Here is a 96,761-nt window from a genome sequence, read left to right as displayed (position 1 = left end):
TTTGCCCAACAATAGCTCAAAACCTCTGCCCTAGTATTTCTGAGTATTTATACTCATCGCAAAAGTGACACGCTCCCCACTCTCTTCATCCCCAACTCCCAACTCCGACTCGCAACACCCGAAGGGAGACAGAATCTCCAAGCTGACTTTCTGATCTTTCACCAAAACAAGTTAGGAATGCTGAAAATTGACAGCGAATCATCGCATCAAAACGCAACTGAAGATGAAATGTGCGGGATTTTCATAGATTCTGGCATCTGTCTTGTCAAGCATTACGATGCTACCCGATGCAGCGAACAACCCGATTTAGTTGTGCAAGAGTTTTTGGAAATATTGAGTCAGAAATAAGCAGCGGAGGACACGGCAATGCCGTTTCCCTACCCCAAAATAATGGCTTGCGAGAGATGTAACTATCGCCCGATTAATTGTAGGGAAACGGCACTGCCGTGTCCAGATTGTGGGTAATATTAATTCTGATACCAACGAATTTGATATGACTAAAAATTTCACTCTGCTTTTAACTGTTGTAAGTCTATGGTTTCTCCCCTCTGGGCTTGTTGAATGCCCGATCGCAAATCAGCCATAAATTCGCGATCCGAGATAATTTCTATGGTTTCTAATAGAGATTCAAATTGTTTAAAACTGAGCGCAACGATCGCCGGTTTCCCATCCTTAGTGATGATAGCTGGCTCTGCTGCTAACTCATCGGGCCACTTTGGCAGTTGTTGTTGCGCTTCTGTTATTGTCAAATATTTTGGCATATTTGCAGAGGTAAAGTTTTATCATGATTATAGCATAATTAATTCAGCACAGTATCTTCGTTGGTAAAAATTACATCCTCATAGACAGCATCCATGCTAGTGCGAAAATCCACCAATTGTCAATTAGCTGCACAGTCAGCCGGGGGTTTAAACCCCCTGCTCACAGCTCGCATTCGTCTAAAGACGACTGAAAAATTTAGATCGGAGCGGGTTAATTAGAGAACTAATGAATTATTCAGTCCTCTTAAAGAGGACTTTAGCTAAAAGCCCCGTGGGTTTAAACCCCTGGCGGACTTATGCACCCTACTAATTTCTAACCCCGATTCTTCTCCGACCAAATCCGAGTTGGCAGTCCCCAAACGTAGACAAATCCTTCCGCCGCCTTGTGGTCGAATTCGTCCTCTGCGCCGTAGGTTGCTAAGTCGAAACTGTACAGCGAATTTTCGGATTTGCGGCCGACAATTGTGGCATTTCCTTTGAACAGTTTGAGCCGCACAGTTCCAGTTACGCGCTTTTGCGTGTCCTGAATAAATGCGTCTAACGCAGTTTTCAAAGGATTGTACCAAAGACCGTTGTAAATCATTTGACTGTATGTTTCTTCGATGCCGCGCTTGTATCGCGTGACATCTGCTGTCAAAGTCAAACTTTCTAAATCTCGGTGCGCGTGCATCAAAACTAAAATAGCTGGGGTTTCATAAATTTCCCGCGATTTAATCCCGACTAAGCGGTTTTCAATCATGTCGATGCGGCCGACTCCGTGGTTTCCAACTATTTCGTTTAGTTGGGAAATTAAGGCAACTGGCGATAAACTTTTGCCGTTGAGAGTGACAGGATTTCCGCTGTCAAAACCGATTTCAATGTATTCGGGTGTGTCGGGAGTTTGTTCGATCGCCTTTGTCATCAAATAAACCTCCTCCGGCGGTTCCGCCCAAGGATCTTCGAGGATTCCGGCTTCGATCGCCATTCCCAACAAGTTGCGATCGATACTGTAAGGAGAAGATTTTTTCACGGGCGACGGAATGCCGCATCTCTCGCCGTATGCGATCGTTTCTTCGCGGCTCATTTTCCACTCGCGCGCGGGTGCTAAAATCTTAATCTTGGGATTCAGCGCGCCGATCGACACATCGAACCGCACCTGATCGTTTCCCTTGCCGGTGCAACCGTGGGCGATCGCATCTGCACCGTACTTTTCGGCAGCTTCTACTAACAGTTTAGCAATCAGCGGGCGAGCGAGGGCTGTAGAAAGGGGATAGCGGTTTTCGTAAAGTGCGTTGGCTTGAATCGCTGGAAACGCATAGTCTTTGACAAATTCCTCGGTAGCATCGATTACCAGCGATTCCGAAGCACCGGATGCTAAAGCTTTTTTGCGGATCGGTTCTAATTCGTCTCCCTGTCCCAAATCCGCAGCCAAAGTAATTACTTCTTCAACACCCCACTCGTTTTTGAGGTAAGGAATGCAGACGGAGGTATCGACTCCGCCGGAATATGCTAGGACAACTTTTTTAGCGCGACTCATGGGCATTTACATCCTGAATTTAACTGACATTTTGCACTATTGTCACCAAGCTTTTTTGGGCGGGCAAGATGCCCACCCCACATTAAAATTAAATTTTTGTGGAACAGGCATCTTGCCTGTTCTGGAGAATGGTGTAAGATGCCCACCCCACAAAAAAATGTCATTTTTGTGGAACAGGCATCTTGCCTGTTCTGGAGAATGGTGCAAGATGCGATATTTAACCAACTTTGTATTATGCACCTAATTGAGATCGATTCTTGTCAGAAATAGTACAGATTTAGATATTCTTTTTTTGCTAAACTTGGCTATTTCCCGGGGGAGTTGCTGCGAAAAATCTGCTACCGTGGGATACGGTAACTGTGGCGATGGGGAAAAGCCGTGTTTTTTAGTGTTGTGATTCCGACGTACAATCGTAAACCGATTTTGGCAAAATGTCTGCTGGCTCTGGAAAATCAGCAGTTTGGTAGCATTGTCAGAGATTATGAGGTGATTGTAGTCGATGACGGCTCGACGGACGGGACGATCGAGTGGTTGGCGGCAAATGCGGAGGATTTGTCTCATGTGCGATCGATCTGTCAATCTCACCAAGGCCCCGCCGCCGCCCGGAATTTGGGCGTTGAAAATGCTAAGGGCGATACGATTATTTTTATTGACAGCGATTTGGTGGTAACGGAGCATTTTTTGCAAGCACACGCAGATGCTTTGCTACAAGGTTACAAGGATACTGATGCGGTTTTTACTTACGGCAGCGTAATTAATACTTGCAATTTCGACAATCCCACCTCGGAACCCTACAAAATAACGGATTTTTCAGCGGCTTATTTTGCTACGGGAAATGTGGCCATCGCCCGCCACTGGTTGATGAAAGTTGGACTGTTTGACAATCGCTTTCAACTGTACGGATGGGAAGATTTAGAATTGGGTGTCAGGTTAAAAAAATTAGGTTTGAAACTGATTAAATGTCCGGCTGCTGTCGGCTATCACTGGCATCCACCTTTTAATTTAGAGCAAATTCCGGGCATGATTGACCGAGAAATTCAGCGGGGAAGAATGGGCGTTTTGTTTTATCAAAAGCACCCAAGTTGGGAAGTGCGGCTGATGATTCAGATGACTTGGCTGCACCAAATACTCTGGGGAGTTTTATCTTTGGGCGGGATGCTGAACGAGCGGACGATGACTCCTTTTTTGCAGTGGTTGATTGACCGAGGCAAGCCGCAGTTAGCTTTAGAAATTGCTCGAATTTTTCTGAATTGGTATAATGTCAAAGCCGTGTATGTCGCTTACGGTGAATTGCAGGCTGATACAAGGATGTCATAGGTTAGCCCGATCGCACAAACAAAACATAACATATTGTAGGAGCTTGTCAGGGCGGGTTTATTTGCCGTTTAGACTAAGTAGATATACTGCAAAAACACAACACCGAGCAACCCGGTAAATGCAGGCAAAACCGGGTTCTAAACACTATAAAAGTTTTACGTTTAATGAAACTTGGCTGCTGAGTCGGTGATTTGACGCATATCGGCTATTTTCTCGCTCTGCTGTGATAAATTGCTCTGAAAAGAATAACGAAAAATTAAGAAATTTCTGATAAAGTTAATACACATATAAGAGCTGCGCTATCTTGGCGATCGGACGGTTCCGCTGCCATAGCGTTAAACGGAGGCTGAGGGTCTGATTTATCCTCCCATAGCTGATAAAGGCATCGCCTGCAGTCGCTCATTGATCGCCAGCGCTGGAAAAACAGGATGTGGAGCTGATTAAAACTTGTATTGCTCAAATCCGCGCAATCAATCAACCTCTACCCAATACTCTGGCTGCTGCAAGCTAATAGTTATACCTACCAACAGTTGTGGGCTTTAATGAAGTTAAAAATTTATTAAACAAATAATTTGAGGGGATCTGTTGTGAATGAATCTGACAAAAAATATCCAAAAATACAAACACTCGCTTCAGAAGGCAATGCTTTAAAACAAAACATTTTAATGGTTGACGACCAACCAGAAAATTTGCGTCTTTTATCCCATGTTTTGTCTGAGCAGGGATATAAAGTGCGGTCAACATTGGATGGCAAATTGGCTCTGCGCTTGGCTAAATCGACTCCACCGGATTTGATTTTGCTGGACATCATGATGCCCGGTATGGATGGCTATCAAGTCTGCGAACTGCTAAAAGCTTGTCCGCAAACCAAAGATATTCCTGTGATTTTTATCAGTGCTTTAAATGAAGTATTTGATAAAGTCAAAGCTTTTTCGCTGGGGGCGGTAGACTACATTACTAAACCGTTTGAAATACAAGAAGTGGTGGCTCGCGTCGAAAATCAACTGCTACTCAGTCGGCTTTCTAAGGAACTTTTAGCAAAAAATGCGCTTCTAGAAGCTGAAATAGAAGAACGCAAGAGGATCGAAGTACAACTACGAGAAAGCCAGCACTGGCTGTCGGCAGTAATTAAAACGAATCCTAATCTATTGTACGTTTACGATTTGATGGAAGAGCGAAGTCTCTATCTAAACCGCGAAATTTATAGCGATCTTGGCTACAAGTTTGAAGAAATACAGCAGATGGCAAGCGCATTTATTCCTAAGTTAATACACCCTGACGATCTCCCTGCATTCTCAGCACAAAGAAAAAAAATTGAGACAGCAAAAGATGGCGAAAGCTTTGATTTTGAATACCGGATACAGCACAAGAATGGTGAATATCGGTGGTTTTGCAGCCGGGAGAGCGTGTTTGCCAGAACAGCGCAGGGCAAACCTTGTAAAATTCTGGGAACTGCTGCTGAAATTAGCGATCGCAAACAAGCAGAACTCGAACTTAAAACAGCTTTGGTTGCTTTGGAACGGCAAATCAAGCAAAGATTTCTGCTAGAAACAATAAGTCTGGAAATTCGCTACAGCTTAAAACAGGATCAAGTTTTTCAGACAGCGGCGGCCCAAATCGGTCGAGTTTTTAATGCCGATTGCTGCATGATTCACACCTACACAGAAGACCCAATTCCCCGTGTTCCTTGTGTGGCTAAGTACCAAAAATTAGAATCAGAATCTATTCTAGATGTAGAAATTCCAGTGCAGGACAATCCGCACGCTCAGTTTGTATTGTCCCAAGATAAAGCTGTAGTTTGTGACGATGTTTTTGCCGATCCGCTGCTAGAAAATCTCAGAGATTGGTGCGGTCAAGTAGGTCTGAAGTCGATGATGGTCGTGCGCACTTCCTACCAGGGAAAAGCCAACGGAATGATCTGCTTGCACCAGTACGATCGCCGCCACTGGACGCAAGATGAGAGCAGATTGTTAAAAACTGTAGCCGCACAAATGGGAATCGCGATCGCTCAAGCCAATCTTCTCGAACAAGATAAGCAGCAGCGACTTAAACTTCAACAGAGCGAAGCTAGTCTAGCAGCAGCCCAGAAAATAGCCCATATCGGCAGTTGGGAATATGATGTCCTCACGAAGAAAATTACTTGGTCAGAAGAAGTATTCCGCATTTTTGGTCTTGACTCAACCGCACCTGAACCTACATATGCCGAAATCAGCAAGATGTATCATCGCGACGACAGAGACTTGTTCCAACAAACTCTCACTCTCGCTATCTCACGAGGAACTTCCTACAAAAAAGAGTTCCGAATTTTGCATCCGGGCGGTCAAATCCGATACGTGGAAGCAAGGGGAGAATCTGTTTTCAACGAAAGCGAGGAAGTAATCAAACTATTGGGAACAGTAATGGATATTACCGATCGCAAACAAGCCGAAGCAGCTTTGCAATTTAGCGAACAGCGAGAACGAGAAAAAGCGCAACAGTTAGAACAAACTTTGGAAGATTTAAAGAATGCTCAATCCCAGCTCATTCAAGCCGAAAAAATGTCAACTATCGGGCAAATGGTAGCGGGAGTTGCCCACGAAATTAATAACCCAGTCAGCTTCATCTACGGCAATATTATTCCCGCCGCGCAGTACGCTCGCGATTTGGTAAAATTGATCGCTCTCTACCAGCAAAACTATCCCGAACCAGTTCCCGAAATTGCCGAAGAATTGACAGAAGTCGAAGTAGATTTTATCGCTGAGGATTTCCCGAGAATGCTGGCTTCAATGCAAGCAGGTGCTAACCGAATTAAGCAGATAGTGCTGTCTTTGCGAAACTTTTCGAGACTCGACGAACAAGATCGCAAAGTAATCGACATTCATGAAGGGATAGAGAGCACTTTGGTGATTTTGCAGCACCGATTGCAGTCGCAGCCAAAACGTCGGGAAATTCAAGTTATTAAAAATTACGGCGAACTGCCAAAAGTCGAGTGTTATCCGGCTCAATTAAACCAGGTATTTATGAATTTGCTGTCGAATGCGATCGATGCTTGTGAAGAGTCATTAGTCATCAGTCATTCGTCATTAGTAAACAACATTCCAACAGTTACAAATGATTCAGGACAAATTTTTGATAAAAATCCTCTGATTCGCATTAGCACTGAAATAAATAGGGACAATCAAGTTGTTGTGCGGATTGCTGACAATGGGCCCGGTATCCCTCCCGAGGTTCAGTCAAGGATATTTGACCCGTTTTTTACTACCAAACCGATCGGCAGCGGCACTGGCTTGGGATTGTCGATTAGTTACCAAATTGTTAAAGACACGCACGGCGGTAAGTTGGAGTGTCATTCAGAAGTTTGCCGGGGAACAGAATTTGCGATCGAACTGCCGATTTCGCAAAAGTTAAGTGTTACAAGTTAAAATGATGTTAACGTTAGATTCAGAAGTTCGATCGCTAACTACAAAGGCAAGTATTGAACGCGGTTAGCAAAATCTTCTGGATGGCCAACTTTAGCAATTATTTCCAACTCGCGCACGCAATCTCCAATCGAGACTCGCCTTTGACGGGCACAGATAACACCCGGAAAGTTGATCCCTCACCTGACGGAGTTTTGCTTCAGCTAGAAAGTCTCGATCTTCTGAAAATACAAGTCGCTCCAGTTCAGGTCTGGAAAACTGGAAAGTCCATCTTCTGGCACTGTCAAAACATCTACATCCCGCAAACGCAATCCCTCTGTAATTTGTATGGGGACGTTCTCATCCATATAAAGGGATAGGCTCATTTCAACAACCCTTGAGCGCGCATTCTAGCAGCAAAAGGAGATTCACCTGCTTCTTGTTCTAACTGTTTTACATACTCCTCGCGCCGCTCGATATCTGCGTCTATTTCTTGTTGATTGTCCAAGTAGTAAGCCAATGCTGAGTAAATTTTGCTCAGGGTAAGGTGAGGGTAACTTTGCAGCAATTCTTCGGGAGTCCAACCGTAAGCTTTCACAGAGGTAAGTAACTCTACGATTTTCATCGATGTCCCTTCAATGATGGGGATATTGCGATCGTCTAGTTGCACATATTTATATTCGGTGGCTGCGATCGTCATGGCTATTTGTTTGTTGATAAAATTGATCCCAACAATATCGTCTGTATTAGTTCAATGATATAGCAGACTGCTATAGCTGCCCGGCCGATCGCCTTGTCAAGATTTCATTACTTCCGACTGGCGGCCCCTTTTGACTCCTAATACGCCTTGATGTGATATAATTAAAAGTTACTTTTTTCGCGACCTGATGTTGCACTCTGTCTGTGACGAGCCAACATTGCAGTTTTTCTCTAGCAAACTCTGTCAACTTAAGTCTGTAGCATCTACCACATTTTAACTGAATTATGACTGACTCAATTCGCTTCCTCATGTGCGCTCCCGACCACTACGACGTGGATTACGTGATTAACCCTTGGATGGAGGGAAACGTCCACAAATCATCGCGCGATCGCGCCGTCGAACAGTGGGAAAAACTCTACCACGTCCTCAAAGAAAACGCCGTGGTAGACCTCGTACCGCCCGAAAAAGGCTGGCCGGATATGGTTTTCACCGCCAACGCAGGCTTGCTTTTAGGCAATACCTTCGTCCTCAGCCGTTTCTATCACAAAGAACGCCAAGGCGAAGAACCCTATTTCAAAGCATGGTTTGAAAACAAAGGTTTCACCGTACACGAATTGCCGAAAGACTTGCCGTTTGAGGGTGCTGGTGATGCTTTGCTCGATCGCGAAGGACGCTGGCTGTGGGCAGGATACGGCTTCCGTTCCGAACTCGACTCGCACCCGTTACTAGCAAAATGGCTCAACATTGAAGTGCTTTCGCTGCGTTTAGTTGACGAACGTTTCTATCACCTAGACACCTGTTTTTGTCCGCTCACAAACGGCTATTTGCTCTACTATCCAGCAGCATTTGACTCCTACTCCAACCGCTTAATTGAAATGCGAGTTGCGCCGGAAAAACGCATTGCCATTGAAGAAGCCGATGCCGCAAATTTTGCCTGCAATGCCGTTAATATTGACAAAATTGTGGTAATGAACAAGGTTAGCGAAGCCTTGAAAACGCGCATCACTAAAGCCGGGTTCCAAGTAATAGAAACGCCGCTGAGCGAATTCCTGAAAGCCGGCGGCGCTGCTAAGTGCTTAACACTGCGGGTGACGGAACCGGTGCAAGAAGAGCGATCGGCAAACGTGATGGTAGAAAGCCGCACAATTCGCATGGACGGCCACCTGCTCGATGCTGGTTTAATCAGCCGTGCTTTAGACTTAATTGTCGATCTCGGCGGCAGTTTCCAAGTGCTCAACTTCAATCTGGGAGAGCAGCGGCAAAGCACCTCCAGTGCCGACGTTAAAGTTTCGGCTCCTTCCCACGATGTGATGGAAGAAATCATGGGATTGCTGATTGACCTGGGTGCAGTGCCCCCGCCACAAGAGATTTGCGATGCTATTTTAGAACCTGTAGTGCAAGATGGCGTTGGCCCGGACGACTTTTATGTTAGTACGATTTATCCCACGGAAGTGCGGGTAAATAACCAGTGGGTGAAAGCGCAAAATCAGCGGATGGATGGGGCAGTTGCAATTACTGAAACTGCTGATGGCCCAGTCGCAACCTGCAAATTATTGCGGGATTTAAAAGTAGGAGAAAAGGTGGTTGTGGATGTGGTTGGCATCCGCACCATTCGCAAAACAGAATCGCGGGAACAGCGCAATTCTCAGGAATTCAGCTTTATGTCGGGCAGTGTTTCTAGCGAGCGCCGCGTAGAATTGGTAGTAGAACAAGTAGCGTGGGAATTGCGCCAAATTCGCGATCGCGGAGGTAAAGTTGTAGTTACGGCGGGGCCGGTGGTCATCCACACGGGCGGCGGCGAACATTTAGCGCATTTGATTCGCGAAGGTTACGTGCAAGCATTGTTGGGTGGAAATGCGATCGCAGTTCACGACATGGAACAATCAAGCATGGGAACTTCTTTAGGAGTTGACATGAAACGCGGTATTGCTGTGCGCGGCGGACACCGACATCACTTGAAAATAATTAACACTGTGCGGCGTTACGGGAGTATTGCTAAAGCTGTCGAAGCAGGCATGGTTACTAACGGTGTGATGTACGAGTGCGTAAAGAACAATATACCGTTTTCGCTTGCCGGTTCGATCCGCGATGATGGGCCGCTTCCCGACACGCAAATGGATTTAGTTAAGGCTCAAGAAGAATATACTGAGCTGTTACGCGGTGCGGATATGGTGCTAATGCTGTCGTCTATGCTGCACTCAATTGGTGTGGGAAATATGACGCCGGCCGGTGTGAAGATGGTGTGTGTGGACATTAATCCGGCGGTGGTGACGAAATTGAGCGATCGGGGTTCGATCGAATCTACTGGTGTTGTCACTGATGTGGGATTGTTCCTGAGTTTGTTGGTGAATCAGTTGGATAAGTTGACTAGCCGCCATCATGTAGCTCAATCTGTTTAGATGTAGCTAGTAGACATCTGCCATAATTATTGTGGAACAGGCATCCTGCCTGTTCAAGACAGGCAATTCTTGCGATGTTTAGTAGGGTGCGTCAGATTTGAGATTTTCAAGTTGTACGGAAAGCATATTTCTGACGCACCGTTTGGCTTTATAAAGTTTGCCAAAGTTCCATTCTCAACTTAATGCTCTAATTACAAGAAGCAGAAGTGCAACTACTAGCAAGCCACCATAAAATATGAAATAGCGATCGCCTCAACATTCATCTTCTCAAGTTTGTAAGGGGCGATCGCTATTTCATACAACCATAAATATTCTCAAATGATTTGATGTATTTTAGAAGGCGATTGCCTGCATAGCCTGCATCCGCTACAGACAACCCAAACGGACTCATCGTTTCGTATAACGTTCCGGTTGAGTGGAGGCAAGTAACCTTTGCTACAACACTGTCAACCAAACTTTCTAGGAAACTGTAAAGTTGGTACACCCGCTTCTTGACATAACTCAGAAAAAAGTTGAATAACATCAGACCGTTTACTGTCCATCCATCTTCCTATCTCATGATCTCGAATGTGATAGAACCTTCGCCCTTCATACTCAGTACCAACATGAATTTGCCCATTGCGTATCGCCCGTAAATATTTGGAACGAATAGCACGTAACAGGTCAACAACTTCATCCATTTTTTTTCGCCATTGCTGATTGGATATGTAAGATTTCCCTCTAGATTGAGTCAGCACTGCACCATCTCTTGCACGCAAAGAGCCTGTGTTGATCGCAGTAATAGTGTCTTCAATTGCCTTGTCAAAAGCCTCCATTGAACCCTCTTCGTGAAAAGGATCTTGAAAGGCAGGTCGGTCAAAGCATTGAGAGTAGAACCTTATAAGCTCAGTATCTTCATCTTGAACCGCCGTAGTTGAAGCCCCCGAGTTCTCAACCTCTCGACATGCAGACTGTTCAGAAGTGCTTTTCCAATATTTGAGCAAATCAACTGAGTATTTTTTCTCATCGCTATCGATGAGCTTTGCGCAGTTTTGACATAACCACATTCCGTTATCTATACACTTTCGATCTTTAGATGACATTTCTGCGTCATATCTCTTTCCACCTGGAGAAGCGGCTGAGATATGGGCTGCAACTCCTATATTTACTGATTTTGTAGGATCTTCGTGTGGTCCACTTGTCAATTTGTGACATTTTGAATTAGAACAGTGAAAACCTACTCTCTGAGCAAGTGTTTTCTTTGTATTTGCATCGAAATCATCTCTCACAGCATTTACATCCCGCAGACAACATCTAAACTACTCCCTTAAAGACTTCTTAGCTGCATAACTTATAATTTTATCGCAGTTGCAGTCCAATTATGCTCATAGAGTCAAGATACTGCGTAACCGTATTTTTTGTCAAGCCATTTGATGAATTGATCTAAAGTTAAATTTCGACCTTAATTCTTAATTATTAATAATTTTACCTCTGTTAATTATCTGCTTAAGTTTGCGGTCGGCGATCGCACTATTTGGTTTAGTTAAGCCCTAGGGTTTGTCGCCATCGAGAATCCTTCATCAACAGCGACAATCTCATGGCGACGCACCTGTTCTTTTCCAGAGATGAGGAAAAAAAACCAACATTTTGATAAGGTGCGTAGCTACTCGAAAAGTCGATTTTTATTGAGAGATTTTTGCAAGGCGACGCACCCTACGGCTACAGATTTGAGCTTAAGATGGCAACCTTTCCTCGATCGCAATATAAGGAGCACCGTGAGTCCCCGTATATATTTGAGTCGGGCGGTAAATGCGGTTTGCCTCTAGCTGTTCCTTCCAGTGGGCCAGCCAACCGGCAACGCGGGCGATCGCAAAAACAGGTGTAAATAAGTCGATCGGAATTCCCATTTTTCGGTAAACCAGACCAGAATAGAAATCTACATTTGCATAAATTCCTTTGTGACCCAAGTTCTCCTCAACCACTTCTTCCAACTTGACAGCAATGTCGTAATAATCGTCGTGACCGAAGTTCTCAAACAACTGTTCCGCTAACCTCTGAAGAATAGTTGCTCTCGGATCTTTCACCTTGTAAACTCGGTGGCCGAACCCCATGATTTTGTCCTTGTTGGCAACGCACTTCTCGACAAAAGGCCGCACGTTTTCTACCGAACCAATTTGCTGCAACATATCAATCACTTCTTCATTAGCTCCCCCGTGCAGCGGCCCCGCCAAAGTGCCAACTGCCGAAGCAATCACCCCATAAGGATCTGTCAGCGTCGAAGCTGTTACCATTGCCGAAAATGTAGAGGCATTGATTGTATGTTCGGCGTGGAGAGTCAAGCAAATGTCAAAAATATTAGCCAACAGCGGATCGGGTTCTCGCTCGTTGAGCATATACAGAAAGTTAGCCGAGTAGTTCAAGTCATCCCTCGGCCGCACCGGGTCATTTCCCCGCCGCATTTGCTGGAACGCCGCCACCATAGTCGGAATTTTCGCTAGCAGCCGCACGACAGCTTCTCGAATATATCCCTGGTTGGGCAGAGCTCTGCGGGAGTAGAACAAGCCCAGGGCGGCCGCTGAAGCTTGCAGGGCGTCCATTGGATGTCCTCTTTCTGGAAAGCATTTCATCATGTCGCGGATGCGATATTTGATCCGGCGGTGATAGCGAATTTCATGCTCGAAAGCTTCTAGTTCTTCCCGAGTCGGAAGTACCCCCCAGATTAATAAATATGAAGTTTCGAGAAAGGAACTTTTCAGTGCCAGTTCCTCGATGCTAATCCCGCGATATTCGAGCAACCCTTTTTGTCCATCGACGTAGCTAATGCTGGACAAGGTGGCGGGAACACCTTCTAAACCTGGTTTGAATTCGCCGACGACCATTGCGATACCGTTTTGTGTGAGTTCAATCTACTAAAAGTACATTACCAGAAACCAAGATAGTGTCGCAGTCTTGACAAATAATCATTTAATTGCGGTTCAGAAACCGGGTTTTTCAACAGAGAGCCCGATCGCACCGCTGCGTATTGTCGCCACTTTTTCCCGGTTTTGGCGTCCGAGAATGCGGGTTTAAGAGGGCTGGCGCGTCCTGTTAATGTCGGGGCGGTTCCCTGTTTCTAGCGCAGCAAAAACTTGGGCGCAGTTAGCCAAAACATTTGGCTGCGGCCCACTGGGGACCCAGTTTCGGGGAGGACTAAGCCGATGATACCTGCTTTTTTGAGAATCAGGGCATCTTGCGATCGAGCCCAAAGCAAAGTTTCTGCCCAATGGCCTAAATCTGGTTGGTGGCCCACCAGGGCCAAGCTGCGGCTGCCTGTTTCCTGCCACTGCTTGTACCACTCCAGCCAGTTCCCGATGTCTCCTGAAGGTGCGAGGGCGGCGGATTCTTCTATTTTGGAACTGAGACCGACTGTTTGCAGGATTTTGGCGGTTTGCTGCGCCCGCAGTAGGGGACTGGTGAGAATCAGGTCAAACTGAATTTCGAGTTCGTACAGCCGCTGGGCGATTTTCCGGGTTTTACGATCGCCCTCTTTAGTCAGCGGGCGTTCTGAGTCTGTATCGTATTCTTCGGGCTCGGCTGCGATACCGTGGCGGATCAGGTAAATAACCATATATCAATATTTCCAGGCATTTTATCCCATTTTTCTAGGAGCGGTCTAGGATATACTGAGATGTTGCACCATTCTCAATAAGCTTTGTATGAACAGGCTTTCCGGCCTGTTCCACAAGAAAATTCACTCTTTGTGGAACAGGCATCTTGCCTGTTCCTGAGAATGGTGCAAGATGTGAGATATACCTACCTTTTGCCTATTCTACAACTGGATTGACCTCTGGCGCCGTCATCGGGTTTGCGCTTCTGTAGCGATCGCGCCCTTGTCGTTTCGCATCGTACAATGCTCGATCGGCGAGGGCTATCAGTTCATCCGGCGATTTTCCGCAGCAGGGAACCATGCTAGCAATTCCCATGCTCACAGTCACGATCGATCTCACATCAGATTGCTCGTGAGGGATTGCCAAATCTCGGATTGCCTGACGCATCGACTCAGCAACTGCGATCGCGCCAGCAGTATCAGTATTCGGCAGGATAGCAGCAAATTCTTCGCCCCCGTAACGTGCAAACAAATCGGTAGAACGTTTAACCGCGGCTGCTGCAGCTTTGGCGACTTTCACCAAACAAGTATCCCCAGCTTGATGTCCGTAGCAATCGTTATATCGCTTGAAATAATCTACATCCAACATAATCAACGAAAGCTGTTGTTTCCCCTGCATCAGCCGGTGCCATTCCGACTGCAACCGCTCATCAAAACAGCGGCGGTTTGCTACTTGTGTTAACCCATCTGTCGTAGCAATTAATCTTTCTTGTTCCGCCCGGTGTCTGAGCATCTCCTCTGCCCGCTTGCGTTCTGTAATATCAGCAAAAGTTGTTACTACCCCATAGGGTTGAGACTGATTGAGATGGAACAGCGGTTGAGAATTAATCGAAATCCAAGTCAGCGTTTTATCCGATTTGTGAATGCCCATCACCACATTTGATAGCGGTTTTCCCCTCCCTAGGGCGATCGTTGCCGGATGCTGTTGGCAGGGGAAGGGAGAGCCATCTTCCTGAACGGTTCGCCAGTCTAAATCTACGGATGTACGCCCCATCATTTGTTCGGGGGTCAGTCCGAGAATCCTTTCGGCACTAGCATTACAGGTAGTAATTTGTCCGTCTGCTAGCTGAAGTACGACGCCTTCAGTCATGCTTGTAATCACAGAACGATACCGTTCCTCGCTCTCCTGCAATTGACTCAGGAGAATGTTTTTAGCATCAAACTCTGAAGCCAGATGCAGGCTACCCGCCAAAAACCCGGCCATCAGTTGTAAGGTATGAATATCTGACTCTGTAAAGGCACAGGGTGTAGCTGAAACAACTTTTAAGACGCCAACCCGATCGTCCTGATAGAACAAGGGAACAACCACCAGTGACCGGATACCAATGCGCTGACAGGCAGACCGATCCACCCGTGCATCGGTTTGTGAATCCTCGCAAAGCATGATTTGCCCCGTCGCAATACATTTTCCCGATAAACTTGTCCCTACTTTGATCCGTAATCCAACATAGGCGCTGGCGATACCGCTGGCTGCCCGATACACCAACTCATCCCCTTCCAGCATTTCAATCACGGCCCCATCGGCACCGAGCGATTTTTGAGTTCGCTCGGTAATCACCGCCATGACTGCATCGAGATTGGGATTGCGGATGGCGATTTCCTGTTGGGTAGCAATCACTATACTCAGACGCTCGAACTCTTGCTGTAATGCTGCTTCTGCTTGCTTGCGATCGGTGATATTCTTCATAAAGCAGTGATGCCCGATCGATCGCTCATGCGAGTCGTAGGCTGCCAACATCACCACCTGCTTGTAAAAAATCGAACCATCTTTCCTGATACCCCGGACCTCAACCTCCACTCGGCCCTCGGCTCGCATTTTTTGATAAGCCGCCATCATCCTGTCGCAGTCCTCGGGATGAACTGTTTTCTGCCAATTCATACCAACCATTTCTTCAGGCTGATAACCCGCTATATTGCCGTAGGCTTGATTAACGCTGATATATCGTCCGAAAATATCCAGCCGCGAGATTCCTTCCACCGCATTAGCAAGAGCTGTACTCATTTCTCTGAGTTCTGTTTCCGCCTGGACAAGATCCGTAATGTCTTGGGATGTACCAAACAACCGAATGACTTCTCCCTCTGCATTGAGTTCGACCTGTCCTCTGGCTTCGGTATGGCGGATAGAACCATTCGGGCGCAAGACTTTGAGGCGCAATAGATAAGGCTCTCCCCGAGTCAGCGCTCGTTGAACAACCATATGTAGCTGTTTGGCACTTTCGGGATGGTAAATCCGCAGGTTTTCTTCATAGGTAGGTTCGCCCAGTGCCCTGTCGCGTCCCAAAATCTCAAATAGTTGGGGAGACCAGGTAATTTTACCCGTCATCGCGTCCCATTCCCAGTTACCGATGTGGGCAACCCGCTGGGCTTCTGACAACCTGGTTTCATTCTGTTGCAGGGCAGTTTCTGTTTGCTGGCGACTAGCGGTAATGTCATTTTCGTTGACGACCAACATCGGGTTGCCTGTTACCGGGTCTTTGGTACACCGCACGTCGATCCTGTGCCAGCGAATCCCCGCCAGAGTAATCACTTGAGCCTCAGTGATCGAGACCTCGCCGTACCCTTGAACTCCCATTGCTCGCTCTCCTACCTGAGGGTCAACAAAGTGGCTCAGAAAAGCATTGTCTGACGCAGAGCGAGGGTGCAGCGCATCCCCATAACAGCGCAAGGCCGCCGGGTTTTCCAGCAGCGGTAAGCCTTCTAGGGTGTACAGGGAAACCATGAGCGTGGTGTGCCGGAGTGCCTCGATCGATCGCAGGATTTCCGGCTCCATTCGATCGGCGCTTTCGACCGTACCCTCGACCAGCATTGCCAAACGCCCGCTCTCTATCCCGATCCCAGAACACCGACAGCGGACAGAAACAGGCTGACCGCCCGGGTAAAACGTCCACTGCTCGGACAAGGTTTTGCCTTGCTTAAACTGCTGCAGATATGTCTGCAAGCGAATCCGAGTAGACTCTGACACATCGCTAAAGTTGCGGCTCGCAAGTTCTTGCCGGCTAGAAGCATTCCACAGGTACAAGGATGCTTGGTTTGCCCACCGCATTTGCAAATGCTGAATATCAAATATCCAGATCGGGTTTTGCAACAAGTCAAAAGCTTTGAGCTGGACAATATCGCCGCTCAGGGAATAGGCAAACTCTAGTGGTAGACAATTTTGATGATTGACTCTGGGCGCGCTTTCTGTACTGGTCGCAGTTTGATTTGGTTCTGTTTCGAGTTCCGGCGGTTGATTTGGCCCCATTACCGGGCGGTGAGATATCAAGTGCCGCATCCTCAACCCAAGCAGCACTGCAACGTGTTGCAGGATCTGAACGTCGAGAGGTTCCCACTGACGCGGACTTCGGCATTGATGAGCAATCAACAGTCCCCAAAGCTTCGGAGATTGCTGCTGTTTGCCATCTAGCAAGATTGGCACAACTAAATTTGCCTGAACCTGGATGCGATCGAGCAATTCGACATCACAAGCTTGAAGATGACCGCTGTGAATATCAGAAATGCTGCTCGTTTGTCCCTGGCTGTAACGCTCTACCCAGGTAGCTTCCAAGCAAGAATCATAAATCTTTTTTCCTAGGATTCGCGGCCGCTGAGCATCAACCGATTCAGCAAATACTACGCCATTTCTATGCGGTAGGAAGCGATAAATAATCACGCGATCGGTTTGCAGCAGCACCCTGGTTTCTTCTACCGCACATTGCAAAATTGTCTCCAACTCCGCGAACTCGTTGATTTGAAGCGCAATTTCAGAAATTTTTTCTAGAATTTTTTCTAACGACAAAGAGGAAGTCTGTTTTGTAAACATCTCCGCGTTCATTTTTTTTGTTAAGCTAATTTATAGTATTATAACCGGCAATAAATAAATATAAAAATTTGTTTTAAGTCGTACCAACTGGTTGTTTGGTTGAGTAAGAAAACCAACAATTTATGTTGGTTTCAAAACTTTTCTGAAAGGGGACAAGTTTTATTTTTTATGTGAGCCAGCCAAGAATTTATGTTTTTTCCTCTCTATTTGGCTTATGGGCGGCGCTTTTATATAAAAATTAGCCAAAATCTCCTGCAATAAATATAACAAGTTGTGATTGATTTAGCGAATTTATAGGAAAATTTAAAAAAATCTACTATGTAGAATTATTAAAATTAAAGGATTTTTTTGTGGAGTTTAGTAAGCTATATAAAACTAAGTTTGCCCAGAAAGCTGGTTTTTTTAGCAAAATACTTCGTTGTAGCCCTTGACAATAGTTAAAAAAATGTTTCTTGGGTGTGTATTTTTTGGAATTGATAAAATTTGTTATTGTTATTCCTGGACGCATCAACCGGGTTTTTTAACCCCCTTATACCAATTTTTTATGAGGCTGCATAGAATCAGATCCTGCCTAGCCCCCTTAATAAGGGGGGGACAAGATTCCGCTCAAATTCCCCCTTCTTAAGGGGGATGCGAGGGGGATCGAGATATGTGCAACTTCACATTAAATTGCTATTACTTCGTTCAAGCCCTCAATAAGAGTTAAAAAACCGGTTGATGAGAGTTGGGGTGCGTTCAGGACTGATTGTCAAGTTGAGCAAGAGCCTGGGAACGAGAAAAAAACGCGGCCAAACCTCGTACCAACCGGAGGCCGAACCCAGCGATCGCATTCCCAGGCTCTTGCTGGAACAAAGACGGCACCTACAAACTCCAGAGTTAATGATCGTAAACAGGATTGTCTTTAGGACTAATTAAATTCAGCAACTTTTGCTTTATCTGAGCATCGAATACTTCCCATTTCAGCCTTGCATAATCGCTGTTCTCATTCCCGCCGGAAAGAAATCCCACCGGAATTTCAAAACCTCCAGCTTGACTTCTGCCTCCACCAAAAAAGCGTCCTTGAGCATCTTGACCAAAGGCTTCTTTAATAAATTCGTCGGGGTCGAGAGTAAGTTTATTAGTTCGCAGCGAGCCAATTACTACTTCAATTTCTTCGTCTTTGTCGTGAACAATTGCGTAGACAACTGCTGTGTGTACGTTCTCTTCTGTGACTAAAAAGTCCGCCGCTTGGGGAATAGAATCCCGATCGTCATAGCGGAGGTAGCCGATCCCGGCGATCGAAAAATTGTTCTGGACGGTGCGGTGTTTGAGCGATCGCTCGATCGCATCCATCACCCACTTAGAACGAGAGGACTGCAACACTGCATTCAGCAACTGCGGGTCGTAAAACCGGCTCAAATAAGCCGCCGCTAAAAAGTCCTCCTCCTGAGCTTGTCTGAGGGCGTTCGTATCCGATCGCAAACCGTGCATCAAAGCTGTAGCGCACTTGATGTGCAGGCTGACACTGCCGTCGAGAGCTAGCATTCCAGCCTGTAAATACTCCGTAAAAATCGTGGCTGTAGCCCGGATTTGAGGGCGCAAATCGGTAAATTCTGCGTCCATTTCCCCCTGCAAATTGTGGTGGTCGATGACGGCGGCGATCGGAATTCCCGCCGCTAAAATAAACTCAGTTAATTGACAAGTCGTGCCTTGGTTGTCGATAAAAGCGCAGCCCTGATACACCGACAAATCCTTAGTTTTTACTGTTTCCAGCGTCCAGCGCTGCAACGGCAACCCTGTCAATTTAACTAAGGCAATATTTTCTTGGTGGCTGAGGGCGCCGGCGTAGATAATCTCGCATTGGATATCGTACTGTTCGGCGATTAATTTGTAAGTCCAAGCGCTTGAAAGTGCGTCGGGATCTGGAAAATCTTGCAGCAATATTAACTGGCGAGTGCCTTTGTGCCGATCGAACATTTGGCGCAATTGCTGGACTTTGCGATCGTGCAATTCCTCGCGGAGACGGCCGCGATTCTCTTCGGAAGCAACTTCGGCTTTGCTGCGCCGTTTCCCGGGCGCACTCAATCCGGGTACAACCTCCCTGCTGGGGTCAACCTCACCTTCGCGGTTGCCAGATGTTTCATCGGAATTGTTAGGGGGATGGTCTTTCATCGTTGAAAATTAACAATTTAACTATTTCAGGATTTGCGCGGCATTCGATCTTAAACCCGGTTTCTTTGTAGATGCCTTGTTGTCAAAGCCAATACTTCTTACGAGAAACCGGATTTTAAGACCGTAAATTCTATCTTTAAATTTTTAACTCATGCAAAGAGTGTGCGTTGCCAGGAACGAAGCAATCTCAGAAATCAGAACTTCCGCAAAAAACCCCCGCGCTTTCGCTGACAGGGGTTTTAAAGGCCAATTACATATTTTTGCCATTCTTTGTGCATACCGCTCTTAACGTGTTTAGTCACTTCAAAATAAAGACCGCTGTGAGGCTTCCTCGGCGGATAGCGCAGCAGCATTCCCGCTTCTTTCGGCGTGCGGCTGCCTTTATTGACATTGCAGCGCATACAAGCCGTAGCGAGGTTTTCCCAACTGTCGCCTCCTCCGCGCGATCGGGGAATCACGTGATCCAGCGTCAAATCATCCCCGGTATAACCGCAGTATTGACAAGAGTGCGCGTCCCGGTGCAAGATGTTCCGGCGGGTAAGCGGAATATCCTTATAGGGAACTCGGACGTAATGCCGCAGTCGGATCACAGTTGGTAGCGGGAAGTTTGGCGCAATAAATTTCCCGTTGTGTTCTACCTGTTCTGCTTTTCCTTTCAGCAACAAAACTACCGCCCTTCGCCAATTGGTGATGTTAAGGGGTTCGTAGGAGGCGTTCAGCACCAGAACATTGCCCATTGTTGATTATTAAAGAGAATATTTTTTCCGATGTTAGCACAGGTTCCAGTTTAGGTGGGGCGGGCTCAGGAAGGGCAAGGCTCAACAAAAAACGGTGAAAAACCGCACCTTTACCTTATACCTTCGCGCCTGCGCCCCCTGTGAGCTCACCTATTTTCTGCCCGCGTGTGTAGCGCCAGCATTTTTCCCTGAGTTTTGGCGATAATGAGGCCAGTGCGTGCGATCGGCAAAACTTTACACAATAAATTTTATTTTTTTCCCTAAATGCCTAATCTTCCCGGCAAAAAGCAGTCTAACTTTTTAGAGTATTAGTAACCTTAAATGAAAAAGCTTATTACTGCTCATGGAATTTCGGCTCTTAAAGTCAGCTTTTAGCGCGTCAATTATTGCCCTTGTTGCTCCGATTTTAGCAAACAGTCCCGCCTTTGCCCAAACGCCTTCATTCTTCTGCGGCGCTGCTGGCGGCCGCCCAGCTACAATTGCTGTCCAACAAGGCAAAAATATTCCCGTTATTCTGTGGCTAGCTGATAACTATTTCAATGAATCGGGAGAAGACGCCATTACTCGGTGCACCCGAGTCTCGGGAATTCTCAACAACTCGCAACCGCAAGGTAACTGGGAGAATATTATCACATCAGGTGCATCTCCCAGCGGTCAACTAATTATTTGTGCAGCTAATCCTCAAGACGGTTCCTGTAGATTATTATATCAAGTACCCAAAGGGCAAAATACCGAACAAGCCCGACAAGAACTCTTAAGAAGAGTCAAAAATCCTAATGTAAGTGTTTCGCCTGTCAAGGTAAATTGATAGTCATCAGTAGGGAGACAACATTGCCGCGTCCGAATACGGGTAGGGAGACAACATTGCCGCGTCCGAATACGGGTAGGGAGACGGCATTGCCGCGTCCGAATACGGGTAGGGAAACGGCATTGCCGCGTCCGAATACGGGTAGGGAAACGGCATTGCCGTGTCTCTACTTGCAGAGAGTTGAAACTCTTCTAAAATACTCCGGTTGACTGGTGAAAAAATTGCAACTTTGCTTCAGCAATTCTTCCAACCCTTCAACCTGTCTCAGCCAGACAGTGCCGTTGCTTCCAGCTACAGCAATTTGTTTTCCATCTCGACTCCAACCGACACTAACAACATTCTCCTCAAACTCAAATTGAGCAACCTGTCGCCCCGCTAAATTCCACAGCCGCACCGTCTTGTCAATTCCCACTGTAGCAAGCCGTTCTCCGTCGGGACTAAAACTAATTGATTTCGCATCTAAATGCAAGGTTTGAAATTCATTAACTAATTCTTTTTCTGACAGGTTCCACAGCCCGACTTTGCCGTTCAACGTTACTGTAGCAAAGCGATACTGCCGCCCGGCTGGACTGAAACTAATCCCAATTGCCTGAACCGGCAGTGTTTTTTTCAGCTTTCCCGACAAACTCCAAATTCGCACTGTAGATTTGCCATCTAAAGTCGTTAAAAAATCGCCACTCGGGCTAAAATTTACGCTTCTCACTAAACCGTTATGACCGGGGAGTTTCACGCTATATAATATTAGTTTTGGCAGTTTTGACAAGTTCCAAATTGCAGCACTGCTGTCTATTCCTGCCGCCGCTAACAACTTTCCTTCGGGACTAAAACTGATGCTGGTAACAGAGCCTTGAATTCCTTTCAATTGAGAAATATTTTTTCCTGATAAATTCCATAATTTAACTGTGCTGTCCCTTCCTGCGGTCGCTAAAAAATTCCCGTCCGGGCTGAAGTTTACCATATTAACTGACTGCTGCAAAGCTTTCCACTCAGCAATTTTTTTCCCGGAAAAGTTCCAAATCCGAACTCTATCGTCTATTCCTGCGGTTGCTAAAATTTGCCTTTCTGGGCTAAAATTGACGCTGGTAACTGCACCTGTATGAGCTTGCCAAGTCATCTTTCTTGGCGGAACTGAGGATGCTTGTATCGGCTGTTTTTCGCTAATTTTATCGAGAATTACTTGTAAGGCTAATAGCGGTCTAGTTGCCGGATATTGTTCTAGCTTTGGTTTGTTTTCAACCAAGGCTTTTAATTTTTTTCCCGATGCGATCGCCCTCAGTAAAGCTTCGGATAAAGCTTCGCTGTTTTCTGTCTTTTGAGATACCGCCAACAGTAAAGCATCGCTGCCATTTTGTTCTATTTCAATACTTGCTTGTGCTAGTTTAAACCGCTGGTAAGCGAGAGTTGAAAAGCCGATCGCCCCTACTAACGATGCTGCCAGTACCGCAGAACCGATTCTGATCCAATGTTTGGCTTTTTGTTTGGCAGAGTCAGCTTCACTCAAAGCTTTTTCGGCATCACGCACAGCTTTCTTGGTTTCTAGTGTAGCTGAATGCAGCCGTTGATTTTGGTCGCTCAAAATAACTTTTTGGCTGGCTGTTAAAAACTGAAAATCTTCGTTTCTCAAGCTTTTATCTGCCGCCCAAACTAATGCTGACTGCAAATCATCCCCTCGCAACAGTTGGGAATCATCTTCACAGCTAGAATTCAGCCAGAGTTTGATAGCTTCCGAGTAAGGCGAGAGTTTTTCTAATTTTTCTTCAATTAACTTTTTGTTAAATACAGCTTCATAAATAGGATTAGAAATTGTTAATTTTTCCCGGCGCTTAACGATTAATCCGCTCAATCGCAATTCCATTTGTTCGGCACTACCATCGGGGACAATTTCAGCTTGTTCTAAAATTTGCTGGTACAATCCGAGTCTCCTCACAATCCGCTGATTTTCTCTGAAAAGCCGATCGCGAATTGTGGACAAATGTTCGGGCACATCTTGAGTTTCCCAATTCTCCACGATTTTCAAACGCACTACTTTCTCAACCCACTCTTTAGAAGTGTGAATTTTATCTTCCTCCCCCCCTTGCCAACGGGCGGCTGCATCTTTCTCCCCCCCTTGCCAACGGGCGGCTGCATCTTTCTCCCCCCCTTGCCAAGGGGGGGCTGGGGGGGGTAAATTCGGGATTAATTGTGGATTTTCCAGGAGGAGTTTGCACAGCTTTTGAGTCAGGAACGGTTGCCCGCCAGTCCAATACAAAACCTCTCTCAAAACTTCACGAGGGCTGTCTGTAAGCTCTGCCAACCCCGCTGCTAGCGGTTGAGCTTCTGTTTCGTCAAAACCAGTTAATTCGATCGCCTTGCCAATATTAAAAGGGGTATTGCTGCTGGCATTTTGCTCGCGGCACAAATCCGTCGGCGATGCTACGCCTAAAAGGGCCCAGGTTAGGCGATCGAACTCTGAATTGTTGGCGCGTTTGTTGTAGCACGATCGAATTAGCGCTAAAAAATCATCGGCGGGAAAATCCAGGGCGAGAATGCTGTCGATTTCGTCAATAAAAATGACAATATTGCTGGAAATGTTGGGTAAGAGTACGGTTTCGATGAATTCGCTCAATCTTTGAACCGGAGTTAAAAAATTGCGATCGCGCCACCAAGTCCGCACGTTGACAATATCCGACAGGTTAAAGTTATTTTCGAGAATGCGGAGTAAACCAGCATACCACTGTTCGGGAGTGACGCCGCGGTTGCCAATTTCCGAAATGTCGATCGCAGCACAAGCAATTCCTTCATTTCTCAGCCTCTGAATTGTCCGCACCTGCAAGCTAGATTTGCCCATTTGCCGGGAATTCAAAACATAACAAAATTCCCCGGCTTTCAATCCGTTATAAAGGTCGTCGTCTGCTTGCCGCTTCACATAATTTGGAGCGTTATTTGTCAAACTCCCACCGACTTGATAGTAACTGGGCTTTGTGGTAAAATTCATAGGATAAAATGGTAAAATCCAAAAATATATTGGGGTCATTCGGCGGTTGAAACCGCTACTAAACAAACAAATTCCGCCTGCGCGGACTGAAGAAATGAGGCGTATTAAAGGAAACTTTTGTATGATACATTGTACCACAATACAACATGAAAACGGATTGGATTGGATATCACCGCGACAAAGATAAATTAAGAACTGAAATTTGGTCTTTGCTGAAGCAGCAAGCCGCATCTGTTGGCGATCCGTTCGGTCATATTCCCAACTTTGTCGGTGCCCAGTTGGCTGCCGAAAGATTGGCAAGTTTACCAATATGGCAACAAGCGAAAACGATTAAGTGCAATCCCGATTCGGCGCAAATTCCGGTGCGGATGCGGGCTTTGCAAGACGGAAAACGCCTGTATATGGCAGTACCGCGATTGACAGACGATCGCTGTTTTGTTGAGTTAAATGCTGCGGATTTGCAGAGACAAAATGTATCTATTGCCGAAAGTGCGTTAGCGAAGCCCTCGAAGAGGATCGCCCGCAAAGCTCTCGATTGCGGAAAATTGGTAAGTTTTGCAGAAATGGAGCCGATCGATTTAGTAATAGTCGGTTGTGTAGCGGTGGCGCGCAACGGTGGAAGAACCGGTAAAGGTGCAGGATTTGCTGATTTAGAATTGGCTATGTTGCAAGAATTCGGGTTAGTACAAATCGATACGCCAATTGTAACAACAGTGCATCCTTTGCAAATAGTCGAAGATTCGCGTTTGCCAATGCAATCTCACGATTGGGCGCTGAATTGGATTGTTAGTGCCCAGGAGGTAATTGAGACTAATACAAGTTATCCGCGTCCGACAGGGTTAAACTGGGATAGTTTGCGATCGGAACAGTTGGTGCAAATTCCAATTTTGCGAAAGTTGAGAGAGCAAGACTAGATAACGAGTTTCTGTGCTAAACTTGTCTAGAGTTTACTATTGTAGAATATGAAAGTTATTTTGGGCGACATCACAAAACTCGAAGTTGATGCGATCGTGAATGCTGCAAATACCAGCTTAATGGGTGGTGGTGGAGTAGATGGAGCAATACACAGAGCAGCAGGATCGGAACTTTTTGATGAATGCCGATTACTTGGAGGATGTAAGACTGGAGATGCTAAACTAACTAAGGGATATAAATTGCCTGCACGCTTCGTCATCCACGCAGTAGGGCCAGTATGGCGGAAGGGTAATGATGGAGAACCGGAACTCTTAGCCGAGTGTTACCGTAAGTGTATGCAAATTGCCGCAGAACGAGAGTTTGAGAGTTTGGCATTTCCTTGCATTAGCACCGGCATTTACAGCTTTCCTAAAGTTCTAGCAGGTGAGATTGCAGTGAAGGTATGCTCGGAATATATACAAAATAATGGTGGTCCTCAAAAAGTAATTTTTTGCTGTTTCGATCGAGAGAATTATGAAATCTATGAGAGGATTCTATCTAAATACAACCCTAAAAAACCTCTCTAAACCTTCATCTAACGCACCCTACAAGTTTAGGATTTATCTCAAATCCGTTGCTATCGGAATTATTCATCTCTCTCTTGTCTTCCTCTGCGCTCTCTGCGGCCTCTGCGGTTCAATCATTCAAAAACAACCGTAAACGATATTACTCATTTTATCTTAAGGTAAAAGAGAATTCACAGCGATCGCCCCAATTTCTCTCCCTTCAATAATAATCGGTATAACAGCCGATCGCCCAAAATCTAACCTTTGACTGTAATCTGACGGCTCAACTTCAACAAGAGGTTGAGAGTACACCTCAACCAGTCCTTCAACAAGATTCACAATCCAATAAATCGCAATTCCAGCGCGGGCATAAATCCGTTTTTTGACAGTGCGATCGCGCTGAAGCGTCGTATCGGATACTTCAACAATCAAGGCAATATCTTCAGCACCAGGATGCCGATCGATATACTGTCGCGTATCCCCTCGAACAACCACTATATCAGGTTCGGGTTCGCTGTTGGATAGCGTTATCGGTTCTTGGGAATCAACATACCACCCCGCAGGTAAAATATTCTCTAAAGCTGTTCTGACAAGACGAGTTGTGACTCGATGCCGTGGATTTTTGGGCATTTTGAAAACCAGCCAACCTTCCAGCAATTCTACAGAGTCATCATCCGTGAGAATGCCAGCTTGAATTATCGCATGATACTGCTCGATGCTCAAGCGCAAAATCAGATCGTTCGGAATTGCTGCAACACTTTCAACAGGCGACATAACAGTATGCGGGAGTTAATTTAATTATGATTTTACCTAATTTTAACATATATCTACTTTGTGGTGAACACGCGCCATGCAATGAAAGCTGTAAAACCTAGATAACCAAACACGGTAATCCAGTCTAGCCAATTGTCGGAAGTTATCAAAAAAATATCGTTCACGGCAACCGTTCACCTGATTATTACTTACAGAAATTATACCAAATCCAGGTTAGTTATTCCCATCTCTCTCTTCTGGAGACTCTGCGTACTCTGCGTCAATAGCGGTTAAATCATTCCGATGCAACCGGAATTGAGATGACTGGCTTTTTGGGAAAATTATATTAACTTTTTTTCAGAGCTTCCCTATGCTTATTCAAGAAATCTAACAGTGCTTCCGCCTGTGGGGATGGCTGTAAACTGGCGTAAGAATAGCGATACAAACCTCTGCAAATCAAAGATAACCGCGTTGGAAAATCAAGCACAGATGGGATATCGACGATCGCATCATCAACTGGTGGAATATCCCCTCGCTGACAATATACAGCATAGCTAATTCGAGGCGATTTAGCCCGACTGCTGCTGCGGCTTCCCCAGTGAAAAACGTATTGATCCCAGCACGATAAAGTACCAGCTTGTGTCGGTAAAGCCCGGATATCTTCCAAGGCAAATTTAGTAGCTTTTGTCTTGAGATTTTTGATAGCTTCAGCATACTCTGGATCGCGGTTTGCCGGAATCATGTACATACATGAATTGAGGGGATTGGCCTCAGTAATTGTCACCCAGATAGTAAGCACCGTCGGCATACCGTTGGAGTCTATAGTATTTTCGTACTCGGCGTCGCGGTGAGGCTCAAATCCTTTGCCGCTGTCGGAAGTTTCTATGTAATAAACCCAAAAATTTGGAACTAGCTTGTAGCCGTTTCCCAAAATTCCTGTCAAGGTTGAGTTAAAGTAACCAAATGCTTGATAGAAAACATCGTAGACGAGGGCAAACATTGTCGGAAACCCTGCTTTTCGGACATTTTCTATACAGTCGCGCATCTGGTGAATAGTAGCAGCAGGTATTACGCTAGGTGTTTGGAAATAGCCTTCTTCTCGCAGTTGCAGCCTGTACTCGTCAATTTCTGCTTTTTGGCTTCCCGAAAATTCTGAAAAGCCTTGAAAAGGTCGATCGGAAATAGTTAAATTGGGGTTGAGATTGCGCCAGTAGTTAATATCTTCTGCTACAGGCAGAAGTGGAATTAATTTATCTAAGTCAAGAGACTTTCTCAGAGTGACGGTTTCTTCAGTCATCGACCCTATTTTACGTGGATACTGCACAGGGGAAAGCCGGGGCGATCGCTCTTTTGCGATATTTGTGAGCCTCTTTCCCCCTACTGCTGATTGTACGTCATTAACGAGCTAAAATCTCCCATTAATTAACTCCCAAATTCGTTTTAAAATATTGTCGGTACAGTTCGCACCTCGGCACGCACTCGTTCCCCTGCAATTTCACCAACCCCAAACTGTCCAACTTAAACGCCTGCATCGCCTTTAATGGCACCGGAGAATCCGCCGCTGCAATCTCTCTCATCCCCTGCGCCAACTCTGGATATTCTTCCAAATTCCACAACTGCCGGCGCAAATGGTCGCTGTAAATTCCCGCATCTGCGATCGCAGTTTCTTTTAATTCATCGAGTGTCAAATCCGATCGCGAAATGTGATATAATGCAACTCGCACTAAATACGGATGTCCGCCGACAATTGCCATTAATTTCTCAACTTCGGCATCCGACCAATTCAAGTTGTGGCGCGCTGCTAAATCTTGGATTTGCTGATGGTTGAATTCCGGCAAATCTACGGGAAGTCCGACGTTGAAAGGTGATTGATTGATGTTCATCGGGATATAAACTTCGGTTGAGTGAACTACAATTAATCGCAGTTTTTTCCAGATGTCGCGCCGCTTCGATTCTTCGTGCCACGCCCGCAGCAGTCCTAAAAAGTCTTCGGCAATGTCGGGATATTGAAAAACGCGATCGATCTCGTCTAATCCTAAAATTAAAGGGCTGTCGATTTGCGGCAAAATGTATTTTTCAAAGTAATCTTTGCAGTTGACTTTGCTGCCAAAAATATCGTCCCAATAATCATCTAATTGATTTGGCAAGTGCAACTCGCGCCCGACATAAGCGCAAAACCATTTTAAAAATTTATCTAAGTCCGCGAATACGGCTTTATCTACTAACTGAAAAGTTAGCGGCACAGTGCAATAGCCTTGACGGGTTCCGTGATGCAAAATTTTTGCCATCAAGGAAGTTTTGCCCATTTGTCTCGGTGCTTTAATTCTAATTAACGCGCTGGGCTGCACAATAGTTTGATAGCAGCGTTCTTCGATGGGCGGGCGTTCTACATAAAATTGAGAAGCGACATCGACTTGTCCTCCGGGTAATTCGGGTTCGGCGGCGGGTAGAGGTGTTTCGTCGCTGCTAATTTCTAATAGCTGTTTTTGTGTTAAATTTTCCGTTTCTTCGGTAACTGGTGCGGGTTCTTCTGCTAGCAAGTTCAGAACTTCTTCGATCAGAATGGGAGTGTCGGCGGTGGTTTTCCATTCCCTCTGTTTGATGCGGTACAGATAGCCGCGCAAATCGTGATTTAGAGGCGCGTTCAGCGGAAAGCCGACGCGGATAGGGAGAATTATTGGTCTTCTGTCAGCGCGAGCATCTTGCAGTTCTTTTGCTTGCTGAACTTGATATGTTAGCAGTTCGCTTTGGCTGACCGTTGGCGGCAATAGTAGGAGCAAATAATCGCATTCTTGGAGGAAGAAATTAATGCGATCGAACCAATTATCTCCCAATCTAATGTTATTTTCTGCTGTGAAAACTGTGTGACCGATCGCACTTAAGGCCGTTTCCAACTGTTTTCCCAACTCGCGATCGGGTTCTGCGCTGCGATAACTGACAAATACTTTAACAATTCTGCTGCTGGTGGCTGTTTCCCCCGCAGCGGGCAAATTGTCCGGTTTGTCTAAATCTTCGGCATCGTCTAGTTTAGCCGATCGGTGGTCGCCAGCCGCCAGAGTCAGCTCAAAGGCCGCGAACAACTGCCGAAGTTTGCTGAGATCCGCACCTTCTCTACCCTGCTTGATTTTGCTGACTGTATCGGCACCGACGCCAGATTCAGCCTCGATTTCAGTCAGAGTACCTCTAATGTTATTTCGGTCAGACCATTCTTGGAGCGCCTCGTTAAGTTTCTTTAAGCCAGAGGCAGTGAGAATGCGACCGCGATCGCGTTTTGACTTGAGCACTTCGCTTGCACTGAAAGGGGAACGAATCTAGGAAGTTTAACGCCTTAAGTTCCTATTTTAGGCGATTTTAAGGAAGATAGTCAGCTAGCCGGAATTTAAGGCATTTTACTTGGAGAAGTTTTTGGGGCGATCGACTCCTCAAACTCTGTCCTGATAACGGCTTCAACAGTTGAATATATTTGAGTATAAAAATTTTTTCTTAACTCCCCAATCTCCGCCGCTAATGACCGCTTAACTTTTTAGAGTAGATACACCCAGCAGAAAAGGAGCAGCAAAATGAGCAAAATCTTACACAGACTGGCAATGGCCGCTTTAGGAACCGGCGCCATTTTCACAATTAATACACTTAATAATTTAACAGAAGCATCAGCGGCTGGTAAATTTGACCAATCAGAAATTCATCAAAACCAAGTTTTTTCAATTCCCGTACCGGGGCAGTTCCATAAATAGGGAAATTCATTGATTTAATTAAGGAGAAATTATGAAGTCTACACTTTGTTCGCCGCAACCTACCGCTACAACATCTGACTCCGTTGATGCTGAGGCGATCGATGCCTGCATTGCACTTGCGTGGGTTGAATTGGTAGCATTAAATGCCAGCGCTCTCACGGGAGATGATTGGCTGGTTCTGTGCGATGATATTGATAGCGGAGAAATCTACCGTGGCTGGTTTCTGTGGCACGACCGCGAAGTTAGCGGTAATTGGGAAGCTTACGATCCTTTGAGCGATCGCCGATTTGTCAAGAAAGGAAAAGTTTTTCTCAAAGCGGCGATCGATGCCATAGAAAATTCAAGAAATAAGGCGAGCGCTCAACTTGAATTTATTTGATTTACACGAACCAAGGGCTAATAAAATTTGCTCCTACATACAGTGGCAACCGCTGTAATGTGGTACAATAAATAACAATCAAATATCATTTTGTATTCAAAGCGTCGGAAAGCATATTGGCTCGCTCTCCGATAAAAAATACAGCGGGAACCGCTGTAAAACTAAAATAATCAACGACCTAAAAAAACTGGGGTAAGCTGTTCTGCATTTAAACTACACAGTCAAAATTTGATAAAGTTCTTGTGGGGTGGGCGTCTCGCCCGCACAAAAAATGCAATTTAGATGGAGAACAGCTTATCCATCAAATTATTAGCTCTGGTTTAGGTTTTAGATGCGTTCAATCTTAGAACAAACAACAGGATAAAATATTCATGAACTTGAACAAGTGCCGGAGGTAAATTATGAATTTCTTAATCGATAAAACTATGTCGGTAATTGCCTACCTTATTGATTCGTCTTCGTTAATATTTATGCTTGTTTTACCGATAGTGCTAGTTTGGCGCTCTACAATTTGTGGAGTTTTTATGGCGACTCTAATCATTGAAATTAATATTATTTTAACTGACCTTTTGACTACGAAATTACGTGGGCAACAGCTTAATTATGAAGATTTTGAATACTGGAATTTGATATGGATACCCGTGTTTTTTTACTGTATTTTTATTTGGCTTATCAAGTTTTTGGTCAAAAAAATACAGCGGGAACCGCTGTAAGCTTGCGTTCACTCCCAGCCGACCAAAAGATGGGTAATAGCACCGGATTTGATATAAGCCCCGAAAACCAAATATTCTCAAAGAAAATAATAAAAATTACGGCTGCGAGCCAAAGTTGACTGTATGATGCTATGTGGTTCGCCTCGAAAGCGGTTGAGAACACTGTTACCGCCGCTTTCTCGTTGCCGCCGTTAAACTCTTTCTCTTCAAACATGACTCCAAAACTGCGATGGCTGTTGCCGGCCGCCCTTAGTGTTTTCTCGATCGCCCTGCCTGCAAAAGCTGATACACTAACATCTTGGCACTTCGATGCCAGCCAAAATCAACTCAATTTAACAACAGATTCAGGAGTTCAGCCGGAAGTTAAACTCATTGCAAACCCCACCCGTTTAGTAATTGATTTACCGGGAATAGTCTTGGAATATCCCGAAACTCCTCAAAGCTACAACTCAGCTATTCAACAAATTAGAGTCGGGCAATTTGACACCGAAACCACCAGGTTAGTGATACAATTGACTCCCGGTTATAAGTTAGACCCGCAAAAAGTCCGAGTCATTAGAGAATCTGCCACTCGCTGGTCGTTTCAGTTGCCCAATCCAGAGCAAATAGCGGGCAACGAGTCTGTTATACCTACAGCTATTACCCAGATCGAACAAAAACCCGGTCAAGTTATACCAACAGTTTCTTCAGCAAATCCCCGAAACTATGCTGCTGATTTGGCGATGCGAACAGGTTCAGAAATGAGCGCAATTAAGCCTCAGATTGAAAGTGCGATCGAACAGTATAGATCCCTCAGCGCCGGAATGTTTTTTCTGGATTTAGATACAGGAGACTATTTAGACATCAAGGGCGATCGAGTATTTCCGGCGGCGAGTACAATCAAATTGCCAATTCTAATTGCTTTTTATCAAGATGTAGACGCGGGCAAAGTTAGCCTGGACGAAACATTAGTTATGAAGTCAGACTTAGTTGCCAGCGGTTCTGGAACTATGCAAGATGAACCAGATGGCACTCGGTTTAGCATCAGAGAAACCGTAGATAAAATGATTACCATCAGCGACAATACAGCCACCAACATGATTATTGAACGTTTGGGGGGAATTGCTAAACTCAACGAGCGTTTTCGCAGTTGGGGATTAACTGATACCAGAATTCGCAATTGGTTGGGAGATTTTCAAGGAACAAATACAACCAGTTCTGTGGATATGGTAAAGTTGCTGGCGATGCTGTCTCGCGATAAATTAGTTTCTGAATCGAGTCGGGAACAAGCTTTAGAATTACTGCGGCGCACCACAACTAGAACGCTGTTACCTTCGGGTTTAGGCGCGGGAGCAGTTATTGCTGACAAAACCGGAGATATCGGCTTTGTGGTTGGCGATGCGGGAATTATTGATATGCCCAACGGCAAGCGTTATTTGGCCGCAATATTTGTCAAACGTCCTTACAATGACCCGATTGTGAGAGATTTTGTGCGCCGGATTTCGCGGATTGTTTACAATTATTTAGACCAAACTGCGGCGAATGTACCGGAATTATAGAACTCATGCAAAAAACCCGCTTTCTGGTAAAAATCGTCGATTGATACGAACAATTAACACAGAAACGGGGTTTTTGGTGTGGCTTGCGCAAGCGCTGAATTAACAATTAACTTAAGACTATTCTTTGCGCTCGATGGCTACAGTCAAATGAGCCACAACTGCCCCAACTGTAGCAAGTACAGCAGCAATTGGAAAGACTACCGATCCTGCAACGCCGCCCACCAATCCAGCCATCAGCGGAATGTCTGCCAAAATCCGCCCTTGGGAGTTTTTGATGACGAGGCGGCGGAGTTTTCCTTGCTCAATTAATTCTTTGAATTTAGCAATTAAACTGTCGCCGCTAATCTTAAATTCTTCCACTCTGACTTTTTCTTCTGTTGCAAATTCTGAAGCGAATAAAGGAGTTTCAACTGTTGGGTTGGCTGAATTTCCGGCTGCTGCTGTTTCGTCTTGTAGAATCGTTACTTGTTGTTCTAGTTGTGAGTTCATTTTTTGTAAGGGCGGGTGAAAACCAACCGTTTAATTTGTATACCCTTATCTTCGGCGATCGCCATTCACAACGACAGGCAAGGAAACCCTACAATCTGCATTCGTACTTTCCACCCCCCCACTTTTACTCAAAACCTTATCTCTGTCGGGTTAGATAAGGGCGGGTTTATCTATTCCTAAAGGTAGAGAAAATATCTCTGGGAATACCCGCCCCTACTGATTATTTGTGTCGAATTAGCTCGTAAATTTCCACATAGTCTTTAGCTGGATATTTCCACGAATTATCGCAATTCATGCCTTGAAGCATGAGTTTTTCAAATTCATCGTGATAGTCATACCACAATCCGATCGCCCGATCGAGCGCCGACTCTAAAGCCGAGTAGTCGGTTTGGTAAAATACGTAACCGTTGCGCTCTTCCGGCAAGTGGCGGGTGTCGTAATCTCGATCGAACACAGTATTCAGCAAACCGCCAACTCCCCGCACCACAGGAACAGTACCGTACCTCAACCCGATCATCTGAGTCAGGCCGCAGGGTTCATAATTACTGGGAACCACAATCATATCCCCGCCCGCATAAATTAAGTGCGACAGTTCCTCATTAAAACCTAGTTCTAAATGGCAGTCTGGATTATCATTTAAAAAGTATTTTTCGTGCTGGAAATGAGCGTTAATTCCCGCTTCCGTCGCGGAACCCAAAAGCACGAATTGCGCTCCCTTACTCAGAGAGTAATAAATTGCATGGTGGACGAGATGAACGCCTTTTTGGTCGTCCAAACGACCGATAAAGGTAATAATAGGCTTGTCAGCATCGCGCAGGAACAGCCGATCGCGCAAAGCTTTTTTAGTTTTCGCTTTTCCTGCCAAATCCTCCTGAGTGTAATGAGCCGGAATATAGCGATCGCTCTCGGGATTCCACACATCGTAATCAATGCCGTTAAGCACCCCGCGAAACTTATCTTGATACAAATGCAAAGTGTGGCCCAAACCGTAGCCAAACTCGCCGAGGTGAGCTTCCCAAGCGTGGTGCGGCGAAACCGTGGTAACAAAGTTCGAGTAAACAATGCCGCCTTTCATAAAGTTAATGGCAAAAGGGTTAAAGTTATCTCGGAGGCGATCGTACTCAAAATAATAATCCGGTCTGTGCAAACCCGTTGCTTGCAAAATATCGCCACCTCCCATACCTTGATGTTTGAAATTGTGAATGGTATAGCAGACTCGCTGATATTCCATCCAATTGTATTTGTAAATTTCAAACAGCATGACTGGAACCAAACCAGTTTGCCAATCGTGACAGTGAATCACATCGGGACGCTTGTTGCTTCTGAGCAAAAATTCCAAAGCGGCTTTGCTGAAAAAAGCAAACCGCATATTGTCGTCATTGCAACCGTAATAACAGCCGCGATTAAAAAAGTTATCTTGAGAGCGAGGTTCGATGAAAAAACACAACTGCCCGTGCACCCAGCCGCACAAGACATCACAGAGGATTTCGCCGCCGTACCAGGGCACCGCGAGATCCCGATAGGCCTCGTGAAGTCCCCAAATGTGGTCGTACCTCATGCAGTCGTACTTGGGTAAAATAATCTCGACGCAGTGGCCGGAATTCTGCAACTCCCGACTCAAACCGTAAACTACGTCGCCCAAACCCCCTGCTTTGATGACGGGGGCGCACTCCGAGGCAATTTGTACAATGTACATTTTTTTTTCTCGCTCCTGGATAAATCAAAAAAATATTTTCTTAACTTGACAAAGTATATGAGTTCTCGGCAAATAAGCAAGTAGGCCATTGGGAATACAGGGAAATACGCCCAGCTAGCTGAAGTTGAGGCCGATTCGGGCGATCGGACTGTTGCTTAAAATACAGTTACGGACACGGCAGTGCCGTGTCCTGATGTACCAAAGTGTATTCGAGCGCCTGTTTGTCCAGGTTTTGCAACAATCAAACTAATTTGTCAAATCCATTCGTTTCGATCGATCGCATCTCGTGTCGCTGTCAACAACTCAACCCAAACCCATCCCATCATTTTCACACACTAATAATTTACCTTTACCCTGATAAAACCAAACATAACCCTCCCCGCCGCCTTTGCCAAAATGACCTAATTTTCGATAATCTTCTTCAATCCCCTTGGTAAATCCTTTAACCAAATCGCAATCAGCTATCAAAGTTTCACCTTGTTTGAGTTCGACAACCTTAGCCGGTGAACTTGTAGCTGCTACAACAGTAGCTTTTTGCTCGCGCAAAGCTGTAACAGCAATTCTCCACCTACCGTCATTAGAAGCAGCCACTTGTCGGAATTTCAGTTTTTTAGCACCGATAACTACATTGTCCGAACAAAACTGAAATATACCGTCATCAAACTCCCACTGCTCCGCATCCAAAAGCTCGATCGGCGTATAATGCAGGAAATGCCCTTTTTGTCTCGGTTCCAGTTTCACCGTACCAGTCCCTTGATATACGGGAGCGTTATAGTCCATTTCCGTTGTCAAAGATACCCACATATCTTTCAAACGGTTATCCGTTTTATAAACACCGGAAGTCAATTTCCCCATACACCAATGCAGCGCACCTTTTTGAATTATCGCTCCCGAATTGTTCAAGTTAATTTCTACTTGCTGAACAAACGGAATATTCTTAGTGGGATGGTAAAACTTATTGGTTTCAGGATTGATGTTATTTTGGATGTACCACAAATCAGTCGGTTCCAAAACCTTGATTTCGTATTTCATAATTTTCCTCGCCTCTTTACATGAAATATGTTAAACATTTGCAGGCATATTCTGCTACTATTAAATTTTACAGCTATTTTAGCAATAGCAGACAGTGCCGCTCCACAATTGTTGAGAAAAATTTATGCCTGCGATCGCACAATCTCCCAATTTACCCATTTTACAAGAAATCAACTCAGGATTGCCCAATATTTGCGGTTCCGAAGCAGAAATCAGTGCCGCAGCCAACAGCAACGAACCAGTCTTTCTACCTACCACGAATCTGCGCCTAGAAAACATTCAAGCCGGATTTGCCTGCGCCCTCCACATGCACCAACCCACAATTCCTGCCGGTGCAAACGGCGAACTAATCTCCAATCTCCAGCAGATGTTTGAACATCCAAACCAAGGAGACAATCACAACGCCGGAGTCTTTGCTTGGTGCTATTCCCGCATGGGAGAATTCATTCCCCAACTGATTGCCGAAGGCTGCAACCCGCGAATTATGCTCGACTATTCCGGCAATTTATTGTGGGGATTGCGCCAAATGGGACGCGACGATATCTTTGATAATCTCAAGCGGATTACCTGCGATCCTCAATATCAACCTCACGTAGAATGGCTGGGGACAATGTGGAGTCACGCCGTCATTCCCTCAACTCCCATTCCCGACATCAAACTCCAAATTCAAGCATGGCAACATCATTTTGCAGCCATTTTTGGCATAGATGCCCTCAAGCGCGTTAAAGGTTTTTCGCCCCCAGAAATGCACTTTCCCAATCACCCAGATACACTTTACGAATACATCAAAGCTTTGAAAGAATGCGGCTATCGCTGGCTGATGGTGCAAGAACATTCTGTAGAAAATCCCGACGGTTCGGGATTGTCGCAAGACCAAAAATATATTCCCAACCGTTTAGTTGCCCGCAATTCTCGCGGCGAAACAATCAGTATTACTGCTTTGATTAAAACCCAAGGTTCGGATACGAAATTGGTCGGTCAAATGCAGCCGTATTACGAAGCAAAAGGACGCAATAAACAGCAAATTGGCAATGTCACAATTCCTTCTTTAGTTACTCAGATTGCCGACGGGGAAAATGGCGGCGTGATGATGAATGAATTTCCCAGCGCTTTTGTCAAAGCTTGGCACGAAAACCGCGAACAAGGCGGCGGAAAATCCGGTGTTGTCGGCTTAAACGGCACTGAATATTTGGAGATAATTGAAGCGGCGGGGGTTAATCCTGATGATTATCCGATTTGTCAAGGGATTAACCAGCACAAAATCTGGCAGTTAGTCGATCCAGATAGCGCGACACCGGAAAAAGTGGAAAGTGCGATCGCGCAACTCAAGCAAACCGACCATAATTTTCACATGGATGGTGCTTCTTGGACTAACGATTTGAGTTGGGTGAAAGGCTACGAAAATGTCTTGGAACCGATGAATCTACTCAGCGCTGCATTTCACAGAAAATACGACCCGCTGGTGCAGCAAGATGCCGCCGTTACCAAGCAGTTTGAATACCAACAAGCTTTGCTTTACAACTTGCTGCTACAAACAAGCTGTTTCCGCTATTGGGGACAGGGAACTTGGACTGATTACGCGCGCGAAATTTACAACCGCGGCGCTGCTTTAATGAAGTAGCAGAATTTATTGTAGGGTGCCCCGGAAACAAACTGTTTGAGCCTCCTCAAATATCAGCGCGGAGCACCCTACATCTAGAAAACTTTATTGATAAAGAGAGGACAAAAGTCCTCACTACAAACACGGACTTACCAATTACTGTCTACATTTCCTGCATCAGCCGCAAATAGTTTTGCCGCATTTGCGTCATATTTTCCATCATTCTATTAGCCATATCTTTCTCAACATCGCTCATTTGTTGCCAAAATAAAGCCGATCGCCTCGCCATAATTGCCTCTTCCCACAACATCTCCAAAAGTTGCGCCGCCATCGGATTTTCAGCATCGATAATCCCGCACAATTGCTCGAAGGCCCGGTTGGCTTCGGTGTGAGTGCTAACATCCTGAACCAGGGTTAGGCATTTTTTGAGTTGTACGATCGGGTTTTCAGAAGAGTAAGCCATAATTTGATTGAGATAAGTGACAAAATTTACACTGACATCTTTGACATTACTTGAATGTAGATACAGCCGCACAGTTCCCAATATACCAACGCCAAGGCAAATCCATCCCTTGCGAAATTCCGATCCGCGTAGTTTGCACAATATTAATCGTACCTGACTCGATCGCTTGCTGAAATTGGGCACTCCGGTGTTCCAACCTGAGCGGTTGGTCTGCACCCAAAGGCAATGCGGTGAAAGTTCGATCGATCTCAAGTACCTTACACAGTTTGCCAGGCCCAGAGGCAAGGCGCGATCGCTTCTTCTCGGGGATTCCAGCAAATTCTTTGGGAACCGCATCTAGCTGCAAAGCTCGAATCAGCACACCACTAGCAACTCCCTCTGCATCCGTCACCGCGTTAAAACAGTGATACATCCCGTAAATTAAGTAAATGTAGCTCATCCCCGCAGGCCCGAACATCACCTCACTGCGAGGAGTGCGCTGCCGATAAGCGTGACAAGCGGGGTCTCCCGGGCCGTAAGCTTCGGTTTCGACAATTATTCCCCGAATCGTCTCGCCGTCGGGAAACTGTCGCACCAGACTACAGCCCAGCAAATCTGGCGCTACGCTGGTAGATGGCCGCGCCAGCCAAAAAGATTCTACAATCTGAGTATTTGCACTCACTCAACAACAGCAGGTAAATTATGGACGTTAAGTTAGTTTTAGCAGTCTTGACAGCAGTTTTCACCGTCTGCTGTCTGTTCTTCGGCACAAAAAACGGATTCTACGATACTGACAAGTATCACGGTAACGGTTCTGCTCACTAATTTTAGGCGATTGTTAGTTGCTTAAAAAAACCGCCCCCTGTCAGTCAGGCGGCGGTTTTTTTTATGAACCGCAGAGGCCACAGAGGACACAGAGAAAGAGAAAGAGAAAGAGAGAGCGGAAAGAATTAAAAGAAGTTGACAAATGATGACACAGCAGATTGCTGTATTTGCTGCAATTAAGGATGAATTTTGCCATCGGGCATTTTAGTTTCTTGCAAGATAGCATTTGAAAAGTCAGCGCATCCCATGAGGTTGAAACGCATTGTCGCTCCTCGATCCGTTGCTTTCATATTGAAACCAACTACTGCATTTTCTGGGTTATTCTTTTGTGGAACAGCGGTGACATTAAAATCCACATTTGCTTCTTTTTCATTAGCCTCAAGATTGAAAGTGATGCCGGCACAGCCCAAATCAGCTCCGGTCAGGTTGGCTTTATTTAAGTTAGCATTTTTTAGGTTGGCATTGGCTAATTTTGTTCCTGACAAATTAGCACCTTCGAGGTTCGCGCCCTGCAAGTTAAATCCTTGTAAGTCAAGTCCCTTCAAGTTGGCATTGCTGAAATTGCATTGTGGACATTGCTTGGTCTCCAGTAATTGCTTGACTTGGTTTTGTTGAGTTGAAGCTTGTATATATTTGACCGCAGTAAATATAACTGCGATCGACAAAGTAGCAGTAAGTAAATTTTTAAACTTCATAAAACTTCTGAAAAGCTTTCGTAGCTTTCTTTTGCGGTTAATATATTGCTACAGTAGGGCGATCGACCTCTCCAGAATTCCCACAACAAAATTGCAGGCATCTCTGACAAGCAGTCCGGCGCAATTAAACACCGCCAGACTTATACATCCCGCCTCATTTCCCTCGCCAGTGCTGCTTTGAGCTTCGGACTCGTCCCGTCCGTCTGCTTCACTTTGCTTTGAGCAGTTCACAAACGGAATTTATTATTACCCGAAGGCGCGCATTGGCATATACCTGCGGACTGAAATAAAAGAAATTTTATTTATATCCCTGGAAAGAGGAAATTTTCTAGAGACTTGAGGATAATTAATATAGCAACCCCATACTGTAGCTGCGCTGTTAAGTTCTCAGCAACTACTTTTTTTGTCACAATTGCTTTGAGAAATTAATTTACTCTAAAAACTGTTGGCAGCAGCTCAGGTTCATCAACCTCGCCAGAACACACTCTACCTATAATTAATCCCGACAATTCGGAGCGGCAATGAACACAATTAAACCCGAACCCAGAAGATCGCGCTTCATGGCTCTGCTGCTGACAACGCTGCTGACCTTTCCGTTTTTGAGTGCTTGCGGTTCTAGTGAGCAAAGTTCCGCTCCTCCGCCTCCTGTTGATAACACTCGCGCTGGAGGAGTGCAACCTAATCCCGGCTCCACTCCTACGCCACAAGCTAAAAAAGGACTCAACACTGCTCAAAAAGTAGGGATTACTTTAGCAGGAGCAGCCGCCCTTTACTACATCTACAATCAGTACAAAAATAAACAAGAAAAGGGGCCGCAGGGAAAACATTACCTTTCCAAAAACGGTCGCGTTTACTACCGCGATGCCCAGAATCGCGCGGTCTGGGTAACGCCCCCGCCAGAAGGAATTAAAGTTCCGGAGTCGGAAGCAGCGGCTTACCGGGACTTCCAGGGGTACAACAACCAAACTACAGGTAAAGACCTCACTAGCTTGCCGGAAGCTCAAACTGCTGTTCCGGCACAGTAGCCTAACCATTTGAGATTTTAGATGGCCGGTTCGGTGATTTTTAATTAAATCTGGAATTCCGAATCTAAAACACCCGCTTTCGATCACATAAAAAAGAGGAAATTAATCATGGTAGACGGGTTTTTGCGAAAAATAAAAGATGCGATCGTCGGGCCAGACAGCGAGCAAGTCGATCCTGACGCCAATTACGAAGATCCCTCAAATCCCGGAGAGTACGGCAACGTCAGCCCTGCCAGCGAAGACCCCTACGGCGACCCGGCAGACTACGCAGATGCTGGACAGTTCGGCAACGTGAGTCCGGCCAGCGAAGACCCCTACGGAGATCCGGCAGACTACGCAGATGCCGGACAGTTCGGCAACGTCAGCCCCGCCAGTGAAGACCCCTACGGCGACCCCGCCGACTACGCAGCGGATGCCGGAATGTTCGGCGATGTCAGCCCGGCTAGCGAAGACCCCTACGGCGACCCAGCGGATGAGGAAGGGTTTAGTTAAGTCAGTTGGCGATAAAAATTACCTGGTAAGCAACAGCACCCCGGCGGGGTGTTTTTTTGCCTGTTCTTTTGCTAGTTCTCTACAACGGAGAGGGTGGGATTTGAATATCGCTAAGGTGAGCGAAGGATGAGCAGAAAACGGAATATCTAAGAGAGTAGCAAGCCTGAAACCCTCGACCCGCAAACAGTTGAATTCAACGGAGAGGGTGGGATTTGAACCCACGGAACCTTGCGGTTCACCTGATTTCAAGTCAGGCGCATTCGACCACTCTGCCACCTCTCCCGGCGCATAAATTTTATCATACCAGCAATTGTCTCTAACTACAAATAGCCGCAGATTCAGCGCGCCGATAAAGAATTTGTTCTCTTTCCACAGCGAAATCGTCGCCCACCCAAATCAGAGACACTTCCGACACTGCTCCATTTTCCAGCAGGACGATCGAGAAATTCCGCAGTTTCGAGCACTCTCTCTCCACAATTCGCGGTACGCTGGCCGCATTCAAATACACCGTACCCTCCGCACTCACCTCCAGCGACTTCCGCAACTCGTGCTTCGTGTGCCGCAGTTTGTGGTGCATATGACCAAAAGTTACCAGAGGTACGTGCTTTCCAGAACTCCGAGTTCGATCGATCGCCTCCGCAAAATCAGGGTCGCCCCAATCCCCTCCCAGCGGCTTCCAATCTCGCCCGCAGGGGTCTTCTGGAGCCTCTCCCAAGCCCGTCGGGCCAGTGTGACCCAAAAAAATCACATTTTCGCAGTCCGCCTCCGCAGCAGCCGCTGCAATGAGTCGCGCCGACTCTTCAAAACTCTCCACCCCAAACCACTCGCTGTAAAAATCCGCGTACTTCCACTCCGAACCCCCCCAAGTAAACGGGCGGCTTCCCACCACAGTTACGCCCAATTCTGGAAAATCACGCTTAGAGTAACCGACGTGAGCTTCCCCCATTAAATCTAACTGCTGTTTCACCCAATTTTCTTGAGTGCGATCGTAAGGGCACTGACTGCGGCCCCACTCTGTCGCCGTGTACCAAGCGTCATGATTTCCAAACACCGCTGCTTTGGGAATGTCCAAAGATGCGATCGCCCGCACCACATCCACCGACTCATTCCCAAAATCCCCCACAAACAGCACCAAATCAACGCCCAGATGCTTCAGCGCCTCGCCGTCTTCAGGTTCCCAGCGATCGTGAACGTCCCCCACCACCGCAATTTTGATAGATTTAGCTTTATTCATTTGATTTGTTATGTGCGATCGATCCCTAGCCCCTTCTTACTCAGCATAAGAAACAGCGACCAATTTTTGCACTCTCCCCCAGGCAATTTTAGATTTTAGATTTTAGATTGGCTCCACTGAACAGCCAGCACTTTTTGGTGAATTCAACTATAATTCAAAATACACTTTAGCTCTCTTCGCCACCTTCACCGGAATATTCTAACTGTGTTTACCACCGCACCTGCTCCGAACTTGACTCAAACCCGACTGCCCCACGACTTGTTTGCAGCAATTAACGCCCTCAAACAAGAGTTAAACGCCGTCATTCTCGCCCACTATTACCAAGACTCCGAGATTCAAGACATAGCAGACTTCATTGGCGACTCCCTAGAACTTGCCCGCAAAGCCGCCAACACCAGCGCCGATATCATAGTTTTTGCCGGAGTTCATTTCATGGCCGAAACCGCAAAAATTCTCAATCCCGACAAATTAGTATTGTTGCCAGACTTAAATGCTGGGTGTTCCCTCGCCGACAGTTGCCCTCCCGAAGCCTTTGCAGCTTTCAAAGCCGCTCGACCAGGACATTTGGTAATTTCTTACATTAATTGTACCGCAGCAATTAAGGCAATGAGCGATATAATTTGCACCAGTTCTAACGCTGTTAAAATTGTCAACCAAATTCCCGAAAATCAGCCGATAATTTTTGGGCCAGATCGCAATCTCGGCCGCTACGTTATGGAACAAAGCGGTAGACACATGGAACTCTGGCAAGGAGCTTGCATCGTCCACGAAAACTTCTCAGAAAAAAAGATAGTTCAGCTCAAAATCGAAAATCCCGAAGCCGAAATAATCGCCCACCCAGAATGCGAACCTCCCGTGCTGCGCCACGCCAATTACATCGGCTCCACCACTGCTTTGCTCAAATACTCTCAAGCTAGTTCCAGCCAAGCTTTTATTGTCGCGACTGAACCTGGAATCATTCACCAAATGCAAAAGCAAGCTCCGCAAAAACGCTTCATCCCGGCTCCTCCCAACAATAATAGTTGTGCTTGCAACGAATGCCCGCATATGAGATTAAATACCTTGGAAAAATTGTATCTAGCTATGAAAAATCAAACCCCCGAAATTACCATGCCCCAAGATATTCAACTAGCAGCCTTGCAACCCATTCAGCGGATGCTAGAAATGAGCTAACAGCCGGATATTTTTAAGTGAATCTCTTGTAGGCTGGGTTGGGCGCGGCGATTAAATTAAGTCATTGCCTAACCCACCAACATCGATCGGCAATCCGTGAATCAGTTGTGAACTCTTTCTCTTCTTTTCCTCTGCGCCTCTGCGCTTCTGCGCCTTTGGGGTTCATTTCTTTAAAACTCAGGAACGATAAATGATGCCCGAAAAACTGATTGTTTTCACTCGCTATCCCGAACCGGGAACAACCAAAACTCGACTAATTCCGGTACTGGGAAAAGCAGGCGCTGCCAACCTTCACCGCTTGATGACCCAACGGACGATCGCCTGCGCTCTCTCTATCCAAAAATCCCGCCGATTATCGGTAGAAATTCACCACACAGGTGGCAGCCCACAACAGATGCAAGACTGGTTGGGAACCGATCTGATTTATCAAAATCAAATAGACGGCGATTTGGGTGCAAAAATGACAGCAGCGTTTCAAAAGTCTTTTGATTCAGGGGTTGACAAAGCTGCAATTATCGGCACTGATTGTCCCGATCTGAAAGCAGAAATCATGGCACAAGCTTTTGAGGAACTGAGCCAGCACGATTTAGTTTTGGGCCCGGCAAAAGACGGAGGTTATTATCTGATCGGGCTGCGGCGATCGATACCGGAATTGTTCGACGGCATTAACTGGGGAACCAGTGAAGTATTTGCTAGTACGCTGGCGATCGCCCAAAACCTCGACCTGAATATTGCTTATCTTCTCTCTCTTGCAGATATCGATCGACCAGAAGATCTCCTCGGTTTAGATATTAATATATTGAAATAACTAAGCTATATTTAAACTCGGTAAATCATTAGAAATTATCATAACTAATTATAAAAAAATACTTGATTGTGAAACCATAAAGTCATAATATAGTAAGTGTATTTGTCTAACCAAATGCTGAATATCAGTAGTGGTTAGACAGCGCTTGGGAGAATACTCCCGAGCGCGAGAAAAAGCCAAAAAATAGCAATAATAACAGATAAGATTTGTACCAAATCCGTCCTCTCAGATAAATGCCCAATGTAGGCACCCGAAAGGGCCAGAAATTAGCAAATAAAAGATGAGCATTGTACCAAACCCGCCCTCCCAGTTAATGCTGAATCTAAGAGCGGGCTCGGCGCAAGAAATTGGCCGATCGCAGATAAGCTTTGTACAAAACCCGCCCTCTCTCTCGGGGTGCTTAATTCTGTATGCCGCCAGAAAATCCCAATCTCAAAATTTCCATTATCATTCCAGTCTTAAACGAAGCACCTACAATTGCCCCAGTCATCTCCACCGCCCTTGAGGCAAAAAATGTCGAAATAATTGTCGCCGACGGCGGCAGCCGCGACGGTACACCAGATATAGCAAAATCTTTGGGCGTCCGAGTTATCTCCACCGCCCCAGGCCGCGCAGCCCAAATGAATGCAGGTGCCACTGTCGCTACAGGAGATATATTGCTGTTCCTCCACGCAGACACTCTTTTGCCTCGCGGGTACGACTCTGGCGCGCGTCGGGCACTAGCTAACCCGTGTACGGTAGCGGGGGCCTTTGAACTCAAGATTGACGCCCGCAGTCTCAGCCTCCGACTGGTAGAAACAGGGGTAAACTGGCGATCGAACTTTCTGCAAATGCCCTACGGCGATCAAGCCATTTTCCTCTCTTCAGCTACCTTTGAAAAAATCGGCGGTTTTCCCGACTTGCCCCTCATGGAAGACTTTGAATTCGTGCGCCGGTTGAAAAAACAAGGCCGCATCGAAATAGTACCCCAGCCAGTGCTGACCTCCGCCCGGCGCTGGCATCAGCTTGGGGTCGTCAAAACCACCGCCATCAATCAAATAGTAATCATCGGTTATTTCCTCGGAGTGTCGCCCGATCGACTCGCTTTCTGGTATAAGGGGCAAAAGAAAAATTCTTCCCAAAACTAAAGAATAGTGAACTTTTCTAAAGCTCGGTGCTAATTATGCAAATAGGAAACACCTCCCTGCGTAAAATATGACTTGAACGCCTCAACTTTTACGCACAGCGAGGAAAAAGAGAATATGGCCGATCCCAGAGATGCAGAGCTTATTAAACCTTTTAACGGCGACCCCTTCACGGGTCATCTAGCAACTCCCATCAGTGCTTCTGATTTCACCAAAGCATTCATTGGGAACTTGCCCGCTTACCGCAAAGGACTCTCGCCCCTTGTTCGAGGTCTAGAAATCGGTTTGGCACACGGTTATTTCCTCGTCGGCCCAGAAATCGTCTTCGGGCCCCTGCGGGATTATCCAGAAGCAGCTAATCTCGGCGGATTAATTACAGCCCTCGTTTTAGTTCTGCTCGGCACACTAGGTATGTCTGCTTACGGTTTAGTCTCTTTCAAACAAGACAACACCAGCTACCCTAGCGCTAATCCCATGACCCCCGATTCCCTCAGAAATGCTGAGGGGTGGAGCCAGTTGACCGCTGGTTTCTTCATTGGCGGGATGAGCGGCGTCTTTGCTGCCTACTTCTTACTCGAAAACTTTAAGGGCGTTGATGCCATTTTCCGGGGTTTAGTCAACAATTAGACTCGACTCCCAAATATCCCTGTTGGAACACACTAACTTTAGTTTGGAGAATTTGATATGACAGGTTCCTACGCTGCTTCTTTCTTGCCTTGGATTTTGATTCCGGTAATTACCTGGCTGATGCCAGTTGTGGTAATGGGTTTGTTGTTTATCTACATTGAAAGCGACGCCTGATCGGTACGCGCAGAGCAAGACCTAAGTTGGAAGACTGACAGACAAATGTTCTGAAACCTCTCTCATAAATCTAGGGAAAATCAGAAAAAATTGTTTTGAGATTGCTGGTAATTAGAAAATTTGGTTTCTTTACCCCAACCCCCAGACTTGACTGTGTGGAGCAATCTTTCTGTCTTCTTCCATCTAAGTTCGCGATCGCGAAAAATCCTCTGCCGTGCGGGCAGAGGATTTTTTTACAAAGATTTTTTTCCCGCAGCACAAATCATCCGCTCGTACAAGACAAATTGCGAATTCCTGAGCCACAATTGTTATCATAAAATGGGGTTTAAAACCCCGTCCTTCTAGGACGGCTTTAATTTGTTAAATCCTTTTTCAAAGAACACGAAAATGTTGGTTTTTGTGGTATATTAGAACAGTCAAGGTTAAACTCGCAACGCCATCGTGAAACGGGGACTCAGACACACTTCTAGGCGTAAACCGGGGGACAAAGAGCGGCGAAAACTCGCTATACAGCTAGGGGCTTAATACAGCCTCACAACCAGAAAAACAAACAATTCATTTTTGTTAGGTAGGGTAGGGCATACCCGAACTCTAGGTCAATATCCTAGTACGCTTTTGGAGATAGACTCGCTTACGGGTGACTGCGAATCAGGCTCGTTAATTGGTAGGATGCCTACGGTTAAAAAGTTTGAGTATTGCCGCAAGGACGTAGCACTTAAAGGTCAGTCGCTGAATTAAGAATCCCCACACCTTTAGGTTGGGGAGTGTCAAGGAAACTATATTAAGGAGACAGCGATGCCATTTCCCTCCGCGCGCAAAATCTTAGCTCCATTCCTGATCTCGGTACTCTTGTTAGTCACCGCTTGCGGTCAAACTCAGGCGCCCTCTCGCTGGGACAAAGCCCAGCAGGAAAGCACCCAAAAACCTGGTAACGCCCAGCAGACAACTGCTGACAAATCAACTGCTCAAAATCAAAACTTGCCCAAGAAGGCAGTCGCAGGTGGCAAGTTAAATAAATACTTCCCGTCTTCTGGCGGTGGATTCGATCGCGTCTTCGCTCAAGAAAAATCCGGTTTTGCTGAAGCTAAGCTCAACAAAGGCGGTAAAAATGTCGCGATGCTCTCGATTAACGACATCGCCGGCAACCCCTCGGCAGGCGCAAAATTTCAGCAAAGTACCAAGCAAATCGGCGGCTATCCGGCTGTCTCTCAAGGTGCTAATATCACCGCTGTTTTAGTGGCAAATCGCTATCAGGTGAAAGTTCAATCCCGCGATCCCTCTTTTACCGCTAGCGATCGCGAAGCTTGGCTGTCAAAATTTAATCTCGGCGGCCTCGCCAGCGTCAAGTAGCAATGTCTCTTGTCAAACTCCGCGCCCGACTCCTGTCGGGCGCTAGGACAACTAAGTCTGCCACAATGAGACTGTAAAGTTTTTGCCATCGGCCAAAAGTAATACCTTTGATTCCCGTTCCAGCATAAGGAGTTTTTTGTGAGCAAAACAGTCTTTGAATTAGTCGATAACCTGCCTAAAGACAACATGACTGTCAAAGCCCTGCGAGCGCTTGACTTTGTGGTTCCCGGCGAGTGGAACAATTTAGTGGGCTTTGAAAATACCATTCGCACCGTTACTGGCGAAACTGACGAAGAACTGATCCAGCAAATTGGCGATCGCGCCATCTACCTCTACAACGATAAGTCTCAGGGCTATCAGCGCGCTCTGTGGCTTTACCAAACTATTGACAGTGCCGACAAGGCTTTGGGCAGTGCCGCCCTCGCTAATAAGGTTGCGGAAAATGTCTCGTTTTTATCGTTCCTCGGCAATATCACTCCCAAGGCTGAAAAAGCTCAAACGATCGACCTTTCTTTGAAGTTAGTCACTGAGTTGCTGGCTTTTTGCCAAATCAACGGCCTTCCCGGCGACAGCATCGGCGATTTTGCCGGGGCTTTGGGCGACTACGGCGGCGAATCCCTGATGCGGATGGCTGCTTTGGTTTGTTTTGACGGTTTGATTCCTTTGGGCCCAGACTTTATCCTCGCCACTCAGTCTTGGATTCAAAAGCTCTCCCCCAGCGATTTGCAAGATAATCAGGCGTTTAAATCGATCGGCGACCAGATTCCAGGGGGCTCTCCCGCAGGCAAACTCGGCTTCATCGGCGAAAGCTTTAACTCGGTTTCTGGCTGGATGAGCTCTTTTGTCAGCGATCGAGGTTTGACTCCCCAAAACGTACTCGGCCACTTGCAGAATTTTGTGGAAATTTCTGCTGACAAGGTGGACTACGTGGGCGCATTCCTCGACATAAGTACCAACTACTACGAACACACCGGTGTTCAAACTCTCGCCCGCCGTTTGATTGAACGAGCTGTCGCTGAGATTTAGAATAACCACAGGAGTTGCGATCTTTGCGGGCGATCGTCCTGACAGTGTTGTGAGTTCAAATTTTTTGGAAGGAGCAATTCTCTCAGGTTGGTTTTCCACAAAAAGTGCGGGCGATCGACTTTCTCGATCGCCCGCTTGCTCAACTCACATACCGATCACTTTTAAAAGGAAGCGTTAATGCCAGAAGAACCGCAAAATCCTACTGCTGGAGAATCGGAAACTTCCACTGCTGCGATCGAGAACGCCCCAAGTTCCGACGCACCCGATACAACCGACTTGCCCGGCGCTGACAAGCCTCAGACTGCTGCTAAAAAGCCCGCAGCCAAGAAAGAACCGAAAAATCCTACCGCTGGAGAATCGGAAACTCCCACTGCTGCGATCGAGAACGCCCCAAGTTCCGACGCACCCGAGACAACCGACTTTCCCAGCACTGACAAGCCTCAAGCGGCTGCTAAAAAACCCGCAGCCAAGGCTGAAGGCGACAAGCCCCCAGCTAAAGCTAAAAAGGAAAAAGCACCTGCTGTTGAAGACAAGCCGTTTGCTGAATTTATGCAACAAGATTATTTGCCCGCCTTGCAAACTGCTTTGACTAAGCAGGGTGTTAAGGATTTAGAGGTAAGTTTGGCAAAGCAAAAACTCCCCGTTGCAGGCATGAGCTCCGCCGGGGATTGCTGGCAGGTAATTGGGAAATTCCAAGAAGGTCAGCGCCAATTTAACCTGTATTTTCCTCAAGAAAATATTCAAAGTCAAAGGGCGTTTTCCTGCGCTGAAAATAATACCAAAACCAGCACTTTAGAGCCTTTTTTGATAGACGAGCGCAAGGTGACTCTAGACCTCATGGTGTTTGGTGTCGTTCAGCGGCTTAACGCTCAAAAATGGCTGAATCTTAATTAGTTAATTGGGCATTGGGCATTGGGAATTGCGAATCGGGAATTGGGCATTGGTAATTGATAACATCATGTCCGGGTAATCCTGATAATTATTGTCCAGTGCGAGCTTCTAGCTCGCGAGCTAAGCTGTTCCGCATCTAAATTGTATTTTTTGGGCGGGCGAGACGCCCACCCCACAAGACTTTTCTTAAACTTGACTATACAATTTAAATGCACTTCAGCTTAGAAGCTCGCACTGTAGTCGTAATCGATTGACCGGACATAATATAATTGGTAATTGCTGACGCCGATAAGATTGTTTTTCGGAGATGCCCAATGCCCAATGCCCGATGCCCAATGCCCCATCCCCAATTACCCATTACTAATAACTAATGACTGCTGACTAATGCCAGATTTTCTTCGGATTTTGTCAAAAAATTGCGAGCTTGCATAATCGCGTAAAGGTCAACATCTGTTTCTAACAAACAAGCATGACCGCTGTTAGCCAGCATCACCATTTCAGCATTCGGAATTACCTTGACTAACAGCTTCGCTTCTGCTATGGAAGGCAGCAGCCGATCGGCACCGCTAGCAATTACTAGCGTCGGCTGTTTGATGCCGTGCAACTGATTTTCGTCAACATTAAACGATCGCACTAACGCCAATCTCCACACAGACGTGTGTTGCGGTACGGCTTGCATCGCTTCTAGCAAAGCGCGGCGGTCGTCGCGCGCAATCTTTCCTAACGATGCTAATATCGGCAAAAGACCGATTACCGACAGCGGATAAAGGTTGGTCGGCAGCCACTGAGTCAGGTGGGAACCCCACTGCACCCAAGGCTGCTGTCGGAATGAAGAAGCTGGATTGACTAAAATTAATCGATCGCACAATTGGGGAGCTTCTAAAACAATTTTCATCGCTAAACAGCCCCCAAATGACTCGCCGCACAGATAAACCGGCCGCTGCTGCTTTCCGGTTTGCTTTTCTGCTTCAATTAAGGCAATTGTTTCTCTAACCAGTACATCCCAACTGGCCATGTCGTCAGCCGGTAAAGTTAAGCAGCGAATGTCGAAATCATTTGCTAATTTAGAAATTTGCGGCCGCAGCAGCAAACCGCTGCCATCCATACCGGGCAAAAATACAAATAAAGGGCGATCGGCGATCGGCGGTTTCGGGGTTAGAAAACGAACCTTGTTGTTAGCATTTGGCATGATTAAAGTCAATCGATTTTAGATTTTAGATTTTAGATTAAAGAATTGGAAATCTGACACCAGCCAACAGTCAACAGTCAACAGTCAACAGTCAACAAACTTACAAACACCCTCGTTGGAGCAATTGTGCAATTTCCCCCTGACAGCGATCTGTGAGTTCAGCCACAACTGCTTTGGCTTTTTTGCCTCGATATTGCTGCTGTCGATCGACAGTAATCCAGTAAGGGCGACCGATTAAAACATTCACTCGCTGATAAATTATCACAGGATGCCACCCAGCTCGATCGAACAGCGGTTCCGAAGGATCGAACAAGCTCAACAACTTGAGCGGTACACCCGATCGCACCGACTGTTCCTCCATCGAACCAATCGCCACCGGCAAAACCGCCAAATCCCGCACCGGAGCCCGCAAAGCCAAATGAGCAAATCCCCGCTGAAACTTCCCCACAGTATTGGGCCCAGTAAAATTCACCATCGGTTCTGCACCCTCTGGAAACACCCCCACCATCTCCCTATTTTGCAGCAGGGCCGTCGCCTGAGAGAAAAAATGCTGCTGTCGGTGTTCCGGTGCTTCCAAAGGGAAAGCGCCGAAAGAAGTGACCAATTCGCGAACCACCGGGACTTGACCCATGTAGTGATGGCAAGCAAAGCGGATCGATCGACCCAAAGCCGCCGTTAGCAGCACAGGATCTAAGAAACTGCGGTGATTGCTCACCACCAGCACCGGACTCTCTTGGGGAATCCGGTCTTCGCGGTGCACAAACATCTGCGTTCCCAGACCAGCCAGGAAACAGCGCGAAATCAGCAATGTGCTCTCTGAAGACATGGGCGAAAAGACAGGTGCGACGCTATAAAGGTTTAATTCATCCCCATGCAGCTTAACATTACTTTACCAAGTCGGGGCTCCCTCAAAAAGTAGACTTCCCCTTATGCCTTTGTTTCGGCAAAATTTCCCAGTCCGGAGCGAAAATTTATAAAGTGTTGTTGCAAACTTCTATAAAAATGTTTAAAACAGCCCTAAAACCAGGTTTCTGCAGCTAAACTTAGAAATTTACAGTCGGCATTGACGCACTGTCAAAGTATTTTTGGACAAGTCGTAATAGCAATCTCCCGAGGCATCAAATGAATGACATCCACAACTATCGCCTTAAATGTACCCTCACGTTTGGCGACATTTACGGTCAAATCATTGTTTGGCTAATAGTTATTTTCCTAAGTCTAGCGTCGGCACTCGCCCTGTGGAGCAGCGCTCGCCAAATCTACGCCTTGGCTACCGTCGGCTTAATTTTAGTGCTGTCTCTGCCCTTCTTGCTGTTTGCTTTCGTTACGACTCTGCTCAATAACATTCAAGTGCTTTCCGTAGACCCCGCCAGCCAAGCTCAACCTTCTGCAACGGGAAATCAGTCCAATCAGCAGTCTGTCGAAACCCTCGGCTAGTACAATTTGAGATTTTCAATTCAATTTAGAACTAAAAATCAAAAGTTAAAAACTTCCTTACCTTTGGGTGAGGACTTTTTTATGTATCAATGTATGTAAAGGAGAACACTCAAAATAATTCAAAAAAATGCTAGAACACGACGTAATCATTGTAGGCGGCGGTTTAGCAGGTTGCCGCGCGGCGGTGGAAATTGCCCGGACTGACCCCAGTTTAAAGGTAGCTGTAGTTGCCAAAACTCACCCGATTCGATCGCACTCCGTCGCAGCCCAAGGCGGCATGGCATCCAGCCTGCAAAATGTCGATCCCGAAGACAGTTGGAAAGCCCACGCCTTCGACACAGTAAAAGGTTCAGACTATTTAGCCGACCAAGACGCGGTAGAAATCCTCACCCGCGAAGCGCCCGGTGTGGTCATCGATTTAGAACACATGGGAGTCCTCTTTTCCCGTCTCCCAGACGGCAGAATTGCCCAGCGCGCTTTTGGCGGACATTCCCACCGCCGCACCTGCTACGCCGCCGACAAAACCGGTCACGCCATCCTCCACGAATTAGTCAATAATCTGCGCCGTTGCGGAGTTCACATCTATCAGGAGTGGTATGTCACGCGCCTGATTTTGGAAGAAGGTCAAGCCAAGGGCGTAGTTATGTACCGCCTGCTAGACGGTCAAATTGAGGTTGTCCGTGCTAAGGCGGTGATGTTTGCTACGGGGGGTTACGGCCGGGTTTACAACACGACCTCGAACGATTACGCCTCGACTGGAGACGGTTTGGCGATGACGGCTTTAGCTGGATTGCCGCTGGAAGATATGGAATTCGTGCAGTTTCACCCGACGGGTTTGTATCCCGTGGGAGTGTTGATTTCCGAGGCTGTGCGGGGCGAAGGCGCTTATTTGATTAATTCAGAGGGGGAACGTTTTATGGCGAATTATGCCCCCTCGCGGATGGAATTAGCACCCAGAGATATTACATCCAGGGCCATTTCCTTAGAAATTCGCGCAGGCCGAGGAATCAATGTTGACGGTAGTGCCGGCGGCCCATTTATTTACATGGATTTGCGGCACATGGGACGCGAAAAAATCATGAGCAAAATTCCGTTTGCTTGGGAAGAAGCCCACCGTTTGCTAGGAATTGATGCCGTAAATCAGCCGATGCCCGTCCGCCCTACCGTTCACTATTCAATGGGGGGAATTCCTACTAATGTTAGCGGGCAAGTTCGCAGCAGTTCTGAGGGTTTGGTGGACGGTTTCTTTGCAGCCGGCGAAGCAGCTTGCGTGTCGGTTCACGGCGCCAACCGTTTGGGCAGCAATTCGCTGTTGGAATGCGTCGTTTACGGCAAAGTTACGGGCGCAACCATAGCACAATTCGTACAAAATCGCAAGTTGCCGACAGTAGATGAACAGCGTTATATTACGGAAGCAAAAGAACAAATTCAGGCACTTTTAGAACGTCCCGGGAAATACCGAATCAATCAAGTGCGGCAGCAGTATCAAGATACTATGACTGAGTATTGTGGTGTATTTCGTAGCGCCGAATTGATGCAGGAAGGTTTAAAGAAATTGGAGGATTTAGAGCGACAATATGAGGAGGTTTACTTAGACGATAAAGGCAAGTTGTGGAATACGGAAATTGTCGAAGCTTTGGAGTTGCGGAGTTTGATAATTGTCGGAAAAATGATTTTAACTTCTGCTTTGAACCGGCAGGAAAGTCGGGGAGCTCATTCGCGGGAAGATTTTCCGCAGCGGGATGACGGAAATTTCTTGAAGCATACAATGGCGTATTATTCGCCTGCGGGGATTGATTTGGCTTATATGCCGGTGGCGATTACGATGTTTGAGCCGCAGGAGAGGAAGTATTAATTTGTAGGGTGGGCAGTTCGCACCTTACTAATTGACAACTACAGGTTCGCCAAGCATAGATATGCTCAACCATATTTTGCTAGCTGTCAAAGCCGAACGTTTTTCAAACAGTCCTGGACGCACTCGGACAAAAGAAACCGGGTTTTTTACCCACTCTGCAGGCTGCAACAAAGTATTTTTGTAGAAAAACCCGGTTTCTGGGCCCCATGCGTCCTTTCAGAAATAAAAATTGCAACCAATACCAGAGGTAAGCAAGTGAATAGAGAAAATGCTGACATCAGAAAAAACACCGTAAGGGAAGTTTGTGAAAAAAAATTAGTAGAGCTTTTGGAGGTAAGCGACGACTTTGGAAAATTCATGCCCAAGCATAGAATCGGTTATGTAAGGCTGACATGGAACTGGAAAAATATGACTCTTTTACCTCCAGAAATAGTCAGACCTTCTCAGAATTTACCTAAAAATATTCTGGATACTTTTGAACGTCACCTTTGGTATTCTAGACATAGCATCAGCGATATTTATCTGGTCAAGGTTCCTGTTGAAAGTCGAGATGCTTTTTTCTTTGCGTTTCAGGGGCACTGTCACGATGGCTGGGATAACAGTTGTCGGTTATTTGAGGTATTGGATGAACAAGGGGAGTCTCTCGGCTCTGGTGACGTTTGCGATCGCAGAGGAGATGTAATTCCTAAAACGTACATTAATTGGACGGATCGACAGCTAGATGGTCGAGACTACTACAGGGAAGCACCTCCCTGGGAGGGAGATCCGCCGCCAGAAGATTATTCTTATCAACACGATGGACAACCTATCTGGTGGTCAGAAAAGTAAACACAATCTACTGAGTTTGCTGTTTATTCAACTCTGGGAGATGACTGCAAACTTCGCAGTGTTATACTGCTTTTATCGTATGATTCCAAACAAGTAAAAACTGGTAGCATAGGATAAATCTTGCTAAAAACATAAAAAATCTCGTAGTTCTAAACAGTTCAAAATAACATATGAGTAAAACGACAGAGACATCTCAATTCCAGCAAGCTCTTGAAGCTGTAGAAGTTTTATCATTAGAAGATCAAGCCATGCTTCTAGATATTATTCAGAATCGCCTGCGACAACAGCGACGAAATGAATTACTCAATGAAGTGGCAGAAGCTCGTCAAGACTATGCTGAGGGCAATGTTAAATTTGGTTCGGTAGCCGATTTTATGGCGGAGTTGGATGATTGATGAAAATTGGTTGGACTCCCAAATCTATTCGTACTTTCAAAAAGTTAGTTCGTAAAAATCCTCAGCTTCGCCTTTTAATTGAAGCTACGCTAGAACTTTTGTCTGAAGACTGTTTTCATCCCAGCTTGCGAACTCACAAACTGACAGGAGATTTATCGGGTATCTGGTCGTGTTCAATAGATTACGATTATCGGATTTTATTTTAGTTTGTGACCGATCCCGAAGAGGAGGAGGAAGCTATTTTATTGCTCAAAATGGGTTCTCATGATGAAGTCTATTAAGACCGATCGCCCTTTTCCCCAATTCTCTCCCCCTATCTCACTCTCCAGCATTCTCCGTAACTTCCTCCACAGATAAACTTAACGCCTCCGCCACCTGTTCGGCACTCAAACCCATTCCCAACAACCGGGGAATTGCATCCCTTCTTGTCTGAGCTTCAGCTTGTTGTGCCTGCTCTGCACTGTCGGCTCGCAATCTTTCTTGTTCGGCTCTTTCCCGTTGTTGTTCCCCTCGCAATCTCTCCAATTGAGCCCGTTCATCGCCAATCAACAGCAAATTACCTTCCTCATCCCACCAACGCAGCCAAAGCATAGTTTGATTTTGATAACTACCTTGCCAAAGTCCCAATTCTATGCCTAAAGATGCAATGGGAAAATGACCGCGCTGATTGAGTTCTAACAGTTGATAATACCCCTCAATCAACCGATAAACTTCTAATCTACCGCTGTTAATTTCATAGATGCCGTAATAGGGAATTCGCATCACCTGTTCGTACACCCAAAACTTGCCCGGTTTCGTTACTACCCCTTCATCGGTACGAGATAAAGGAGTACGATCGCGCTCTTCATCGCCGTTCCCGCTAGCAAATTCCAACGCAATTAACGGTGCTATGTGTTCCCGCCACAGCACGTAGGAACGGCGAATTTGACCGTCTAAATTAGGAGGTACATTGGGAACATAAAACCAATCAGGAGCTTCTGCACCTTTTTCCGCCGGCTCGGTTTCTCGCCAGTAAATGCCGCAGTCTTGACCGATCGCATATTGTCCGTTGGGATGCCGCTCCTGCAAAATCGGGCCGATCGAATCAGTTAAAATTAAACTCTGCGGATGTTCCTGAAAATTTTTCACAAAATTACCATCCGACTCTGGTAATTGAGTGTGGTCGCCAAAAGCAGGAGGTAGAACAACGCGGTCAACGCTAGCAGTCATAATTCCCTCCGAGGTCTTACCTAATTGGTATTTAGTAATTGGTAATCTCAAATCTAGGTTAAAGAACGGGGCATGGGTAGGGACACAGCACTGCTGTGTCCTTACAGTTATAGGGTACTCAAAACTCAAAACTTTCCTTAAGGTTTTGGTAGCGCACCTTCAGGAGTTGGGGAAGCCGCAGGTTTGGGACTGGCATCTTCTGCTATTGGAGATGGCGAAGGAGTGCCGCTAGCTAACTGATTAATTTGGTCTTTATAGTTAGGAGGAGCTAACTCAGTAGCTTTATTAAACAGCGTTTTTGCTTCATCTGTTTTGCCCTGTTCCTTAAACACGATCGCCTTTGCTAAAGTCGGGCGAAAATCTTTCGGATTATTCTTAGCCGATTCGTCGTAAATCGCGATCGCCTCCTCGTACCGCTTCTGCACAGCATAAACCTGCCCCAAAATCAACTGCACCGAAGTTGTATCAATACTTTCCGGTTTCGCCTGATTTGCAGCCGGAGCCGCCTTCAGCGTATCTTGCAGCAGTCCGATCGCAGCTTCGGGCCGCTGCTGCACCAACAGCAAATTCACCAACCCCTGCAAAGCCTTAATTTCCCCAGGCTTAGACGCTAAAATTGACCGATAAGCCTGAGCAGCTCCTTCGCGATCGCCCGTGCGTTCTTTCGCCTGAGCCAGCAAAATCCCGTATTCAGTAGTTTCAGGATTCAGCGAAGCCAACTTTTCCAAAGGAGACACCACGTCCTTAATGCTCCCCACTCCTTGTCCGATCAACTCCAGCCGCACCTGCAAAAGTCCCCGCAGAGCCGTTACATTATCAGGTTCCCGCTGCAAAACCAATTCGTACCCCTTAGCCTGAGCTTGCAGCAACTCTGATTGCTTATCCCCAGACTGCGCCGTCTGAGTAGGCGTTGGAGTCGATCGACTTTGCACTTGGCTAGCCTTGAGAATACTGTCCAAAATTGGAACCAAAGAAAATCCCAAAAAAGCGATGAGCGAAAGCACCACCACCACAGTAATCAACCCGCGACGCTTGTTTGCTTTTTCCATAATTCAACTATCCCAACTTAAAATCTACTATTTTCTAAGAATTAACGCATCGCCAAGGGGCATCTGCCATTTAACTAGATCCATGCAACCATAAAAGTTCTTAACTTCAAAGTCCCAATTGACAAACCAGTCTTTTGCTTGCAGCTAATATGGTAACAGACCCACAACTCCACGCTAGCTAAACAATTTTGGACACAAAGACCCACAGCCCCAAGGACTGGGACTTCTGTCCAATTTAGTTTGGTTCAGCTAAAAATTACCGAAAAGATGGCGGATCGGCCCGTTAGGTAATTGGATTAAGTAAAATAGGCAGGCTGAATATCCTAAATGCTATTAGCCAGCAACGCCAGCTTTCGGGCGATATCGACCAAAGCCTTGGGTTCAAAAACTCTAAAACTCCTTGCCAGCAAGGATTTTAGCAGCCAGCGAACCCCGGAGGCAGTCATAGCGTTGAAAGTTGGCGTTGACGGGTCAAAACCAAACTTTCCGGCGCAAGCCCGCCTGTCTGGTGCTAGTAGTTTTGAAAGCAGTTTCTTCAGTTTATTCCTAATTTCCCTCAAGGGATGTGTCTCCGCTGCAAGGAGTTTTTTATGAACCCCTCTCCAAACCGCTCTTCCAAATCGCCCAAATCTACTTCAACTCGCAAGGCTCAGCCGAGCGAGCCGGCCGTCAATCAGCCCGCAGCTACAGCCTCCGTTCCCGAGACACCAGACGAAAGTCCGGTGCCTTCGGCGTTGGCTGCACCTGTTGACCAAGATCGACCACCAGCGCCAACGGACGCCCCAGCGCCAACGGACTCGCTGCAACGACCCCGCTACAGTTCTGCCCCCGATAAGGACAAAACAAAGCCAAAAGACCCGCCCAGCAATGCTCCTGCACCCTCGGAGCAAGCAGCGCCTGCGACCGGGGCCAGCGATACTCCAGCGCTCGCAGTCGCACCGCCCGCAACCCCCGATCCTGCTGCTAGCGAAAATCAGGTGGCCGAGGACATACCCTCCGTCATGCGCCAACATCCCATTCCTCCCCCCAGCGAACCCAGACAGTACCGAGCTGTTGGTTTGGTGCGGGGCCGCTACACCCAATCAGAAGAGCAATTCACCCGGGGTATGCTGATAGCTGCCGACGGAACTGCCATCGACGCAGTTTTGCTGGGTAGAGTCATGAGTTTAGTCAAAAATCACCTGGATCTGGAACAAGAACACCTGTGGGTGGTCTATCCCCGCACCAGGCAAGAAGACGGCAACTTGCACGCGCAGATTATGGGAGTTTGGGAGCCGGAAACGCTCAAGAAACCTCCCGAACCGTCCTCTGACGAGGAAAATCAGGAAGCAGCGGAGATTGAGACTAGCGCCGAAGCATCGACCGCATTGCCGCCCTCGGAACCTGATGTTGAAGATGGATATTTTTCGATTCGAGGCGAGGTGATTTATCAATCGCAAGAGGATGAAAAGTATGTCATCGTCAAAATCAAGCAAGCTCCCCGCAAGAATGACGACAAGATGAAGTTTTTTAAGTTGAAACTCAAGGGGGATTTAGCAACAAAGGCGCTCGGGTTTTTTTGGGATTTCCACGTCAAATTGCAAGCTGACAGTCTGATGATTGAGCAGGCAAATAATATTGGCGCCCTGCCGATCAAAAAGCGGAAATTCCCCCCAGGCAGCAAGAAGCCAGGCGGCTTCAAAGGAGGGGGAGGGAAGCGTCCCTTTACTCCTAAGCCCAGCGGTGATGGTACTCCTGTAGGGCGTCCTACCATCAAGTCCGCAGCAGCAGCACCACCGCCTGTCCCGAAGGAACCTCTTCCTAAGCCGGTCAAGAAGCCTAAGCCGATCGAGGAATAGAGCGATTTTAGATTTTAGATTTTAGATTAGTGCGATCGCGAAATAATCTAAAATCCCCAAATCGTAAATCTAAAATCCTTTATTCGAGCCTCACTTGGGCACCCCACAAATCTTGCGGGAGAAATACTCTATCGGTGGGTAGGGGAGCAACTGGGGCCGTGAGGGTAAATTGACCCGCTTCAATTTGCTGCTTCAATTCCAATGCTACTTGCCGGGACAGAAACATACTCGCAAGGGGGGCTGCCCGCACTGGTTTGCCCTCTATCAAAATACGACCTGTTTTTAATTGGGCATAGCTGACTAAACCGAATGTGGGACGAACGCGCCGGGGGATAGAGAAATCTACTACCGGCGCTACTATTTTTTTGTCTGATACTGCACAGTTGGCGACGACTGTTTCGTTTAAGACGGGAAAGGGGATGCCGACTCCCAGCATCAGGGATGGGCCGTAGTTTTTGAAGTAGCAGCCGCGCACCCATTTGGAGTTCATCTGTTTGGCGTCGCCGATGAGTGCGAGGGTGGCGGCCGGGCCGATGGGGGTGCGGTTGGGCTGGCGTTTTTGCAGCGGGAAGTGCTGGGTTCCTTCCCAGGTAATGTAGCCCTGAGCGCCTCCTAGGAAGATGCGGGTGCCGATGCCGATGAGTTGGAGGTCGGGGTCGTTTAGCAGGGGAGACATGGCTCCAAGGCTCGAATAGACTGCGTTGCCGAGGTTCGGTTGCAGGGGGCCGAGGTAGGTGAACAGCGGGCGATCGCCCCCGTTGACTCCTACAATAAAGTTTTGGTATGCGTTCCGGGGATTGAATAAATAAAACTGGTTGATGGTATCGCGGGTAATGGTGGTTTCAAAGGAGGCGCGGGGGTAGCAGTCTGTGACTTGTCCCAAGGCGCGCAACTGCACGGGTTTCCCAGCTATTAAGTCTTCGATGACGTGTCCGCCGCCCCGTTCGCGGGATTCTTCGCCGTCTTCGGCTACTTGGGTGGCTCCCAGGTACAAATCTACTGCCCCGAAGCCGGAGTAGGCTAAAACGCCGTCTAGCCAGCACTGGCGGATTTTTATCGGGGGGTCGGTATGGCCGAGGTTGATGATGGCGCCGGAGGATTCCATCGGCTCGAAGGTGCCGGAGGTAATCACATCGACTTCTTTGGCAGCTTGGGTAATGCTGGTTTCTTGAACTCGGATTTTGAGTTCTTCGATTGTCCAGACTGTGGCTTTGCCTTGGGTGATTTTATCGTTTATTTCGTCGATCGATCTCATAATTTTAGATTTTAGATTTTAGATTTTAGATTAATGGATTGATGCCTTGATGGATTTTAGATTTTGGATTTTGGATTTTGGATTGATGGATTGATGGATTGGCGATCGAGCAAAATGCAGTTTTGGCGATCGGGCGATAGTTTGAGATAAAAGAAATGTATTATAACTGAGATGTTGCACCATTCTCAATAAGCCTTTTATGAACAGGCATCTTGCCTCTTCCACAAGAAAATTCACTCTTCGTGGAACAGGCATCTTGCCTGTTCTCGATCATGATGCAAGATGTAAATTATAACGGATACAATAACAATATCATAAATCAAATAAAGGGCGATCGCCATGACTCAAGCAATATTAAAACCAGTAACCTTCGATGAATTTATTGACTGGTATCCTGAAAATTCTGAAAACCGTTACGAACTGCACAATGGAACTATTGTTGAGATGCCTAAAGCAACCGGAGAACATTCAGAAGTAGCCGGCTTCATCTGCCTGAAGCTAGGGATTGAAATCGAAAGGCTGAGGTTGCCCTACTTCGTTCCCAAAGAATGCGTTGTGAAAGCTGATAACGAGCTATCCGGTTACGAACCGGACGCGATCGTTTTGGACAGGCAAGGGACTGACAGCGAACCGAGATGGAAAAAGCAATCTCTCATTACAATGGGTATTTCTGTCCGGCTAATTGTCGAAGTTGTCAGTACCAATTGGCGGGATGATTACGGCTATAAATTGGTTGATTATGAAGCTTTGGGCATTTCTGAATAATGGATTGCGGACTATTTTGGACTTGGCGGCAGACGCTATATTGGCAATCCGAAACAACCTACTTTTTCAGTTTACCATTTGGTTGACGGTGAGTATCAGGTCAGTCAGTTTCGGGGGGAAGATAGAATTTTGTCGCCCACATTTCCCCAATTAAATTTGACGGTTTAACAAATTTTTAGCGCGGGACGAGATGCGGTTGAGAATGCGAGGCTTGAAGATAGTTAGTCTAGGGCGATCTTACCATAAGTTTACTAAGTTTGTCGTGAGGACTTTAGTCCTAAATCTGGGAATAAAGAAGGACTGTCTTCCTGACTACAAACCTGAATTATTAATTGTCATAAATAGCATAAGTTTGTAGTGAAGAGTTTAGTCCTAAATTTGGGAATAAAGAAGGACTGTCGTCCTTACTACAAACCTAAATTATTGATTTTTAGGGTTATTTTCTAAGTCCTCTGGGATGTCTGTTTTTTGTTCTGGAAGGCTTTCTGGCTTGTCCTGTTTTACTCCAATAGATTCGTACTCCTCATGAATAGCAGAATCGATCGCTGCTAGATTTCTAGGATTGGTGTGCCACTGGTTGAGAATGTCTTTAATTAAGACTTCTCTCACCCAAACTTGAGCGACAACGGTGAGAGGAAGGGCAAGCAACAAACCTAAAAATCCAAAAAACGTGGCGAAGAATACTTGAGCTATTAAGGTGACAGCAGGCAGTAGTGATACTTGCTGTGCCATAACGTAAGGGGTGAGGAGGTTGCTTTCAAATTGTTGAATTAGAAAGTAGAGGATTAAGACAAAACCGGATTGTAACGGAGAGTCTAAAAGTGCGATCGTCATTGGGGGGATGACGCTCAAACCAGGTCCGATATTGGGTATTAAGTTCAGAAAGCCCGCTACTACAGCGTGAGCTAGGGCTAAGGGAACTTGCAAAACAGATAAACCAATTAGACTGAGAAAAGTGATGACGCTCATGCTAATTAAAGCGCCGATCACCCATCTGCCGAGGGCTATTTCGCATTCATCTAAGATGCCATCGACTCGTCGCCGATAAAAAGAGGGAAATAGTTGTATAAATGCTTTGCGGTAAGATAGAGGTTCTGCTAATGTCATTAATGTCAAAACTATGACTAGCAAAAAGCTGAGAATAACGCCTAATGTGTTACCGACAAAGGCTCCGGCACCGCCGACGAGTTGGTTGAATATGGGTCGGAGTTGTTGGATAATGTCGTTAATATCAAGATTCGGTAGTCGCTGACCAATTTGTCCCGAAAAGCGAGTTTCAATCTGATCGATCCACTGATTTAATTTTGCTATTCCTTGAGGGGCTCTTTGGGTAAGTTGTTGAAACTGTTCGGCAAAGGGTGGTACAACGATCAGGAATAAGCCTACGAAGATGAGGACTAGGAAGCTAATTGAAAGTAAGACTGCGATCGATCTTTTGAGCCGAAATTTCTGCAAGTAGCGTGCTAGCCTATTTAAGGCAGTGGCTAAGACGACGGCGGCAAATAGCAGCAGTAGGGCTTGCCTGATTTGCCAGAGGATGTAACAAGATGCGATGAGGGCTAATAAGCCCATCCACTGTCCTAGCTTCATTAGATTTTAGATATTAGATTTTAGATTGAGGAATAGGGTATTGGGAATTGCTGCTTGCTAATTGCTCTGCAGCCCAGAAGCGATGAATCGCATCTCTACAAGATACAGCAGATACGCGCGATCGCATCTTTAATCACATACCCCTACTCGGACATTAGCATAAGCAGCCTCCTCATTTCCCTTTGGCGAACACCTGCTGCGCTGTCAGCTTCAATTCTGGGAAAGTTCGGGACTCAATACACTCGCCCCCTCTGAACAGTTTGACTTGGTATTCCCCGTCAACGAGTTGATAAATCGAAAAAGTAGGTTGTTTTGGATTACCAATAAACCGTCTGCCGCCCAATCCTAGATAATCTACAATCCAATATTCTTGAATGCCCATTGCCTCATAAGCCTCTAGTTTGCGGGCATAATCATCCTCCCAGTTAGTGCTAGTTACCTCGACGATTAGGGGGACGGATGAACCCATCGTGATAATTGATGATTTCTCCCATCGCGGCTCGTTTCCAATGGTTTGTTCGTTGAGTACAATGATATCAGGCTCATACCCTGATTCCTCGCGCATGGGTTTGATGACGCATTCTTTGGGGATGAAGTAGGGCAGTTGTAGCCGTCTGATTTCAAAGTTGAGATCCGCTAGGAGAAAACCTGTCAGTTTAGAATGTTTGCCTGTTGCTTTTGGCATTTCAACAATAGCTCCATTATGTAGTTCGTAGTGGTGTTCTGAATTCTCAGGATACCAGTCAATGAATTCATCGAATGTTACTAATTCTGGTATGATTTGAATCATGGTGAGTGCCTTTAGTTTGGTTTTGATCGCCCTAATCTATATTATAGGATTATATCAATTCCGGTTGCACTCAGACATGATATAGAGGAGACGGCAGTGCCGTTTCCCTACGCCAGATTAATTGTAGGGACACGGCACTGCCGTGTCCTGGCTACGCCAGATTAATTGTAGGGACACGGCACTGCCGTGTCCTGGGTGTGAGTAATATTAATTCCGATACTACCGGATTTGATATTACTCTAACCTTCAATTCTTTCTCGAACAACTTCTTGATAAAAAGCCTCTAACGCAGTCACGCAAACTCGATCGTCAAACAGATTACCTTGTCGCTGACTCATGCGTTGCGCAATATCTCGCCCCCACTCCGAATCTTTCCCCAACTTGACAGCAATTTCAATATACTCTACTTCGTTTTTGGCTATGGTGTCTGTCACTCGCAGCATTTTTAGAAAGCTATAAGCATGAAGTCCTCGCATAAATTCTCCCGGACAAGTTACTATGGGTAAATTGCAGGCGATCGCCTCCAAAGACGTATTCCCACCAGACCAAGTAAAAGTATCTAAAAAGACATCAGACAGAAAATTAATGGCTATGTAATCTTGTCGAGTTAAAATACTTCGGAACAAACAGTAATCTTCACTGTCAAGATTAACAGCAGCAAAAGCACGTTTTAATCGTTCCCGCAGCAGTTCGCCGCGCGGAAAAACAAACTGAGCTTGCGGAACGCGAAGGGCAATTTCTGCTAAAATAAAATCATATTGCGGTAAGTATTTGAAAGGGGCTTGGCAGCATAAATAAATAACGGCATCTTCTCGCAGGTTAAAATCTGACCTACTCAGGGTTAATTCACCAACCATTGGTTTTGGGTAAGCAACGCCAATATTCGGCAACTTAATTAAGGTTTCTGAGTAATGTGATTGTGCATTTTCCGGTTCCATCAATTCACTGGAAATGAAATAATCAATCGTCGGTAAACCAGAAGTGACAGGATGTCCCCACGCCGAACATTGTATGGGTGCAAGGCGCAAAGCTGCTATTTGGATAGTTGGTGCGTCCATGCCAATTTCTGGGAAGACAAGAATATGCAATTTGTCATCAATAATTTGTTGGCATACGGCTTTTAAGTTGTGGGGAATGTGGCGAAATTCTGTGCTGTATTGGCAAAATTGTTCTGTAATTGGATCGGGATCGTTACCCGTGTAGTAACAGTAAATTTCAAATTGTTTTGTGTCGGCATAACGCAACCAGCCAGTCAACCATAAAGTGCCGCTGTAGGAATGCAAATAACTAGAAATATAACCAACTCGAATTTTGCCATTTTCTAGCCGGGGAGGCATTGATTGCGGTTGCACCCACTGCGGATAGTTGGCGGCCATAACTTGATGGACTAAATTGGCATATTTTGACTGCGATTCAACAACATTGTGAGCCTGATATGCTAGGTAAAAATTAGTGAAGCTAGAAAAACCCCGGAAAGCATTAATTTTGTCTTCGGGAGTTTCTAGAGATGTTTGCTGAATCAATTTTTCTAATTCTAGGACAAATCTTTCCTTGTAAAATTGGATTTCATCTGAGGTGTCGTAAACAATCGGCAAGGTTAAGTGTTTTAAAAGTTGAAAAACATATTCATTAGGCAGTATTTTCGTTGCTCTTTCTGCACTTGATATAGCTTCTTGACTTCGTCCGTTTTGCTGGGAAATTTTGATGAGTTGAAAGTGCAGTTGTCCGGCTGTAGGGTAATGGCGGATGCCTGATTCAAGGATAGCGATCGCTTCTTCGATTCTGTTGAGGTTTCTTAAACACTCGCTTAAGTTAAAATACAGTTCTACATCTCCTGTCTGGGATACTAAAAACCTTTGATAGTGCTTAATGGCTGCTTCGTATCTTCCTTGAAGGTAGAGTTGGTTGCCAAATTCTCTCAACGCTAATGCTTGGGAGTCAAGGGTTATATCGCTAAGTTGTTCCAGTGCAACTACTGGGATTTTTTCAGTTCCAGAGTCGGCTATTGCTTGGTGATTTTCCGCATTCAACCTAATTCGATATTCGATATGTGGCAAAATCTCCAGCCACTGGCTTCGATTGAGGTTTTCCAATAAAATAATTTCTGGTTCGCAGCTAGTATCTAAATCTTCTTCCAGGAAAAGATTCATGACAATTGCTGATACAATTAGGCTGGTATCTAAGTCGGATTCTTCTAAACTTTCGCTGCTATCTATTACAAGAGTTAGGAAATCGCGATCGGGATGACTGACAAGACTCCTAATAATTTGTTTTAACTCTAAATAAAGAGATTCTTCTGGTTGGTTCCAATCAGGAAAAATCAGCAAATTTAAGGGTTTTAGATTTAAGGTGGCTAGATCCATGTGATTGTCTGTCTCATGTATATTGCTGGGTATAGAAGGCTTTTGCTGTGAGTGTTCGATCGCCCCTAGCTTAATTTAACTCGTCTTTGGGGGCGGGCGATCGCCCGATCGCCCCTATCTTGGCTGTTGGCGCGATCGCCAGCCGAGGATAGCTGCTACGATCAGGCTGGGGGTAAAGACGGCGATGAGGGCGTTGAGGTCGGTAGAGGGGATGGATAAGCTAGGCCCTGCGTACTTGATGGCTAGGGAAAGGGCGGCGGAGAGGGTGAATACTTTGAGGATGGGGCTAATGTTGGTGTTCATGGAGGTGGTAGTTGGTTGTATAATGAGGCATTGAGACTATTATCGCAAGTTTGTACTAAGCTCGGAAGTAATAAAAGATTAGGAGAGGGGCAGGATTGAGAGCAAAGTACCAAACCTTTGTTTTTTTTTGCCAGATAGCCGATTTTAACTAAACTTACAATTAAGTTACATCCCGTTAAAACAGGATCTATGACCTACACCCCACCCAAATTACTTAGCTTTGAGGAGTTGATCGCCCAATATGGGGATAATACACGCTATGAACTAATTGACGGAGAACTCAGAGACATGGAACCTACTGGCCCTCACGAAGCTGTGGCCGGGAGTATTGCGGGTAGAATCTATATCGAAATCTTTCGGGATAATTTCAACTGGTTGGTGCCAAAAACTTGTCTGATAAAACCTCTATACGCAGAAGCTACAGCGCTGCGTCCTGACGTAGTTGTTTTAGAGCGAGCAGAACTTAGACAAGAACCACTTTGGCAAAAAGAACCAGTTATTTGTAACGGTAGTACCATTAAGCTTGTTGCTGAAGTGGTCAGTCAGCACTAATTGGCAAGATGATTGTGCAAGAAAAGTGGAGGAATACGCTTTTTTGAATATCCCTGAATATTGGATTGTGGACTTTAGGGGGTTGGGTGGTGGGCAATTTATAGGCAATCCAAAGCAACCGACTTTCACAGTCTGCCAGTTAGTTAATGGTGTATACCAGCAGCAACAATATCGCTTGGGAAATACTATTTTTTCTTACCTGTTTCCAAATTTACAACTGATCCTCGACGACATTATGCCGACTTGAAAGTCTCGCATCTCTCTTTTGTTGCCAGGGCGGTGTTTTCCATCTATCGCTCAACATTTTTTAAGAGGAAAGAGGCGATGAATGTTGTTTTAAACCCAGAACTTGATTGAGGTTCGCATGATGACACAGACACTCTTACAACCCCTAGACCAACGCTTCATTCACTCCGGGATTAGCTGGCAACAGTTCAAGCTAATTGAACAGGGGTTTTCTGACTCTCCAGGCATCAAGTTATTTTATTACAAAGGAGAGGTAGAAATCTTGGCAGTTTCGCCAGAACACGAATTTTTCAGTCGTACAATTTGTACGCTGCTGGCTATCTATTGTGCCGAAAATGAAATTGAGTTTGCACCTACGGGAAGTTTTACCCAAGAAAAGGAAGGGGTAGTGTCTGCACAAGCTGATGAATCTTATTTTATTGGCCGACGCATAACCCCAAATTCTCCCCCAGATTTATGTATGGAAGTTATCTTCACTAGCGGTACTGTCAAAAAATTGCAGCGCTATCGAGTATTGGGAGTTGCTGAAGTCGGGTTCTGGGAGGATGGTGTACTGGCTATGTATCGCTTGGGTGCTGAGGGTTATGAAAAAAATTATTCAAGTGTTGTTTGGCCAGATTTAGATATTAATTTACTGTGTCGCTGCTTGCTGATGGCTTCGAGTGTGGAAGTGATGAGGGAGTTTAGGAGGGGGATTTCTGGTTAGGGCGATCGCATTTTCCAGGCTCAGCTTGATTTTAGTATGTTGAGCGATCGCCAGCCGAGGATAGCAGCTAGGATGATACTGGGGGAAAAGACGGCGATTAGGGCGTTGAGGTCGGTAGAGGGGATGGATAAGCTAGGCCCTGCGTACTTGATGGCTAGGGAAAGGGTGGCGGAGAGGGTGAATACTTTGAGAATGGGGCTAATGTTGGTGTTCATGGACGTGGTAGTGGGTTGTATAATCTGTTGTTGTGCGAGGACTCGAAATATTGACCTTCACTATGATGCCAAGTCCCTGCCGTTGTGCCGTGTGGGGTTTGGGGCAAAGTGCGATCGCAACTACCTTTCGGGCGCCGCGTAGATAAGATACCTTCTCATCCTAAAATTAACGTATGTCACAGCGCAATTTGTTAGTAGCGGGAGCAATGTAGAATGAACAACCAATCATCTGAGATCATAGAAAAAATTCGCCAGCAATTTAACAGCGCTCCTTACCCGAGAATCCCACTCGAACAATCTCCTAAAGATAACTACCAGCTTCTCTATATTCATAACCTTATAACACCTTACTATTTAAGAAATCAAACAGTTATTGAAACTGAAGGAAAAATTATTTTAGATGCAGGCTGTGGCACCGGCTATAAATCCTTGACTTTAGCAGAAGCCAATCCAGGCGCTAAAATAGTTGGTATTGACTTATCAGAAGAATCGGTTAAGTTAGCCCGTCACCGTCTAGAATATCATGGGTTTGAGAATGCCGAGTTTCATGTGCTTTCAATTGAAGATTTGCCTAAATTAGGATTAGAGTATGACTATATTAATAGTGACGAAGTTCTTTATTTATTGCCAGATATAAAGGCGGGATTGAAAACACTTAAGTCTGTGCTAAAATATCAGGGAATAATTCGTGCTAATTTCCATAGTTCGCTACAGAGGTTTGCCTATTTTTGGGCTCAGGAAGTTTTCAAAATGATGGGATTGATGGACGAAAATCCCCGAGAGTTAGAAATGGAATTAGCCCGAGAAATTATGACCACTTTGAAAGATAATGTCATTCTCAAGAAACTCACCTGGAAGCCCGATGCTGCCCAGAGTGAAGAGTGGATGCTAATGAATTATTTATTTCAAGGCGATAAAGGCTACACTATCCCTGAAATGTTTTCGGCACTGCAAGCCGCTGATTTAGAGTTGGTCAGTATGGTGAATTGGCGGCAATGGGACTTGCTCGATCTTTTCAAAGAGCAAGACAATTTACCTGCTTTTCTAGCCATGAGCCTGCCAGAAATTTCTACAGAAGAGGGGCTGCATTTATGTGAATTGTTACATCCCGTCAACCGTTTAATTGACTTTTGGTGCGCTCATCCCGATCGGGCACAGCCATTTGTGCCGGTTGCTGAATGGACTTTATCTGACTGGCAGGATGCGCGGGTACACCTGCATCCTCAGCTAAAAACTCCCCAGGCGAGAGAAGACTTGATCCAGTGCATCACTAGCCAACAACCCTTCGAGATTAGCCGTTATGTCACTTTGCCCGCTTTAGTACCTATTTTCCTAGAAAGTTATATGGCTGCTTGCTTGCTACCGCTTTGGGAGGGCGCTTGTCCTGCGAAGTCCCTTGTGGAACGCTGGTTAAAGCTCAAACCCCTGCATCCCGTTACTCTAGAGCCTGTCAGCGAACAGGCAGCTTGGGAGGAAGTTAAAGAAGTCTTGAGTAGGCTGGAAGCGTTTCTTTACTTGCTTTTGGAGCGTTCACCCCGCCCTAGCTAAGTTTTTTTAGCACAGGGTGATATGAGAAGGAACGAAAGTGAGTAAGTTACATTCAGGAGTTAGAAATCAAGCATCCCACCCCTCAAGGAGAAACAAACCATGAAAACTTAATTAAAAGCCAAGTTCCTGCAACACCTCAATCAAAGAAGACAAGATAAAGGTTTTAGGCTGATTGAACTGTTGGTAGTTATCATCATTATCGGTATTCTTTCGGCTATTGCTTTGCCTGCATTCCTCAACCAAGCAAACAAAGCCAAGCAATCTGAAGCCAAGCAGTATATCACCTCGATCAACAAGGATCCGCAGGCTTACTATGCTGAGATGGGAGTCAAGGGTGATATCGCTAAGTTGTTCCTGTTCCACTACTGGAATTTGTGCGGTTCCAGATTCTGCTATTGCTTGGTGATTTTCCGCATTCAGCTTAATTCGATATTGAATCTGTGGCAAAATATCGCTCCACTGGCTTCGATTGAAGTTTTCCAATAAAATAATTTCCGGTTCTCCGTTAATATCTAAATCTTCTTCCATCAAAAGATTAATCACAATCCCTCATACAATTAAACTTGCATCTAACTCTGATTTTTCTAAAGGTTCGGTGCTATCTATTAAAAGAGTTAGGAAATCGCGATCCGGATGACTTACTAGACTCCTAATAATTAGTTATAATTCTAAATAAAGAAATTCTTCTGGTTGGTTTCAATCAGGAAAAATCAGCAAATTTAAGGGTTTCAGATTTAAGGTGGCTAGATCCATGTGATTGTCTGTCTCATCTATATTGCTGGGCATCGAGGGGTTTTGGTGTGAGTGTTCGATCGCCCCTGGTTTAATTTAACTCGTCTTTGGGCGCGATCGCCCTCCATCTCCTATCTTGGCTGTTGGCGCGATCGCCAGCCGAGGATAGCTGCTAGGATCAGACTCGGGGAAAACACAGCGATCAGGGCGTTGAGGTCGGTAGAGGGTATGGATAAGCTAGGCCCTGCGTACTTGATGGCGAGGGAAAGTGCGGCGGATAGGGTGAATACTTTGAGGATGGGGCTGATGTTGGTGTTCATGGAGGTGGTAGTTGGTTAGGCGATCGGGTTTTCAGAGTATTATTGCAAGTATGTGTTGCGGCCCGGCGGGCGATCGGCTATTTTCTGAGATACTAAGGTAATTTGCCAGCGTTGAGTGTAATTGAAAATGGATCACCAAAATTTAGAGTTAATAGAAAACATTCGCCAGCAATTTGACAATACTCCTTATCCCAGAATCCCGCTGGAACAATCTCCAAAGGAAAACAGTGAATTGCTCTACCTTCATAATCTTGTAACTGCTTATTACTTCAGAAATAGAAAAATTATCAATACCGAAGGTAAAGTAATCCTCGATGCGGGATGCGGCACCGGTTATAAATCCTTGGTTTTAGCTATAGCCAATCCGGGAGCGAAAATAGTAGGCATCGATTTATCAGAAGAATCTGTGAAACTAGCCGAGCAACGTTTACAGTATCATGGGGTTGCTAATGCAGAGTTTTATGCTTTGAAGATAGAAGAATTACCAAGTTTAGGGTTACAGTTTGACTATATTAATGCTGACGAAGTTCTGTATCTCTTACCCGATGCTATTGCTGGATTGCAGGCGATGAAGTCTGTTCTCGCTCCCGATGGCATCATCCGCACCAACCTTCACAGTTCAAATGGTAGAGCCGGAGTATTTCGCGCTCAAGCTGCTTTCAAAGCAATGGGATTAATGAATGGCTCTCCCGGAGAAGTGGAGATAGAAATAGTCCGGGAAACAATGGAAGCATTACAAGATGAAGTAGGGCTTAAGGCATTCACCTGGAATTCCGATCGCGCGCAGAATGAGGCATGGATTATGGCTAACTATTTATTAGTGGGTGATAAAGGTTGTACCATTCCTGAAGTGTTTGCAATGTTGAGAGGTGCTGATTTAGAGTTTATCAGTATGGTGGCTTGGCGCAGGTGGGAGTTGATGGATTTGTTCAAAGATCCAGATGATTTGCCTCCGTTTTTGGCGATGAGTCTGCCAGAAGCTTCTCTGGAAGAGCAACTGCATTTATTTGACTTGTTACATCCCCTGCACCGTTTGTTTGATTTCTGGTGCGGCAATCCCGATCGAACTCAGGCTTTTGTGCCCGTTGCGGAATGGACAGAAGCTCAATGGCGGGAAGCACGGGTACACCTGCACCCTCAACTGATGACTTCCCAGATTAAGGAAGATTTGAGTAATTGCATTGACAGCCAGACGCCGTTTGAGATTAGCCGTTATATTATTGTGCCAACTCTAGCGCCGGTGGCGATCGAGAGTAGAATGGCGGCTTGTTTGCTACCTCTTTGGGAGGGGCCGCAGTCTGTGGTGTCCCTAGTAGAACAGTGGCTCCAGATCAGATCCCAGATGGCTGTTAACCTAGAGCCTGTTAGTGATCAGAGTGCCATTGAGGAAGTCAAGGAACTGTTGACTAGGCTGGAAGTCTTTCTGTATGTGCTTTTGGAGCCTTAGAGCCAGGAGTTGAGAAAAAAAATAGTTTGGGGTGATATTAAAGCGCCGATAACTGGGTAAGTTACAGATAAGAGTTAGAAATCAAGCATCCCACCCCTCACGGAGAAAAGACTTATGAAGACTGAATTTAAAGCCAAGTTCCTGCAACACATCAACAAAAAAAGACAGGATCAAGGTTTCACCCTGATTGAACTGCTGGTTGTTATCATCATTATCGGTATTTTGTCTGCTATTGCTTTGCCTTCCTTCCTCAGCCAAGCTAACAAAGCCAAGCAGACAGAAGCTAAGCAGTATGTCAGTTCCATTAACAAGGGAGTACAAGCTTACTACGCAGAAAACACCAAATTTACAACAGATGTCAGCTTGTTGGGTCTTGGTCTCAAAACTTCGACCACTAACTATGGATACACCATTGGCGCTACAAGTACGAACGGAGTAACTTCAGCAGCAACTCCTAATGCGGCTACTTTAGCTTCGCTGAAGGGATATGCAGGAGCTGTAGCAGTGACTGCACCCGATGCTTCAGGGGCTTCAGGCACACAGACAATCCTTTGTGAAACGACGAGTCCTGGAGCTCCTGTAGCTATTACTCTTTCTGGTAGCAATACTGTTTGTAATGGTATGACGCTAGTTACTAAGTAACACCTTAGTACACAAGCATTGCTTGTGAAAAAGTACGAAAGAGCGGGTTAGCGTTATGTGCTGCCCGCTTTAGTGTAGATAGAAAACTGCTTTTATTGGCTGAGTTTATGATTTCTGACAATTTATTAGCACTTGCGCCAGATTGGCAGGAGAAAGCCGAGCAACTCCTGCTTAAAGAAAATTATGCTCAGGCAGCTATGCTCTACGAACAGGCAATTGCAGAGCAACCAAGCCAGAAGTCTTACTACTGGCACTTAGGATTGATATTGCTGTTGCAAGAACAAGAAGCAGAAGCTCAAACAACTTGGCTGCTGGCAATGGCTGAGGGTGAATCCGAAGAAATTGAACTCTGGACAGCAGAACTGTTGGAAGTGCTGGAAGCTGAGGCTGAACGACAACGGTTGGAGTTGACCAATTATCAAGTAGCTTGGGCGATTCGGCAGCACATCCGAGAAATCCATCCAGGGGATATTAATAACCTCTTGCATTCGGTTGGACTTTCCATGGTGCGAAAAACTTACAGAGGCGAAGAATCAGACGCTTTGGGCGCGATTATCACACTTCTAAAGTCTGAGCCCCCTATAGCAGTGGACTCAGACCTGCTGCTGCAAGTATGGAAGAGCGTTTTAGATTTTGCTCCATTCCACCCTTCATCATTTGAATTTACAGAAGCTTGTTTAAAATACGTTAAAGAACCTCTACCTGTTATTGAAAATTTACTTTTATTTGCCTATGATATAGCGTACTCAGGAAAGCAATTTCACTTAGCCACCCGCTATGTGGAACTCGCCTTGCAGTTAGAAGCTAAGCACCCAGAAATTTTGCGTGCTCTGGCTGGTTTTTACCAAGATATCGGGAATTTTTCTAAGGGGATAGAAACTGCTAAGCTATGCTACTCTGTGATGGAACAGTTGGTAGATAAAATTTTTGCTAATCACGTGCTGCTGCGCGGGCTGATGCTGGCTGGTGGTCATTGGGAAGATGCTTGGTCAGCGTTTGAGGCACACAAATTAATGATGGGGGCGCTCATTGAGGAATATCCAACCAATCTCGATTCAACTGCTGCGATTCGCTTGATGAGTTCGTTATTTTTCTTTCCTTACTTTGAAGATCTGCCTCAAGAAGCCGGGAGAATTCGCATCCAAATTGGTAATCTTTTTCAAGAAAATGTTGAAAATTATGCCAAGCCAGTAGTGGAGAAGTGTCGCCAGCGCTCGTTGCCCCTGCTTCAGGGAGGCAATCAAAAAAGACGTTATAAAGTTGGTTATTTATCTTATTGCTTACGTAGCCATTCTGTAGGATGGCTGGCTCGGTCGTTGTTTGAACATCACGACCGCGAGCGCTTTGAAATATGTGCTTATCTACTTGGATCAAAACTGACAAATGATCCAATGCAGCAATGGTATATTAGCAAATCTGACAAAGCTTTTAAACTAGGTATCTCTGGTATTGAAGCTGCTGAAAAGATTTACGAAGACGAAATAGATATATTGATCGATCTCGATAGCATTACGATGAATACTAGCTGTGAGGTAATGGCAATTAAGCCCGCCCCTGTACAAGTTAGTTGGCTGGGGTGGGATGCTTCTGGCGTACCAAATGTTGATTACTATATTGCAGATAATTACGTTTTACCGGAATCAGCACAGGATTATTACGCGGAAAAAATATGGCGATTGCCTGAAACTTATGTAGCAGTAGATGGTTTTGAAGTGGGAGTGCCGACGGTTCGACGCGATTCGCTAGATATTCCTAGCGATGCCGTCATATACTATTGCAGTCAGATGGGATACAAGTACAATCCCAACACAGCTCGCCTGCAAATGCAAATTATTAAAGCAGTCCCGAATAGCTACTTTGTAACTAAATGGTTTGCTGAGCAAGAATCGCTAAAAAACTTTTTTATTCAGATTGCCGAATCAGAGGGCGTGAGTGCGGATAGCTTGCGATTTTTGCCTCCATCCGCTTCAGAAGCCGTTCACCGAGCGAATTTAGGGATTGCTGATGTTGTACTCGATACTTATCCCTACAATGGAGCGACTACTACTCTAGAAACTCTCTGGATGTGCATTCCTCTGGTGACACGGGTAGGCGAGCAGTTTTCAGCACGCAACAGTTACGGGATGATGATGAATGCAGGTATAACTGAGGGGATTTCATGGACTGATGAAGAATATCTAGAGTGGGGGATTCGTTTAGGAAAAGATCCTGTTTTGCGGCAGAAAATATCTTGGAAATTGCGGCAGTCACGACAAACTGCTCCCCTCTGGAATGGTAAGCAATTTACGCGAGAGATGGAAAAAGCTTACGAGCAAATGTGGCAGAGATATGTTGAAAACTATCAGCAGTAGTAAGGAGATTTTGTAGAGTAATTATTGTACAATTCCGAGTATCGAAATTCACAATCAACGCTGTAAAATCCACGTCCAAATTTCAATGGCGCTGTTGCTTCAAGGGAATATCTTCAAGTAAAAGGATATTGTTCAACTCTTGTCGGGAAGCAATAAATACTGAGCGAACCAATGTTTCCGATGAAGATAAAGTCCAATCAATAGGAAACTGTTCGTGGTTAGGTTGGGTTATAGGCATATAAACGAACTCGAAGTATTGCTTTAGTTGATTGTACACCCACTTTCTAGTAGGTCGGCATCCATTACCGGATATAGCTTGCGATGGATAATCTGCTTTTTCTTTGCAAAAATTGATAGCTTCTTCTTCGCCAAACGAGACGGAGGTCTCTAGCAGCAGCATCTTTTGGCAACTGCGAGCCATAAACTCGATAGCTTGAGTGGGTGTTTGCAAGTGATACAGCAACCCGTAGCAGTAAACAATGTCAAATTGCTGATTTATTTTTAAATCTGGAGTCTCTAAATCTAGTTGTATTGTCTCAATATTGGGATAACGCGATCTAAGTATTTCCACGTTTGGCGGTCTACCTTCCGCGGCAACTACTTCACAGCTTCGATCCAGAAAAAAGCTTGTATGATCGCCAATTCCTGCTCCAAGTTCGAGTACAGTTTTCCCTACAATATCTAATCCTAAGCTTGCTAAATGTTCTAATCTTCTCTGGTTGTGTCGCAGATATTCATCGCAGTGGAACACCTTCATAGGATCGATAGGTCGTTCCTGCTGGTCTTTAGTGATAATATCAGCTTCACTGGGGATGAGAGAGTCAATATCATAACCATCAATATAATCTAAAATTCTGGAAACAGCAGGCAGAGAAGTTATTCCTTTGTTGACAAGCTCTGGAAATTGAGCCAAACTCTCCACGATATTGTGGGCAAAATTATAGTCAGGGTTGTTGCCGTACTGCAAAGTTAAATACTCTAATAACTCCAGAGTATAGTCGGGGAAATTGAGAATATCAGCAATGCAAGCTAATTTGAGAATTTTATCTGGTGTTTGTAGATTGTTTTCCAAGCCGTCTTCTATCAGATCCCGAAAGTAAAAAGCCTCTCCGTATAATAACTGTCCATCGCGAACTGTTGAACGAATGGGAGATATGCTCCGCAAGCGATAAGCTCGATCTAAATCGAACAAAGTAAATCCTTGTTCCCTGAGATAAATATCAACGTCCGCAAATAAAGGCTGATTTTTATAGAGGCGTGAAAACCCGACTTCAGCGTGCACAGCAAGAATAGACTGTCCCAAAATTTGAGAAGCACCTTGTAATACTTGTAATTCTGCGCCCTGAACGTCAACTTGCAAAAAGTCGATTTCCTCAATCCCTTCACTTTGACAAAACTCATCTAATGTAGTTGTTTCTATTCCCACATAAAAATCTAAGTTGACTAATTCTGACAACCCTGAAAACCGCTCTATATAAGGTTCATTAGGTGGGTACAGAGAGCTGCACATGGGATCCTTAGTTACATAAAGTGTAGATTCGCCTACCGAATTTGCTAGCGCTAGAGGAATATGTTTTTCTGTCCAATTTATTGGTTGAGCTTCCAGAGCAGTATTGCTAGCCTCACAAGCATCAGCATCAACATCAAATCCATAAATAGTCAGATGTGGTGCAAATATTTCCCAGCCTTTCTGACTATAGTCATCTTCACTGCTAACTTTGCGAGAGCCAACGTTACAAACTGTCATGTGAATCCGATCTAAATGACCGCTTCTCTTTAAACTGGGGAGAAATAATGACATAGCCTAAACTTTCCTTCCTTAATTAATTGAAATGTACTTTTAAGATTAAGAAATGAGATATATTTTGCTCTCAGGAACAGCGATAACATTTAGGTTTCCCTCCAACTCGTCAGATGAGTTTATAGGAATTAGTTCCTGCGCGTAAGGTTGATAGCGAAAGAGTTTATACCCTTTGCTTTTAAGATACTCAGCAACAGGTAAATTACTGCCTTTGCTCGAAGCGATATTTTCATAGAGGATGATAGGAAAAAATTCCGATAATATTTTTTCGCTACCTATTAAAACTGACATTTCGTGTCCTTCTGCATCTATTTTAAGGTAATCAACTCGGTTGACGTTTTCCTGCTCAACTAAACTGTCCAAAGTAAAACACGGGACTTCTTCAAAGGAACCAGGTTGCACTGGTTCTTCCACATCGCCAGTAACAATTTCGTTTAATTCGCTAGCAGTGTAAAGCTGCAATCGTGCTGTACCAATGCGATCACTCGCAGCCCCACGACATATTTTTACCCAATCTAACTCATTAATTCTACAGGTTTCTTCTAAGCAGCGCAAGCAACCTGAAAAAGGTTCAACTGCTAGTACACGACCTCTAGGCCCCACCCGTCGGGCAGCAGTAAAGGTATAGACCCCCACATTTGCGCCAACATCTATAACTGTCATGCCCGGTTTGAGGGAATTCCGCCAAAATTCCATTTCCTTTTCAAACCAATCCCCCTCTGCAAGCAGAACGGCTGTTACAATACTCCGAAAGCTAGGCTCAACGGCTAATAATAGCTTTTTTTCAACAGGCAGGTAAGTGATAGAAGAATTTACTCCTAACGTAGTCCATTTCCAATCAGGAGAAGTAGGCTCTTTTTTATAAAATTCACGAGCCTCATTTAGCCAGTGGCTAGCTGAATCTCTATCCTGTATATCTCGATAAGCGAGGTAGAGAGCTTGAAAAATCTGCGGTGACTGGGGCGCTAGCTGCTTGGCTTGGTGCAGGGATACAAGTCCTTCCCTTAAATTGTTAACCATCCACGAAACTCCTAGTTTAAACTTGATGGAACTCGAATCTGGTAAAATCTTCTCTGCTAGATTCAGTAGTCGGAGTCCACCTGCTCCAGAAAATACAAGGGGAGTTCGACATAGCACTTCGCTTAAAAGGAAAAATGCCTGAGTATAAGCATCTGTTGCTTGAAGTAAATGTGTCAATTGCTCAGCCAGAGTATTAACCAAACTGTTGCGCGGTGAAGGTAGGTAAACCAGTGCAGAGGGAAGTTTCTCTGTGGTACTGTAAACATTGGGGACGGTGTTAATCAAAGCAGGAAAAGCAAGTTCTATAGCTTGCGACATTTCTCCAGTCATCGTCAAGAGGAGAGCTAAATGAGCCATACAGAGAGGATAGCTATCTTGCTCTATTCCTTGGTTTAAGGCTTCTAAAGCCATATTGAGATAGAGTTGGCGCTCTGATAAGTCCTCAGACTGTTCTGCTACGATCAAAGCTAATACTGCAACGTTGTTTAAGTCTGTGCTAGAGGTAGGTTCTTCCCAGCAGGTGCTTTCAAGGATTGTCGCTACACGAGCTAGAGAATTTGCATCCAGACTAGGACAATTATGATAAACATAGTCCGTATATCTATCGTTCAAGTCGCGAGAAGAATCCATCGATATAGCCTCTACTTGCTCTCCGCTTATCTCGCAATTTTCTTCAGGGTAGAGGGGGAGGGCGAGTGCTTTAGTATGAGCAATCGCCTGTATATTTTCACGTTCCATAGAGATGCGAGCCTGAACTCGAGATAACAAAGCTTTCCATTGTACTTCACTCAGCCTTCCAAGAATAGTAATTTCTGGCGCTGTGCTAATATTAGTATCCTCCTTCATCAGAAGACTCATCACTGCGCCAGAAACAACTAAATCTGCATCAATTTCTGAAGCTTCAGTCAGATTACTGGTATCAATTAAGAGATTGAGGTTGTTACTATCAGAGTGTGTTATTACTTTCCGTATTGCCTCTTCCATTTGGAAAAAGAGAGTTTCTTCTGCCTGCTCCCAGTCAGGGAAAATAATGAAATTAATATCTCTAAGTTTAAGAGGCAATAGGCTAGCCTGAATCAAAGCATAACTGACTTCTTTGCTCATTTTTGACCATAAAAACTTTTTGGCTTGCTCAATTCCGGCAGCTATCAAAGCTTCGCGCACTTCTGGCTTTTGAATGTTAATAAGTGCGATAGTCATCTCCTCAACATCATCATCCGGAACATATAAAGCTGCCTCTCCCGCCACTTCCGGTATAGAAGCATTGGGACAAGTAATCACTGGACATCCGCAAGCCATTGCTTCTAAAATCGGCAAGCCAAAGCCTTCATACTGGGACGGATAAACCAGCGCAACAGCACCGGAAAAAGCTGCTTTTAACTCTTCATCGCTGAGAGGAAGCTTATGCACTGTACTTCCTGAAGTGTAAGGTTCAAACTCATCCTTTGTTAAAGCGCTGTGAGCTGTGCAGACAATATCAAATTCTGGTTGATTGGGCAGTTGCGCGAAAGCTTGCAAGAATAAGGGTGCATTTTTATGACCGCCCGCGGCACCCACCATCATAAAGTAAGGCTTTGAGCGATTATATTTAATCTTAAAATGCTCAATTTCCTCTAGGCTAGCTGGCAAGAAATTTTTGGAAACTCCACAATGAGCGACTGTTACTAACTCTGGGGCAATATCAGGAAAAAACTTTAATAAGTCTGATGCTGTATTGTGGGAAATAGTAATGTATGCAGATGCGTGGCGGATGCCGTAATGTTTCTCGCGCCACATGGGTTCATCAAGATTTGTCTCAAAGACTTCAGGAGTCATGTCATAGGCGGTAAAGACGGAAGGTGTTGATAGTGGCGTTGTGTAGTAAGTTGAGATAAATAAGTCAGCTTCCAGTTCTTCACAGACTTGCTGGAGCATTTCGCGATCGTTATCCGTCTTCTCATAGTCGTAAGCAGGAACCGGGCAATAGGCAATACCAGGAATTTTGGGGGCTGTTCCGGCGCGATCGAGTACAATAATATGCTTGGCAAAATCCTGATTCACCCACTCTTCTAAGAGCGATCGCCACACCCGCGCAATTCCCGTATTGTAAAGCTGGAAAAATACACCATCAACAATAATCCTTGGGGTCACTTTTTCAATACTAGCTGCTGCTCTTTGCGACTTGTCTGAGTGTGCAAACTGCCACATATTTCTGTCCTTTTCTCGCCGCGCGATCGGTGCTATTCCCAGTGCCTCTGCGGTATTAACCAACGTCCCGTCTGACACCCAGGAAAAATAATTGCCTAGGCGCACGGGAAAACTCGTTGCAGCTTGCAGTGACATCCATTCAGCCCGTGCATTTTTGTAACCGTAATAGCGTTCCTTAAAGCGCAGTTGCTCTGGCGTCACATAAGCAAAGTGTTGAAATACCAAGCCCTGTTTTTCGGTTTCTTCGTGAAGGAAAGGATTGACAGTAGCAATATCCCTAACTTCACCGTCTGCCAAAGGCTCAACTAAGCTGGGGGGCGAATGTCTTTTCCACCTCGCTCCCGGTTTATACCTCCAAGTCCGCAACCATTCCTGCTGGGGATGCTGAGAATAACAGTTGCGCGTGCTCACAGCCAGGTTTTCTCCGACAAAAAACCAGCACCAGTAGTAAGCTGCTGTTTTTTCTGGATGGTCTGTAAACATCTGCCGGACAGTACAAATCTGCTCAACCGTCCACAGTTCATCTACATCTACTTGCCACAGCAAACACTCCTGATTAATCCTTTCCAAGGGTGCATTGACCATTTCTAGTTTTCCATCCCAGAAAACTCCCGCTCCTTTCCGATAAATTGTTACATTCTCTGGATAGAGTTGCGCCAGTTCATCTAAGTATTCTGTTGTCCCGTCTTTGCTGCGACCGTTGTCGTGAAGCTCATCGGTAATCTGCCCGCCGAATTTAAGCATCCAAGCACTATCGTGTTTTTGCTCAGCTACACCCTCAACAATATGCCAGTGCCACTTGAAGGGCAGTTGTTTAAATACTTCTATGTGGTAGCGGATAAAAGGCTCACCGTTGAGGACTATTGTCAAAAAGTTAATTGGCATATAATTACGCAAAATCGTTTCGCTATTCCACGGCTCGAAAGGAATGAGTTTTTGGGCAGACAAGTGCGGACGAAAGAAAAATTTGCCTTTTTCATTGAGCATACAAGCTGCAAAGGAAAATGAGCTATTTGAAATGGCTACAATATCGCACTGGCTCAACAAATAAAAATCTGGATAAAATTCTGCTTCCGGTAACTCCAAACCTAAATCTTTCGTCGTGATGGGATTATACTCCTCAAAATCACTTAAAACTTTTGCCGGTTCGTCGCTGGCAATAAATAGTATTGGTTCGTCGAGGGTTTCCCACAAACCTTTTAGCCATTCCTTGTACCATTCGCTCGGTGCGATGAAGAAATCGCTGTAGCCGTAGTCTCCGTGCCGCAAATGCAAACCGACGATGGTTTTGCCGCGCGATCGCAGACGGGCGATCGCTTCCTTCATTTTCGTTTCTATTTCCCGTACAGGTTTGAACAGGGAGCGGAAATACTCTTGGTGCGGTTGATAATACTTTGTGTGATATTGAAAATAACCCCAAAAGTTAACATTTTTGAAGGTTTCTTTGGCGTTTGGTATGCGAGCTTCTAAAAGGCTATTAGTTTCTTCGCTAACTACAGGTAACTCCTGAGAAATTGGCTGCTCTTTGCAACCAAAGAGAGCCTGACCAATCCAGGCTGGTGTCTCTACTCTCAAGTTATGTTTTTTTGCGTATATTTTCAAGAAGGCATACTGAAATATTTGATTGGCAAACCGCCCGTTTCTGCCAAGCGTGGACATTGTAATTACTGGCTTTTTCACATAAAACGCATCGCCCCAAGATGGATGGTATGGTGTTGCAGTTGCGGCGCGATCGAAACCGCACATCTCCAGAAAATCATCGATTTCGTCAATTAAAGCGCAGCCTTCATAGAGTTCTTCATAATTAACTTCCGTATTTATTGCTTCTATGTGTCTGAGAACATTCGTTGCTCCCTGCAAAGCCAATAGCTCTGCACCTTGAATGTCAATGTTTAATATATTAAAATCGGCGGGATTAATTTGAAGTTCTTCTAGAAGTGTATCCAGAGTTCTCGACTCCACAACTACACGCTCAACTTCCTTAATTTCTGGATAAAACCTTTGATGCTCCTTCAATGGTAAGATAGAACTGCTTTGATCCATAGAAGTTACATACAATGTGCTTGTGCCGTTGATGTTGCTAATGGCACAATTTACCGCTAGCACGTTAGGAAAACCAGCTATATTGGTTTTCAAACGTTCAAACACAGCAGGGTTGGCTTCAACAAACAGTACCCTTTGCACCCCCATTGCTCGGTATCTTGCCATTTCCTTGCCTTCGTGTGCCCCAATGTGAATAATGCCGCGCGGTGCAACAGAATGTTTTCCGCAAAGCTGCTGCAAATCGAGCAGATTTGGTGCTTCACTAAAAATCAAAGCTGTGAACCTCTCGTTCACCGCTAAAAAGTTGCTATACTCGTAATTCTCATATTCTGGTAAAAACTCGGGTAAGGGTTGTAAAGCATTTGGCAGTATTTTAAAGATTGTATAACGAAATTTTTGTAAATGCTCGAATACTTGTTTTAATGTGATGTTGGCATCAACAAATGTTCCGCCATACTCAAACTGAATATAATCTACTTTGCCTTTTTGCAAGAGGTTAGTTGCTCCGTGAAGGACTTCTAGTTCGCCGCCTTCTGTATCAATTTTTAAGAAATTAATTCGCTTTATAGCCCTTGTTTGGACATAATCATCAAGAGTAGCTGTTAAAACATGAAATGGCTTAGGTGAATGAATATTATACTGTTTTTCGATTTCAAATCGGCGGTGAAATGTACTCCACCCAGAAAATCTATCGTAATAATAAAATTCCCTGATTTCCTGTTGGTGTGCTATTGCCAAGTTGTTTAACAGGAGTTGACCGCTTTTAATCGGTTCAGCCAGGTTTTGTAGAAGTGTTTGATATATAGGTGGTGCTGGCTCAAACAAATGGATTTGAACGTCAGGGCATATCTTTAATACTTGATTTGTCCAGCTACCTATGTTTGCGCCAATATCGAAAACGACATTACCGGAAGCAATAAAATTTTCTATAATCTTTAATTCATAGTTATTGATAGACTCTCCCTGATTAATATTATTAGCAGACACCCCAGTGCTTTGATGATTTTGTTCCGGCTTCCCGGTGCCTGTATTGCCTAAACTTGCGATCCAATTTTGGCAATACTGAACAATTAGTTCTTTTGCCAGCGCCGGAACAGCAATAATAACATCATCAATAATTACAATATGCCTGCTGTTTTTTCCTAAATTCAACAAATTTAATACTACGCTAATATCCGGCCATTGTTGAGGTGAATGGGGCTGCGGTGGAGGAGCTAAAAACAATCGGGCATCATCAATAAAAATAAAGTGTTCGCAGTCGGAGCGGTTGATTATTTCGATTTCTGCGAGTAAGGGACACTCATCGATTTCTCCATAGGTTGGCCCTCCGCTCCAATGAGCGTCTAGCCAGAATAAACTTGGGTTTTGAAGTTGTGATACTGTACGATAGAGAAGCTTTCTGGTATCACCGTACAAAAAGTCTATGTTTTTGATATGACCGTATTTTTCTGTAACTTTTTGATAAAGGTCTTGAGAATACTCTATTGTAAAAACTTGTTCAAATACTTGGCTTGCCCAGTATGCTGTATGACCTTGATAGGTTCCTGTTTCAATAAAATTATTAATACCGTAAGCTGCTTTTAGTTGGGAGATGATTTCTATTGGTGGCCCCATGCGTACTATGCCCATATTCAATCCTTTTGTGAAACTAAGCCGGGTATTTTAATTAGGAAGCTGCATTTAATTTAAGGATTTTCAATCAATCTTACTAAAAAAATTGACCGATCGCCTACTACTTCCCCTTCGCCTGCCCCAACAATACCTTATAATCCGCCCGATCGGGATTTAGCTTCACCAACTTCTCCAAAGGCTCGATCGCCCCCACCTTATTATTCTTCTGCAACCGCACATTTGCCAACCCCTCCAGAGCCGTCTGATTCTGAGGTTCCCGCTGCAAAACCGTCTCATATCCCCGTTCCTGCGCCGCCAGCAAAGACTCCTGGGAAACTGCCGCAGTCGCCTGCTTTTGTTGGTGCTGGCTGCTCAAACCGCTGCTGAACAGACTCACAATACCAAAAATCGCCGAACCACCAAACGAAACCATTGATACTAACGCAAAAATCTGCTTAATTCGAGCGCTCCGATGAACCGGACGATCTCTAGATTTTTTCTGTATACCTTCCATCGTCAATCCTTTGCCTAGACGGTTTCCAGGCACTCACAAAGTACCTGTATCTAGAATGCCCAAGTTCGATCTAAAAACGATCAGTTGTAAAATTTGAGATTCGCTTAACACAAAAATTTAGATTTGTCAACACTATTTAACCGAGAATTAGAAGTGCGATCGAATTGGTGATGTGCGATCGCACTCCTGTATCTTTAGCCATTATCCTGTGGCAATTCTCCAAACTGCGATCGATAACGCTCTAACAAAGCTTCGAGTTCAGCAGCCCGTTGCCGTTCCGCTTGCAAAGCTGAAGCCAATTCATCGGGAATCAATAATTTTTCTCCATTATCTTCCCGATAAAACCCAATCAGTTTTCCTTCTATTTCTAACCGCAGTTGCAATACTTCGCTGCGACTATCTCTAATTAATTCATACCCATCTTCTCCCAATCGATACCCGCGCAATTGTTCGGGAATCCATTCACCTCTCGGATCGAATAACCAATATTCCTCAACTTCTATCCCCTCGTACAAGTCTTTTTTATTAATTATATCTTCCGACTTAGTACCCGGTGATGTGATTTCAAAAATCGCTTTCGGCACTTGACCTTCTTCCCAGATTTTGTAATTATCTCTGCCACCTGGTTCTACATCAAAAATCACCATTACATCAGGTGCTACGCGCAATTTGGGGAAACCTTGAGCGTAGTACAAATATTGGTTTGCTAAAACAGTAGCTCGACGGTCAGTGAGGTATTGTTTTAAGACTTCTAAAGTGGTTAAAATTGCGTAAAGATGGTCGTAAGTTTCTGCCACTGGTTCTTCATCAGCGCTCGGGTATATAATTTCAGAATTTTTGAGAGTGGTAACGACTGCTGTCATGGTCGTGCTTCCTGTGAGTTGTAGATTTATTATAAACTTTTTTCCTGCAACTATCGATCGCCCCTTCCCAAAAAGTACGCGCCATCGAAGCTATCCCAAAGGAAATCACCCCTTAAGTTTAACGCAAGCGCGATCGCCCGTTCAAACTCCAAAGCCGCATCACCGATCGAGTTCATCAACACACACCGCGTTAGCAAATCGAAATCCTACTCAGGTACTAACTCGCTGCGGTTTGTGGGATCGTAACCCTTCTGGTTGAGTCTAAACCCAGGCGATGATAATAATTCAGACAATGATAATTGTCAAGCAACTTCAACCAATTGTCGGCTTCAGAAGCGGGATGACCTTTTAACAATTATATGACTTACGCACGGGTGGTCAGAAACCGGGTTTTTTTACGAGAATACTTCACTGCGATCGGCAGATTCAGTAAAAAACCCGGTTTCTTTGGTCGGAGTGGGTCTAGGACTGAATTATCCTATAATTTTGCAAAGACGCGCCCGGACGCAGTACCGGAAATACCGAGTCCAGACGACTTCTCCAATGTTGTCAACCCAACACAGGGAGCAATATCAATTATGCCAAACAATCCAAACTGGTTGCGTTACGATCCAGATGAAGACAAGTCTCGGCATGGAGCGGCAGACGAAGCTTGTTGCTATGAGATGCAAAGAAAATATGGTTTGAAACTGATCGACATTGAGGAGACTAATCTAAACAGCCTAGAAGTAGATTGTGTTTTTCGAGGCCAAATAGAGTTTCCTAAATCATTCTACGACACTGAAAGGGAGGACGACGATGCATAAATACATTATTTTCAGAGCCGAACCGAGAACTCCTGGGTGGAAAGATAGAAAACTCCAGCACACTCAATCATTAACTCGCATTTTAGCCGAACACTTTGACTCTTCTGATGGCCCAATTCCTGAAGTTGGCTATCGTCCCCCAGAGTTTGTTCGCGTGGAAGCAGAACACGATCCAGATAGGCACGGTTACAGCACTCATTACCGCACAAGCGATTGGGAAGTTGCGCGGGTTGAGACTTTTACTCCCGATATTCCGATCGGTGAATTTGATATGGTAGTAATCTGCTATTGCCAATATTCCCCGATTGATGCTCCCCTCAAACCCATGCCAGAACGTCAAGTTTCTATCGCTTCCTTTAGAGGCGACAAGGAAGCTTATCAACGTTGGTTAGAGTCGGAAAAAGGTAAAGAATACACTGAAGTTTAGGAGTTCCAGCAGAGGACACGGCAGTGCCGTTTCCCTACAATGAATCGGGGTAGGGAAACGGCACTGCCGTGTCCTCTATATCATTCCGGTGCAACCGGAATTGATATTATACCAATTCTAAATCATTTGTGAATTTCTTACTCCCTCCCCTTAGCAAGGGGAGGGTTGGGGTGGGGTAAAAAATTTACGACTCATTTAGGATCGCTATATACCAATTCTCTAAAATCTTGCAACACTCTTCGACCCCCCCTAGCCCCCCCGCTGCATTGCGGGGGGAACAAGAATACTGTTGCATACTTTTTTGAAATTGATATTACTATGACAATTTTCCAAACTGCTCTCGATAACGGGCCAGCAAAGATTCCAGTTCAGCAGCACGCTGACTTTCCGCTTCTGCACGTTGACTTTCCACTTCTGCATGTTGCCGTTCCGCTTCTGCCCGTTGCCGTTCCGCTTTTAAAGCTGAAGCCAATTCATCCATAATCAATAATTTTTCTCCATTATCTTCCCGATAAAACCCAATCAGTTTTCCTTCTATTTCTAAACGCAGTTGCAATACTTCGCTGCGACTATCAGTAATTAATTGATACCCCTCTACCCCCAATCGATACCCGCGCAATTTTTCAGGAATCCATTCTCCTTTCGGATCGAACAACCAGTATTCCTGAACTTCTATCCCCTCGTACAAATCTTTTTTAGTAATTTTATCTTCTAATTGAGTGCCTGGTGATGTCATTTCAAAAATCACTTTCGGCACTTGCCCTTCTTCCCAGATTTTGTAATTATCTCTGCCACCCGGTTCTACATCAAAAATTACCATCACATCAGGTGCTACGCGGACTTTGGGGAAACCTTGAGCGTAGTATAATAATTGGTTTGCTAAAACAGTAGCTGGACGGCCTGCAAGGTATTGTTTTAAGACTTCTAAAGTGGTTAAGATTGCATAAAGATGGTCGTAAGTTTCTGCCACTGGTTCTCCATCAGCGCTAGGGTATACGATTTCAGAAGTTTTGAGGGTGGGAACGACTGTTGTCATGGTCGTGCTTCCTGTGAGTTGTATACAGCATATTCCATATATATGTGGTACAGACAATCAAGTAGTAAGTAAGGTGCGTCGCCCGAAACAATCTGCAAGTTCCACGCTCACATGGAACAGCGACGCACCCTACAAAACAGAAACCACACAATATCTGTACTTCATGAACCTGGAATATGCTGTATCTATTGTAAACTTTTTTGTGCAACTAATCTAATTTTATTTTTAACCGCAGATGGCTCGCATGCGGGACGCCCGTGCCACAACAAATGTAGTGTATTTGCGATCGCCATTTTTGACTACAAATCCCGATCGCCCGCACTTCTAAACTCTTTGACAGCCTCAACATGATTCGCGATATTCATGCACCTAACAAACAAAGCAATATCCAGTTCCGGTAGCAATTTTGAATCTCGAACACCTTATCTAAAAACGACAATCTAACACCTGGAATATCCAGCATCGGTTCTAACTGATATCTTGCACCATTCTCAATTACTTGCTTAGGAACAGGCTGTCCGGCCTGTTCCACAAGAGATAAATTTTATTGTGGAACAGGCCGGAAAGCCTGTTATTGACAATGGTGCAAGATGTGAGTTCTAAGGTTTTGAATTGTTTCCAGGTTAATCCTGGAAATAGCAAGGGTCGGTCTAATTTTTCTTCTAATGTTGCATTCATGGCGAACTCGCTCCTTATTCAATAATAATTCCTGCATCAAACACCTGTTGAGCAGTCAAGTTTAACTCTGGGAAAGCAGCCGATTCTATTCGCTCGTCTCCCCGGAACTGCGTCAACTCGTACTCCCCATCAACCAATTGATAAAGCGAAAGCGTAGGTTGTTTGGGATTACCTATGTAGCGTCTTCCACCCAATCCCAAATAATCGACAATCCAGTATTCAAAGATTCCCATTTCTTCATAATCGCGCAGTTTGGTAAGATAGTCATTCTGCCAGTTACTGCTGACAACTTCTACTGCTAAACGCACCGACGAACCCATTGTGATAATCGATTCTGCGGCCCAACGCGGTTCATTTATCACTTGCTGGCGATCGAGAACGATGATATCTGGCTCATATCCTGATTCAGTGCGATCGGGCTTAAGGACACATTCTTTGGGAAGGAAATAGGGAAATCGGCCATTGCGACATACAACGCCAACTTCTATATTGAGAAAGCCAGAGATTTCTGAATGTTGGCCAGTTCCTTTGGGCATTTCAACAATTACTCCATTGTGCAGTTCGTAGCGGTATTCGGAATTTTCAGGATACCACGCAATGAATTCGTCAAATGTTACTATTTTTGTTAAGGCTTGAACCATGTCGATAGCTCCTTTATTCTAGTTATATTTAATTTTAGGTTTTTTGAACTATTCCCGCAAAGCCTTGATGAATTCAGTAACTGCATCATATTGGTCAAAGTAAGTTACATATCTCACTAACAAAGCAATGTCTAACTCCGGCAACAACTCGCTGCGATCGACTTTTTCGTACTCCTCCCTCAAATAATAGATACTCAGCACTCCATCTTCCCAAAACCAAACTTCAGGTATCCCCAACCGTTTGTATAGTTGCAGTTTATCGATGCCGCCGCTGGTGAATACAACTTCGATCGCCAAATCAGGAATTGCCTTTTTAGTCTGCAAATTATACGACTCATCAGGCTCTTTTCTTGCCCCCAGTTCTTTACTACCCAAAGTCGGCCCGCCCTTGATATAAAATCGGATGCTCTTTTCTCTTAGGTATGCTTCTAACAAAACACTAAGGGTACTCTTTGTCTCTTCATGTTCGAGGCTAACTGTCATAATTTCTAAAATCCCATCTAAATAAGCAAATTTGATGCCGCCGACAGACTCAAAAGCGGCTTCGAGCGTTTCAAATTGCGACCAACTCACTTCTATGAGAGTTAGACAGCTATCGGTGACAGAGTTTTTGACTGCTGTTTGTGTCATGTTTTTTTCTTATCCTTTTTCTAGATTAAGCCTTTGATATCAATTCCGTTAGCATCGGAATGATATAAACGGAGGACACGGCAGTGCCGTTTCCCTACCACGATCAATTGTAGGGACACGGCACTGCCGTGTCCTCTATATCATTCCGGTGCAGCCGGAATTGATATGACTTTCTCAATTTTATTAATTTTTGTTCGATCGCGCGAGTCCGACACTCTCAAACTCCATCGGGATCGATGCCCTGATTTCTCAAGTATGCTGCTAGTCGATCGCCCCGCAAACGTTCCTGTTCCACCCGTTCCGCACCCCACAGCAACAAATTGCCATTCTCATCCCACCAGCGCAGCCAATAACCGCTTCTGTGAGATTTTTCACCTTCCCAAACCCCCAGAAATAATCCCATTGATTCGATCGAATAGCGATCGCCAGCATCCGGTTCTTGCAGTTCGTATTTTCCAGAAATCAATCTGTATACTTCCAATCTTCCCGATTTTGGCTCGAAAATTGCATAAACCGGAACTTGCAAAATTTCCTCGTAAAACCGCCACTTTCCGTAAGGATATGTTGGTTTTATGGAATATTCAGCCTCGCGATCGTCCGATAAAAATTCCATCACTACTGCCGGCACTTCTCCCTCCGCATTGGGAGTATAACTGCGGCGGATTTCTCCTGCTGCTGCTGGCAATACCGAGGTAACGTATACCCAATCCGGTGCTTTTACTACTGTTTTGTCATTGACTTTGGCGCACACTCCAAAGTTAGAAGCTATCAGCATTTCTGCTAGGATAAATCCTGCGAGATCCAAGGCTTCTCTGAGGGCTGCGGCTAAAAGTGGTTGGTCGATGTTTTCCACTGGATCGTCCGGTAATTGAAAGTCATCTGGTAACTTTTCCCAAGTTACAGTATATTGGGTTTTGATTTCGACCGGCTTTGATAATGTTTGCGTCATAGGTTTGATTTGTTTTAATGAAAAGGCTGTTTATAGCAGAAGGATGAAGGAAATTGCTATTATTCTAATGATACAATATTTTAGGGAGTATTCTCGGAACCTACAGGCTCTGTATTTTTTGCAGTTTGAGATGGTAAAATTGGCAGTTTTTGTTGTTTGTTCAAGTTGGGAAATCCACGCTCTATCGATTGATTTACCCCAGTTTTGTTGGCATTTGCTTGCTCGGAAAGGGGAGCTAAGGTTTGAGCGACTTTAACTTGCTGTCGCAGTTGTTCGGTGGAACCCAACAAGCCACCCAATCCGTTGATTAACCTGCGAATATTGTTGCGGAAAGCCGGATCTCCTGTAATTTCGTCTACGTCGGAAGTGATTTTCTGTACGTTCTGAAAAGTAGCGCGTGCGGAATCTAAAGTTTGCTGTAATAATAGCCAACTGGCGGGATTGTTTATGTTGTTAGATAAATCTCGCAAATTAGCAGAAGCTTGGGCCGCATTTGCTGATAAAATTTCTAAATTATTCAATAGTTGTCCTTGGTTAATTCGATTAATTGTCGGACTTAAACTGCTGACTGTTACACGAAGTTCTTGACTGGCTTGATTGATATTGTTCAAAGTTGAGACTAAACTGGCTCGGTTGGTTGCTACTAAGGAATTGAGTTGGTTAGCTGTTAAGGTAATTTGATTAGCGGCTTGAGTCACTGAATTAGCCGAAGTTATCGCAGCGGCAGTTACTTCTTTTGTGGAATTTTCTGCTGTTGCTGTAACTTTGCGAATATCGGTTGAAACTGCTGATAATTCTCCTTTAGCTGTTTCATTTAAACTCCCTATTTCTCCTCTGACGGATTGACTTAAATTTCCAATTTCTCCTCTGACGGATTGATTTAAAGTTCCTACCTCGCCTTTTACTGATTGATTCAAGTTGCTAAGCTCTCCTTTTACTGATTGATTCAATGTTTTTATTTCTGCTTTTGCAGTTAAGGTTAAATTAGATAAGTCTTGAGTGAGTTTAGCCGCACCTTTAGCCGTATTTGCTGTGTTTTCCGCAATCGATTTAATATTGCCGAATAGGGCGGGGTCTGTGTAGAAATTAGCTAGGCGGACTGTGGATCGAATCAGTTCGTCGATAGTGACTCCAGTTTGACCTTTTAAGCGCGAATTTTTGCAGATAATCTCAGGGGGACAGTCGGCACTAACGGGATTGGCGGTAAGTAACGATTCTGGCAAAATCGAGTTGGGGGTAATGTCGATCGAAGCTTCGCCAATTAAGCCGGATTTATTCGCTTCGATCGCCACATCCCGGGGAATCACTAAAGTACCGGGGGCAATCTCCAGCGTCACGTCTACGCCGTTGGAACCCGGTTTGAGGGCGGTAATTTTACCGACTGCAACCCCGCGATACCTGACGGGCGTGCCTATTTGCATTCCTTGGGCGCTGGCAAATTCTACGGCGAATTTGTAGCTGCGGTTGCCTAGCTGCACGCCCCGCAGCCAGAGCACTAAGCCCCCAAATAAACCGATTCCTACTAAAATTAAGAACCCGACAGAACCTTCTCTTACAGTTCGCGATCGCATATTACCTCCTTAGACAGTTGGCAGTTGGCAGTTGGCAGTTGGCAGTTGATAGTTGGCAGTTGATAGTTGTTAATTTTTGTCATATGTGTTGCCTATAGATTTTAGATAGGCGTTTAGCCGGGGCGACAGTTCATCAATAATTTGCTTGAGTGTTTCTACTTGTGTACTTGTTAGTAGTTGCCTAGTATAAGCCCGTCTCAACCAGTGCTTTGTTTCATATAAAGAACCTCGGGCGATTTTGATAAATCGCCGATGGTCCTGATAGCTACCTCGACCATCTCCTTCAGCAATATTAGCACCAATACTATCAGCAGAGCGAATAATTTGCTTGCCGACCGTATCTTTTGCGAGTGCGTCCCATTTTATAACAATATTCCAAATTTCATCAGCTAATTTTTCAGCTAATTTATAAACATCTAACTTCTGAAAGTTTGTTTGTGACATATACTATCTCCCAACAATACAAACAATTAACCACGGACAACTGACCACGGACAACTGACAACTGACAATTGACTATCCAATAACTTGAATCGGCCCAGTAACACTGCCGCTAAAAAATTGTCGGATCAGTAAATTATCTGTTGATGCAATATCGCTGACAGTTCCCTCCCACTGCACTTTGCCTCGATAGAGAAACACGATGCGATCGGCAGTGCGGCGGATGGTACTGTCTTGGTGAGTGACGATCGCATAAGTGCTGCAAACACCTTGGGCCGCCTGCAACTCGCGGATTAAATCTTCAATTACCGTCGAAGCGATCGGATCTAAACCCGCCGTCGGTTCGTCGTACAGCAAAACCTCTGGATTGTCCCTAGCATTATCGGGATTCGCCATGATGGCGCGGGCAAAACTTACCCGCTTCCGCATTCCCCCAGACAACTGCGCCGGATAGCGTTGGCCAATTCCCGGCAAACCCACCATCTCTAACTTCTCCTCCACCAATTCCCGAATCCGGCGGCGCGGCAGCTTAGAATGCTGGTACAGTAAAAAACCGACATTCTCCTCCACCGTCAGCGAATCAAACAAAGCCGCTTGCTGAAACACCATCCCAATCCCGATCGGATCTGCCACGTCGTCCACCCATCCGACCCTGCGCTGTCCCTGAACGAAAACCTCCCCGGCATCCGGGGCCAACAAACCCGCAATTATCCGCAAAATCGTAGATTTCCCCGTCCCGGAAGGGCCAATAATTGCCAGGGCCTCTCCCCGATAAATCCTCAGATCGACTCGATCGAGGATCGGGTTCTGGCCGAAGGACTTACTTACCCCCTTGAGTTCGATTAGTGGCTCAGCCATAGGATGTTATCAATAAATTATCAGTCCTCAGTCATCAGTCTAGCTAATGACTAATGACTCATGACTAATGATTAATGACTAATGACTTAAATTGACTGCCAGAATCAAAACTCTCTTGTATTGTAAATTTGTCAGCTCGAGCTGTTCCAATACCCTTAAGACTAATTAACCATGTCAATTAGTTCACTTCCTAAAGCCCTCCGCGTCTTGGCTAAAGCCAAGCAGGTTTTTGCCAGTTCCAGAAATCCTTACCCCCCTTCTTTGCGGAACGGGCGAGTTCACCAGTGGTTTAAGTGGTTAGCCCCCGGACTGTTGGTGAAACGGTGGCTGCTGATCAGTGCCAGCGGCGTGGTACTTGCCACTTTGGGTTTAGCGATTTGGACTGGGATGACTCCCATTTTTTTCCTGTTGCAATTGTTGAGAAATTTTTTGGCGTGGATTGCGGAAGTTGTTCCCAATTACGTGTCGGGGCCGATCGTGATTGCTGGCGGGATTTTGTTAATTCTGTGGGGGCAAACTCGCAGTTTGAACTCTATTACTCAAGTGCTGATGCCCGAAGGGAATGAGGAATTGGTCGATCGACTCCTCAACCACCGCAGGCTGCACCGCGGGCCGAAAATTGTGGCACTTGGGGGCGGTACGGGCCTTTCTAATTTGCTCAGAGGATTGAAGGATTACAGCGCTAAAATCACTGCTATTGTCACGGTGGCGGATGATGGGGGGTCTTCCGGGCGGCTGCGGCGGGAAATTGGGGTATTGCCGCCGGGAGACATTCGCAATTGTTTGGCGGCTTTGGCAGATGAGGAAAAGTTATTGACTGAGTTATTTCAATATCGCTTTCAGGCCGGTGACGGTTTGGTGGGTCACAGTTTTGGGAATTTGTTTTTGACGGCGATGAGCGATATTGCTGGAGATTTGGAACAGGCGATCGCCGCGAGTTCTAAAGTTTTAGCAGTTAGGGGAGAAGTGCTGCCGGCTACTCTGAGCGACGTGTCTTTGTGGGCAGAACTCGCTGACGGCCGGAGGATTGAGGGGGAGTCCAGCATTACAAAAGCTAACGGAAAAATCCTCAAAATAGGCTGTACTCCTGCTAATCCTCCGGCCTTACCTAGGGCTGTGGAAGGGCTTCGGGAAGCGGATTTTATTATTATTGGGCCAGGGAGTCTTTATACGAGTGTCATTCCGAATTTGTTGGTGCCGGAAATTGCTGATGCGATCGCCAACAGCGAAGTTCCGCGCATTTATGTGTGCAATATTATGACTCAGCCGGGGGAAACTGACGGATACAGTGTTGCAGACCACATTCGGGCGATCGACCGCGCTTGCGGCCGGCCGCTGTTCGATGCTGTAGTAGTTCAAGGAAAAGTCCCTTCTGCAAAGGCTTTGATCCGCTATTCTCAGGAGAATTCTTATCCGGTTGTGCTCGATCGAGAAGCCGTAACGCAATTGGGGCGGCGAATTGTCATTGCCAACGTCATGGATGAAGATAAAAATACGGGTTTAATTCGCCACAATTCTCAAAGGTTGGCGGGGATGTTGCTGCGTTGGTACGGCCGCGCCCAGAACATTTAAGCTGCTGACTGTTAACTGTTGACTGTTAACTGTTGACTGTTAACTGTTGACTGTTGACTGGACGGTGCAGACTAATGTTATTGGTTATTAGCAGCCCCAAGCGAGTAACTAATGACTAATGACTAATGACTAATGACTAATGACTAATGACTAATGACTAATATGATACTTTCTCTTCCAGATGCTGAAGCTACGCGCAAGTTGGGCGTGTCATTAGGTCGATCGCTCCCCGCTGGCACTGTAATCTTATTACAAGGAGATTTAGGTGCGGGCAAAACTACATTGGTTCAAGGTATCGCCGAAGGCTTGGGAATCTCAGACTCTATTGAAAGTCCTACTTTCACCCTAATTAACGAGTATTTTGCAGGACGAATTCCGCTTTATCATCTAGATTTGTATCGACTGGAACCCGAAGAAGCCGAAGCTTTGCACTTAGAAAGTTATTGGGACGGGTTAGAAAGGGATTTGGGAATTGTGGCGATCGAATGGGCGGAAAGATTGCAGTATAAACCCGAGAATTATTTGCAAATTTGTTTGAGTTATCTAGATAACGGGCGGCAAATTGAAGTAATTGGTAATGGCGACTTATTGGATTGGCAATTGGAAATTTGAGAAAAGGCGATCGGACTTAGATGTTGCACCATTCTCACTCAGCCTTTTCTGAACAGGCAAGATGCCTGTTCCACAAGAAGAAAATTCACTCTTTGTGGAACAGGCATCTTGCCTGTTAAGAGAGAATGGTGCAACATCTCAGCGCGAACTTACTGCGGACGGTTGACACGAATCAATTTACCTCTCAAAGTTTCTTCACCAGCAATAGCATCATTGATGCGTGTTGCCAACATTTCTACGTTCCGATTTTTGGTACAAACAATAATACCAGCGTGTTCTGGCTGTCGGTTGTGCAGTCCGATAAAATCAAACCGATTTAATGTCAAAACAGCTCTATCTTTGCTTATAGCAAATGCTAGCACCTCTGGATCGGGAATCCCAAGTCGGTAGTGCCCTGAAGGAAAGGATCAAGAGAATTAAACTGAATTCAAAGAAAGTAGGCGTTTAGAGTTGTAAATTAGCATTGTAATGATGCACAAAGCGCTGTCCGGGCAGCAATATGATTTTCTAATTTTTTAGAGAAGGCTAAGCTCTTTCTTACCAATCGAGACACTCGTTGTCGAATAGTACAGTTGAAGCGCTCGATATAGCTAGTAAAACCACTATCGAGAGTCTACACTCCGATGACGAATGCTTGGCAATACAGAATCATAAGCACTCCAATGGTCGGTATAAATTACTGCACACTGACGGTACACTGGTGGCATTGAATTCCATAAAGCTTGAGCCGATACTGCGCTACGATCTCCAATATGTACACCAACAATTTCCCTAGTCTGGGCATCCAATGCCAGCCAGACCCACTGCTGATTTCCTTTACTATCAACGAATGACCATAACTCATCCATCTGAACATTCAAGCGCTTTTTTTGCTTGGGAGTCACCTCCACTTGCTTCTTAACAGCAACGGCTTGGCTATTAACGTATCGCTGCACTGTATCTTCTGACACTTGTAGTACCCGAGCAATCCCCGCCTGAGAAATACGTTCAAGTAGCATCCGTGACATCAACTCTTTTTGTTCTTTTGTAATAGGTTTCCATGCCGGATTTAAAACAAATTGACGACCACATTCTCGGCATTTATAATGAAAGTTTATGATGCCGAGTTTGACCGTTTCGACTAACTTCTTCCGAACCACAATTAGGGCAACAATTAATTTCTAATTTCATATCACGCTATGGCAAACACTTCTCTAATCATAACGTACTCTGATCCTTTCCTTCAGGGCACTACCCCCAAGTCCTGCTTTTCCTGCTTCCTGAACAGTCAGGACATTGTGACCAAAAGCGCGCAGCAATTGGACGACTGGCAAAGGAAATTGTTCGTCTGCATACAAATTCAGCATGACTCAGGCGGGAGCATCCCGGTTTTGCAAAAGCCTCAAATAGCCAAGAGGTCGTTGAGGTAAGCACAACGAAGTTTTAGCATTTG

88 protein-coding genes, 1 tRNA gene and 4 pseudogenes are annotated in these 96,761 nt (G+C 45.4%); 41 read left to right on the top strand and 52 right to left on the bottom strand.

Annotated features, from left to right (window positions below):
* Positions 1–177 precede the first annotated feature (177 nt).
* Positions 178–348: a hypothetical protein gene (locus tag QUA02_RS10985; RefSeq protein WP_333027466.1), complete on the top strand. Its 171-nt coding sequence runs from the start codon at positions 178–180 to the stop codon at positions 346–348.
* A gap of 158 nt (positions 349–506) precedes the next feature.
* On the opposite strand, the gene QUA02_RS10980 is transcribed toward QUA02_RS10985, so the two are convergent.
* Positions 507–761 (bottom strand): type II toxin-antitoxin system Phd/YefM family antitoxin, encoded by a 255-nt coding sequence (locus QUA02_RS10980; protein WP_333027463.1) that lies wholly within the window; start codon positions 759–761, stop codon positions 507–509.
* A 313-nt stretch (positions 762–1,074) separates the two neighbouring features.
* Positions 1,075–2,277: an argininosuccinate synthase gene (locus tag QUA02_RS10975; RefSeq protein WP_333027460.1), complete on the bottom strand. Its 1,203-nt coding sequence runs from the start codon at positions 2,275–2,277 to the stop codon at positions 1,075–1,077.
* 378 nt (positions 2,278–2,655) lie between these two features.
* Between QUA02_RS10975 and QUA02_RS10970 the strand changes: the two genes are divergently transcribed.
* Entirely contained in the window at positions 2,656–3,594 is a 939-nt protein-coding gene (locus tag QUA02_RS10970) for a glycosyltransferase family 2 protein (RefSeq protein ID WP_333027457.1), read from the top strand.
* A 587-nt stretch (positions 3,595–4,181) separates the two neighbouring features.
* Positions 4,182–6,995, top strand: coding sequence for a PAS domain-containing protein (locus QUA02_RS10965; protein WP_333027456.1), 2,814 nt, complete (start codon positions 4,182–4,184; stop codon positions 6,993–6,995).
* A 200-nt stretch (positions 6,996–7,195) separates the two neighbouring features.
* Here QUA02_RS10965 and QUA02_RS10960 read toward each other — a convergent pair whose 3' ends face one another.
* Together QUA02_RS10960 and QUA02_RS10955 are read right to left on the bottom strand one after the other, a co-directional pair.
* Complete coding sequence (locus QUA02_RS10960; RefSeq protein WP_333027453.1) at positions 7,196–7,357, bottom strand: hypothetical protein; 162 nt, start codon at positions 7,355–7,357, stop codon at positions 7,196–7,198.
* Complete coding sequence (locus QUA02_RS10955) at positions 7,354–7,671, bottom strand: DUF433 domain-containing protein (protein ID WP_333027451.1); 318 nt, start codon at positions 7,669–7,671, stop codon at positions 7,354–7,356. The genes QUA02_RS10960 and QUA02_RS10955 overlap by 4 nt, the downstream gene beginning before the upstream one ends.
* A 284-nt stretch (positions 7,672–7,955) precedes the next feature.
* Here QUA02_RS10955 and argZ point away from each other — a divergent pair, with 284 nt between their 5' ends.
* Positions 7,956–10,070, top strand: coding sequence for a bifunctional arginine dihydrolase/ornithine cyclodeaminase (gene argZ / locus QUA02_RS10950; RefSeq protein WP_333027450.1), 2,115 nt, complete (start codon positions 7,956–7,958; stop codon positions 10,068–10,070).
* 446 nt (positions 10,071–10,516) lie between these two features.
* On the opposite strand, the gene QUA02_RS10945 is transcribed toward argZ, so the two are convergent.
* The 6 genes from QUA02_RS10945 to QUA02_RS10920 all read right to left on the bottom strand — a co-directional run bounded on the left by QUA02_RS10945 (position 10,517) and on the right by QUA02_RS10920 (position 20,382).
* The gene (locus QUA02_RS10945) at positions 10,517–11,338 is read right to left on the bottom strand and encodes a hypothetical protein (protein ID WP_333027448.1); all 822 of its coding nucleotides are present in this window, start codon (positions 11,336–11,338) and stop codon (positions 10,517–10,519) included.
* A 444-nt stretch (positions 11,339–11,782) separates the two neighbouring features.
* The gene (locus tag QUA02_RS10940) at positions 11,783–12,928 is read right to left on the bottom strand and encodes a citrate synthase (protein WP_333027446.1); all 1,146 of its coding nucleotides are present in this window, start codon (positions 12,926–12,928) and stop codon (positions 11,783–11,785) included.
* A gap of 233 nt (positions 12,929–13,161) precedes the next feature.
* Complete coding sequence (sixA, locus tag QUA02_RS10935; protein ID WP_333027443.1) at positions 13,162–13,656, bottom strand: phosphohistidine phosphatase SixA; 495 nt, start codon at positions 13,654–13,656, stop codon at positions 13,162–13,164.
* A 196-nt stretch (positions 13,657–13,852) separates the two neighbouring features.
* Positions 13,853–17,506 carry a diguanylate cyclase domain-containing protein gene (locus tag QUA02_RS10930; protein WP_333027440.1) on the bottom strand — a complete coding sequence of 1,218 codons (3,654 nt, stop codon included), beginning with the start codon at positions 17,504–17,506 and terminating at the stop codon, positions 13,853–13,855.
* Positions 17,507–18,370: 864 nt separating this feature from the next.
* A complete protein-coding gene (locus QUA02_RS10925) occupies positions 18,371–19,645 on the bottom strand; it encodes a DHH family phosphoesterase (protein WP_333027437.1) in 1,275 nt (424 codons plus the stop codon).
* A 239-nt stretch (positions 19,646–19,884) separates the two neighbouring features.
* A complete protein-coding gene (locus QUA02_RS10920) occupies positions 19,885–20,382 on the bottom strand; it encodes an HNH endonuclease (protein WP_332981233.1) in 498 nt (165 codons plus the stop codon).
* Between the two features lie 343 nt (positions 20,383–20,725).
* On the opposite strand from QUA02_RS10920, the gene QUA02_RS10915 reads away from it, so the two are divergent.
* Positions 20,726–21,190 carry a COP23 domain-containing protein gene (locus tag QUA02_RS10915; protein ID WP_333027434.1) on the top strand — a complete coding sequence of 155 codons (465 nt, stop codon included), beginning with the start codon at positions 20,726–20,728 and terminating at the stop codon, positions 21,188–21,190.
* Between the two features lie 166 nt (positions 21,191–21,356).
* Here the strand turns inward: QUA02_RS10915 and QUA02_RS10910 are convergent, their stop codons facing one another.
* Positions 21,357–24,164, bottom strand: a complete 2,808-nt coding sequence (locus tag QUA02_RS10910) for an AAA-like domain-containing protein (protein ID WP_333027431.1) — start codon at positions 24,162–24,164, stop codon at positions 21,357–21,359.
* 146 nt (positions 24,165–24,310) lie between these two features.
* On the opposite strand from QUA02_RS10910, the gene QUA02_RS10905 reads away from it, so the two are divergent.
* Positions 24,311–25,078, top strand: a complete 768-nt coding sequence (locus QUA02_RS10905) for a 5-formyltetrahydrofolate cyclo-ligase (RefSeq protein ID WP_333027429.1) — start codon at positions 24,311–24,313, stop codon at positions 25,076–25,078.
* Between the two features lie 48 nt (positions 25,079–25,126).
* Positions 25,127–25,645, top strand: a complete 519-nt coding sequence (locus QUA02_RS10900; protein ID WP_333027428.1) for an O-acetyl-ADP-ribose deacetylase — start codon at positions 25,127–25,129, stop codon at positions 25,643–25,645.
* A 153-nt stretch (positions 25,646–25,798) separates the two neighbouring features.
* Here the strand turns inward: QUA02_RS10900 and QUA02_RS10895 are convergent, their stop codons facing one another.
* The 3 genes from QUA02_RS10895 to QUA02_RS10885 all read right to left on the bottom strand — a co-directional run bounded on the left by QUA02_RS10895 (position 25,799) and on the right by QUA02_RS10885 (position 29,661).
* The gene (locus tag QUA02_RS10895) at positions 25,799–26,398 is read right to left on the bottom strand and encodes a Uma2 family endonuclease (protein WP_333027427.1); all 600 of its coding nucleotides are present in this window, start codon (positions 26,396–26,398) and stop codon (positions 25,799–25,801) included.
* Between the two features lie 325 nt (positions 26,399–26,723).
* Entirely contained in the window at positions 26,724–27,674 is a 951-nt protein-coding gene (locus QUA02_RS10890) for a phytanoyl-CoA dioxygenase family protein (protein ID WP_333027425.1), read from the bottom strand.
* A gap of 121 nt (positions 27,675–27,795) precedes the next feature.
* The gene (locus QUA02_RS10885; RefSeq protein ID WP_333027423.1) at positions 27,796–29,661 is read right to left on the bottom strand and encodes an AAA-like domain-containing protein; all 1,866 of its coding nucleotides are present in this window, start codon (positions 29,659–29,661) and stop codon (positions 27,796–27,798) included.
* Between the two features lie 276 nt (positions 29,662–29,937).
* Here QUA02_RS10885 and QUA02_RS10880 point away from each other — a divergent pair, with 276 nt between their 5' ends.
* The 4 genes from QUA02_RS10880 to QUA02_RS10865 all read left to right on the top strand — a co-directional run bounded on the left by QUA02_RS10880 (position 29,938) and on the right by QUA02_RS10865 (position 32,741).
* On the top strand, positions 29,938–30,111 hold the full coding sequence (locus QUA02_RS10880) for a hypothetical protein (protein WP_333027420.1): 174 nt from the start codon (positions 29,938–29,940) through the stop codon (positions 30,109–30,111).
* Positions 30,112–30,142: 31 nt separating this feature from the next.
* Positions 30,143–30,490: a hypothetical protein gene (locus QUA02_RS10875; protein ID WP_333027419.1), complete on the top strand. Its 348-nt coding sequence runs from the start codon at positions 30,143–30,145 to the stop codon at positions 30,488–30,490.
* Positions 30,491–30,891: 401 nt separating this feature from the next.
* Complete coding sequence (locus QUA02_RS10870; protein WP_333027416.1) at positions 30,892–31,203, top strand: hypothetical protein; 312 nt, start codon at positions 30,892–30,894, stop codon at positions 31,201–31,203.
* A gap of 212 nt (positions 31,204–31,415) precedes the next feature.
* Positions 31,416–32,741, top strand: a complete 1,326-nt coding sequence (locus tag QUA02_RS10865; protein WP_333027414.1) for a serine hydrolase — start codon at positions 31,416–31,418, stop codon at positions 32,739–32,741.
* A gap of 117 nt (positions 32,742–32,858) precedes the next feature.
* Here the strand turns inward: QUA02_RS10865 and QUA02_RS10860 are convergent, their stop codons facing one another.
* The 3 genes from QUA02_RS10860 to QUA02_RS10850 all read right to left on the bottom strand — a co-directional run bounded on the left by QUA02_RS10860 (position 32,859) and on the right by QUA02_RS10850 (position 35,958).
* The gene (locus QUA02_RS10860) at positions 32,859–33,230 is read right to left on the bottom strand and encodes a DUF4342 domain-containing protein (RefSeq protein ID WP_333027413.1); all 372 of its coding nucleotides are present in this window, start codon (positions 33,228–33,230) and stop codon (positions 32,859–32,861) included.
* Between the two features lie 220 nt (positions 33,231–33,450).
* Positions 33,451–34,926 carry a glycogen synthase GlgA gene (gene glgA, locus QUA02_RS10855; protein ID WP_333027410.1) on the bottom strand — a complete coding sequence of 492 codons (1,476 nt, stop codon included), beginning with the start codon at positions 34,924–34,926 and terminating at the stop codon, positions 33,451–33,453.
* A gap of 303 nt (positions 34,927–35,229) precedes the next feature.
* Positions 35,230–35,958, bottom strand: a complete 729-nt coding sequence (locus tag QUA02_RS10850; protein WP_333027408.1) for an AIM24 family protein — start codon at positions 35,956–35,958, stop codon at positions 35,230–35,232.
* 124 nt (positions 35,959–36,082) lie between these two features.
* On the opposite strand from QUA02_RS10850, the gene QUA02_RS10845 reads away from it, so the two are divergent.
* A complete protein-coding gene (locus QUA02_RS10845; RefSeq protein ID WP_333027406.1) occupies positions 36,083–37,579 on the top strand; it encodes a polysaccharide deacetylase family protein in 1,497 nt (498 codons plus the stop codon).
* A gap of 142 nt (positions 37,580–37,721) precedes the next feature.
* Here the strand turns inward: QUA02_RS10845 and QUA02_RS10840 are convergent, their stop codons facing one another.
* Together QUA02_RS10840 and QUA02_RS10835 are read right to left on the bottom strand one after the other, a co-directional pair.
* Positions 37,722–38,021 carry a hypothetical protein gene (locus QUA02_RS10840; RefSeq protein ID WP_333027404.1) on the bottom strand — a complete coding sequence of 100 codons (300 nt, stop codon included), beginning with the start codon at positions 38,019–38,021 and terminating at the stop codon, positions 37,722–37,724.
* Between the two features lie 46 nt (positions 38,022–38,067).
* Positions 38,068–38,682 carry a DNA-3-methyladenine glycosylase gene (locus QUA02_RS10835; protein WP_333027403.1) on the bottom strand — a complete coding sequence of 205 codons (615 nt, stop codon included), beginning with the start codon at positions 38,680–38,682 and terminating at the stop codon, positions 38,068–38,070.
* 20 nt (positions 38,683–38,702) lie between these two features.
* On the opposite strand from QUA02_RS10835, the gene QUA02_RS10830 reads away from it, so the two are divergent.
* Entirely contained in the window at positions 38,703–38,825 is a 123-nt protein-coding gene (locus tag QUA02_RS10830; protein WP_006633228.1) for a DUF8629 family protein, read from the top strand.
* A 176-nt stretch (positions 38,826–39,001) separates the two neighbouring features.
* On the opposite strand, the gene QUA02_RS10825 is transcribed toward QUA02_RS10830, so the two are convergent.
* Positions 39,002–39,520 carry a pentapeptide repeat-containing protein gene (locus tag QUA02_RS10825; protein WP_333027402.1) on the bottom strand — a complete coding sequence of 173 codons (519 nt, stop codon included), beginning with the start codon at positions 39,518–39,520 and terminating at the stop codon, positions 39,002–39,004.
* Positions 39,521–39,568: 48 nt separating this feature from the next.
* The gene (locus tag QUA02_RS10820) at positions 39,569–39,751 is read right to left on the bottom strand and encodes a hypothetical protein (protein ID WP_333027401.1); all 183 of its coding nucleotides are present in this window, start codon (positions 39,749–39,751) and stop codon (positions 39,569–39,571) included.
* Positions 39,752–40,041: 290 nt separating this feature from the next.
* On the opposite strand from QUA02_RS10820, the gene QUA02_RS10815 reads away from it, so the two are divergent.
* Complete coding sequence (locus QUA02_RS10815) at positions 40,042–40,545, top strand: hypothetical protein (RefSeq protein ID WP_333027400.1); 504 nt, start codon at positions 40,042–40,044, stop codon at positions 40,543–40,545.
* Between the two features lie 108 nt (positions 40,546–40,653).
* Positions 40,654–41,037, top strand: coding sequence for a translation initiation factor (locus tag QUA02_RS10810; RefSeq protein ID WP_333027398.1), 384 nt, complete (start codon positions 40,654–40,656; stop codon positions 41,035–41,037).
* A gap of 197 nt (positions 41,038–41,234) precedes the next feature.
* Here the strand turns inward: QUA02_RS10810 and QUA02_RS10805 are convergent.
* Positions 41,235–41,319: transfer RNA gene (locus QUA02_RS10805), tRNA-Ser, on the bottom strand.
* A gap of 34 nt (positions 41,320–41,353) precedes the next feature.
* Positions 41,354–42,271 carry a TIGR04168 family protein gene (locus QUA02_RS10800; protein ID WP_333027396.1) on the bottom strand — a complete coding sequence of 306 codons (918 nt, stop codon included), beginning with the start codon at positions 42,269–42,271 and terminating at the stop codon, positions 41,354–41,356.
* Between the two features lie 204 nt (positions 42,272–42,475).
* On the opposite strand from QUA02_RS10800, the gene nadA reads away from it, so the two are divergent.
* The 8 genes from nadA to QUA02_RS10760 all read left to right on the top strand — a co-directional run bounded on the left by nadA (position 42,476) and on the right by QUA02_RS10760 (position 49,447).
* Positions 42,476–43,444 (top strand): quinolinate synthase NadA, encoded by a 969-nt coding sequence (gene nadA / locus QUA02_RS10795; protein ID WP_333027393.1) that lies wholly within the window; start codon positions 42,476–42,478, stop codon positions 43,442–43,444.
* Positions 43,445–43,634: 190 nt separating this feature from the next.
* Positions 43,635–44,252 (top strand): TIGR04282 family arsenosugar biosynthesis glycosyltransferase, encoded by a 618-nt coding sequence (locus QUA02_RS10790; protein WP_333027391.1) that lies wholly within the window; start codon positions 43,635–43,637, stop codon positions 44,250–44,252.
* Positions 44,253–44,662: 410 nt separating this feature from the next.
* The gene (locus QUA02_RS10785; RefSeq protein ID WP_333027388.1) at positions 44,663–45,379 is read left to right on the top strand and encodes a TIGR04283 family arsenosugar biosynthesis glycosyltransferase; all 717 of its coding nucleotides are present in this window, start codon (positions 44,663–44,665) and stop codon (positions 45,377–45,379) included.
* Between the two features lie 114 nt (positions 45,380–45,493).
* Positions 45,494–46,003, top strand: a complete 510-nt coding sequence (locus QUA02_RS10780) for a photosystem I reaction center protein subunit XI (RefSeq protein WP_293127049.1) — start codon at positions 45,494–45,496, stop codon at positions 46,001–46,003.
* Positions 46,004–46,060: 57 nt separating this feature from the next.
* Complete coding sequence (locus QUA02_RS10775) at positions 46,061–46,177, top strand: photosystem I reaction center subunit VIII (RefSeq protein ID WP_015174678.1); 117 nt, start codon at positions 46,061–46,063, stop codon at positions 46,175–46,177.
* Positions 46,178–46,972: 795 nt separating this feature from the next.
* On the top strand, positions 46,973–47,527 hold the full coding sequence (locus tag QUA02_RS10770; RefSeq protein ID WP_333027386.1) for a hypothetical protein: 555 nt from the start codon (positions 46,973–46,975) through the stop codon (positions 47,525–47,527).
* A gap of 138 nt (positions 47,528–47,665) precedes the next feature.
* Positions 47,666–48,553 (top strand): hypothetical protein, encoded by an 888-nt coding sequence (locus QUA02_RS10765; RefSeq protein ID WP_333027384.1) that lies wholly within the window; start codon positions 47,666–47,668, stop codon positions 48,551–48,553.
* Positions 48,554–48,730: 177 nt separating this feature from the next.
* Positions 48,731–49,447, top strand: coding sequence for a DUF2996 domain-containing protein (locus tag QUA02_RS10760; protein ID WP_333027383.1), 717 nt, complete (start codon positions 48,731–48,733; stop codon positions 49,445–49,447).
* Between the two features lie 364 nt (positions 49,448–49,811).
* Here the strand turns inward: QUA02_RS10760 and QUA02_RS10755 are convergent, their stop codons facing one another.
* Both QUA02_RS10755 and QUA02_RS10750 read right to left on the bottom strand, forming a co-directional pair.
* A complete protein-coding gene (locus QUA02_RS10755) occupies positions 49,812–50,633 on the bottom strand; it encodes an alpha/beta fold hydrolase (RefSeq protein ID WP_333027468.1) in 822 nt (273 codons plus the stop codon).
* A 100-nt stretch (positions 50,634–50,733) separates the two neighbouring features.
* Positions 50,734–51,459, bottom strand: coding sequence for a lysophospholipid acyltransferase family protein (locus tag QUA02_RS10750; RefSeq protein ID WP_333027381.1), 726 nt, complete (start codon positions 51,457–51,459; stop codon positions 50,734–50,736).
* A gap of 296 nt (positions 51,460–51,755) precedes the next feature.
* Between QUA02_RS10750 and QUA02_RS10745 the strand changes: the two genes are divergently transcribed.
* The 5 genes from QUA02_RS10745 to QUA02_RS10725 all read left to right on the top strand — a co-directional run bounded on the left by QUA02_RS10745 (position 51,756) and on the right by QUA02_RS10725 (position 55,354).
* Positions 51,756–52,070, top strand: coding sequence for a hypothetical protein (locus tag QUA02_RS10745; protein WP_333027379.1), 315 nt, complete (start codon positions 51,756–51,758; stop codon positions 52,068–52,070).
* A 127-nt stretch (positions 52,071–52,197) separates the two neighbouring features.
* A complete protein-coding gene (locus QUA02_RS10740; protein ID WP_333027377.1) occupies positions 52,198–53,925 on the top strand; it encodes a succinate dehydrogenase/fumarate reductase flavoprotein subunit in 1,728 nt (575 codons plus the stop codon).
* Between the two features lie 255 nt (positions 53,926–54,180).
* A complete protein-coding gene (locus QUA02_RS10735) occupies positions 54,181–54,753 on the top strand; it encodes a hypothetical protein (RefSeq protein ID WP_333027376.1) in 573 nt (190 codons plus the stop codon).
* A 170-nt stretch (positions 54,754–54,923) separates the two neighbouring features.
* On the top strand, positions 54,924–55,148 hold the full coding sequence (locus QUA02_RS10730) for a hypothetical protein (protein ID WP_333027374.1): 225 nt from the start codon (positions 54,924–54,926) through the stop codon (positions 55,146–55,148).
* Entirely contained in the window at positions 55,148–55,354 is a 207-nt protein-coding gene (locus QUA02_RS10725; protein WP_333027373.1) for a type II toxin-antitoxin system RelE/ParE family toxin, read from the top strand. The genes QUA02_RS10730 and QUA02_RS10725 overlap by 1 nt, the downstream gene beginning before the upstream one ends.
* 112 nt (positions 55,355–55,466) lie before the next feature.
* Here QUA02_RS10725 and QUA02_RS10720 read toward each other — a convergent pair whose 3' ends face one another.
* From QUA02_RS10720 to QUA02_RS10710, 3 genes are all read right to left on the bottom strand, one after another.
* Positions 55,467–56,357, bottom strand: a complete 891-nt coding sequence (locus QUA02_RS10720) for a Uma2 family endonuclease (protein ID WP_333027372.1) — start codon at positions 56,355–56,357, stop codon at positions 55,467–55,469.
* A 137-nt stretch (positions 56,358–56,494) separates the two neighbouring features.
* A complete protein-coding gene (locus QUA02_RS10715; RefSeq protein WP_333027371.1) occupies positions 56,495–57,406 on the bottom strand; it encodes a tetratricopeptide repeat protein in 912 nt (303 codons plus the stop codon).
* A gap of 323 nt (positions 57,407–57,729) precedes the next feature.
* Positions 57,730–57,966, bottom strand: coding sequence for a hypothetical protein (locus QUA02_RS10710; RefSeq protein WP_333027370.1), 237 nt, complete (start codon positions 57,964–57,966; stop codon positions 57,730–57,732).
* A gap of 30 nt (positions 57,967–57,996) precedes the next feature.
* Here QUA02_RS10710 and patR point away from each other — a divergent pair, with 30 nt between their 5' ends.
* Entirely contained in the window at positions 57,997–59,244 is a 1,248-nt protein-coding gene (gene patR, locus QUA02_RS10705) for a heterocyst master regulator PatR (RefSeq protein WP_333027369.1), read from the top strand.
* A 79-nt stretch (positions 59,245–59,323) separates the two neighbouring features.
* Here patR and QUA02_RS10700 read toward each other — a convergent pair whose 3' ends face one another.
* On the bottom strand, positions 59,324–60,499 hold the full coding sequence (locus tag QUA02_RS10700; RefSeq protein WP_333027367.1) for a homocysteine biosynthesis protein: 1,176 nt from the start codon (positions 60,497–60,499) through the stop codon (positions 59,324–59,326).
* A gap of 339 nt (positions 60,500–60,838) precedes the next feature.
* Here QUA02_RS10700 and QUA02_RS10695 point away from each other — a divergent pair.
* Positions 60,839–61,432: pseudogene (locus tag QUA02_RS10695) on the top strand (Uma2 family endonuclease).
* 252 nt (positions 61,433–61,684) lie between these two features.
* Here QUA02_RS10695 and QUA02_RS10690 read toward each other — a convergent pair.
* The 4 genes from QUA02_RS10690 to QUA02_RS10675 form a co-directional block, all read right to left on the bottom strand.
* Positions 61,685–62,854 carry an AI-2E family transporter gene (locus QUA02_RS10690; RefSeq protein WP_333027365.1) on the bottom strand — a complete coding sequence of 390 codons (1,170 nt, stop codon included), beginning with the start codon at positions 62,852–62,854 and terminating at the stop codon, positions 61,685–61,687.
* Positions 62,855–63,026: 172 nt separating this feature from the next.
* Positions 63,027–63,644: a Uma2 family endonuclease gene (locus QUA02_RS10685; protein WP_333027363.1), complete on the bottom strand. Its 618-nt coding sequence runs from the start codon at positions 63,642–63,644 to the stop codon at positions 63,027–63,029.
* Positions 63,645–63,883: 239 nt separating this feature from the next.
* Positions 63,884–66,007, bottom strand: a complete 2,124-nt coding sequence (locus QUA02_RS10680) for an O-linked N-acetylglucosamine transferase, SPINDLY family protein (protein ID WP_333027361.1) — start codon at positions 66,005–66,007, stop codon at positions 63,884–63,886.
* 114 nt (positions 66,008–66,121) lie between these two features.
* Complete coding sequence (locus tag QUA02_RS10675) at positions 66,122–66,310, bottom strand: hypothetical protein (protein WP_333027359.1); 189 nt, start codon at positions 66,308–66,310, stop codon at positions 66,122–66,124.
* 189 nt (positions 66,311–66,499) lie between these two features.
* Between QUA02_RS10675 and QUA02_RS10670 the strand changes: the two are divergent.
* Positions 66,500–67,109 (top strand): annotated as a pseudogene (locus QUA02_RS10670) (Uma2 family endonuclease).
* A 117-nt stretch (positions 67,110–67,226) separates the two neighbouring features.
* A complete protein-coding gene (locus tag QUA02_RS10665) occupies positions 67,227–67,814 on the top strand; it encodes a Uma2 family endonuclease (protein WP_333027358.1) in 588 nt (195 codons plus the stop codon).
* Between the two features lie 20 nt (positions 67,815–67,834).
* Here the strand turns inward: QUA02_RS10665 and QUA02_RS10660 are convergent, their stop codons facing one another.
* On the bottom strand, positions 67,835–68,029 hold the full coding sequence (locus tag QUA02_RS10660; protein WP_333027357.1) for a hypothetical protein: 195 nt from the start codon (positions 68,027–68,029) through the stop codon (positions 67,835–67,837).
* A gap of 213 nt (positions 68,030–68,242) precedes the next feature.
* Here QUA02_RS10660 and QUA02_RS10655 point away from each other — a divergent pair, with 213 nt between their 5' ends.
* Together QUA02_RS10655 and QUA02_RS10650 are read left to right on the top strand one after the other, a co-directional pair.
* Positions 68,243–69,577 carry a class I SAM-dependent methyltransferase gene (locus tag QUA02_RS10655; RefSeq protein WP_333027356.1) on the top strand — a complete coding sequence of 445 codons (1,335 nt, stop codon included), beginning with the start codon at positions 68,243–68,245 and terminating at the stop codon, positions 69,575–69,577.
* A 126-nt stretch (positions 69,578–69,703) separates the two neighbouring features.
* Positions 69,704–69,904: pseudogene (locus tag QUA02_RS10650) on the top strand (prepilin-type N-terminal cleavage/methylation domain-containing protein); the annotation flags it as partial.
* A 536-nt stretch (positions 69,905–70,440) separates the two neighbouring features.
* On the opposite strand, the gene QUA02_RS10645 reads toward QUA02_RS10650, so the two are convergent.
* Positions 70,441–70,629 (bottom strand): hypothetical protein, encoded by a 189-nt coding sequence (locus tag QUA02_RS10645; protein WP_333027353.1) that lies wholly within the window; start codon positions 70,627–70,629, stop codon positions 70,441–70,443.
* A gap of 127 nt (positions 70,630–70,756) precedes the next feature.
* On the opposite strand from QUA02_RS10645, the gene QUA02_RS10640 reads away from it, so the two are divergent.
* The 3 genes from QUA02_RS10640 to QUA02_RS10630 all read left to right on the top strand — a co-directional run bounded on the left by QUA02_RS10640 (position 70,757) and on the right by QUA02_RS10630 (position 75,069).
* Positions 70,757–72,076, top strand: a complete 1,320-nt coding sequence (locus QUA02_RS10640; protein WP_333027350.1) for a class I SAM-dependent methyltransferase — start codon at positions 70,757–70,759, stop codon at positions 72,074–72,076.
* 114 nt (positions 72,077–72,190) lie between these two features.
* Positions 72,191–72,718: a type IV pilin-like G/H family protein gene (locus tag QUA02_RS10635; RefSeq protein WP_333027349.1), complete on the top strand. Its 528-nt coding sequence runs from the start codon at positions 72,191–72,193 to the stop codon at positions 72,716–72,718.
* 107 nt (positions 72,719–72,825) lie between these two features.
* Complete coding sequence (locus QUA02_RS10630; protein WP_333027348.1) at positions 72,826–75,069, top strand: O-linked N-acetylglucosamine transferase, SPINDLY family protein; 2,244 nt, start codon at positions 72,826–72,828, stop codon at positions 75,067–75,069.
* Between the two features lie 82 nt (positions 75,070–75,151).
* On the opposite strand, the gene QUA02_RS10625 is transcribed toward QUA02_RS10630, so the two are convergent.
* The 5 genes from QUA02_RS10625 to QUA02_RS10605 form a co-directional block, all read right to left on the bottom strand.
* Positions 75,152–76,870, bottom strand: coding sequence for an FkbM family methyltransferase (locus QUA02_RS10625; RefSeq protein WP_333027345.1), 1,719 nt, complete (start codon positions 76,868–76,870; stop codon positions 75,152–75,154).
* Between the two features lie 45 nt (positions 76,871–76,915).
* Positions 76,916–83,749 (bottom strand): FkbM family methyltransferase, encoded by a 6,834-nt coding sequence (locus QUA02_RS10620; protein ID WP_333027343.1) that lies wholly within the window; start codon positions 83,747–83,749, stop codon positions 76,916–76,918.
* Between the two features lie 103 nt (positions 83,750–83,852).
* Complete coding sequence (locus tag QUA02_RS10615) at positions 83,853–84,164, bottom strand: tetratricopeptide repeat protein (RefSeq protein WP_333027341.1); 312 nt, start codon at positions 84,162–84,164, stop codon at positions 83,853–83,855.
* 275 nt (positions 84,165–84,439) lie between these two features.
* Complete coding sequence (locus QUA02_RS10610) at positions 84,440–85,108, bottom strand: Uma2 family endonuclease (protein WP_333027340.1); 669 nt, start codon at positions 85,106–85,108, stop codon at positions 84,440–84,442.
* A gap of 50 nt (positions 85,109–85,158) precedes the next feature.
* Positions 85,159–85,284 (bottom strand): hypothetical protein, encoded by a 126-nt coding sequence (locus QUA02_RS10605; RefSeq protein ID WP_333027337.1) that lies wholly within the window; start codon positions 85,282–85,284, stop codon positions 85,159–85,161.
* Positions 85,285–85,686: 402 nt separating this feature from the next.
* On the opposite strand from QUA02_RS10605, the gene QUA02_RS10600 reads away from it, so the two are divergent.
* The gene (locus QUA02_RS10600; protein ID WP_333027336.1) at positions 85,687–85,914 is read left to right on the top strand and encodes a hypothetical protein; all 228 of its coding nucleotides are present in this window, start codon (positions 85,687–85,689) and stop codon (positions 85,912–85,914) included.
* Positions 85,907–86,341 carry a hypothetical protein gene (locus tag QUA02_RS10595; RefSeq protein WP_333027334.1) on the top strand — a complete coding sequence of 145 codons (435 nt, stop codon included), beginning with the start codon at positions 85,907–85,909 and terminating at the stop codon, positions 86,339–86,341. Before QUA02_RS10600 ends, QUA02_RS10595 begins: the two co-directional genes overlap by 8 nt.
* A 316-nt stretch (positions 86,342–86,657) precedes the next feature.
* Here the strand turns inward: QUA02_RS10595 and QUA02_RS10590 are convergent, their stop codons facing one another.
* The 8 genes from QUA02_RS10590 to QUA02_RS10555 all read right to left on the bottom strand — a co-directional run bounded on the left by QUA02_RS10590 (position 86,658) and on the right by QUA02_RS10555 (position 93,145).
* Positions 86,658–87,377: a Uma2 family endonuclease gene (locus QUA02_RS10590; protein WP_333027333.1), complete on the bottom strand. Its 720-nt coding sequence runs from the start codon at positions 87,375–87,377 to the stop codon at positions 86,658–86,660.
* A 495-nt stretch (positions 87,378–87,872) separates the two neighbouring features.
* Entirely contained in the window at positions 87,873–88,055 is a 183-nt protein-coding gene (locus QUA02_RS10585; protein WP_333027332.1) for a hypothetical protein, read from the bottom strand.
* A 14-nt stretch (positions 88,056–88,069) separates the two neighbouring features.
* Positions 88,070–88,696 carry a Uma2 family endonuclease gene (locus tag QUA02_RS10580; protein ID WP_333027330.1) on the bottom strand — a complete coding sequence of 209 codons (627 nt, stop codon included), beginning with the start codon at positions 88,694–88,696 and terminating at the stop codon, positions 88,070–88,072.
* Between the two features lie 48 nt (positions 88,697–88,744).
* Entirely contained in the window at positions 88,745–89,326 is a 582-nt protein-coding gene (locus tag QUA02_RS10575) for a Uma2 family endonuclease (RefSeq protein WP_333027326.1), read from the bottom strand.
* A 217-nt stretch (positions 89,327–89,543) separates the two neighbouring features.
* Entirely contained in the window at positions 89,544–90,275 is a 732-nt protein-coding gene (locus tag QUA02_RS10570; protein WP_333027324.1) for a Uma2 family endonuclease, read from the bottom strand.
* 80 nt (positions 90,276–90,355) lie between these two features.
* Positions 90,356–91,846 (bottom strand): MlaD family protein, encoded by a 1,491-nt coding sequence (locus QUA02_RS10565; protein WP_333027322.1) that lies wholly within the window; start codon positions 91,844–91,846, stop codon positions 90,356–90,358.
* A 69-nt stretch (positions 91,847–91,915) separates the two neighbouring features.
* The gene (locus QUA02_RS10560; protein WP_333027319.1) at positions 91,916–92,290 is read right to left on the bottom strand and encodes a four helix bundle protein; all 375 of its coding nucleotides are present in this window, start codon (positions 92,288–92,290) and stop codon (positions 91,916–91,918) included.
* 72 nt (positions 92,291–92,362) lie between these two features.
* Positions 92,363–93,145 (bottom strand): ABC transporter ATP-binding protein, encoded by a 783-nt coding sequence (locus QUA02_RS10555; RefSeq protein ID WP_333027318.1) that lies wholly within the window; start codon positions 93,143–93,145, stop codon positions 92,363–92,365.
* Positions 93,146–93,316: 171 nt separating this feature from the next.
* Between QUA02_RS10555 and QUA02_RS10550 the strand changes: the two genes are divergently transcribed.
* Together QUA02_RS10550 and tsaE are read left to right on the top strand one after the other, a co-directional pair.
* Positions 93,317–94,717 carry a gluconeogenesis factor YvcK family protein gene (locus tag QUA02_RS10550; protein ID WP_333027315.1) on the top strand — a complete coding sequence of 467 codons (1,401 nt, stop codon included), beginning with the start codon at positions 93,317–93,319 and terminating at the stop codon, positions 94,715–94,717.
* Positions 94,718–94,879: 162 nt separating this feature from the next.
* Positions 94,880–95,329 carry a tRNA (adenosine(37)-N6)-threonylcarbamoyltransferase complex ATPase subunit type 1 TsaE gene (gene tsaE / locus QUA02_RS10545; protein WP_333027467.1) on the top strand — a complete coding sequence of 150 codons (450 nt, stop codon included), beginning with the start codon at positions 94,880–94,882 and terminating at the stop codon, positions 95,327–95,329.
* Positions 95,330–95,478: 149 nt separating this feature from the next.
* Here tsaE and QUA02_RS10540 read toward each other — a convergent pair whose 3' ends face one another.
* From QUA02_RS10540 to QUA02_RS10525, 4 genes and pseudogenes are all read right to left on the bottom strand, one after another.
* Positions 95,479–95,706, bottom strand: a complete 228-nt coding sequence (locus tag QUA02_RS10540; protein WP_445305161.1) for a DUF5615 family PIN-like protein — start codon at positions 95,704–95,706, stop codon at positions 95,479–95,481.
* A gap of 119 nt (positions 95,707–95,825) precedes the next feature.
* A pseudogene (locus QUA02_RS10535) lies at positions 95,826–95,924 on the bottom strand (IS1 family transposase); the annotation flags it as partial.
* A 7-nt stretch (positions 95,925–95,931) separates the two neighbouring features.
* Positions 95,932–96,468: an IS1 family transposase gene (locus tag QUA02_RS10530; protein ID WP_333027312.1), complete on the bottom strand. Its 537-nt coding sequence runs from the start codon at positions 96,466–96,468 to the stop codon at positions 95,932–95,934.
* A gap of 54 nt (positions 96,469–96,522) precedes the next feature.
* A complete protein-coding gene (locus tag QUA02_RS10525) occupies positions 96,523–96,675 on the bottom strand; it encodes a DUF5615 family PIN-like protein (protein WP_445305160.1) in 153 nt (50 codons plus the stop codon).
* Between the last annotated feature and the right edge of the window lie 86 nt (positions 96,676–96,761).

Source organism: Microcoleus pseudofavosus SVA1_A4, from assembly GCF_036700565.1.
In the GTDB taxonomy this organism is placed as follows: Bacteria; Cyanobacteriota; Cyanobacteriia; order Cyanobacteriales; family Microcoleaceae; genus Microcoleus.
Note: the sequence above shows the minus strand (reverse complement) of the source record. Positions and strands in the feature narration are given on the sequence as shown.

Coding starts and splice junctions, on each gene's coding strand:
- QUA02_RS10985 (WP_333027466.1), top strand. CDS start 178: ATGCTGAAAATTGACAGCGAATCATCGCATCAAAACGCAACTGAAGAT.
- QUA02_RS10980 (WP_333027463.1), bottom strand. CDS start 761: ATGCCAAAATATTTGACAATAACAGAAGCGCAACAACAACTGCCAAAG.
- QUA02_RS10975 (WP_333027460.1), bottom strand. CDS start 2,277: ATGAGTCGCGCTAAAAAAGTTGTCCTAGCATATTCCGGCGGAGTCGAT.
- QUA02_RS10960 (WP_333027453.1), bottom strand. CDS start 7,357: ATGAGCCTATCCCTTTATATGGATGAGAACGTCCCCATACAAATTACA.
- QUA02_RS10955 (WP_333027451.1), bottom strand. CDS start 7,671: ATGACGATCGCAGCCACCGAATATAAATATGTGCAACTAGACGATCGC.
- argZ (WP_333027450.1), top strand. CDS start 7,956: ATGACTGACTCAATTCGCTTCCTCATGTGCGCTCCCGACCACTACGAC.
- QUA02_RS10940 (WP_333027446.1), bottom strand. CDS start 12,928: ATGGTCGTCGGCGAATTCAAACCAGGTTTAGAAGGTGTTCCCGCCACC.
- sixA (WP_333027443.1), bottom strand. CDS start 13,656: ATGGTTATTTACCTGATCCGCCACGGTATCGCAGCCGAGCCCGAAGAA.
- QUA02_RS10930 (WP_333027440.1), bottom strand. CDS start 17,506: ATGAACGCGGAGATGTTTACAAAACAGACTTCCTCTTTGTCGTTAGAA.
- QUA02_RS10925 (WP_333027437.1), bottom strand. CDS start 19,645: ATGAAAGACCATCCCCCTAACAATTCCGATGAAACATCTGGCAACCGC.
- QUA02_RS10920 (WP_332981233.1), bottom strand. CDS start 20,382: ATGGGCAATGTTCTGGTGCTGAACGCCTCCTACGAACCCCTTAACATC.
- QUA02_RS10915 (WP_333027434.1), top strand. CDS start 20,726: ATGGAATTTCGGCTCTTAAAGTCAGCTTTTAGCGCGTCAATTATTGCC.
- QUA02_RS10910 (WP_333027431.1), bottom strand. CDS start 24,164: ATGAATTTTACCACAAAGCCCAGTTACTATCAAGTCGGTGGGAGTTTG.
- QUA02_RS10905 (WP_333027429.1), top strand. CDS start 24,311: ATGAAAACGGATTGGATTGGATATCACCGCGACAAAGATAAATTAAGA.
- QUA02_RS10900 (WP_333027428.1), top strand. CDS start 25,127: ATGAAAGTTATTTTGGGCGACATCACAAAACTCGAAGTTGATGCGATC.
- QUA02_RS10895 (WP_333027427.1), bottom strand. CDS start 26,398: ATGTCGCCTGTTGAAAGTGTTGCAGCAATTCCGAACGATCTGATTTTG.
- QUA02_RS10890 (WP_333027425.1), bottom strand. CDS start 27,674: ATGACTGAAGAAACCGTCACTCTGAGAAAGTCTCTTGACTTAGATAAA.
- QUA02_RS10880 (WP_333027420.1), top strand. CDS start 29,938: ATGAGCAAAATCTTACACAGACTGGCAATGGCCGCTTTAGGAACCGGC.
- QUA02_RS10875 (WP_333027419.1), top strand. CDS start 30,143: ATGAAGTCTACACTTTGTTCGCCGCAACCTACCGCTACAACATCTGAC.
- QUA02_RS10870 (WP_333027416.1), top strand. CDS start 30,892: ATGAATTTCTTAATCGATAAAACTATGTCGGTAATTGCCTACCTTATT.
- QUA02_RS10865 (WP_333027414.1), top strand. CDS start 31,416: ATGACTCCAAAACTGCGATGGCTGTTGCCGGCCGCCCTTAGTGTTTTC.
- QUA02_RS10860 (WP_333027413.1), bottom strand. CDS start 33,230: ATGAACTCACAACTAGAACAACAAGTAACGATTCTACAAGACGAAACA.
- glgA (WP_333027410.1), bottom strand. CDS start 34,926: ATGTACATTGTACAAATTGCCTCGGAGTGCGCCCCCGTCATCAAAGCA.
- QUA02_RS10850 (WP_333027408.1), bottom strand. CDS start 35,958: ATGAAATACGAAATCAAGGTTTTGGAACCGACTGATTTGTGGTACATC.
- QUA02_RS10845 (WP_333027406.1), top strand. CDS start 36,083: ATGCCTGCGATCGCACAATCTCCCAATTTACCCATTTTACAAGAAATC.
- QUA02_RS10840 (WP_333027404.1), bottom strand. CDS start 38,021: ATGGCTTACTCTTCTGAAAACCCGATCGTACAACTCAAAAAATGCCTA.
- QUA02_RS10830 (WP_006633228.1), top strand. CDS start 38,703: ATGGACGTTAAGTTAGTTTTAGCAGTCTTGACAGCAGTTTTCACCGTC.
- QUA02_RS10825 (WP_333027402.1), bottom strand. CDS start 39,520: ATGAAGTTTAAAAATTTACTTACTGCTACTTTGTCGATCGCAGTTATA.
- QUA02_RS10815 (WP_333027400.1), top strand. CDS start 40,042: ATGAACACAATTAAACCCGAACCCAGAAGATCGCGCTTCATGGCTCTG.
- QUA02_RS10810 (WP_333027398.1), top strand. CDS start 40,654: ATGGTAGACGGGTTTTTGCGAAAAATAAAAGATGCGATCGTCGGGCCA.
- QUA02_RS10800 (WP_333027396.1), bottom strand. CDS start 42,271: ATGAATAAAGCTAAATCTATCAAAATTGCGGTGGTGGGGGACGTTCAC.
- QUA02_RS10790 (WP_333027391.1), top strand. CDS start 43,635: ATGATGCCCGAAAAACTGATTGTTTTCACTCGCTATCCCGAACCGGGA.
- QUA02_RS10785 (WP_333027388.1), top strand. CDS start 44,663: ATGCCGCCAGAAAATCCCAATCTCAAAATTTCCATTATCATTCCAGTC.
- QUA02_RS10780 (WP_293127049.1), top strand. CDS start 45,494: ATGGCCGATCCCAGAGATGCAGAGCTTATTAAACCTTTTAACGGCGAC.
- QUA02_RS10775 (WP_015174678.1), top strand. CDS start 46,061: ATGACAGGTTCCTACGCTGCTTCTTTCTTGCCTTGGATTTTGATTCCG.
- QUA02_RS10770 (WP_333027386.1), top strand. CDS start 46,973: ATGCCATTTCCCTCCGCGCGCAAAATCTTAGCTCCATTCCTGATCTCG.
- QUA02_RS10760 (WP_333027383.1), top strand. CDS start 48,731: ATGCCAGAAGAACCGCAAAATCCTACTGCTGGAGAATCGGAAACTTCC.
- QUA02_RS10755 (WP_333027468.1), bottom strand. CDS start 50,633: ATGCCAAATGCTAACAACAAGGTTCGTTTTCTAACCCCGAAACCGCCG.
- QUA02_RS10750 (WP_333027381.1), bottom strand. CDS start 51,459: ATGTCTTCAGAGAGCACATTGCTGATTTCGCGCTGTTTCCTGGCTGGT.
- QUA02_RS10745 (WP_333027379.1), top strand. CDS start 51,756: ATGAATGACATCCACAACTATCGCCTTAAATGTACCCTCACGTTTGGC.
- QUA02_RS10740 (WP_333027377.1), top strand. CDS start 52,198: ATGCTAGAACACGACGTAATCATTGTAGGCGGCGGTTTAGCAGGTTGC.
- QUA02_RS10730 (WP_333027374.1), top strand. CDS start 54,924: ATGAGTAAAACGACAGAGACATCTCAATTCCAGCAAGCTCTTGAAGCT.
- QUA02_RS10725 (WP_333027373.1), top strand. CDS start 55,148: ATGAAAATTGGTTGGACTCCCAAATCTATTCGTACTTTCAAAAAGTTA.
- QUA02_RS10720 (WP_333027372.1), bottom strand. CDS start 56,357: ATGACTGCTAGCGTTGACCGCGTTGTTCTACCTCCTGCTTTTGGCGAC.
- QUA02_RS10715 (WP_333027371.1), bottom strand. CDS start 57,406: ATGGAAAAAGCAAACAAGCGTCGCGGGTTGATTACTGTGGTGGTGGTG.
- patR (WP_333027369.1), top strand. CDS start 57,997: ATGAACCCCTCTCCAAACCGCTCTTCCAAATCGCCCAAATCTACTTCA.
- QUA02_RS10700 (WP_333027367.1), bottom strand. CDS start 60,499: ATGAGATCGATCGACGAAATAAACGATAAAATCACCCAAGGCAAAGCC.
- QUA02_RS10690 (WP_333027365.1), bottom strand. CDS start 62,854: ATGAAGCTAGGACAGTGGATGGGCTTATTAGCCCTCATCGCATCTTGT.
- QUA02_RS10685 (WP_333027363.1), bottom strand. CDS start 63,644: ATGATTCAAATCATACCAGAATTAGTAACATTCGATGAATTCATTGAC.
- QUA02_RS10680 (WP_333027361.1), bottom strand. CDS start 66,007: ATGGATCTAGCCACCTTAAATCTAAAACCCTTAAATTTGCTGATTTTT.
- QUA02_RS10675 (WP_333027359.1), bottom strand. CDS start 66,310: ATGAACACCAACATTAGCCCCATCCTCAAAGTATTCACCCTCTCCGCC.
- QUA02_RS10665 (WP_333027358.1), top strand. CDS start 67,227: ATGATGACACAGACACTCTTACAACCCCTAGACCAACGCTTCATTCAC.
- QUA02_RS10660 (WP_333027357.1), bottom strand. CDS start 68,029: ATGAACACCAACATTAGCCCCATTCTCAAAGTATTCACCCTCTCCGCC.
- QUA02_RS10655 (WP_333027356.1), top strand. CDS start 68,243: ATGAACAACCAATCATCTGAGATCATAGAAAAAATTCGCCAGCAATTT.
- QUA02_RS10645 (WP_333027353.1), bottom strand. CDS start 70,629: ATGAACACCAACATCAGCCCCATCCTCAAAGTATTCACCCTATCCGCC.
- QUA02_RS10640 (WP_333027350.1), top strand. CDS start 70,757: ATGGATCACCAAAATTTAGAGTTAATAGAAAACATTCGCCAGCAATTT.
- QUA02_RS10635 (WP_333027349.1), top strand. CDS start 72,191: ATGAAGACTGAATTTAAAGCCAAGTTCCTGCAACACATCAACAAAAAA.
- QUA02_RS10630 (WP_333027348.1), top strand. CDS start 72,826: ATGATTTCTGACAATTTATTAGCACTTGCGCCAGATTGGCAGGAGAAA.
- QUA02_RS10625 (WP_333027345.1), bottom strand. CDS start 76,870: ATGTCATTATTTCTCCCCAGTTTAAAGAGAAGCGGTCATTTAGATCGG.
- QUA02_RS10620 (WP_333027343.1), bottom strand. CDS start 83,749: ATGGGCATAGTACGCATGGGGCCACCAATAGAAATCATCTCCCAACTA.
- QUA02_RS10615 (WP_333027341.1), bottom strand. CDS start 84,164: ATGGTTTCGTTTGGTGGTTCGGCGATTTTTGGTATTGTGAGTCTGTTC.
- QUA02_RS10610 (WP_333027340.1), bottom strand. CDS start 85,108: ATGACAGCAGTCGTTACCACTCTCAAAAATTCTGAAATTATATACCCG.
- QUA02_RS10605 (WP_333027337.1), bottom strand. CDS start 85,284: ATGAACTCGATCGGTGATGCGGCTTTGGAGTTTGAACGGGCGATCGCG.
- QUA02_RS10600 (WP_333027336.1), top strand. CDS start 85,687: ATGCCAAACAATCCAAACTGGTTGCGTTACGATCCAGATGAAGACAAG.
- QUA02_RS10595 (WP_333027334.1), top strand. CDS start 85,907: ATGCATAAATACATTATTTTCAGAGCCGAACCGAGAACTCCTGGGTGG.
- QUA02_RS10590 (WP_333027333.1), bottom strand. CDS start 87,377: ATGACAACAGTCGTTCCCACCCTCAAAACTTCTGAAATCGTATACCCT.
- QUA02_RS10585 (WP_333027332.1), bottom strand. CDS start 88,055: ATGAATGCAACATTAGAAGAAAAATTAGACCGACCCTTGCTATTTCCA.
- QUA02_RS10580 (WP_333027330.1), bottom strand. CDS start 88,696: ATGGTTCAAGCCTTAACAAAAATAGTAACATTTGACGAATTCATTGCG.
- QUA02_RS10575 (WP_333027326.1), bottom strand. CDS start 89,326: ATGACACAAACAGCAGTCAAAAACTCTGTCACCGATAGCTGTCTAACT.
- QUA02_RS10570 (WP_333027324.1), bottom strand. CDS start 90,275: ATGACGCAAACATTATCAAAGCCGGTCGAAATCAAAACCCAATATACT.
- QUA02_RS10565 (WP_333027322.1), bottom strand. CDS start 91,846: ATGCGATCGCGAACTGTAAGAGAAGGTTCTGTCGGGTTCTTAATTTTA.
- QUA02_RS10560 (WP_333027319.1), bottom strand. CDS start 92,290: ATGTCACAAACAAACTTTCAGAAGTTAGATGTTTATAAATTAGCTGAA.
- QUA02_RS10555 (WP_333027318.1), bottom strand. CDS start 93,145: ATGGCTGAGCCACTAATCGAACTCAAGGGGGTAAGTAAGTCCTTCGGC.
- QUA02_RS10550 (WP_333027315.1), top strand. CDS start 93,317: ATGTCAATTAGTTCACTTCCTAAAGCCCTCCGCGTCTTGGCTAAAGCC.
- tsaE (WP_333027467.1), top strand. CDS start 94,880: ATGATACTTTCTCTTCCAGATGCTGAAGCTACGCGCAAGTTGGGCGTG.
- QUA02_RS10525 (WP_445305160.1), bottom strand. CDS start 96,675: ATGCTGAATTTGTATGCAGACGAACAATTTCCTTTGCCAGTCGTCCAA.